The sequence below is a fragment of the Shewanella atlantica genome (genome assembly GCF_003966265.1).
Classification (GTDB): domain Bacteria; phylum Pseudomonadota; class Gammaproteobacteria; order Enterobacterales; family Shewanellaceae; genus Shewanella; species Shewanella atlantica.
On record NZ_RXNV01000005.1, the window covers coordinates 209,267 to 314,876 of the forward strand.

The 105,610-nt window shown below is 47.5% G+C and carries 95 protein-coding genes; 45 read left to right on the top strand and 50 right to left on the bottom strand.

Annotated features, from left to right (window positions below; genetic code table 11):
* Positions 1 to 210: 210 nt before the first annotated feature.
* Positions 211 to 2,598 (bottom strand): bifunctional aspartate kinase/homoserine dehydrogenase II, encoded by a 2,388-nt coding sequence (locus EKG39_RS13430; protein ID WP_126506254.1) that lies wholly within the window; start codon positions 2,596 to 2,598, stop codon positions 211 to 213.
* A 9-nt stretch (positions 2,599 to 2,607) separates the two neighbouring features.
* On the bottom strand, positions 2,608 to 3,774 hold the full coding sequence (metB, locus tag EKG39_RS13435; RefSeq protein ID WP_126506255.1) for a cystathionine gamma-synthase: 1,167 nt from the start codon (positions 3,772 to 3,774) through the stop codon (positions 2,608 to 2,610).
* Positions 3,775 to 4,007: 233 nt separating this feature from the next.
* Here metB and metJ point away from each other — a divergent pair, with 233 nt between their 5' ends.
* A complete protein-coding gene (metJ, locus tag EKG39_RS13440) occupies positions 4,008 to 4,322 on the top strand; it encodes a met regulon transcriptional regulator MetJ (protein ID WP_012144376.1) in 315 nt (104 codons plus the stop codon).
* Between the two features lie 135 nt (positions 4,323 to 4,457).
* The gene (locus EKG39_RS13445; protein ID WP_126506256.1) at positions 4,458 to 5,192 is read left to right on the top strand and encodes a sulfite exporter TauE/SafE family protein; all 735 of its coding nucleotides are present in this window, start codon (positions 4,458 to 4,460) and stop codon (positions 5,190 to 5,192) included.
* A gap of 170 nt (positions 5,193 to 5,362) precedes the next feature.
* On the opposite strand, the gene EKG39_RS13450 is transcribed toward EKG39_RS13445, so the two are convergent.
* From EKG39_RS13450 to norV, 7 genes are all read right to left on the bottom strand, one after another.
* The gene (locus EKG39_RS13450) at positions 5,363 to 6,556 is read right to left on the bottom strand and encodes a conjugal transfer protein TraF (RefSeq protein WP_126506257.1); all 1,194 of its coding nucleotides are present in this window, start codon (positions 6,554 to 6,556) and stop codon (positions 5,363 to 5,365) included.
* A gap of 433 nt (positions 6,557 to 6,989) precedes the next feature.
* Positions 6,990 to 7,931: an NrfD/PsrC family molybdoenzyme membrane anchor subunit gene (gene nrfD / locus EKG39_RS13455; RefSeq protein ID WP_126506258.1), complete on the bottom strand. Its 942-nt coding sequence runs from the start codon at positions 7,929 to 7,931 to the stop codon at positions 6,990 to 6,992.
* Complete coding sequence (locus tag EKG39_RS13460) at positions 7,928 to 8,500, bottom strand: 4Fe-4S dicluster domain-containing protein (RefSeq protein WP_126506259.1); 573 nt, start codon at positions 8,498 to 8,500, stop codon at positions 7,928 to 7,930. The genes nrfD and EKG39_RS13460 overlap by 4 nt, the downstream gene beginning before the upstream one ends.
* A 12-nt stretch (positions 8,501 to 8,512) precedes the next feature.
* Positions 8,513 to 10,795: a thiosulfate reductase PhsA gene (phsA, locus tag EKG39_RS13465; protein ID WP_126506260.1), complete on the bottom strand. Its 2,283-nt coding sequence runs from the start codon at positions 10,793 to 10,795 to the stop codon at positions 8,513 to 8,515.
* A gap of 342 nt (positions 10,796 to 11,137) precedes the next feature.
* A complete protein-coding gene (locus EKG39_RS13470; RefSeq protein ID WP_126506261.1) occupies positions 11,138 to 11,476 on the bottom strand; it encodes a TehB family protein in 339 nt (112 codons plus the stop codon).
* A 77-nt stretch (positions 11,477 to 11,553) separates the two neighbouring features.
* Complete coding sequence (gene norW, locus EKG39_RS13475; protein WP_126506262.1) at positions 11,554 to 12,699, bottom strand: NADH:flavorubredoxin reductase NorW; 1,146 nt, start codon at positions 12,697 to 12,699, stop codon at positions 11,554 to 11,556.
* Complete coding sequence (gene norV / locus EKG39_RS13480; protein ID WP_126506263.1) at positions 12,696 to 14,192, bottom strand: anaerobic nitric oxide reductase flavorubredoxin; 1,497 nt, start codon at positions 14,190 to 14,192, stop codon at positions 12,696 to 12,698. Before norV ends, norW begins: the two co-directional genes overlap by 4 nt.
* A gap of 377 nt (positions 14,193 to 14,569) precedes the next feature.
* On the opposite strand from norV, the gene EKG39_RS13485 reads away from it, so the two are divergent.
* Positions 14,570 to 14,773, top strand: coding sequence for a hypothetical protein (locus EKG39_RS13485; RefSeq protein ID WP_126506264.1), 204 nt, complete (start codon positions 14,570 to 14,572; stop codon positions 14,771 to 14,773).
* Here EKG39_RS13485 and EKG39_RS13490 read toward each other — a convergent pair.
* Positions 14,754 to 15,656, bottom strand: a complete 903-nt coding sequence (locus tag EKG39_RS13490; RefSeq protein ID WP_126506265.1) for a LysR family transcriptional regulator — start codon at positions 15,654 to 15,656, stop codon at positions 14,754 to 14,756. The genes EKG39_RS13485 and EKG39_RS13490 overlap by 20 nt on opposite strands.
* Positions 15,657 to 15,956: 300 nt before the next feature.
* Between EKG39_RS13490 and EKG39_RS13495 the strand changes: the two genes are divergently transcribed.
* The 5 genes from EKG39_RS13495 (at position 15,957) to EKG39_RS13515 (ending at position 22,330) form a co-directional block, all read left to right on the top strand.
* Entirely contained in the window at positions 15,957 to 16,676 is a 720-nt protein-coding gene (locus tag EKG39_RS13495; RefSeq protein ID WP_126506266.1) for an SDR family oxidoreductase, read from the top strand.
* A 481-nt stretch (positions 16,677 to 17,157) separates the two neighbouring features.
* The gene (locus tag EKG39_RS13500; protein ID WP_126506267.1) at positions 17,158 to 17,487 is read left to right on the top strand and encodes a c-type cytochrome; all 330 of its coding nucleotides are present in this window, start codon (positions 17,158 to 17,160) and stop codon (positions 17,485 to 17,487) included.
* Positions 17,488 to 17,699: 212 nt separating this feature from the next.
* Positions 17,700 to 19,412, top strand: coding sequence for a DUF3373 domain-containing protein (locus EKG39_RS13505; RefSeq protein WP_126506268.1), 1,713 nt, complete (start codon positions 17,700 to 17,702; stop codon positions 19,410 to 19,412).
* Between the two features lie 45 nt (positions 19,413 to 19,457).
* Positions 19,458 to 20,861, top strand: a complete 1,404-nt coding sequence (locus tag EKG39_RS13510; protein WP_126506269.1) for a tetrathionate reductase family octaheme c-type cytochrome — start codon at positions 19,458 to 19,460, stop codon at positions 20,859 to 20,861.
* Positions 20,862 to 21,148: 287 nt separating this feature from the next.
* Positions 21,149 to 22,330: a putative sulfate/molybdate transporter gene (locus EKG39_RS13515; protein WP_126506270.1), complete on the top strand. Its 1,182-nt coding sequence runs from the start codon at positions 21,149 to 21,151 to the stop codon at positions 22,328 to 22,330.
* 147 nt (positions 22,331 to 22,477) lie between these two features.
* Here EKG39_RS13515 and EKG39_RS13520 read toward each other — a convergent pair whose 3' ends face one another.
* Positions 22,478 to 23,584 carry an alkene reductase gene (locus EKG39_RS13520; protein ID WP_126506271.1) on the bottom strand — a complete coding sequence of 369 codons (1,107 nt, stop codon included), beginning with the start codon at positions 23,582 to 23,584 and terminating at the stop codon, positions 22,478 to 22,480.
* Positions 23,585 to 23,715: 131 nt separating this feature from the next.
* On the opposite strand from EKG39_RS13520, the gene EKG39_RS13525 reads away from it, so the two are divergent.
* A complete protein-coding gene (locus EKG39_RS13525; RefSeq protein WP_126506272.1) occupies positions 23,716 to 24,630 on the top strand; it encodes a LysR family transcriptional regulator in 915 nt (304 codons plus the stop codon).
* A 60-nt stretch (positions 24,631 to 24,690) separates the two neighbouring features.
* Here EKG39_RS13525 and EKG39_RS13530 read toward each other — a convergent pair whose 3' ends face one another.
* Entirely contained in the window at positions 24,691 to 25,056 is a 366-nt protein-coding gene (locus EKG39_RS13530; protein WP_126506273.1) for a hypothetical protein, read from the bottom strand.
* 89 nt (positions 25,057 to 25,145) lie between these two features.
* Complete coding sequence (locus tag EKG39_RS13535) at positions 25,146 to 26,879, bottom strand: sensor histidine kinase (protein WP_246028501.1); 1,734 nt, start codon at positions 26,877 to 26,879, stop codon at positions 25,146 to 25,148.
* Positions 26,880 to 27,182: 303 nt separating this feature from the next.
* Between EKG39_RS13535 and EKG39_RS13540 the strand changes: the two genes are divergently transcribed.
* Positions 27,183 to 27,812 (top strand): response regulator transcription factor, encoded by a 630-nt coding sequence (locus EKG39_RS13540; RefSeq protein ID WP_126506275.1) that lies wholly within the window; start codon positions 27,183 to 27,185, stop codon positions 27,810 to 27,812.
* 333 nt (positions 27,813 to 28,145) lie between these two features.
* Here EKG39_RS13540 and EKG39_RS13545 read toward each other — a convergent pair whose 3' ends face one another.
* The 3 genes from EKG39_RS13545 to EKG39_RS13555 form a co-directional block, all read right to left on the bottom strand.
* Positions 28,146 to 29,120: a sensor domain-containing diguanylate cyclase gene (locus EKG39_RS13545; protein WP_126506276.1), complete on the bottom strand. Its 975-nt coding sequence runs from the start codon at positions 29,118 to 29,120 to the stop codon at positions 28,146 to 28,148.
* A 124-nt stretch (positions 29,121 to 29,244) separates the two neighbouring features.
* Positions 29,245 to 29,823, bottom strand: a complete 579-nt coding sequence (locus tag EKG39_RS13550) for a response regulator transcription factor (protein ID WP_126506277.1) — start codon at positions 29,821 to 29,823, stop codon at positions 29,245 to 29,247.
* Between the two features lie 4 nt (positions 29,824 to 29,827).
* Positions 29,828 to 31,078, bottom strand: a complete 1,251-nt coding sequence (locus EKG39_RS13555) for a sensor histidine kinase (protein WP_126506278.1) — start codon at positions 31,076 to 31,078, stop codon at positions 29,828 to 29,830.
* Between the two features lie 127 nt (positions 31,079 to 31,205).
* On the opposite strand from EKG39_RS13555, the gene EKG39_RS13560 reads away from it, so the two are divergent.
* Positions 31,206 to 33,155, top strand: coding sequence for an alkaline phosphatase D family protein (locus EKG39_RS13560; RefSeq protein WP_126506279.1), 1,950 nt, complete (start codon positions 31,206 to 31,208; stop codon positions 33,153 to 33,155).
* 61 nt (positions 33,156 to 33,216) lie between these two features.
* Here EKG39_RS13560 and EKG39_RS13565 read toward each other — a convergent pair whose 3' ends face one another.
* The 3 genes from EKG39_RS13565 to EKG39_RS13575 all read right to left on the bottom strand — a co-directional run bounded on the left by EKG39_RS13565 (position 33,217) and on the right by EKG39_RS13575 (position 36,047).
* Positions 33,217 to 34,155 carry a pseudouridine synthase gene (locus EKG39_RS13565; RefSeq protein WP_126506280.1) on the bottom strand — a complete coding sequence of 313 codons (939 nt, stop codon included), beginning with the start codon at positions 34,153 to 34,155 and terminating at the stop codon, positions 33,217 to 33,219.
* A gap of 54 nt (positions 34,156 to 34,209) precedes the next feature.
* A complete protein-coding gene (locus tag EKG39_RS13570; protein WP_126506281.1) occupies positions 34,210 to 34,785 on the bottom strand; it encodes an LON peptidase substrate-binding domain-containing protein in 576 nt (191 codons plus the stop codon).
* Positions 34,786 to 34,991: 206 nt separating this feature from the next.
* Positions 34,992 to 36,047: a patatin-like phospholipase family protein gene (locus tag EKG39_RS13575; RefSeq protein WP_126506282.1), complete on the bottom strand. Its 1,056-nt coding sequence runs from the start codon at positions 36,045 to 36,047 to the stop codon at positions 34,992 to 34,994.
* A gap of 119 nt (positions 36,048 to 36,166) precedes the next feature.
* Here EKG39_RS13575 and EKG39_RS13580 point away from each other — a divergent pair, with 119 nt between their 5' ends.
* The 4 genes from EKG39_RS13580 (at position 36,167) to EKG39_RS13595 (ending at position 38,886) form a co-directional block, all read left to right on the top strand.
* On the top strand, positions 36,167 to 36,601 hold the full coding sequence (locus EKG39_RS13580; protein WP_126506283.1) for a hypothetical protein: 435 nt from the start codon (positions 36,167 to 36,169) through the stop codon (positions 36,599 to 36,601).
* A gap of 145 nt (positions 36,602 to 36,746) precedes the next feature.
* Positions 36,747 to 37,208: a NanQ anomerase/TabA/YiaL family protein gene (locus EKG39_RS13585; RefSeq protein WP_126506284.1), complete on the top strand. Its 462-nt coding sequence runs from the start codon at positions 36,747 to 36,749 to the stop codon at positions 37,206 to 37,208.
* Positions 37,209 to 37,396: 188 nt separating this feature from the next.
* Positions 37,397 to 37,933, top strand: coding sequence for a protein tyrosine phosphatase family protein (locus EKG39_RS13590; RefSeq protein ID WP_126506285.1), 537 nt, complete (start codon positions 37,397 to 37,399; stop codon positions 37,931 to 37,933).
* Between the two features lie 488 nt (positions 37,934 to 38,421).
* Positions 38,422 to 38,886: a rhodanese-like domain-containing protein gene (locus EKG39_RS13595; RefSeq protein ID WP_126506286.1), complete on the top strand. Its 465-nt coding sequence runs from the start codon at positions 38,422 to 38,424 to the stop codon at positions 38,884 to 38,886.
* A gap of 153 nt (positions 38,887 to 39,039) precedes the next feature.
* Here EKG39_RS13595 and EKG39_RS13600 read toward each other — a convergent pair whose 3' ends face one another.
* From EKG39_RS13600 to EKG39_RS13630, 7 genes are all read right to left on the bottom strand, one after another.
* A complete protein-coding gene (locus tag EKG39_RS13600) occupies positions 39,040 to 39,927 on the bottom strand; it encodes a cation diffusion facilitator family transporter (protein WP_126506287.1) in 888 nt (295 codons plus the stop codon).
* Between the two features lie 583 nt (positions 39,928 to 40,510).
* Complete coding sequence (locus EKG39_RS13605) at positions 40,511 to 43,759, bottom strand: efflux RND transporter permease subunit (protein ID WP_126506288.1); 3,249 nt, start codon at positions 43,757 to 43,759, stop codon at positions 40,511 to 40,513.
* 48 nt (positions 43,760 to 43,807) lie between these two features.
* On the bottom strand, positions 43,808 to 45,181 hold the full coding sequence (locus EKG39_RS13610; RefSeq protein WP_126506289.1) for an efflux RND transporter periplasmic adaptor subunit: 1,374 nt from the start codon (positions 45,179 to 45,181) through the stop codon (positions 43,808 to 43,810).
* A gap of 18 nt (positions 45,182 to 45,199) precedes the next feature.
* Complete coding sequence (locus tag EKG39_RS13615) at positions 45,200 to 46,531, bottom strand: TolC family protein (protein WP_126506290.1); 1,332 nt, start codon at positions 46,529 to 46,531, stop codon at positions 45,200 to 45,202.
* Between the two features lie 213 nt (positions 46,532 to 46,744).
* Positions 46,745 to 47,251, bottom strand: coding sequence for a hypothetical protein (locus EKG39_RS13620; protein ID WP_126506291.1), 507 nt, complete (start codon positions 47,249 to 47,251; stop codon positions 46,745 to 46,747).
* A gap of 221 nt (positions 47,252 to 47,472) precedes the next feature.
* Positions 47,473 to 47,676: a DUF3012 domain-containing protein gene (locus EKG39_RS13625; protein ID WP_126506292.1), complete on the bottom strand. Its 204-nt coding sequence runs from the start codon at positions 47,674 to 47,676 to the stop codon at positions 47,473 to 47,475.
* Positions 47,677 to 47,821: 145 nt separating this feature from the next.
* Positions 47,822 to 48,187, bottom strand: a complete 366-nt coding sequence (locus tag EKG39_RS13630; protein ID WP_126506293.1) for a SpoIIAA family protein — start codon at positions 48,185 to 48,187, stop codon at positions 47,822 to 47,824.
* A gap of 121 nt (positions 48,188 to 48,308) precedes the next feature.
* Here EKG39_RS13630 and arfB point away from each other — a divergent pair, with 121 nt between their 5' ends.
* The 4 genes from arfB (at position 48,309) to accC (ending at position 51,670) form a co-directional block, all read left to right on the top strand.
* Positions 48,309 to 48,725 carry an alternative ribosome rescue aminoacyl-tRNA hydrolase ArfB gene (arfB, locus tag EKG39_RS13635; protein ID WP_126506294.1) on the top strand — a complete coding sequence of 139 codons (417 nt, stop codon included), beginning with the start codon at positions 48,309 to 48,311 and terminating at the stop codon, positions 48,723 to 48,725.
* 309 nt (positions 48,726 to 49,034) lie between these two features.
* Positions 49,035 to 49,478: a type II 3-dehydroquinate dehydratase gene (aroQ, locus tag EKG39_RS13640; protein WP_126506295.1), complete on the top strand. Its 444-nt coding sequence runs from the start codon at positions 49,035 to 49,037 to the stop codon at positions 49,476 to 49,478.
* A gap of 125 nt (positions 49,479 to 49,603) precedes the next feature.
* On the top strand, positions 49,604 to 50,140 hold the full coding sequence (accB, locus tag EKG39_RS13645) for an acetyl-CoA carboxylase biotin carboxyl carrier protein (RefSeq protein ID WP_126506296.1): 537 nt from the start codon (positions 49,604 to 49,606) through the stop codon (positions 50,138 to 50,140).
* Positions 50,141 to 50,302: 162 nt separating this feature from the next.
* Positions 50,303 to 51,670, top strand: coding sequence for an acetyl-CoA carboxylase biotin carboxylase subunit (accC, locus tag EKG39_RS13650; RefSeq protein ID WP_126506297.1), 1,368 nt, complete (start codon positions 50,303 to 50,305; stop codon positions 51,668 to 51,670).
* 113 nt (positions 51,671 to 51,783) lie between these two features.
* Here accC and EKG39_RS13655 read toward each other — a convergent pair whose 3' ends face one another.
* The 3 genes from EKG39_RS13655 to EKG39_RS13665 form a co-directional block, all read right to left on the bottom strand.
* Positions 51,784 to 54,984, bottom strand: coding sequence for an HD domain-containing phosphohydrolase (locus EKG39_RS13655; RefSeq protein WP_126506298.1), 3,201 nt, complete (start codon positions 54,982 to 54,984; stop codon positions 51,784 to 51,786).
* 194 nt (positions 54,985 to 55,178) lie between these two features.
* Positions 55,179 to 55,751, bottom strand: a complete 573-nt coding sequence (locus EKG39_RS13660; RefSeq protein ID WP_246028499.1) for a hypothetical protein — start codon at positions 55,749 to 55,751, stop codon at positions 55,179 to 55,181.
* A gap of 244 nt (positions 55,752 to 55,995) precedes the next feature.
* Positions 55,996 to 56,244: a YgjV family protein gene (locus tag EKG39_RS13665; RefSeq protein ID WP_012144427.1), complete on the bottom strand. Its 249-nt coding sequence runs from the start codon at positions 56,242 to 56,244 to the stop codon at positions 55,996 to 55,998.
* Between the two features lie 336 nt (positions 56,245 to 56,580).
* On the opposite strand from EKG39_RS13665, the gene rraA reads away from it, so the two are divergent.
* From rraA to EKG39_RS13730, 13 genes are all read left to right on the top strand, one after another.
* Positions 56,581 to 57,066, top strand: coding sequence for a ribonuclease E activity regulator RraA (rraA, locus tag EKG39_RS13670; protein WP_126506300.1), 486 nt, complete (start codon positions 56,581 to 56,583; stop codon positions 57,064 to 57,066).
* A 232-nt stretch (positions 57,067 to 57,298) separates the two neighbouring features.
* Positions 57,299 to 58,342, top strand: coding sequence for a formimidoylglutamase (locus EKG39_RS13675; protein ID WP_126506301.1), 1,044 nt, complete (start codon positions 57,299 to 57,301; stop codon positions 58,340 to 58,342).
* Between the two features lie 246 nt (positions 58,343 to 58,588).
* Positions 58,589 to 59,344, top strand: a complete 756-nt coding sequence (gene ubiE / locus EKG39_RS13680; protein WP_126506302.1) for a bifunctional demethylmenaquinone methyltransferase/2-methoxy-6-polyprenyl-1,4-benzoquinol methylase UbiE — start codon at positions 58,589 to 58,591, stop codon at positions 59,342 to 59,344.
* A gap of 11 nt (positions 59,345 to 59,355) precedes the next feature.
* Positions 59,356 to 59,979 carry a ubiquinone biosynthesis accessory factor UbiJ gene (locus EKG39_RS13685; RefSeq protein WP_126506303.1) on the top strand — a complete coding sequence of 208 codons (624 nt, stop codon included), beginning with the start codon at positions 59,356 to 59,358 and terminating at the stop codon, positions 59,977 to 59,979.
* Entirely contained in the window at positions 59,976 to 61,625 is a 1,650-nt protein-coding gene (gene ubiB, locus EKG39_RS13690) for a ubiquinone biosynthesis regulatory protein kinase UbiB (RefSeq protein WP_126506304.1), read from the top strand. The genes EKG39_RS13685 and ubiB overlap by 4 nt, the downstream gene beginning before the upstream one ends.
* Before the next feature lie 59 nt (positions 61,626 to 61,684).
* Complete coding sequence (tatA, locus tag EKG39_RS13695; RefSeq protein WP_126506305.1) at positions 61,685 to 61,921, top strand: Sec-independent protein translocase subunit TatA; 237 nt, start codon at positions 61,685 to 61,687, stop codon at positions 61,919 to 61,921.
* A gap of 6 nt (positions 61,922 to 61,927) precedes the next feature.
* Complete coding sequence (gene tatB, locus EKG39_RS13700) at positions 61,928 to 62,326, top strand: Sec-independent protein translocase protein TatB (RefSeq protein ID WP_126506306.1); 399 nt, start codon at positions 61,928 to 61,930, stop codon at positions 62,324 to 62,326.
* Between the two features lie 3 nt (positions 62,327 to 62,329).
* Positions 62,330 to 63,097, top strand: coding sequence for a twin-arginine translocase subunit TatC (gene tatC / locus EKG39_RS13705; RefSeq protein ID WP_126506307.1), 768 nt, complete (start codon positions 62,330 to 62,332; stop codon positions 63,095 to 63,097).
* 59 nt (positions 63,098 to 63,156) lie between these two features.
* On the top strand, positions 63,157 to 63,696 hold the full coding sequence (locus EKG39_RS13710) for a hypothetical protein (RefSeq protein ID WP_126506308.1): 540 nt from the start codon (positions 63,157 to 63,159) through the stop codon (positions 63,694 to 63,696).
* Positions 63,696 to 64,490 (top strand): TatD family hydrolase, encoded by a 795-nt coding sequence (locus EKG39_RS13715; protein ID WP_126506309.1) that lies wholly within the window; start codon positions 63,696 to 63,698, stop codon positions 64,488 to 64,490. The genes EKG39_RS13710 and EKG39_RS13715 overlap by 1 nt, the downstream gene beginning before the upstream one ends.
* Positions 64,487 to 66,358: a sensor domain-containing diguanylate cyclase gene (locus tag EKG39_RS13720; RefSeq protein ID WP_425470173.1), complete on the top strand. Its 1,872-nt coding sequence runs from the start codon at positions 64,487 to 64,489 to the stop codon at positions 66,356 to 66,358. Before EKG39_RS13715 ends, EKG39_RS13720 begins: the two co-directional genes overlap by 4 nt.
* Positions 66,359 to 66,475: 117 nt before the next feature.
* Positions 66,476 to 67,492 carry a porphobilinogen synthase gene (gene hemB, locus EKG39_RS13725; RefSeq protein ID WP_126506310.1) on the top strand — a complete coding sequence of 339 codons (1,017 nt, stop codon included), beginning with the start codon at positions 66,476 to 66,478 and terminating at the stop codon, positions 67,490 to 67,492.
* Between the two features lie 309 nt (positions 67,493 to 67,801).
* Positions 67,802 to 68,341, top strand: coding sequence for a thioredoxin family protein (locus EKG39_RS13730; RefSeq protein ID WP_126506311.1), 540 nt, complete (start codon positions 67,802 to 67,804; stop codon positions 68,339 to 68,341).
* A 71-nt stretch (positions 68,342 to 68,412) separates the two neighbouring features.
* On the opposite strand, the gene EKG39_RS13735 is transcribed toward EKG39_RS13730, so the two are convergent.
* The 3 genes from EKG39_RS13735 to rhlB all read right to left on the bottom strand — a co-directional run bounded on the left by EKG39_RS13735 (position 68,413) and on the right by rhlB (position 74,025).
* Positions 68,413 to 71,394 (bottom strand): TonB-dependent receptor, encoded by a 2,982-nt coding sequence (locus tag EKG39_RS13735; RefSeq protein ID WP_126506312.1) that lies wholly within the window; start codon positions 71,392 to 71,394, stop codon positions 68,413 to 68,415.
* A 391-nt stretch (positions 71,395 to 71,785) separates the two neighbouring features.
* On the bottom strand, positions 71,786 to 72,703 hold the full coding sequence (locus EKG39_RS13740; RefSeq protein WP_126506313.1) for a Ppx/GppA phosphatase family protein: 918 nt from the start codon (positions 72,701 to 72,703) through the stop codon (positions 71,786 to 71,788).
* Positions 72,704 to 72,717: 14 nt separating this feature from the next.
* Complete coding sequence (gene rhlB / locus EKG39_RS13745) at positions 72,718 to 74,025, bottom strand: ATP-dependent RNA helicase RhlB (protein ID WP_126506314.1); 1,308 nt, start codon at positions 74,023 to 74,025, stop codon at positions 72,718 to 72,720.
* Between the two features lie 174 nt (positions 74,026 to 74,199).
* On the opposite strand from rhlB, the gene trxA reads away from it, so the two are divergent.
* Positions 74,200 to 74,526, top strand: a complete 327-nt coding sequence (gene trxA / locus EKG39_RS13750) for a thioredoxin TrxA (RefSeq protein WP_126506315.1) — start codon at positions 74,200 to 74,202, stop codon at positions 74,524 to 74,526.
* A 255-nt stretch (positions 74,527 to 74,781) separates the two neighbouring features.
* Positions 74,782 to 76,047 (top strand): transcription termination factor Rho, encoded by a 1,266-nt coding sequence (rho, locus tag EKG39_RS13755; RefSeq protein ID WP_126506316.1) that lies wholly within the window; start codon positions 74,782 to 74,784, stop codon positions 76,045 to 76,047.
* Positions 76,048 to 76,126: 79 nt separating this feature from the next.
* Here rho and EKG39_RS13760 read toward each other — a convergent pair whose 3' ends face one another.
* The 5 genes from EKG39_RS13760 to EKG39_RS13785 form a co-directional block, all read right to left on the bottom strand.
* A complete protein-coding gene (locus tag EKG39_RS13760) occupies positions 76,127 to 77,026 on the bottom strand; it encodes a LysR family transcriptional regulator (RefSeq protein ID WP_126506317.1) in 900 nt (299 codons plus the stop codon).
* A 372-nt stretch (positions 77,027 to 77,398) separates the two neighbouring features.
* Positions 77,399 to 78,130: a fumarate reductase iron-sulfur subunit gene (locus tag EKG39_RS13770; RefSeq protein ID WP_126506318.1), complete on the bottom strand. Its 732-nt coding sequence runs from the start codon at positions 78,128 to 78,130 to the stop codon at positions 77,399 to 77,401.
* Positions 78,127 to 80,151: a fumarate reductase flavoprotein subunit gene (locus EKG39_RS13775; RefSeq protein ID WP_126506319.1), complete on the bottom strand. Its 2,025-nt coding sequence runs from the start codon at positions 80,149 to 80,151 to the stop codon at positions 78,127 to 78,129. Before EKG39_RS13775 ends, EKG39_RS13770 begins: the two co-directional genes overlap by 4 nt.
* Before the next feature lie 97 nt (positions 80,152 to 80,248).
* Positions 80,249 to 80,917 (bottom strand): fumarate reductase cytochrome b subunit, encoded by a 669-nt coding sequence (locus EKG39_RS13780; RefSeq protein ID WP_126506320.1) that lies wholly within the window; start codon positions 80,915 to 80,917, stop codon positions 80,249 to 80,251.
* Between the two features lie 157 nt (positions 80,918 to 81,074).
* A complete protein-coding gene (locus EKG39_RS13785; RefSeq protein WP_126506321.1) occupies positions 81,075 to 81,800 on the bottom strand; it encodes a fumarate reductase cytochrome b subunit in 726 nt (241 codons plus the stop codon).
* 443 nt (positions 81,801 to 82,243) lie between these two features.
* On the opposite strand from EKG39_RS13785, the gene prmA reads away from it, so the two are divergent.
* The 3 genes from prmA to fis all read left to right on the top strand — a co-directional run bounded on the left by prmA (position 82,244) and on the right by fis (position 84,568).
* On the top strand, positions 82,244 to 83,125 hold the full coding sequence (gene prmA, locus EKG39_RS13790; RefSeq protein ID WP_126506322.1) for a 50S ribosomal protein L11 methyltransferase: 882 nt from the start codon (positions 82,244 to 82,246) through the stop codon (positions 83,123 to 83,125).
* Positions 83,126 to 83,275: 150 nt separating this feature from the next.
* On the top strand, positions 83,276 to 84,244 hold the full coding sequence (dusB, locus tag EKG39_RS13795) for a tRNA dihydrouridine synthase DusB (protein ID WP_126506323.1): 969 nt from the start codon (positions 83,276 to 83,278) through the stop codon (positions 84,242 to 84,244).
* An 18-nt stretch (positions 84,245 to 84,262) separates the two neighbouring features.
* Positions 84,263 to 84,568 (top strand): DNA-binding transcriptional regulator Fis, encoded by a 306-nt coding sequence (fis, locus tag EKG39_RS13800; RefSeq protein ID WP_005496187.1) that lies wholly within the window; start codon positions 84,263 to 84,265, stop codon positions 84,566 to 84,568.
* A 145-nt stretch (positions 84,569 to 84,713) separates the two neighbouring features.
* Here the strand turns inward: fis and EKG39_RS23410 are convergent, their stop codons facing one another.
* The 5 genes from EKG39_RS23410 to EKG39_RS13820 form a co-directional block, all read right to left on the bottom strand.
* Entirely contained in the window at positions 84,714 to 84,869 is a 156-nt protein-coding gene (locus EKG39_RS23410) for a hypothetical protein (protein WP_185817599.1), read from the bottom strand.
* Between the two features lie 107 nt (positions 84,870 to 84,976).
* Positions 84,977 to 85,258 carry a hypothetical protein gene (locus tag EKG39_RS13805; RefSeq protein WP_126506324.1) on the bottom strand — a complete coding sequence of 94 codons (282 nt, stop codon included), beginning with the start codon at positions 85,256 to 85,258 and terminating at the stop codon, positions 84,977 to 84,979.
* Positions 85,259 to 85,276: 18 nt separating this feature from the next.
* Entirely contained in the window at positions 85,277 to 86,746 is a 1,470-nt protein-coding gene (locus EKG39_RS13810; protein WP_126506325.1) for a reductive dehalogenase, read from the bottom strand.
* Positions 86,747 to 86,797: 51 nt separating this feature from the next.
* Positions 86,798 to 87,427 carry a BamJ family beta-barrel-assembly machinery protein gene (gene bamJ / locus EKG39_RS13815; RefSeq protein ID WP_126506326.1) on the bottom strand — a complete coding sequence of 210 codons (630 nt, stop codon included), beginning with the start codon at positions 87,425 to 87,427 and terminating at the stop codon, positions 86,798 to 86,800.
* 47 nt (positions 87,428 to 87,474) lie between these two features.
* The gene (locus tag EKG39_RS13820; protein WP_126506327.1) at positions 87,475 to 87,984 is read right to left on the bottom strand and encodes a cytochrome c; all 510 of its coding nucleotides are present in this window, start codon (positions 87,982 to 87,984) and stop codon (positions 87,475 to 87,477) included.
* A gap of 283 nt (positions 87,985 to 88,267) precedes the next feature.
* Between EKG39_RS13820 and EKG39_RS13825 the strand changes: the two genes are divergently transcribed.
* Positions 88,268 to 88,837 carry a TetR/AcrR family transcriptional regulator gene (locus EKG39_RS13825; RefSeq protein ID WP_126506328.1) on the top strand — a complete coding sequence of 190 codons (570 nt, stop codon included), beginning with the start codon at positions 88,268 to 88,270 and terminating at the stop codon, positions 88,835 to 88,837.
* 111 nt (positions 88,838 to 88,948) lie between these two features.
* Entirely contained in the window at positions 88,949 to 89,659 is a 711-nt protein-coding gene (gene ric / locus EKG39_RS13830; protein ID WP_126506329.1) for an iron-sulfur cluster repair di-iron protein, read from the top strand.
* 65 nt (positions 89,660 to 89,724) lie between these two features.
* On the opposite strand, the gene EKG39_RS13835 is transcribed toward ric, so the two are convergent.
* The 7 genes from EKG39_RS13835 to lptM all read right to left on the bottom strand — a co-directional run bounded on the left by EKG39_RS13835 (position 89,725) and on the right by lptM (position 95,001).
* Positions 89,725 to 90,303: a HupE/UreJ family protein gene (locus EKG39_RS13835; protein ID WP_126506330.1), complete on the bottom strand. Its 579-nt coding sequence runs from the start codon at positions 90,301 to 90,303 to the stop codon at positions 89,725 to 89,727.
* A 99-nt stretch (positions 90,304 to 90,402) separates the two neighbouring features.
* The gene (locus tag EKG39_RS13840; protein WP_126506331.1) at positions 90,403 to 91,125 is read right to left on the bottom strand and encodes an HAD-IA family hydrolase; all 723 of its coding nucleotides are present in this window, start codon (positions 91,123 to 91,125) and stop codon (positions 90,403 to 90,405) included.
* Positions 91,125 to 92,036: a tyrosine recombinase XerC gene (xerC, locus tag EKG39_RS13845; protein WP_126506332.1), complete on the bottom strand. Its 912-nt coding sequence runs from the start codon at positions 92,034 to 92,036 to the stop codon at positions 91,125 to 91,127. The genes EKG39_RS13840 and xerC overlap by 1 nt, the downstream gene beginning before the upstream one ends.
* Positions 92,037 to 92,046: 10 nt before the next feature.
* Positions 92,047 to 92,685: a DUF484 family protein gene (locus EKG39_RS13850; protein WP_126506333.1), complete on the bottom strand. Its 639-nt coding sequence runs from the start codon at positions 92,683 to 92,685 to the stop codon at positions 92,047 to 92,049.
* On the bottom strand, positions 92,682 to 93,524 hold the full coding sequence (gene dapF / locus EKG39_RS13855) for a diaminopimelate epimerase (protein WP_126506334.1): 843 nt from the start codon (positions 93,522 to 93,524) through the stop codon (positions 92,682 to 92,684). The genes EKG39_RS13850 and dapF overlap by 4 nt, the downstream gene beginning before the upstream one ends.
* A gap of 84 nt (positions 93,525 to 93,608) precedes the next feature.
* Positions 93,609 to 94,853: a diaminopimelate decarboxylase gene (gene lysA / locus EKG39_RS13860; protein WP_126506335.1), complete on the bottom strand. Its 1,245-nt coding sequence runs from the start codon at positions 94,851 to 94,853 to the stop codon at positions 93,609 to 93,611.
* A gap of 4 nt (positions 94,854 to 94,857) precedes the next feature.
* A complete protein-coding gene (lptM, locus tag EKG39_RS23885; RefSeq protein WP_425470176.1) occupies positions 94,858 to 95,001 on the bottom strand; it encodes an LPS translocon maturation chaperone LptM in 144 nt (47 codons plus the stop codon).
* Positions 95,002 to 95,271: 270 nt separating this feature from the next.
* Here lptM and cyaY point away from each other — a divergent pair, with 270 nt between their 5' ends.
* Complete coding sequence (gene cyaY / locus EKG39_RS13865) at positions 95,272 to 95,601, top strand: iron donor protein CyaY (RefSeq protein WP_126506336.1); 330 nt, start codon at positions 95,272 to 95,274, stop codon at positions 95,599 to 95,601.
* Between the two features lie 75 nt (positions 95,602 to 95,676).
* Here cyaY and EKG39_RS13870 read toward each other — a convergent pair whose 3' ends face one another.
* Positions 95,677 to 98,100: a class I adenylate cyclase gene (locus EKG39_RS13870; protein WP_425470174.1), complete on the bottom strand. Its 2,424-nt coding sequence runs from the start codon at positions 98,098 to 98,100 to the stop codon at positions 95,677 to 95,679.
* Between the two features lie 201 nt (positions 98,101 to 98,301).
* Here EKG39_RS13870 and hemC point away from each other — a divergent pair, with 201 nt between their 5' ends.
* The 5 genes from hemC to EKG39_RS13895 all read left to right on the top strand — a co-directional run.
* Complete coding sequence (gene hemC / locus EKG39_RS13875) at positions 98,302 to 99,231, top strand: hydroxymethylbilane synthase (protein ID WP_126506356.1); 930 nt, start codon at positions 98,302 to 98,304, stop codon at positions 99,229 to 99,231.
* 12 nt (positions 99,232 to 99,243) lie between these two features.
* Positions 99,244 to 99,978, top strand: coding sequence for a uroporphyrinogen-III synthase (locus EKG39_RS13880; protein WP_126506337.1), 735 nt, complete (start codon positions 99,244 to 99,246; stop codon positions 99,976 to 99,978).
* A 321-nt stretch (positions 99,979 to 100,299) separates the two neighbouring features.
* Positions 100,300 to 101,451, top strand: a complete 1,152-nt coding sequence (locus EKG39_RS13885) for a uroporphyrinogen-III C-methyltransferase (RefSeq protein ID WP_126506338.1) — start codon at positions 100,300 to 100,302, stop codon at positions 101,449 to 101,451.
* Positions 101,448 to 102,617, top strand: coding sequence for a heme biosynthesis HemY N-terminal domain-containing protein (locus EKG39_RS13890; protein WP_126506339.1), 1,170 nt, complete (start codon positions 101,448 to 101,450; stop codon positions 102,615 to 102,617). Before EKG39_RS13885 ends, EKG39_RS13890 begins: the two co-directional genes overlap by 4 nt.
* A gap of 280 nt (positions 102,618 to 102,897) precedes the next feature.
* Positions 102,898 to 105,610, top strand: a 2,713-nt coding sequence (locus tag EKG39_RS13895) for a retention module-containing protein (RefSeq protein WP_185817600.1), incomplete at its 3' end; no start/stop codon positions are given.

Below are 105,610 nucleotides of genomic sequence, written 5' to 3' on the forward strand. Positions count from 1 at the left end.
CGAAGCGAAGCATCCTCGAAGCGTAGCGCCCTCGAAGCGTAGCGCCCTCGAAGCGTAGCGCCCTCGAAGCGTAGCGCCCTCGAAGCGTAGCGCCCTCGAAGCGAAGCGCCCTCGAAGCGAAGCGCCCTCGAAGCGAAGCGCCCTCGAAGCGAAGCATCCTCGAAGCGTAGCGCCCTCGAAGCGAAGCGCCCTCGAAGCGAAGCGCCCTTTTTACTCCTGTAAAAGGTCCCTGCAGATCTGTGCCAGATCCGATTGCACCGCTGCAGCCGTGACTTCACGCCCGGCTCCGGGCCCCCTGATAATTAGAGGATTGTCCTGATAGAAGGCACTGCGGATCACAAAGACATTATCGCCCGGAGTCAGATTGGCATAGGCATGGTCTCTATCGACCCACTGGATACCGACAGACGCCTTTAACTGCCCCTCAATCAGATCCAATCCGGCCACATAACGCAGCACCTTATCCTGCTCCGCCGCAGTCTGAAACTGCTGCAGCATCTCACCATCGAGCTCGGTAATGCGTCCGAGGAATTGTTCCAGTGAGATATCGGCTAATGACGCCGGAACTAAGGAGTTGAGTTCAATATCTTCAAGCTCTATCTCATGGCCAATCTCGCGAGCCAGAATTAGCAACTTACGTTGCATATCACGGCCGGAAAGGTCATCACGGGGATCGGGCTCGGTGATACCTAAGCCTTTGGCTTCCAGTACTAACTCAGAGAAGGGTTTATTGGCATCGTAATTTTCAAACAACCAGCAAAGGGTTCCTGAAAAGATCCCCCCAACAGCCTCGATACTATCGCCGCTGTTGTGTAGATCGTTCAACGCGTGCTGTACCGGTAACCCCGCACCACAGCTGGCGTTATAACGCCAAAATAGCCTGCGATTACCCAGTTGCTGCTTAAGCTCACGATAGAAAGCCAGCGGGCCGGAGCCTGCCAGCTTGTTTGCACTTACCACGTGAATACCACGGGCAAAAAATTCAGGGTACTGTAGCGTCAGTTCGGCACTCGCACTGATATCCAGTGCGACAATTTCATCACAATCCAGTGCTTGCAGCTGTTCAAACAGATGATCATAAAGCCAAGGAGTCGCTTGCTGTTCAAACTCTTGCTTCCAGGAGGCTAAACCTATCCCCTCCTCTTTCAACAAGGCTTTCTTTGAACTCAATAGGCCGACCAGTTCCACACTGGCTTCCAACTCTTTATTCAGGGACGTACGCGCACGAGTAAACAGATCGACCCATGCCTCTCCGATATTTCCCACACCCAGCAAGAGCACACCAATACGTTTACGTGGACCGGCACAACGACGGTGCACTTTCTGAGTTAACAGGTTCACTTGCGTAGAGGGCACCAGTGTCACCAGACTCAAGCCGTCATTAAATAGAGGCCTGGCATCACGACTCAACAGACGGGCAAAGCCACGGCGATAGAGCTCGGCATCCGCGCTGACGAGGGCGACCAGACCAAGATCTTCACGTAGTAGCAAATCCGATACCCCCGGGACTTCAGATTCGAGGATAGCTCGCACCTGCTGCTGATTCTCATGGGTAAATGCCAGCTCAACCCGGCCATGGGCAAGCTTCCAATGAGCCAAGGGGGTCAGTCCAGACGCTGCCAATAATTCGGCTAAGTTGGAGATCTCGGTAGTGATTCTAAAGTTAAATAGCGACACACTGGTCAGGTTGGTCACCACTGGCGCACTGGCCGAAGAACTCTTGGGCGCAATCAGGGTAAAGTCGGTATGGGATGCATAACTCGAACGTACCGCTAAGCTGACTTCGGTATCGAAAAGAGGTTGCAGAGATCGATTATGCAGTACCGGCGAGCCCAGATGAGCGAGGCGGTTTGCCTCATCCAGGGAGAGGCTTTTCAGCAATTTAGCATCGTTGATCTTATTGGGATCGGCATTGAATACCCCTTCGACATCAGTCCAGATGGTCACCCGTTCGATGGAGGCCAGACTGGCGATAAGGGTGGCGCTATAATCGGATCCATTACGTCCCAGCAACAGAGTTTCACCTCGACTATTGGCACAGATGAACCCCGTGATAATTAATCTTTCATTGGGATGGTCGTTAAGTACTTGCCGAACTCGCTGACGGGACTCGACTAGCATTACCTGCGGCACGCCACCTTCGTCGGCCAATAGTAACGTTCTGGCATCGACATCACTCGCCGCAACACCGGACTCTCTGAGCAAGGCCGCCAGCAGGCGCGCGGACCAGCGCTCACCGAAGCTCACCACTTCGCTGCGTTCGTGCTCCTTCAGTTCATCCTGTGAAAACAGGCTGATAAGCTGGTATTTATCGATCGACAAACGTTCTCTTAAGCTTCTCGCCTGCTCATTTGAGAGCAGCTGCTCGATCAGGTTTTGTTGAAAGCTAATCAAGACCTGCAGCTCTTCCTGCCAGGGCTGAGCCGTATTTTTTAACTCTAATAATTTATAAAGAAAGTTGGTGCTCTTACCTGCGGCGGAGACTACGACAAGATCGTCGCTATTGCCGTGCGTGAGAAGGATATGAGCCACACGACGGTAACAATCGGCATCCGCCAGACTGGAACCACCAAATTTATGCAAATGACAACGCGCCATTTCAAACTCCTATTTAGTAACGGCCAATGCCGCAGCAAGTCCAGCCTGTATATCAGCAACTAAATCATCTGCATCTTCAATTCCTACAGAAAGACGGATAAGGGTATCTTTCACCCCGGCTTCGGCTCGAGCCTCAGGCTCCATTGCTCTATGGGTCATTGTCGCAGGAACCGCGACTAAACTCTCTACCCCACCTAAACTTTCTGCGACGGAGAACACGCTAAGTTTCCCGAGGAAGGCCACTAATTCGGCTTCCCCCCCCTTTAGTTCGAAACTTAACATTGCGCCGAAGCCTTTTTGTTGTTTCGCGGCGATCTCATGACCAGGATGATCTTTTAATCCCGGATAATATACTTTTTCGACAGCACTACTCGCTGTCAGCGTATCCAGTACTCTTTGGGCGTTCGCCTGATGCTCTCGAATGCGTACTGCAAGAGTACGAATACCGCGCAATGTCAGGTAGCTATCGAACGCCGAGCCGGTCAAGCCTAAGGTATTTGACCACCAGTGCAGTAACTCCCCTAACTCCTCGTCTTTAGCCACCACGGCGCCGCCAACCACATCACTGTGTCCGTTGATGTATTTGGTCGTAGAGTGAATCACGATATCCGCCCCGAGCAGCAGTGGTTGTTGCAAGATAGGAGAAAGGAAAGTGTTGTCTACCACAACGAGAGCCCCGACGGCATGACTCGCTGTCGCGATAGCCTCGATATCAACCACGCGCAACAGTGGGTTCGAAGGTGTCTCAAGCCAGACCATCTTAGGCTGCTGCGCTATGGCATCCTTCAGGGCTAATTCATCGGTCTGGTCGATAACAGCCAACTTAAACTGGCCTTTCTTCGCTAAATTGGTAAACAGACGGTAGCTACCACCATAGCAGTCATGGGGGACCACCAACAGATCATCGGGACCTAACAGACTCGTCACCAGGGTAATTGCGGCCATCCCTGTGCAGGTCACAACGCCTGTAGCCCCCTTTTCTAATCCGGCGATCGCATCACCAAGGATTGAACGGGTCGGATTACCCGAACGACTATAATCAAAATCTCTGGGATTCTTGTGTCCGTCAAAAGAGTAATTAGTAGAAAGGTAGATTGGTGGTACGACCGCACCATGCTGAGTATCGGACTCAATCCCTTGACGGACTGCAATTGTGGCTAACTTACGTTCGGTCATCTACATCTCCTAAACTATTTACTGAACATCATACTTCATTTCAATTGACACAAATAGATGTCTGGACGTCTAAATGTACCTAAGCTAAAAGCCGTCGTCAACAACTTATAGCCATTTAGACGTCCAAACATATAGAAATCTATTTGCAATTGTCGCAAATAAGAGGCAATAATTTGACTGTACAAATTAAAGGGTTAAAATCTGCCCCGAATTTTGAATTTACAGGTGAGTCAATGACTGAGTGGAATGGCGATTATATCAGCCCATATGCTGAACACGGCAAGAAGAATGAACAGGTAAAGAAGATTACCGTGTCAATTCCCTTGAAAGTGCTTAAGGTTCTGACGGATGAGCGTACTCGTCGTCAGGTCAATAACCTGCGCCACGCTACTAACAGTGAACTCCTGTGTGAAGCATTTTTACATGCCTATACCGGTCAGCCGTTACCAAATGATGAAGACCTGTCTAAAGATAAGCCAGACAGTATTCCGGCCGAGGTGAAACGTTTGATGGATGAGATGGGAATTGAGTGGGAAGATGTAGAGTAACACCAATTTCATTAAATACTTGTTCAGTCAGTTTCAGGGATCGCTATGCGATCCCTGTCTGTTTCTGTCGTTCATGATTTAAGATAGATTGCTTTTCAATAACATTACCTACAGGCTTAACCGAGAGAAGATGCAGTGCTTTCAATAATCGACCCAACCAGCTTACTCTTAGCCTCGATCATCATCTTCTTCGGTGCCCTCACCCAAAGTCTTATCGGTTTCGGTCTTGCTGTCGTGGCAACCCCCTTACTCTATCTCGTCGATCCACAACTGGTGCCGGCTCCCGTTATTTTTATGGGGTTTTCTATTTCATTGCTGACACTCTTCAGGGAACGTACCTCTCTGGAATTTAACGGGTTGCAATATGCTCTGCTCGGCCGTATTCCAGGCGGTTTTCTTGGGGCAGCCTTACTGATATTTGCCCCTCAGCCCGTTCTGGGGCTGGCAATAGCCTCAATCGTTGCCGCAGCCGTCATTCTCAGTCTGCTAAAGTTCAACTTAAAGGTTAATCGCAAAAGCTTATTTGCCGCCGGATTCGTATCAGGAATATTCGGCAACGTTGCCGCTATCGGAGGGCCACCTATGGCGATATTGCTTTCAGGCAGAGATGCAAAGCAGTTTCGGGCCGCACTCTCGGCTTTCTTTATCTTTAGCTCCACGATCGCTCTGGTGATCTTAGCCATAACCGGGTTATTGACTATCGAACACCTATGGTTGTCACTGATGTTATTGCCTGGAGTGATATTGGGCTATCTGGTCTCGGGACGCTTGGTTGGCTATATAGATAAAAATAAAACCAGAAAAATAACTCTACTACTCTGCTCTGTGAGTGCCTTGGTGTTGACCATAAAGTCGATAGCGGAACTATAGGAAGTAAAAGTAAGAAACGGTAAGCGGTAAGCGGTAAGCGGTAAGCGGTAAGCGGTAAGTAAAACAGAGTTTTGTCTGTTGTCATTCTGAATTTATTTCAGAATCCAGCAGTTTAATCTCTGACTTACAGCTTACAACTTTCTTTGCCCTATCTTTAGCTCATGACTGCTTTAAAAATGATAAGAGGTTTGCAGTACACCGCCTATCGCATCATCGCTGCCAACCATGCCAGTTAAATCCAGATAAAAAACCTGCCCAATCGCAAAGCCGGTACCTAAAGAGTAAATGTTCGAAGTATTATCCTTCATATCGTGTCGGTAACCCAGACGCAGTGCCAACCAATCCGTCGCTCTCATCTCCCCACCTAAGCGCCAGTACTGAGTCCCGCCTATCTCATCGAAACGCTTATGAGAATTAAGATCGATATCCGATGTAAATGTGAGCTTATCCCAATCATAGGCAACACCTGCGGTAAACAGGGGTTCAACCTGATAAGTGAATCTTCGTCCTTGAGCTTCAACAGTTTCCACATCTTTGCTAATTAAGTTACGACCAGATAACCCTAGAACAAGTCCCTCTACTGGCTCCATGGCCACACCAATATCCAGATTAAATGTCGTCTCATCATTTCTGTACTTAGAATCATTGAAATCACTTGAATCGAAGTTATTCGCACTCACCACATAGTTATAGGTATCTATGCGCTGAAGCTTAGGGGACACCCCAACCATAACCGGCATATTAACGATAGAAAGAGGAAAGCTTAATGCCACTCCAAAGTCAGAAACTGCACCAGCAATGACAGCGCCTTGGGAGTCCAGATCTGAAATCTCGGGGGGATTATTGGGATCAAGTGCAGTTAATTCGTCTATATCTGATTGCTCTACAACGGCGACACCAATGGCATCGATATAACTCTTATAGAAAACAGCCATTGGGACCTTTTGATTAGGGATAACCACAGAGGCCCCAATCCCGGCACTCACATAGGCAGTGTTACCTTTTAACGACTCGAGATCGCCAATCAACTCAACGCGAAAACTATCTATTGCTGCCGCGTCTCCCGCTGAAATCGCCGCATCTAAACCATCATATGAAGCCTCCAAATCATCGAACTTATCAACCATCTGATCTTTATCAGCTCCATCTGCTCCTAATACTGGCAGTAAAAGAACAAAATCATTAAATTTGGGAGCATGTAATGCAAGCAGAGCCGGGTTAATAAACGCCGCCCCTTCTCTGTTAGAAGACGCAACTCCTGCTCCGCCCATAGCATCGCTACGAGCCTCATAATACTGCTGGCCTGCTGATGCGGAGAAAGGTAATAATAAAGCACAGCACAAGGCTAATTTTGATATTTTCATCCATTCATCCCTTATCTTTATTTTAATTCTTACTGCATTGATACCCTCTATGACTTAGTGCGGTGAGCCAAAAGCCAAAAAGCATAAGACAGTCGAATTTAAAGATAGCTCAACAATTAAAATCGTGTGCGATAAACGTTAAAAAAAACAAACAAATTTAGCTAAGTTAATTGCTAAATAATTCAAATAGTATTTCACCATTTGTATCCATGAAAACTAATCGATTGAAATTAATCTTTTTTGCAAAACAGCGAAACAATTACCGGGCAGTAAAATCGAAGCGGTAAGTATCTTGGTACAAATTTAGGACATGATGATTAATAGCCAGAATTTTGCTGAGTGTGCCTTTGTGTAGAAACGGCTAATTTCTCTGTCAGTAAAAAAGCCCGGATATTACGTCCGGGCTCAGCTGATAGTGAAAACTATTCTAAAGCTAGTAAATGTAACTCTGTCCGGCGTAAAGAATGAAATGACGCAATGCCAACACTCCGGTTAACCCTGAACAAGCCACCATCAACATCGCACCTTTAGTGTGGCGTGTAGCCGTAGGCATCAGCATAGACAGCAGAGGAACGCCGAAGCCGATACCCACGACACCAATCCAGAACACCCCTGCCCACACACCTGTGGTGAGAGATGCCAGCGCCAGAGCTGCAGCCCCCCCCTTGAAGTACAAGGCGCAGAACAACATGAACAGGAACATGATCTCAGTTGCCATCACTGGTAATTCCAGGGCATGCATCCGGCTAAGCTCTTTATCATGGTTATCGACTTTGAACATCAACAGAGCAACCACAGAGTTTGCCGCCGCGCCGGCCGATAATCCCGAAACCAGGAAGAGCGCCGGCAATACAGCCGTATTGAGCATAGGGTAAGCATTCATCGCCGAGATCAAAAAGCCTGTATATGCACCGACACCGACAGCCAGTATAAACAGCATCACTTCAATCGCCTTACGCCAGCCCATCAGCATATGTGCAACCGGGCTCAGGAAGCCTAGTCCCCATTTGGGCAACTCGTCTCGCAGCACGATTAGACCATAGGCGATACCTAAGGGCGTGTAGACCAAAAGCGCCAGCACACCAAGCGCCATCACCGACTGGAAATTATAGTTGACCAGGATAACCCAGAAGTGGAAAGGCTTAGTCAAGTCGAACACCAGACATGCCAGACCTAAGCTAATCGCCACCGGACCGATAATTGCCGCCGCCTTAAGGATCGGACTCTCCGTTAGCTTATCTTTACTGTACCAGCGCATGCCTATGCCGATCAGCACGCTACCGGCCGACAGGCCTGCCATAAACAGATAAACTGCGATGACCCAGTTCCATGTGACCGGATCGTATTGCGCCATATCTCCCCATGTATTGTTCATGACTCTATCCCCCCTCTCTTAGTCGGAATACGATAGATCCTGGGCTTAGTGCCGAGGTGAATCTTATCCTGATAACTTGGCTTAGTATTGAGTAACTTGGCAACCTCACTGTCAGGCTCATTGGCATCGCCGAATGTCAACGCATCGGTCGGACAAACAGTAACGCAGGCCGGTAACTCGCCACGAGCCAATCGAGTGTCTTTACAGAAATTACACTTATCTGTTGCCTTGGTTTCCGGGTTGACGAAACGTACCTTGTAAGGACAAGCCGCCACACAATACATGCAGCCAACACACTTATCTTCCTTAATGGTAACTATGCCGTCCTCGCCAACATAGGCGGCTCCGGTCGGACAAACCTTGACACAAGGTGCATCTTCACACTGCTGACACGATACCCTGTGGTACTTAAAATGCAGGTTTGGCGCATCCCCAAATGGTCCTTCCACCCTGACTTGCAAGCGTGTCACTCCCTCAGGGGTTCCATTTTCACTGCGACACGCCACATTACAGGCCTGGCAGCCGATGCACTTGTTTTCATCGTGCACCATTACATAACGTTTATTCATAACTGCCTCCGATTAGACCTTTTCTACCTTGACACCTGTGGTGTGCAAGTTCATACCAACAACGGGAGCCGTTCTATCCGGCAACAGATTTCCGCAATGTAGTCCTTTACCTGAAGCCCTGACCAACTCCTTGTTTTTGGAACCAAATCCCATATATGCAAACACGGTATCCTGACGGATCCCCGGAGTGACCATGGCATAACTGGTTTCACTACCGACACTACTGGTCAGGCGAATAGCATCACCATGACTGATCCCCAGTCGTCCAGCTGTTAGTGGATGGATCCAGACCGCATTATCAGCCATTAGGTTGGCAAGCATAGGCACGTTGTGAGTCGCCCCATTGGTATGTACGGCAACCTTGCCCTGAATGAAGTAAAGTTCATCGGCTCGCTTAAGCTGGGCATCGCGGTAACGAATCACTCCACGTCCCGGTGCAAATGCCTCGACAGCCGCCGAGCTCAACTCAATTTTTCCGCTGGGTGTCTTAAACTTAAGTGCGCTGGCATAGGTGCCATCATCATCGGCTGTTCTGGCATTGGCATAGGTATCGATAAACTTGGACACCATGGAGGGCTCACGCAACATCAATGGCTTACCATAGCTGACATAGCCCTTCTCCCTGATGTGTCTCAATGCCTTGTCATCCCGCTTCATTTGAGCCAGTTGCAAGGTCTCCATATTCTCCCAGGGATAAAACTTACTTAAGCCCAACGCATCACCAACCTCCTTAAATATCTGCCAGGAAGGCTTGGTATTACCTATGGTTTCTACCACTCGTTGACGCAGGTAGTAGGCTGGATTCTTGCCGGATTTATCGGCTATCTCTTCATCACGTTCCAGGTAAGTAGATTCGGGCAGAATAAGATCCGCATAGGCGGCTGTCTCACTGATGTAAACATCACAGACGGCAACAAACTCCATTTTTTTGAGCGCTTCCAGCACTTTAGCTCTATCTGTCATAGTCTGCATCGGGTTAGTACGGCTCATTACCCAACCGCGTAACTGATAGGGCTTAGCCTCCAGCGTCGCGGCGAGAATGCTCTGGTAAACTCCACCATTTTTCCACACCATGGTGTACTGTTTATCCATCTGATCGATGCGTTTGGCCGTCGGCTTAGGCATGCCTTCCACGCCAGGCTTGGCTAACTTGGGCGCCACAGTTTCACCGGCAAACTTGTTATAGGTCTTAGCCTTCTTGCCCAGATATAGCCCACCTTTACGCTCGATATTACCGATAAGTACGTTGGCGGCAAAAATCGCACGGCGCATATCAAACTCTTCGGTGGTGAATGTCGCTCTGTGTCCGAAATCAACCACGGCATGAGGGGCTGCAGCGGATAACTCATGGGCGATGCGGCGGATATCTTTCGCCTTCACGTCGGTAATACCCTCGGCCCACTCAGGTGTATAGGCTTTGACTTCGGCAGCAAAGGCGTCGAAACCGACCACATAGCGCTCAACGAAGGATTGGTCATACAGCTTGTCGGTGATCAGCACATGACACAGTGCCAGCGCCACTGCCACATCGGTTCCTGGGCGCACTGCGTGCCACTCATCGGCCTTATCGGCAACCACAGAGAAGCGCGGCTCGAAGACCACCAGCTTGGCACCTCTTTCTGATTGCGCCTTCATCATGCCACGGGTCTCAGACATGTTGATGCCTTCATAGATATTGTGACCGAAGTTAATGATGTACTTAGAGTTCCCCAGATCCCGTTTCAACTTAGTTCCAAACATGGACTTGGCGGCAATCACATAGGCTCCCGGGCAAAGCGAGCCATGGGTAAAGGTATTCGGGCTGCCGAATGCCTTGGCCAGATGGAAGAAGTGACCTGAGAGCGAACCTTTCTTGGAGGAAAATGCCACAGCCTCCGGGCCATGCTCACGCTTAATCCGGTTCAGGTTAGTCGCCATCATCTCATAGGCTTCATCCCAGCTGATCTCGGCCCACTTGCCTTCACCACGCTCACCCACACGCTTAAGTGGATTGACGATCCGTTGTGGATCATAGAGCAGGCTATGACCGGCACCACCTCTGGCACACACCTTGCCACCGAAGGACTTTGCCTCCTTATTACCCGTAATAAATACATTTTTTCCATCGACCACACGCGCCGAAATCGGGCAGCGGGTAGAGCACATCTCACAGATACTGGCGACCTCCTTACCCACTCCTTGAAGTGGTGCATTTTCTAATGCTGCTAAAGATCCCGGTAGCATAGTTGCCAGAGCGCACGTTGCGCTTCCCGCCCCAGCTCCTTTTAAAAAGTTCCGCCTATCGAGCTTAATCATGGTTACCTCCATCAACTTCCAGTGGAAGATGAAATCACTCACTGTTTAACACTGTTATTAGTTTGATGCCTCTACTCGGGCCTGACAGGCCAACTCAGAAGCTTGAGACTATTGTTATCCCTTACAAAATTAAGGGATATTGTGGTAAACCACATAGGCAAGGTGAGTGTGATCTGGTGCAATGAAATCTCTATTCTACAAAATAGAAATGTGATATTTATCTAATGTACAGTTCGAATAGGGCTGAGAAACAGAGGAGAAGGGAGGTGAGAACAGGTCAAATTACATCGCCGGAATCATCCCTGATCCCGGCAATAAGTCATACTTTCTTTTGTATAAGATCTATTTCCTGGCATTAAACAGAGGGCTGTCGCCTTTATCCTCTTCGGACCAGAAATTTATGTTGAACTGCGCATCGTCTGACAGCTCGATACGGTGCCAGTATTGCGGCGGACTGGTAGCGAAACTTCCCGCTTCTATGACGACCTTCACCTCATGCTCCTTTGCATCTTCATCGGCAAAACCGAAGTAGGTAACCACCCCCTCCATGACGCACAGCTGACCAAACACCCCTTCGGCGGTATTGTGGTGGGACAAGAGGGCCGCAGGTACATTGGACTTGGTAAAAAATGGCGTCGAACGCTGTATGGTCCAATTGGCCGGAATACGTAGATGACTCATAAAAACCTCTCTTTAAACTCTATAAAAACAAATATTAATTATCAAAAACCATATATAACACATTGTTATCTGGTGTATTAAATCCTGGGCGGAAGCTCGCGCAACAGAGAAAATGCCTGCTTCATATGCCCGCCGGTAACGACGAAACCAATCAGCTTTTTCTCTTCATCGAAGGCTCTGGCCGTCATCCCCTCACTGTTTGCATTCATCTGCCAGTTTGCGTCGGCGCGGCTGGTGTTACCACTTAACTGTATGGGCAGATGTGGTGTCTTCACCTTGACCATCATAGGCGGTAGCGTCACATCGCTGTCCTGACCCAGTAAGGTTTTAGCCAGGGCATTGGCGCTCATCAATATCGGTTGCAGAAATGGCAGCAGATGCCCCTCTATTTCTGCGCAGTCCCCCAGAGCAAAAATATCTGCCGTCGAGGTTCGCAGCTGGCGATCCACCACGATACCGCGATTGGTTTTCAGACCCGCCTCAAGGGCCAGTTGAATATTGGGTTTCAGGCCCGCCGCACATACCACAGCATCGACAAAGTATTCATGTCCGTTTCTCAACCTGACTGATATATGCTCTCCACCTTGCTGCAACTGCTCGACTAGCGTCCCCAGCTCTAGTTTCACCCCTTGATTTCCCAAAGACTGAAACAGCTGCGAAGAGATAAAGCCGGGTAACAGACCGGGAAGCAATGTCTCGGCCCGGTCGGTTAATATCACGTGTCTGTCGGCGCTCGCCAGATCCATAGCGATCTCACTGCCGATAAGACCGGCTCCGATCACCAGCACAGACTTTGCCTTCGCAAGCTCCGCCTGAGCACCCCGGTACTCCTCCAAGCCGTTGAGTGTGATGATACGCTCTGCCGCGTCTCCGTCGATGGGAGGCACGAAAGCCTTGGCCCCCGTCGCCAGCACCAGCTGGCCGTAGACAATAGTCTCGCCATTGCAGCGTAATGTCTTTTGCGCCGCATCTATACTCTCGACCCGGCTATGACGCAACAGGGTTATATCATGGCTCTTGGCAAACTCATCGGCGCTCATCTTGATCAGATCTTCGGCCGATTGTCCCTTAGTGAACACATGACTCAGATCAGGTTTTGCATAGTCATCACCACTATCGGCGGTGATCACGGTGATCGCCTGCTGGCTATCTTGCCTGCGTATCGTCTTCACTAACTGATAGGACGCGAAGCCGCTGCCTATGATAACGATAGGCTGACTCATGCAGCCACCTCGTCGCTAATGGGGTCAAACACCCCCTTACCTAAGCTACAATCCGGGCAGAGGAAGGTCTCTGGCACGTCGCTCCACTCGGTTCCGGGGGCGATATCCTGATTAGGCTCGCCCAGTACCGGGTCGTAAACCCACTGACAGACGCTGCACAGCATGCTTTGTCCCGCTGCCGCATCCACACAGGCCGTTGACGCTTGGGCCTTAACATCAGACTGTGATGCCTCCTCTTCGTTCAATAGGGGCTCATTGACGGGTGCTGCCTGCTTAGTATCCACACTTTCCAGCGGATGCAGAGCCCATTGACGCGCCACCTGTTTACCGTGCTCACGACACTCCAGCAGCGCCTTACCATCCGGCTTCCACTTGGTCTTCAACCCTAACAGGGTTTCAAATCCGGCATCGGTCAGGCGAGCGTGAATGCGATCTACCGCGCCGCCGTTCCAGCCGAAGCTGCCGAAGGCGCCGGCCTTCTTGTTTTTAAAACGCAGTCCGGTGATCTCCTCCAGCATGCCGGCCACCTTCGGCATCATGACATTATTCATGGTCGATGAGCCCACCAGCACTCCCTTGGAGCGGAACAGGTTAGAGAGGATCTCATTCTTATCGTGACGGGAGACGTTAAAAATCTTCACCGCAACGCTGGGATCCACATCATGGATCCCCTGAGCGATGGCATCCGCCATCATGCGAGTATTATTAGACATGGAGTCGTAAAAGATGGTGATGCGATCCTCCTGATATTCGTCGGCCCACTCCAGATATTTGTGGATAATCTGTGTCGGATCCTCGCGCCATACCACACCATGGGCGGTGGCAATCATATCGACTGGGAGGTTGAAGCCGAGTACTTCATGGATCTTCGAGGTCACCAACGGGCTGAAGGGGGTGAGAATGTTTGCATAATAGCGCAGACACTGATCCATCAACTCAGTCTGATCCACCTCATCGTTAAACAGGCGCTCGTCGCAGTAATGCTGACCGAAGGCATCGTTACTGAACAGTACGGCATCGCCGGTCATATAGGTCATCATGCTATCGGGCCAATGCAGCATGGGAGTCTCGATGAAGACCAATTGCTTACCATTACCAATATCTAAGCTATCGCCGGTTTTGATGGTATGGAAGTTCCACTCCGGGTGGTGGTGATGTCCTGTGATAGAGTCGATGGCATTTTCGGTGCAGTAGATCGGCGTACCGGGGATCTTTGCCAACAAGACCGCCAGGGCGCCGGCGTGATCTTCTTCGGCGTGATTAATGACGATATAATCGATCTTTTTCAGATCGATCTCCAGCTCTAAGTTTTGTACGAACTCATGGCTGAACTTATGATCGACGGTATCGATCAGCACAGTTTTCTCTTCTTGGATCAGATAACTGTTATAACTGGTGCCTTTCTCAGTTTTATATTCAGTGCCGTGAAAATCACGAACTTCCCAATCACGTTGCCCGACCCACTGGATATTGTTCTTGACATGAATAGCCATTATTAAACCTCAAAAATACTAAAATTATTAAACTTAGCTTCTCTATAGCACAAGCCAGGCCAAGTTTTTAACTGACTATATTTAAAGGGTTTTGCAAATTACCCATCGACAACAAGTGTCATAAAGACAACTAGATAAACTGTAGTAATGACAGCGATAAGTCATATTGACACAGGAAATTGCAATCGGATAATAGATGTCTTAATAACAGGGGGTGGCCACAGAGGAACCGGGGGGCAGGGCCGTCTCTCACGATTTTATCACCCATAAAAATGACTCACTAATCTCCTATATGCCGATTGGTATATATGGTTTATATTCATAGATATGAACTGTATCGCTAAGCCAAAAGGTCATAACGTGAGAGAGGGGAATTTATGCATCTCATAATGAAAAGTCAGTTCGACGATCTGCGACTCAACGACGATCATGAATATTCTGCCGATGATAAAGGCGGTAAGAAGGTGGTAAAGATCTTCAAAAATGGTGAGTTGATTGCTAAGAAGATCTCGGTTAAACGTTCGGTGCAATACTTTGGCATCACAGGCGTGGAGTCGCTGCTTACTGAACATACTCCATAAAGTTTTGAGTCGCGAAGGAGACGAAGGCCTTTAGCCTGGCAGGCTGAAACCTGTCCTTGTGATAAAGCAGATAAAATGGTGTATCGGCAACCCGCCAGTCTTCAAATACTGACACCAGCTCACCATTGGCTAACTCCTGTGGGCAGTAGAGTTTAGGCAGCCTCACAATTCCGTTGCCCGCTTGCGCACTCGCCTTCATGGCGCGACCATTCTTGCACCTAAATCCCCCCTTGATGGCAACCTCGACCTTGTTCTTGGGGTTTGACTCCTGCTCGAACAACCAGTGATCGATAGAGCCTGTGATACAGAGGTGATCTTTAAGCGCTTTAGGGTGCTGAGGGTATCCGTGTCTCTCGAGATACAGAGGTGAGGCCATGGTCATATTTTCTATGCTCATCAGCTTACGGGCAACGATACCCGAATCTTCTAGATCCCCCATGCGAAACACGAGATCAAACTCATCAACCACCAGATCGACTCTCTGACTACTGAAATCGAGATTAACACTGATATCCGGATAGAGCGCGATAAAGTCATTCACCAAGGCGGTGACGATCTCCTCACCGATAACTCCTCCGACGCAGTTGATATTGATCTGCCCTTGCAGATGCCTGGCGTTATCCACTGTGCTCGCCACCGCGCTATCTATGGTTTCCAATGCGGCCTGACACTGCTCAAAAAATTGCTGTCCCTGCTCGGTTAATCGCTGGGCACGGGTCGTACGGGTGATGAGGCTCACGCCGAGAAAATGCTCTAATTGGGATAGCTGCTTAGACAGATGAGAGCGAGAGCAGCCCAGCACCTCGGCAGCCTGAGTAAAACTGCCCTGTTTGGCAATCACAGTAAAGGCGCGTATATCCGCAAGATTCAGATCGCTGTTCATCACTCGTTCCCACTGTTTATTACTAATATTAAGCACTCATGTTTAAGCACTTATGTTTAAAGATTAGTTTAAGTACTTACGTTTAAGCATTAGTTCACACAGGCAATTAGAAGCCATACGTAAACAATCATGTTCTCTGCGGATTATATATCAACAATGAGCCTGTCACTATAATGGCTCCATTAAACAGCTAGTCCTTAAACAACTAGCCATTAAACACTTATGTTCTTTAAACAAGAGCTCATCAATCAAGTTACTACTCAGTCCGGCTAACCGGCCTGAGTGAACGGGACAGAAATCATGAAACAACTTATCGTAATTACTGGTGCATCTTCGGGCATCGGCGCGGCAATGGCAAAAGCATTTAGTGCCAAGGGTCACCCATTATTGTTACTGGCACGACGTACCGAGCCTATGCAAGCACTCGAGCTTGAAAATAGCTTATGCGTCAGCGTCGATGTCACCGATGGCGAGGCAATTAAGACAGCGATCGCTTCAGCGGTTGAAAAGTTCGGCCCTGTGGGCGGCCTGATTAACAATGCAGGTGTGATGCTACTCGGTCAGGCCGATACTCAAGACCCTGCAGAGTGGGCTCAAATGCTCAACATCAACGTGATGGGGGTACTCAACGGCATCCACGCTGTACTGGCCGATATGAAGGCACGTAAAACGGGCACCATCATCAATGTCAGCTCAATTGCGGGCCGTAAAACCTTCCCCAACCATGCGGCTTACTGCGCCACTAAATTTGCGGTACATGCATTGACTGAGAATATTCGTGAAGAGGTTGCCATGGATGACGTACGTCTGGTCACCATCGCTCCCGGCGCCGTTGAGACAGCATTGCTTAGCCACACCACCAGTGAAGAAATTAAAGCCGGATATCAAGAGTGGAAAGAGTTCATGGGCGGCGTCATCGAACCAACAGCCGTAGCTGACGCAGCTCTATTTGCCTTCGAGCAACCACAGAGTGTCTGTGTTCGTGAAATAGTATTAGCGCCTACTCGCCAACAGCCTTAAAGCACTAATCCCTATATAAAATGCAATTGGCATTTTAATTAATGGAGGACGGGAACAAGTACTTTGCCCCGTCACTCCATACCTATACTCGCTATTTTTACTTCCTCCCCCCTTCCCCCTATAACCGGCTCTATTTCTGTAACCATCCCCTAACATTCGGTTATTCCATTATTGGTATAAAAAGGAATAGCAAAAGTGCATAAATGTGATCACGGATAGCTATAAATTGTTTAAAACAACGAAAACTTACTCATGTAAAAAATCAGCAACAAAACACAAGCTACTGATAATAAACAAATAAAATGCAGGCAACCGTTCAAACCATTAGATTTTTATTCATGATATTTTGTTCAATTAGATTTTTCTTGTAAAGGTGATCAACATCAAATTTACATCTACTCCTTTTTGCTAAATTTAGTAACAAGGCAGAGTCATTCTGCTAACTATAAGTAAGTCACATATTCCAGTGACTAAGGAAAAGATGATGAAACCGATAATAACAATAGGCGCATGTATCGTACTCGCATTCTCACTAAGTGCTCAGGTGTACGCAGCAGATGGTGGTAACCCTAAGAAGGGCAAGCACCTGTACAAGAAGCAATGTAAATCTTGTCACAGTAAAGGTGACACAGCCGGAGAGCTTACTCCTATGAGCAAGACCATGAGTCAATGGGACCGCTATTTTAAGCGTCTGAAACATAAAGGCGACCAAGCAGCCTTCGACGCTGTGTCTGAAAAGGATCTAAAAGATATTCAGCAGTTCCTTTACGACCACGCGGCCGACTCAGACCAACCACAAACCTGTGGTTAATCTGATTAGCACTTAACTGCTAACCAACTACTAATAAAGATAAATTCAAGAAATACGGGGCTATTCCCCAGGCCTACATTGAACCTGAATTTGTCGACAGTTAGTCAGATTTCAGTAAATAGAAGCAAGACTTAGACCTTAATTAAGACCTTAACTCATGAGTGACTCGACAAGAACAAAAACTCGATCGAGCACTCCCAAGGAGAGATGTTATGAGAACCTTAATATCACTGCTCGTTGCAAATGCACTGGCGCTATCGGGATCGGTATACGCTGGTGAAACTGAAGATCAAAAGATTGCCGACCTGAAAAAACAGCTCGAAGATATCACCAGTGAGTTGGACGATATCAACGATCGTGTCGATAACAATGAACGTCACTCGGCACTGGACAGAATTCTTATCACCGGTGATTTCCGTACCAAGGCACACTCACTCCATTATCAAAATGTCACCTGGAACCCTGCGATAAAGGTGGACTTCAACGACTTCGGCGGTAAGGCGATGTCTGGCACATTCGGTATGCCAAACGATCCTGCCTCCCCTCTGGGTAAGATGATGGCTGCCGACCCTAATTTGGCTGCGGCGTTTCAGAGCGGTCAACTTCAAGGCATCATGCCTTATGTCTTAGCACAGAAGACAACTCAGGATATTGATAACGACATATTCTACACCACCAGACTCAGACTAAATCTGAAAGCTAAAGTATGGGATAACGTCAGTTTTGCAGGACGTCTGAGTATGTTCAAAAACTGGGGCGATTCAACGGGCGTACAGGTATTCGACTCCTGGCGTTCATTCACCATGGATGGCACCAACGGCGGCAATCCAAGCGGTGACTGGTTAAGAGTAGAACGCGCCTATTTCGACTGGAAGAATATCGGTGGCTCACCACTTTACCTCTCTATCGGACGTCGCCCTTCAACCTATGGCCCGCCAACCCAGTATCGTGAAAATGAGAAACGTGGCGGAACACCTTCAGGACACTTAGTGAACTTCAACTTCGATGGTGCCACCATGGGCTATCATCTGGGTGACATCACAGGTGTAGAAGGTCAGGTCATTCGTTTCTGTTATGGTCAGGGCTTCGAATCTCAATACGGCAACGGCGAGATGTTTGGCGATATCGTCACTAAAGATACTCACCTTGGCGGCTTCAATATCGATGCGATCAACGACGGCAAGAACTTCCTCCAATTTACCCTGTTCGGCGCCAAAGATGTCAACGATGGCTTCAAAGGCACCATGGCATTCCCGACTCAACTTGCCGGTATCTTTGCTCCAACCATGTACCAGGATATGCAGAAGTTCAGCAACTTTAATTTCGAGACTCGCGTACAACCCAGTGGTGTGATTGGTGATATGTTCCTGGGCGGAATCGGTTTCGCTCGCGAAGAAGATAACGATGTGAAGTGGTTTCTCTCTGGTGGATGGACCCGCGCCGACGGTAACGGCAATGCCGGTATGTTCGGTGGCATGCTCAGTGATGCAGTATTTCAAGCTCAACTCAATGCCGATGGTAGTGAGATCATCATGATGCCAAGCGCAGCCGATGACAGTGGCGCGAAAGATGGTTACGGTTTCTATGCAGGTATTCAGATCCCGGCACCTTACGGTAAGTTCGGCCTCGAGTATAACTATGGTTCTAAATACTGGACACCATTCACACAAGCACAAGACGATCCTATCGGAAGCAAGTTAGCGACTCGCGGACACGTGGGTGAAGCCTACTACATGTTCGATATCAATCCACGCATGTTCATCAAGCTCGCCGGCCTATATTACGATTTCGAATATACCGGCAGCGGCACCCCAGTCGGAGCGCCACAAGATATTGATGAAGTTATAGCAGGCAGCGCTTACTCGATGCTACCTGTGGTCGATACCGCTTTTGACATCAACGCGTCTTTGACCGTTAACTTCTAGTCCAGCTCAACCCCCCGGCTTCGGCCGGGGTGGGAGAAAAATAATATGAAACACACTCTGATCCCTTTTGCCCTTGCGCTAGCTGGTTTGTCTCTACTCAGCAGCCCAGCGAATGCCGCCAATCAACATAAAGATTATATTGAAGGCCCTTTCACCGAAGGGACTCAAGTGACCCAGCAATGCATCGAATGCCATGAAGATCATGCCAAAGACTTTATGAAGTCGTCGCATTGGACCTGGGAACTGGAACAAGAGCTTCCGGGTCGTACGGTGAAACGTGGTAAGAAAAATAGCATCAACAACTTCTGTGTTGCCATTTCCGGTAACGAACCCAGATGTACAGGTTGCCATGCCGGTTATGGCTGGAAAGACAATAACTTCGACTTTACCGATATGACCAAGGTCGATTGTCTGGTTTGTCACGACACCACTGGCACCTATGTTAAAGATCCCCTTCGTGCCGGGGAAGTATTTAGCAGCGTCAATCTTGAAAAAGTCGCTCAGAACGTCGGTGCCCCCGTGCGTGATAACTGCGGTAGCTGCCACTTCTACGGCGGCGGCGGCGATGGTGTCAAGCATGGCGATCTGGACTCATCTATGTCCTACCCCGACAAGGCCACCGATGTGCATATGGACACCGACGGCAACGATTTTCAGTGTCAGGATTGCCACACAACCGAACAGCACCAGATCACAGGTAATGCCATGGGGGTATCACCCGGTGGTATCGACCATATCGGCTGTGAAAACTGCCACGATAGTGCGCCCCACAAGAACAAGCGCCTTAACACTCACACGGCAACGGTCGCCTGTCAGACCTGTCATATTCCGTTCTTCGCCAAAAATGAGCCAACCAAGGTAAGTTGGGATTGGTCAACTGCAGGCCAGGACAAGAAAGGTACTGTAGATGCAAACGGCAAGCATACCTACAAGAAGAAGAAGGGCAGCTTCGTCTGGGAGAAAATGATAACACCGTCTTATGCCTGGTTTAATGGCAAGGCCGATGCCTATATGCCCGGTGACAAAATGGATCCGACCAAGGTAACCAAGCTGGCCTATCCTCTGGGTGATATCAAGGATCCCAAGGCGAAGATCTATCCCTTCAAGGTCCATACGGGTAAGCAGATCTACGACAAGAAGCTGAACATCTTTGTCTCACCAAAGACATTCGGTGAAGGTGGTTACTGGACCGAGTTTGACTGGGATCTCGCCGCTAAACTAGGTATGGAAGCCAATGAAGCCATGGTAGAGAAGGGGCTTAAATACAGTGGCGAGCACGGTTTTGCCGCAACTGAGATGTGGTGGCGTATCAACCACATGGTCTCTCCTAAAGAGGAGTCGCTCAAGTGTAAGGATTGCCATAAGAAAGGCACTCGCATGAACTGGCAAGCTCTGGGTTACGACGGCGATCCAATGAAGAACAAGAAAGGAGAGAAGCACGCGAAATAGCTAAGCACAATCGAGCGTAATTAGGACATTCATCCTCCCATGAGTGTCCTATCGTCAGCCGACCGGCCCTGCAATAGGTCGGCTGACACCTCATCCCAGCCTTTAGAAATTAGCATTAGACTTTAGACATTTTCGGATAAAACATCCCTTACTTTCATGAAAATAGCCCAACTTGTCTCACAGCTTGTTTAAATAGGGTCATATTACTCCCTGAACTGCCAAAAATAACTTGAAATATTGGCATCTTACTTGCGATACAAGTGTGTTCTTTTCCTACGGCAAGTTATATGACATGTAAAACCACATTTCTTAAAAAATGTGATCAATTTTCCGGTGAGTTCAGTGGCGCATTTGCCGATCTCGGTACTTTCCTTCCGCTGGTACTGGGGCTTATCGCGCTCAATCACTTTTCGCCTCAGGGCATCTTTATGGGCTTTGGGCTCTTTGCCCTGTTTACCGCCTTTTACTACAGGCGGCCCATTCCCGTACAGCCCATGAAAGTAATAGCCGCCTTAGTGATAGCTCAAGGGCTGACTCCTGGCATGCTGCAGGCCAGTGGCATGATGATGGGCGTCATACTGCTGATATTGGCATTTAGCGGTGCCATAAACTGGATGGCCAAACAGCTCTCTCCGGCGGTGAGCATAGGCATTCAGCTCGCTATCGGCATTCAGTTGATGTGGATGGGCGCTCAGATGATGAGCCAGACCTGGATTATCGGTTTGGGGGCATTTGCTCTGCTCTTCAGCAGTCGCTTCCTCCCACTGCGCTACCTTGCCATGCCACTGGTCATTATCCTCGGCATGTTATGGCAATATAATTCGGGCTCGCTCTTGATACAAGAGACGGCACAGGTTTCTGCGCAAGCCTCGATGCAGAGCTCGATACTTAGCCAGCAGTGGAGCCTGAGCTGGCCAACCCTATCTGAGTGGTCATCGGCCGCAGTCCTGCTGGTCTTGCCTCAATTGGCACTCACCCTGACCAATGCCGTTATCGCGACATCGGCCATGGCAAAGGAGAAGTTTCCCGAGGACAAAGAGAAGTTCACCCCAAAGCGGCTGGCCACCAGCTCGGGGCTGGCTAACCTGCTGCTGACGCCTTTCGGCGCGACGGCCATGTGCCACGGCGCAGGAGGCTTAGCCGTACAACATCATTTTGGCGCCCGTGGGATCTGGGCACCGGTCATATTCGGTAGCAGCTGCCTGCTTATCGCCTTTAGCTGGGGAGAGAATGTCGCCTGGTTACTGGGCTTGATCCCACTGGCTATCTTAGGCAGCCTGCTTTCCATCGCCGGCCTGCAGCTGGCCTGGTCCAAGCGTCTGCTCGACGGCAAACCCTTCTGCATATTTGTCATCCTCTCCACCGCGGCTATCTGCTTGCTGCTCAATACGGCAGCGGGGTTAGCGGTAGGTGTGATTCTGGAGATGGGACGACGACACTGGCGGATATTTTCAGATTTAAAATCTTAAGTTAAGAGTCTCAGATTTTAGAGGTTAACATTTGTTGTTTTGTTTGACCTTAGATTGAGAGGGAAGTTGAAGCTCCTACCAATATCAGATAAGCCAAAAAGTAAATGAAATCAGCCTTCATTCGAAGGCTGAGAATCAACCCTCTATTTACAAATAGTCAGGGTAATCAATATACCCCTCAGCCCCGCCACCAAACAGCGGGCCTTTATCGAAGGCGGCTAAGGGTTTGCCGGCTTGCAAACGATAGGGAAGATCAGGATTGGCAATAAATGAGCGACCAAATGCCACCAGGTCTGCATAGCCCCTGTCGATAATCTCACTGGCCCGCTCAACATCATAACGGCCCGCCACGATAATCGTCCCTTTGAACACTTCTCTTAACTCGACACGAAATAATTGTGGGATCTGCGGGGCATCATCCCAGTCCGCTTCTGATAGATGAATATAGCCTATACCTTGCTTACCAAGCTCCTTCGCTGCCAGCAAAATGGTGTCGACTATTTCAGGGCAAGCCATATCCTTAAAGGTTACGAAGGGTGCCAGTCTTACCCCGACTTTATCCGCACCAATCACTGTACTCACTGCCGATACCACCTCCAGCAAAAAACGAATACGCTTCGGCGCTGAACCACCGTAGGCATCGTCTCGCTGATTCGAATTGGTACGTAAGAACTGATCAATCAAATAGCCATTTCCACCGTGGATCTCTACTCCATCAAAGCCGGCATCGATTGCATTTTTTGCAGCAAGAGCAAAGTCACTGACAACTCTATCAATATCAGCTTGATTCATCATTCTAGGAGTAGGGCAATCAACCATGCTTCCTTCAGGATGCTCTTCATCTACGACCCACACTTGGGTTTCAGTTGGTTTTATCGCAGAAGGCGCTATCGGTGCCTCTCCACGTTGAAACACTGGGTGCGAAACTCGGCCCACATGCCAAAGCTGATTAAAGATGGTCCCACCTTGCTGATGAACGGCAGCGGTGACTTTCTGCCAACCAGAGACTTGCTCTGGCGTATAAACGCCAGGTGTAAAAGAGTAACCTTGACTGTCATCGGAGATCTGGGTCGCCTCCGTGATAATCAAGCCGGCCGATGCACGCTGTGCATAGTAAGTAGCCATCATCTCGTTAGGGATATTGCCTGGTTGAGTGGTGCGCGAGCGGGTCATGGGCGCCATCACCATACGATTGTTTAGCATCAATTTTGACTCTTTATCAGGTGAAGATTTGTAGGGGGTAAAAAGGCTCATAACAGCTCCTCATGTTGAGTAATGTGAATAAATATTTGTTGCACCGTGATATCCGATGAAATGAGTGTATTCTTATTAATTACTTTTGATAATTAGGCTAATATTAAAATCATTTTCAAAAAATATTTGATATGTACCATCTTAAAGATCTTCAATTAGCCATACGTATCGCCGACCTACAAAGTGTGTCGGCTGCGGGCCGGGAACTCGGCATGACCCCGGCCGCGGCCAGTGCGGCTTTACAGCGGCTGGAAAAAATACTCGATTGTCAGCTGTTTGCCCGCTCCACCCGAAAGATGCAACTCACCGAGGAGGGGCATCTGTTTATCGAAACGGGCCGCAAGGCACTACATCTACTCAACGGCGCAGAGAATGCCTTAGCCGATAATCGGGGCGAACTGAAGGGTGAGGTACGTATTGCCCTTCCCTCCGACTTGGGAAGAAACATCGTCAGAGAGTGGCTGGATGAGTTCGCGCAGAGTGCGCCGGGGATAAAATTAAACCTCTATATAGGTGATCAGATGACAGATCTAATCAGCCAGAATGTTCATCTTGCTCTGCGCTACGGACATCTTGAAGACTCAAACCTGATGAGGCGACAACTTGCCATGATGCCACGCGTCGCGGTTGCCTCCCCCGACTATATAGATCACCATGGTGTGCCTACTCACCCCAAAGAGCTCACCAACCATAAGATACTGCTGCTCCATCGAGGCGGCGAGCCTTGGCACAAATGGCTATTTAGCCACAAGGGAGCTCAATACGAGATTGAGGTTAGCGCAAGCAGGAGTTGTAATGATGGCGCCATTATCAAAGACTGGGCACTGGCAGGAAAAGGGATCGCTTATAAGAGCTGGTTTGATGTCGCAAAAGAGGTCCATCAGAGGCGTTTAAGCGTACTGTTTAGGGATCAACTGGCCGACAGTATTCCGCTGCAACTGGTTTACCTGCAGACAGATTATCCTAGCCATAAGGTCCGCACCGTCATCGACTTCCTCAAGCAAAAATCCCAAGAATTTGAAGGGGCCTATCCTCTGTTTACGTAAGCCCCTATTCACTTCTCCGGGGAAAAACACCATTTAGCTAGAAGAAGGAGTTTCGACAGGTCATGCGGTTGCAGGTTCATCCTGCACCTTAAGCCAGAACTCCTCCTGACAGCCGTTATAAAACGTTTTTCTGAAAGGTTTAATCTCTTGCCCGGCAAAATCGAGTACTTCATAGCTGATCCAGCACTCTTCACACAGCAATTCAGAGGGGGCACTGTCCTGTTCGATCTTATGCCGAACTACGACGCCGTTATTATAGTGATAGGTGGCCTCATATTCACTCACCTCGACAACACCGCCTCCTCCTCCGTCGACACCGGCATCGAGATAAGTATCTGACTTAGTTTCTTTACTGACGATATGAACCAGCTCATCGGCTGATTCTGGACTGTGAATAGCCTTAATGTAGGTAAACAAAGTATTCATATTCTTCTTAATATTATTGTGAACGTAAAATGCAAAAAGTCTTCGGTAAGTATCAGACACCTATGAACCAGAACCTATGTGTTCCTTTTTTATTCCATAGCTTTAGGTAATACAATCTTGACCACACACCCCTGAAGCCAGGGAAGGTTTGGGACATGCGCCAGCTCACTACAATTTTGAATGGTAAATTGCCCCCCATGCTGCGAGATCACATCTTTACAGATCGCCAAGCCCAGCCCTAACCCATCTCGTTTGGTAGAGCAAAATGACGCCATTAACTCCCGGGGAGACTTCTGTAACCCCGAACCATTATCAAATAACTGTATCTGAACCGATTCAGGGTCATAATTCACACTGATATAGATTTTTTTATCAGTATCACTGCTATCGAACGCATCTATGCTATTTTTGATGATATTGGTGATCACTTGGCTCAAACCGACCTCATCGCCTTTGAGGTTATATGAAGTGCCCTTAGTACTGATTTGCGCTTGCACAGAGTGCCGCCTAAACTCGGCGGCAAATAACACCAGTGAGTTATTCACCACCTCATCCAGGCTGAACAGCTCAGCCGAGGTTTCACGCCTCTTCAACAGTCCCCTTATTCGATGAACCACAGCACCTGCGCGAATCGACTGGGCATTAATTTTCCCCAATATCTCGTAGGTTTCAGCGTCCGCTCTTCCCGAGTTATTGAGATGCATCATCCCCCCTTCACTGTACTGGGTAATCGCTGCGATGGGTTGATTAAGCTCATGAGCGAGCCCCGAGCCTATCTCCCCTAAGATAGCCGTGCTCTGCAGACGCTCCAGTTGCAGCGCCTTATCCTGCAGCTGTCTCTCGGTATCGATAAGAAACTCACTCTTTTGCCTGAACTTGTACTCCAGCCAGAGGTGATAAACCGTCGCGATAAGGAAGAGCAACAGCAGTGTGCCGCCCCACTCTTTATTTCTCTCCATCCATTTCAAGACAGATTGATACAATGGCGGTGGCGGAGTTTTCAGCTGCAACTCTTTAAATAGTTTGATCACCTTGAGCTGACTAACGGGGGCCGTCCATCCCATGGTTTTTGCACTAATTGCGGCTTCATCACCGGGCTCTAAGTCATATAACGCCTGAGTTATTGCCCGGGTTATCTGAGTCGGCACCGTCTCGGCAGCGGCAAATGACCAATTGGGATATAGCTGGGTACTGACCAGACAGTCATAACCTTTCGGCATGGTGGGATGAATAACCCGAAAGTCCTCTTTCTTTACCAGGCCGCTGTCTATCATCTCTTCCAGGGTGCAGAAAGGCGTTATAGCCGCCTCGACGGTCTTATCCCGTACCTGATAGACGATAGGCTCCAGTGGAAAACCTAAGAAACGCAGGTCGCCGAAGTACTGTTCGGGAGAGTAACCCATCTTGTGCAGTAACCCCACGGCAGCTTGATAGCCGCCCAACGCCTGAGGGCCGCTGGCTACGATACTCTTACCTCTGAGATCGTTAAGGGTATAGATATTACTGTCGGCGCGGACGATAATCGTTGCACCAATGGCAAACGTGGTGCCTTGATGCTTGCGGCTTTTCATCGTCGCCAACCAGGAGAGGGGGAAGTTGCTGCTCAGGTTAAAATATTGTCCCGGGTTGGTGATCATAAACTGAATATCATGATTGAGCATCTGCTGACTCATCTCATCAAAGCCTAAAGGCACGACTTCGAAATTTGCCCCCGGTACTCTTTCGGACAAATAGTCCATCATAGGCTGCCAGCGTAACTTGCCCTGCATAACACCGTGGTTGGCCAGTACACCGACCCGAAAATGATGCTCCGGAAGACGCATATCTGTATTGACCAGACCCGTCTCATCATCGGGATGAGCTAAGGCTGCATTAGATATAAGCATTAGTATGATGAAGAGTACCGCTGGCATAACTCAATCCACTGAATCTGTCTTTAATCATGTTAAATTAGACTAAGGCGTGTTAAAAAGCTGTGAGTCGAGACCAATTCATCACAGGTACTTGAGGCTTATTGCCTATAAAAGTTGTTTTAGTGATCTGACTCATCATAGCTAGCCCAAACCCTTTGAGATCAAAGCCGCATCCGATTACTCTAATATAAGATCCCAACGAATGAGTTCTGTATGCCAAACACACTGCCGCTTTATCTAGTCGATGATGATGTCGCAATCTTAGACTCGCTCAGCTTTATGCTCAATCAGTTTGGCTATCACATCACAACGTTTAATAATGGTTATGATTTTCTGAATAGAGTCCCTCTAGATAAGGCTGCTTGTGTCATACTCGATAGCCGGATGCCTGAGGTCAGTGGCCAGGAGATCCAGCAAAAACTACTCGAGATAGACAGCCCTCTCGGCATTATTTTTCTCACCGGGCACGGGGATATGCCCATGGCAGTCGATGCATTTCGAAAGGGTGCCTGTGATTTTTTTCAAAAGCCAGTTTCGGGAAAAGCCTTAAGCCGTGCTATCGATAAGGCGATGCTCTACAGCCACAGAACCTTCGAGGCTCAGTCACTTAAACAGAAGTTGTCTACCCTCTCACAGCGAGAGCAAGAGGTACTTAATCTGCTCACCAAAGGGATGACCAATAAGCAGATATCGGAGGCACTATTCCTCTCGTTGAGGACCATTGAAGTTCACCGTGCAAAAGTGATGAAGAAACTTGAGGTGCACAATATGGCCGAGCTGGCCAAGTATTCACAGATGAATTCTGGTGATGAGCTGGATGAGATCTTAGACTCACCGAGCTAAACCGACTCCCAGCCCCTCTGCACCCAACTTTCCTGAGATAGTTTTCCTGAGATAGCTTTTCATGAGACAGTTTGCCTGCGACAACTTGTCGCAGTTTTCCTATAACCCTTTGTCAAACATTGATTTTAGACGCATCATCAGAAACAGATATTTGCAGCGTATTTACTCGTTTAGTTACTTCTTATTCAAGCTTTCGCTTTCTGAACCAATGATAGAAACTTTTTACGGGTTTGACGATTGAAGCGATTCACTGAATCAATTTAGGGAAACATCCACTGCACTACCCTCCCCGAGCGACTCCTCCGTCCCCGGGGATTTTTTTGCCCAAATCGACTAAGCCCGGCCTCGCTTACGGAGCAGCATATTTTTATCTGCAGCCTCAAGCTGGGCCTCAAAATCTGTGGTTAACTCAAGCTTTGCACCACCGATAGAAGCAGAGAAGATGGGCAAGGTAAAATCATCGCCTTGGCGGCTAAACCCATCGAGAATACGACTGCGTATGGCATCCATATCATTGTCATCATCGATCACGATAAGAGCCACAAACTCGTCTCCCCCCATCCTCCCGATCACATCGGATTGACGCACACACGCTTTCAATACCCGGGCAATATGTTGTAACACCAGGTCGCCGACATTATGACCATGCTCATCGTTAATCAACTTAAAGTCATCGACATCCAGATAGAGCAGCCCCAGTTGACTCTCGGTGCGCTTCGCCAGCTTTATGCGCTGCTCCGCCAGCACGAGAAAACCTCGTCTGTTATTGATCCCGCTTAACGGATCGGTAATGGCCAGCTTCTGCATCTGCTCATAGAGGCCTAACATAGAGAGGTCTGCTTCGAGAATATCTTTGAGATGATGGATCAATTCTATGTAGGTATCTTGGTAATCAGTCTCTTCATAATCCATCACACAAAATGTACCGAAGACCTTTCCATCCGGCCAAAATACAGGAACGCCCAGATAGGAGGTAAACCCATCATCGCGTACCTCTGGGTTGGTCTCCCAACAGGGTTCGACCGTGGCGTTAGATACATAAAGCTCTTCACGGGTTTCGACAATTTTACGGCAAAATATATTTGCATCGGGATCGATGACCCCTCCAGCCGGGTAGGGGTTAGAGTCTTGCTCACTCGCGATGGTGACTTGAAATCCATTGGGGGTGTACTGCACCAGAAATCCGGCCGGTGCATCGAAAAGCTTAGCTAATAAGTTAATCGTTTTTTGCCACTTCTCGATAGAGATAAGATCGTGAGGGGTATCAAGTAAAAAACGATCTGTTTCAAACTCTGCATTCTTTGTCATCAAGAACTCCTGTGGCAAATAATGTACTACAGATACATCTTATACCAGAACCGCCCAATCTCTTACTGTTTCACTCAAATGAATCGCATTCCGGCTTTATGCTTTAGGAACTAAGCACTAGAAACTAGGCTCTGTGATCGAGCGCTGGCTTCTTAAGTAGTTTTCGTTGCAACGTTCTCCTGTGCATTCCCAGCTGACGTGCCGTCGCCGACACATTCCCCTTATTCGCATTTAACACCTGCTGAATATGTTCCCATTCGACGCGCTTAGGATTCAGCGGCTCCTCATCTAACTCCTGAACGTCCATATCGGCAGGAGCAGTTTCCAGTGCCCTGAGCAGGGTTTGGGTGTCTACCGGTTTCGCCAGATAGTTATCGGCGCCCATTCTGATAGCTTCGACTGCAGTGGCGATACTGGCATAGCCCGTCAATAGCACCATAGTTACATCAGGCAGGCTCTTACGTAGCGGCTCAATCAAGGACAAGCCATTGTCTTCGTCCAACTTCATATCCAGCAGGATATGGCTGGGTTGAAACTGCCTGGCCAGCAGCAGGCCCTGTGTCACATCGTGGGCTTGCTGACACTCGAATCCCTGACGCGTTAAACGTCTCGCCAATACTCCGGCCAGGGCCTGATCATCTTCGATGATCAACAGCTTATTCGACTTAGCCTGAGAACTGACTTGTTTATTAATTGGTAACATAGCTTTAGCTTTCCTCCACCGGCAGAGTCACCTCAGCGACCGCGCCGCCATCCACATGTGTGCCCAAAATCAATTTCCCGCCCAGACGCTCAAAACTGGCGTGACTAAGCATCAAGGCAATTCCCATCCCGGTTGGGCTGTCCACCAGCTTATGTCCCAATTGAGACAGCAGACGGTGAGGGATCCCAATGCCGTAGTCACGTACCCGAAGGCGGATAGATGGGTAGAGATGGTCGATACTGACCTCTATTTTTACTCTCTGTTCCTGCAGGTGTTCATCGCTGGCGCGTGCGGCATTTTCGACTAAAGAGAGCAGCGCCGGCAGCAAGCTGGTATCGGTTTGCACTAAGGTCTGACTCGCTTCCTCATCCAACTCCAGCTCTAGTTTTAACTGAGGCATGAGCAGTGTGACCTGCTGCCTTAACATAGCGATAAGCTCGCCCACCTCGATATCAACCCGCTTATGCTCACGAATAGATTCTGTCGCACATCGCAGCTCTGTCAGCGTCTGCTCGCATCGAAACAGGGCGGTATCCATCTCTTTAACCGCTGGCGAATTGTGGCCTAACTCTTCATCAACCTCCTCGACCAGCAGGCGCAAACTGGACAGCGGCGTCGCCAACTGATGTGCCATTTGAGCCGAGGCGGTACCTAATGCCAACAGCTTCTCCTGCCGCAACTGGGCTTCACGCATATAAGCTAATTCAGAGTCTTGTCGCCTCATCCGTTTAGAGATAAACGCGACACTCGTGGTCAACACCAGTGAAGAGATGACGAAGTTAAACCACATGCCTAAGTAGTGTGAGCTCATATCCATGCCATGGTGCTGCATCTGTTCCTGAGGGGCAAAGTAGAGCATCAGGCTATAGGCCAGGGTAGAGATAAGGGTCAGAGACCAGGGTGCCCAGCGGGGCAGTATCACGGCCGCTATCGCGATAGGCAGCAGTAACAGGGAGATAAATGCATTGGTGGCTCCACCGGAAAAATAGAGCCAGGTGATCCAAAATGCGGTATCGAGCAGCAGCGCAATAAACAGACCCGAGTCTTTCGACTGTAGCGGGTGGCGTATCGAGAAGGTGACTCCGAGATAGATGGTCTCGAGCAGCAAGGCATAGTTCAGCGCAGGACTATACAGGGAGAGCCCGAAGGTTTCTGCCGCGGTGAATGTCAGTCCTAGTTTGAGCAGTAAACTCAAGATGCGCAGAAAAGCCAGCTGATCCGACGCTCTCAAATTAGGAAGCAAACTGTGGGGCATACGTTAAACTCCTTTTCAATGACTTTTTAGCTCAATTCAATGCGATACTATAGCGATTAAGCTTTTCAAACCATAGCGACTTGTTTAGTCTGTGACCTATCCGGGATGCTTTAAACAGAGATAAAAAATGCCAGAGTCGCAACTACCACTTGTCATAGCGGGCCCCGCCCTTCGCCACTGCGACTCAGATAACTTTACCCTATGGTATGTCAGCAGTAAGCCTATGAATGAGTTATCACTGACTCTGGCCCTGAAGCACCACAATGATAACTCAGCACTCATTTTTAAGGAGCCATTGCTTGCCGAACAGGTGCATACCCTCAGGCTTGGAGAACATGCCTGGCAATATATCATCCATGTCACTCAGGCTCAGCTGCTGCCTACCAACGAGGCTATTGCTTACCGGCTCGACGACAGTCGCCACGGGGCTATTTTTACTGAGCTAGAGGCCCTCACCTACCTGGAAAATGACAAGCCTGAATTTGTCATTAAGCCTGATATCGATACTATGTTACACGGTTCGTGCCGCAACGCTCACCACCATAGCGGTGATGCCTTAGTGGCCGCCGACACAAGGCTGCAACAGAACCTGAGTGTTGAGGCCAGACCCGCACTCATGATGCTCAGCGGCGATCAGGTCTATGTCGATGATGTCGCCGGGCCTATGATCTACGCTATCGGTGAGGTCATTAAACTACTGGGCCTGCCTCAGGAAAAATTTGACCATGCCGCCCTGCCGGGGAGTGAGTCGATAAGCTACCACCCAGCGGCGCTCTATCGCAGGCATAAAAACTTACTTCCGCATACTCAATATCCGGCTAAAACCCCCATTACTCATTGGTATAAGAACCACCCCATATTTACCTCTTCCATCGCCGAAAATCATCTGGTGAGTCTGGGCGAAGTCATCGCCTTCTACTTGCTCAGCTGGTCACCCGAGCTATGGGAAAAGATTGATATCCCTAAAGAGGTGGTGGGGTTATCGGCGGCGAACACAAAACGATGGGAGCGGGAGTGGGTACATCTGCTTGAGTTTAAGTCCGGCCTTAGCCAAGTCAGGCGGCTTATGGCTCATCTGCCAACCTATATGATCTTCGATGACCACGATATTACCGATGACTGGAATCTCACCGCTAAATGGGAGGAGGCAGCCTATGGCCATGCCTTCTCTAAACGCATCATAGGTAACGCACTGATTGGCTATGCGATTTTCCAGGCAATTGGCAATGCCCCCGCTAAATTCATGCCTGAAATACACCCCTTGCTGGATGACTTTTTTAGCGATGTGGATGAGACAAAACATGACTCGCTGATCGATACCTTGCTTAGATTCGAACACTGGCACTACACCCTGAACACCTCTCCTAAACTGGTGGTGCTGGATACCCGCACCAACCGCTGGCGTAGTGAGTCTAACCTCGCCAAACCCTCTGGTCTGATGGACTGGGAGGCCTTGATGGAACTCCAGCAAGAGCTGGTCGGGCAGAGTAAGGTCATCATCGTCTCGGCGGCTCCCATGTTTGGAGTGAAGCTGATTGAGACAATGCAGAGAGCCGCTACAATGCTGGGGGGCTCATTGTTGATCGATGCCGAAAACTGGATGGCTCATCCGGGAACGGCCAATACTTTGCTGAGTATCTTTCAACACAGAAAGACCCCGGAGCAGTTTGTCATCCTCTCAGGCGATGTGCACTACTCCTTCAGCTACGATATTCATATTCGCTTCAGAAAAGGCGGCCCGCAGATCTATCAAATCACCTGCAGCGGTATTAAGAATCAGTTTCCGGAAAAATTACTGCCCATTTTCGATAAACTCAATGGCTGGCTTTATGGCCACTTCTCACCGCTCAACTTCTTTACCAAGCGTAAGCGGATGAATATTCGTGGTCGTCGCCCCAATGGCGAACGCAGCAGGCGATTAGTGAACAAGAGTGGTATCGGTCTGGTCAGATTCGGGCCTGACGGAGCCCCCACTGAAGTCAGCGTACTACATGCGGACATGACAGAGACACACTTTAACAAACCGAGTCGACAGCACCGGGACTCTCAAATACAAGCTGATGAGTCAAATAGGTAAACAGCTAAAATCACTTTATATCAGGGCGTTCTGTTTACCGGCTGCTGTGACAGCTTACCAGCTATGACCCAAGGGGCTCTAAGCCATCATTTAAGCAATCACACTCGATATCGAATTCGATGCCCGTCACGGGGTCCCTGAATTTAAGCCTTTTCGCTAGCAACTTTAACGGCCGTTTGTAATCATCGGCGGCCTTAGGCTGAAGGGTGGGATAGCACCTATCGTTGAGTATCGACATTCCCAGGCTCTGCATATGCACTCTGAGTTGATGAGTTCGTCCAGTTATCGGCGACAACCTGAACACACCGATTTCGCCTCTTACTTCGATTAGAGCAATCTCGGAATGGGTATTGGCCTCACCTTCCACCACTTTCATAGTAAAACTGGGCTCCCCCTTCACCATACGGTTTTTTACTGTCCAATGAACAGGAAGTGCTAACTCTCCTACTCGATGGCTGGCAAGCAACTCAGGCGTCAGCTTAGCTAAGGCCTGATACTCCTTGAGGATCTCGCCATGCTTAAACAGATCGTGGTACTGCTGACGATGCTCAGGGTAAAGACAGAGCAATACCAGACCGGCCGTCGCCCTGTCGAGTCTATGAGCCGGCACTATGGTCTCTATAGCGTTTTTGATCCGTAATCGATTAACTAAACACTCATTGATCACATTGCCGCTGGGGTGTAGGGCTAAGAAGTGAGGCTTAAAGGCGATAATGATCTGCTCATCCCGGTACAAGACCTCTTCATCGAAGGGAATAACCGCTTCGGCTTCCACTTCCCGGTAGTAATACACTCTGGCTCTGGGTCTGTAAGGGGTATCGAGTTCGATCAGGGAACCATCTTGCCAATGCACCTTGCCATCTACAATGCGAGCTCGCCACACCTGTGATTCAATCTGTGGGAAGCGTTCAACAAGAAAGCTAAGCACACTGGGTTTATCGGTAACGTTTTCGGGAAGCACCACATAGGAGGCTTGGGCGGCGCGGACACTAGAGGACATAGAATAGTTCAGACAGGAGACACTAACCCATTTTAACAGATCGGCAAGAAGATATTAATCCACATGTGACTTGATAAGATCGAGCACAAAATCCATGGTTTTATGACAGTTAGGTTGATTCATCAATACCTGCTTGTCTTTGTTATAGAGGGGAAGTACTTCCAACCAACGTTGACTGACCCAAGATGCATCCTCGAGGTGAATATTGGCATATAAGCCACACAACTCCGGATTAACCTCATAAAACTGCTCTAATGCGGCACTGATCAGCTCAAACTCACCTTGTATCGGCTCCTGACTCCAATTACTGGAGCGAAGCGTTCTCGCAATCCAGGCACCATCTTTACGTTTGGCCGCCGATAAGATTTTTACCCTCTGCTTTCCTTCGAGCACTATGCTGAGTGAATTATCTTCGAGTTGATTGAAATCTATGATCTCACATTGAGTGGCATTGGGATAACAGGGAGGGAGCCCATTAGCCTTGAACATACCGAATGCCAGGGGATACTTGCCTTTCAGTACATCGGCCACAACATGCAGATAGCAAGGATCGACCATCCTGATCTCTATCCTTCCATCGGGCAACAGCAAGGCATCACGTGTGATTAACGCCATCTCCTGTGTTTGCATAGTATCCCCCTTCCCCGTAGGGTCGGTAACCGCCGATGATCTGCTGCCCAAGACTATGAAAAAGATCTGTAAGGCAATAATATTAAAGTGTAGCAGTTGCAGAATTTACTGCTTCGCGAACTATTTAAGCTCGATAAGGCTACATAATATTAGACAGGTTAATGAGGAAATTGGTTTCAAATAGTCGTCATGGCCATCACACCCGGCTACAAATATTCGAGGTGTTCCATGATGGTCTCCTTCGCTAACAGTTCGTCCAACTCCTCGGCTAAGACCCCACTCATAGCGATAGACTCCTGCCAACATCGTATCCTCTCATCACTATCCATACGCTTAAAATCACCCCGGTCGGGCAGCTTTCCGTGAGGAAGAGAAGCAAGATACTCCTGGGTCGGTGCGATGATCAGCGCGTTATGGTAATTGCTTTTTGCCTTGCGCCAGGGGAGAGACTTATCGAACCAACCAGCGGTAAGACTCGGATAAAAGTGTGGATACAGGGTCAATCCCTCGGCATGGGACAGGGGAAGGTCGAAATGATAGTCGGTGATCCCGCCATCATAGTAATGCCCTTTAGGCGCCCCGGAAATATCAGTCACCGGCGCTAAAACCCAAGGAATGGACCCGGTTGCCAGTAAGACTCTTGCGATATTTTTATCCGTCAGACTCACCTGTTGACTCGGAAGGTCGTCTAGCCGATTAAAGGGAGACCCCTTCTCCTGAGCACTGAAAACGAAACGTTCAAAGTGCAAGCCTAAGCTTTTTCGACTCAGCAGATTCGTTGCCGCAGTCGTCGCCAACCCAAGCCCCAATGAGAGCCGACCCGGCAGACGATTAAGGTGTCTGCCTCGGCAGGCAAGCAGGTGTGTCTTAATCACCTTGTTATCGACAATATCTTGCCCGGCGGATTGACCTAAAAGGCCTGTGATGATCCCTGCCACCTGCTCTGAAACCTGTGCAGGTGTAGGCTTCACATCATAACGCTGACCAATATATAGCTGCTCTAATCTGGTGTAGGCAGCCAAAGGATCTTGTTGTGCCAGACAAGCCAGTCGCCATGCGCCTGAAGACGCCCCCAAGGTATGCAGGGGCTTTTTACGATCTTTAAAAAACTCTCCGAACAGGTACCTATCCAGCCCGGCGATACCAATCCACTTGGGACCGCCAGATGCGGCCAGAAGTTGAGTAAATAACTCAGGTTTCAGGCCATTTTCGGCGATCTGCTTGTATGCTGTCGGTCCGGCAAGAAAACGTAAAGCTGGCAAATTAATGACCCCATTCAAAAGAAAAATAGAAAGAACATTATTTAACAAAAGTTAGCTTTTTAAAATAGCGCCTATACTATAGCCTTACTAAAGGACAGTCTTGATAAGGAATATCAAAGATGGAAAACACCCAGATCCGCCCCTTCAAAAAGTTGAGTTTTATCATCTCTTTCATTTCAACCACTTATATCTTGTTCATTATGAAAATAAGTGTTTTTGATTCTACTTGGGATCTGCTGGTACCACTCCTGTTTATCTGTACCTGTATCTGGTGGGTAGCTTTTATCTGGCAACAGAAAATAGCGTTTACCCATGACTCAGTTGAATTTTGTAAGCTCTCAATAGAGAGTGACTGGGGACCCGCCAAGGACCTAACCCTCAAGTATGACGAAATAAACTCAGTGCGCCTGCTCGGGGATCAACTGTTTATCCATGCAAAGAAAGGGAAGATTAGCTTTCCTCTCAAACCAAAATCTAAGATCGCTCAGCAGCTAAGGAATGCCTTCGAGCAGCGCAATATTCCATTTGAGATCAAATCTTGCCTGATATCCTGAGCCGCATGATTGTTCTCCCTTATGATCCTGAACAAAATACTTAAACAAAACTCTTTGAATAAAACTCTTTGAATAAACAGTGCTTGATTGATACGGCATGAGCGCTACACTCATGCCATAAACAGCAAACGAGTCAGAGCATATTATGATTGTCGATACCTTAAATAACTTAGACCTTTACGCGCATATCAGCCCCAGGCTCGCAGCGGCATTAGCTCATCTGGCAGAGACAGATTTCACTCAACTCGAGGTTGGAAACTATGAATTAGAGGGCAAAGACCTGTTCGTTATCGTCAACGATTACGAGACGAAACCAAGGGAAGTCGAACCCTTCGAAGTCCATAAACACTATATTGATGTGCAGTATGTGGTCAGTGGCGAAGAGGAGTTTGGCTATCTTCCATTAGCCGATCAGCTCCCCTCTATGGCGTACAATGCAGAACATGACTACGCCGAATTCGATTATGAAACCAATAAAAATGAGGCTGCCTTTATCCCGTTGAAAGCCGGAATGTTTGCGATATTCTTCCCGGATGATATGCATATGCCTGGCACAAGTGTGACTCCCAAAAGAGTACGTAAAGTTGTCATTAAGGTGAAGATCTGATTCACAGGTTTATCAGTGCCAATGACTCATCTGTAGGGCCGACCTTGAGTCGGTCTTCACATATCTGAGACAAGCTCAAACGCTTACTGAATGTTGAGTTAAAGTCGCATTTTAGATACTGCAATTGAACTAAGGCATCTGAAAGTATTCTAATAGCCTGTCATATAAACATAATAAAGGGAACGAAGATGCGACCTACCATTTTTCTCGCAGGTTTACTTTGCGTAACGACTGCACAAGCGGAAATTTTACCCGACGCGCTTCAGGATGTTAAGGCGGTACAGTTCAACAGTGCTAACGTCATTACCGCCGGACTGCCAAGCGAAGCCCAGTTTGAAACCTTGCAGCAAGCCGGTGTCGACTTAGTCATAAACCTGATCCCAGATGGTAACTCTAGCGGCCATGAGGATGAAGCCAGTATGGTTAAGTCAGCAGGGATGACGTATGAGTCCATCTCTGTCGATTGGAAAAAGCCAAACGTAGAAGATGTCGAACGTTTCTTCTCAATAATGAACGCGAATAGAGATAAAGACATCCTGATCCATTGCGCCGCCAACTATCGTGCATCGGCTTTCTACTACCTCTATCAAGCCACTCAGCTTAAACAGGACAGCGAGCAACAAAAAAAGCAAACACTGGCCCCATGGGGCGATCTCGAATCCAGCTTGAAAGAGTATCCGCAGTGGCAGCTCCTGATAGAGCAAGTTAAGGCAAAATACCAATAGCCTCGGTTCGAGGCAGCATAGCTTATGAATTTGAGGGGCTGAGTCAATCGCAGCCCCTCAATGCAGTTCATCTCAAGGCTTTTAGAGTTAAAATGTTATCACCTTGCTAAGCAAGCCATCATTTTCACATTTTATAATATATTTTCAGGCAACGTATCCCTCTGCCAGACACCTAAAACCTTAGCAACTTCCGCTGCTCAAAGCTTTATCCGCAGTATATAAACTCGCCTGCACTCTTGATATTTTTTCAGTTCTTATCCCGCAAATTTATGTGATAGAGCTCAATTGAACAAGTTGATAACACTGCACATAATGCTCTCAATTCATGTCCGGGAATCGAACTTGAGGTACAAGTCGTGGACAACATCTCTTGCGTGAATGGTATGACTCTTAAAGGCGACATCTGGAGTCATATCCGATAAACCCCTGTGATTAACCACCTCAGATGAATATTGATCTACCCAATAGAATTAGGAGTATAAAGAAGAATGAAACCCTACTTAAGCATCACCCTGCTATGCGCATTGATGGGTATGAGTACTCAGGCTCTCGCCTACGATACTCAGTTGGCACAAAGCTATCAGCAGCAGTTTAGTCAGGCAAAAGGAGCCAAAGCGGGTAAGGCCATAGGTCTGATCAGCGCGGAGGCATTTGTTAAGCAGTTACAGTCGAATAAAGCCATGTTAGCCGTAGATATTCGTACGCCACAGGAGCGCCAAATATTCGGCCTCGCCATGGAGAATAAATTAAATATCGGCATCGATGAGCTGTTTGTGCCCGAGAATTTAGCGCAGCTTCCCAAAGATAAACCCGTCGTATTGGTATGTAAGTCAGGCGCAAGAGCCATGGCTGCAGGAACTGCGTTACGCCACTTAGGCTATGACAATGTCAAAATACTTAAGGGCGGTTACGCTAAATTGACTAAGTATGTGAGCCCTAAGATCGCTAAATAATCCCGTATTTTCCCCTAATCCATACACCCTTGCTCAGGAGGCTATAAAGACCCCTAAATATCTTCACCATCTCTGCATTTGGCAGCCTGGCTTGGCTGCCCTTTTTTTATCAAGCGCATGAGTATTTGGTTATCCTCCAGCTAGCCGTAACCACTAGACACATTGGCCATTATCCTGAGTCTTATCGATAACCTCTAAGGTGGTATGTTCAATATTAAACTCTGATGCTAAACACCGTTTGACGAGCTGCAATGCCGTTTCCGATCGACTCTTATCGACGAGAATTAGGTTGGCGGTAAACATGTAACGCTTATCTGAAATCTCCCACACATGAACATGCTCTATCAATTCTATAGGTTCGAGCTTACAAATTTCGGCTTTTATTTTATCGATATCTATCTCTTCTGGCGTGGCTTCCATCAAGATCAAAATAGCCTTACGTAGCAAAATCGCGCCGTGGTAGATCACATAGATGGAGATGATTGCGGTAGTGATAAGGTCGACCACATACCACTGGAAGTAGATGATCAAGATACCCGCGATGATAACGGCTACCGAAGCCATGGCATCGGAGACATTATGGATAAATGCGGCGCGAATATTGAGATTATCTTTGGCGCCGGAGGAGTAAGTTAACAGTGCCGTGGCGATATCTATGATCAGGGCTATGCCAGCAACGGCAAAGACAATCCAACCGTCGACGGGTTGCGGGTTAAAATAGCGGTTGATAGATTCGGCAACCAGATAGATACCAACGGCAATCAGGGAGACGCTATTGATTAATGTGCCAATAATTTCCGCTCGTTTATAGCCAAATGTCATGCGGCTACTGGCAGGTTTATTACCAATTCGACGTGCGATAACGGCAATGATGATAGCACCGGCATCACTGAAGTTGTGCAAGGCATCGGCGAGAAGAGAGAGACTCCCGGCCATAATGCCTCCGACAATCTGAAACAGTGTCAGAATGACGTTAATTAAAATTGCGATGTATAATTTTTTACTATTTGATTCAAAATCATGAGCGTGGGCATGTGCCATGCTTAACTCCTTCTGAAAAAGCGGAGCTACCCTGCTCCGCATACTAATACCAAATTTAACCTAGCCAGCGTTTGACATAACGACACCCATTTGAATGGTTAGACATACCAAGCAGAAGTTCCACCATCAGTGAAAATACACCAGTCAGAAACTCCCTGCCTTTCAAATAATTGTAGCAGCCAAACATCTTACACTTAAGGTCATACCGGCAGACCGTAACAAAGGGGGTTATATACCCAAGCTACTTCAAAATACTCGCTTCAGAGCTCCCGTAGGATAGGTGAACAAGGCAGTGATTGAAGAGAATGGTAAGTCCCTTTTCAATATCACTAACGCAGTGCAGATATTCTACGGGAACTCCCGAAGGGCAAGACGAGAAGCAACATGTTTCTGCGTTATGAAATATAAAACTAGAATAACTAGTCCGGTTATTTCATGCCTTAAACTCTGTCACTTCTCGACATGCTGAGTCCTGTATTTCGAGGTCGTTTGAGTATAGGCACGGCGGCAGACTAATGCACCGACTCCCCCCTATCTCTTCCCTGAGCGAAAACTAAATCTAGAATAAAGCCAAGGCTTAAGGCTAATCCAGCACCTCAAGTTCCTTGCTCACACTGGCTACATCCTTACCTTGATATAACCACCGATACAGCGTCGGTAACACCAACAGGGTCAGGGCCGTCGAGCTGAACAGGCCGCCGATGATCACGACCGCCAATGGCTGTTGGATCTCACTTCCCACACCGCTCGAGATAAGAATAGGTATAAGCCCTAGCGCCGAGGTCAATGCCGTCATCAATACCGGGCGCAGACGCCCTACCGTTCCCTCGTAAACAGAATCGTAGAGACTCTCTCCACCCCTATCCGTTCCAGACACATCATTTAATGTCGATTGTCGACGCTGATTGATGGAGTCCACCAGCACCACACCATTCAATACGGCGACACCGAATAGGGTGATAAAGCCGATAGAACTTGGAACTGACAGGTAGGTGCCACTGATAAACAGCGCCACTACGCCACCGATCAAGGCCAAAGGCACATTGGCCATGATCAGGCCGACCTGCTTAACAGAGCCGAACGAGAAGTAGAGTAACAGTGCGATTAAGCCTATCGAGATAGGTACAACCAACATCAGCTTTTGCTGAGCACGCTGCTGATTCTCATATTGACCACCAACAACTACGGTATAGCCCGCAGGCAGCTCAGCTTGTGGAATAATAGCGTAGATATCGTTTACCACAGATCCCATATCGCGACCCGATACGTTAGCCTGAACCACCACGCGACGCTGAACATCATCACGTCTGATATTCGGTGGTGCCATCTCAACTTCGACACTGGCTACCTCGCCTAAACGCACGGTAGCACCGTTAACGCCACTTAAGATCAGATCTCTGAGTGCATCGGGCGCATTTCGGTACTGCTCGGCGAGGCGCACGTTGATGTCATATCTGGCATTACCATCGATCACCTGACCGGCACTCACGCCACCAACTCCCTGACTAACAAGGCTCATCACCTCATCGACACTGATACCGTAGCGGGCAAGCAGATCGCGCTTTGGACGAACCACTAACTGAGCTTCACCACTTACCTGCTCCAGTGACACATCAACTGCCCCCGGAATGGTAGATACCAACTCGGTCAGCCTCTCACCACTTTGAGACAGTACATCTAAGTCAGGACCGAAGATCTTAATCGCCAGCTGCGCCTTTACACCGGATAACAACTCATCCACTCGCGTTGCAATAGGTTGGGAGAAGGTAAACAGCAGACCCGGATAAGCACTGAGTTTAGCTTCCATCAGCTTCTGTAGTTCAACCCGGCTCGATGCCGACTGCCACTGCTCTACCGGCTTGAGACCGATATAGATCTCGATATTACTCACAGGCTCAGGATCGCCCCCGAGCTCAGGCGCACCGATTCGACTCAATGCATACTCGACCTCAGGGAACTCCAACAACATCTTTTCAAGCTTAGGCGCCACATCGAGGGAGGTGCCCAGGCTGGCAGTCGGAGCCAGTGTGACCCTCAGGTTTATCGTGCCCTCTTCGAGCTCGGGAACAAACTCAGTACCCAATTGAGGCAGCAGTGACATACTCAGAACAAACAGGGTGAAAGCGGTGACCACCACTGTCTTAGGCCTTGCCATAGTTGCCGTTAGCAGGCGGCGATACCCGCTCTCGATTGGCTTTAATACCGCACTCTCTTTGAGTGTGATACCGCGCTTAAAGAGGAATACGGCCAATGCCGGTACTGCAACTAAGGCCACGACTAAGGCCGATAGCATGGCTAGAATAATGCTCACAGCCATAGGTTGGAACAGCTTGCCTTCGACCCCTTCCAGGGCAAACAGTGGCGCAAATACCACTATGATGATCGCCGTAGCGAAGAAGATAGGGCTACACACCTCTTTAGCCGCCAACATGACTCGCATTGCGATACCATGTTGATCTTCATCGGCATGGTGCGGATCGGCCTCACCGTCGGCGCGATCGCGTGCAGCGCCCAAGTGACGTCGGTCCGGCTGGGTAAGATGCTTAAAGATATTCTCAACCATCACCACCGAGCCATCGACCAGCATACCGATAGCGACCGCCAGACCGCCCAGTGACATCAGGTTAGCCGACATGCCGAAATAGGACATCACCATCAAGGCTAAACAGATAGAAACCGGTATCGAAAGCAGTACCAGCATGGTGGCACGTATGTTGACTAAAAACAGTGCCAGAATAACCACGATGAACACGAAGGCCATCAGTAACGCATCACGTACCGTCGTCACCGCTTGCTCGACCAGATCGGCTTGATCGTAGAAGACCTCAAAAGTCACACCATCGGGTAATGCCTGTTCGACTAATGCGGTTCTGGCATTGATATCATCGATAGTTGCCTTAGTGTTAGCGCCCATACGCTTTAAGATAACGCCTGCGACCACTTCTCCAAGTACCTGTGGCGTTCCGGCTTCATCCCGACGTGTCATGGTCACGGCGCCCACTCTTATCTCACTGCCGTAATCGACCCTGGCGATATCACCAACCCGGATCGGCGTGCCCGCAAATTCAGTTAGCGGGATCAGAGCAATCGCCTTCAGCCCCTTATCACCGGAAGGCAGCAGACCATAGCCACGAACGACCAACTGCTCCTGGCCCTGATCCATAAACCAACCACCGGCATTACGGTTATTACTTTCCAATGCTGTGGTGACCTGCTCCATAGACAAACCAAAGCTCAGCAACTTGTTAGGATCGATTTGAACTTGATATTGACGAACGTCACCACCAAATGAGAGTACATCGGTGACACCACCCACAGGCATCATGATGAGCTTAACCAGGTAATCATTCAGGCTACGAAGCTCGGCGGCATCGATACCAGAATCTGGCGCCGCCCGCAGAATATACTGATATATCTGGCCCAAGCCTGAGGTATTAGGGCCAATTTCAGGTACACCGATGCCATCGGGGATCATCTCTCTCGCCGCTTGCAACTGCTCAAACACCTGCTGACGAGCGAAGTAGATATCAGTCCCTTCGGCGAACACTACGGTCACCAGAGAAAGACCGGTACGGGAGAGCGAACGCACTTCCGTTACTGCCGGCAGCGCGTACATGGCCGACTCGACCGGATAACTGATCAGCTTTTCAACTTCTTCGGCCGCAAGACCTTCGGCTTCGGTATTAACCGTAACCTGCACATTGGTCACATCCGGAAAGGCATCCAGATTTAATTTTGGTAACATGGCCACACTGGCGATCGCAACCGCGATCAATGCCAACACCACCAACAATCGGTTACGGATCGCAACCTCAATAAGTCTCTGTAACATACGAGAACCTCTTTTGTTACTCGCTCTCGGAGCGAGCCTTAGTGGTAATTAGTGGTTATGAATATCGAAGCCTGACTTGGCCTGCTCTGAGGCCAGAAAGAAAGCTCCGGATACCACAACATTACTGCCCGCAGCCAGACCACGAACCAAGTTCATGCCGCGCTGACGTTCAACCACTTCCACTTCGACGGCCTCGAAGCCATCCTTATCTTGAACAAAAACCTGCCAATCACCATCGCCACCACGAGTCAGCGCCGCATCGGGAAGAATGACGCCACCTTGCACTGCATTGGGCAGATATAGCTCAGCAAATTGACCCGCATGAATAACATGGCCGGGGTTTTCCAGGCTCACTAAGATCTGCTCGGTGCGAGTCACACTGTCGAGCTCATGAGAGCGACCGATGATCTTCGCCTCTAAGGTTTTATCGCCGACCCGAACCAGCGCCTTACTGCCTATGCTCACATTCTCAGACTGCTTTGGAGTCACCTGAGCCTCAACCCATAGATGTGATTCATCGGTGAGTTGCATCAGAGCCGTGCCCGCAGCAACAACTTGACCCAACATGGCCAGATCTTGCTGAACGCGACCATTGATAGGTGCCAATAGCTGATAACTGCCGATAGTCTCAGGGTTAGACTCTAACGTGCCGATCTGGGAGGTTGTCATCTTCATCGCTTCGAGGGTTGCACGCTTAAGTTCTGCATCCACCTGGGCCTGAAGACGGCGGCTCGCGCTGACAGCGCTCTTACTCATACGCTTAACACGACTCCATTCTGCTGCGGCATTGATATATTCGGCCTGCGCCTGAGCCACGGCAACACCACCTAAGGTCAGCAGGGGCTGCCCTTTTTTCACCTCTTGTCCCGGCACCACATGACGCTGCTCGATTCTGACATCCAACTGAGGTGCCAGAGTCATGGTTCTGTCCCTGTCGACCACTAAGGTCGCCGTAGCCACAGCTTCAAGACTGAACGCCTCTTCTGAGAGCCTGGCAACCTCAATGCCTGCCAGTTGCTGCTGCTCGGCAGTTAGCTGCAGGGCATGACCTTCCTCTTCCGCTTCCTCTCCATGGCCATGTCCGTCATCGGTAGTTTCTGATGAGGCGTTTTTGCTTTCTGCTTTCTCAGCCAATTCGGCGTCATGATCATGCCCCTCTTCCTCTCCATGATCGTGTCCGTCATCGGCGTTTTCCGGCGAGGCTACCTCTAATGAGACATTCTCTAATGACTTATTCTCTAGTGAAAAATTGTTGAACTCTGTTTTATCCACCGTTTCGGCGCTATGATCATGCCCTTCGCCCGCAAATGCTGCCGAAGGTAACGAGATAGCCGCGGCTAAAGTGATCAACAGACCAAAGCCCATGGCTCTGCTGATCGCATTGAGCTTGAAACTATTCTTAACTGATTGCTGGTTTTTCATATTCGTTATTCCGTCTGATTACAGTGCGGCAGCCGTATGTGATGCCAAATGCGAGGGCTGAGCTAAAAGTTGTGCCTGAAGAAATGATTCGAGTTGCCCGCTGGCTCCCATCCACTCCAGCCAGCTCTGATACAGAGCCGTTTCCAGAGTCAAACCGGCGAGGTAACTGCTTGAAAGCTGGCGCTGACTCTGCAGATAATCACTGGTATTGATGTCACCGGCTCGCCATTGTTGACCCAATGCCGATGCGGCTTCCTGACCCGAGTTAAGTACCAGTTCACGCCAATCCTGATAGCGCTCGGTGAGTCTTGGCAGACTTAACTTGAACTTCTTCTGCTGTTGAATAAGCACTCTTTCACGTGCCAGATACGTTTGCTCTGCGACGGCAATGTCCTGACTGGCCACGGCTAAGGCTTCACTGTAGTTATTACGGATCTGTAAGGGGATTGATATACCGAGTCCAAACTTGTTCTCTTCCCCCTCTCGTTCGGCATTTAAGCTGACTGTGGGATCGGCTGATGTGTCGGCCTTCACCTGTTGAACTGTCACCTTAGCCAGTAGCACTTGCTGATAAGCACTCTTCAAAGCCGGTAATTCAGGGTCTACCTGTGTCGAAACTTCAGGAAGAGTTAACGCCCCGAGAAATCCGCTAAAAGGCAGTTCGCTATCTCCGAGCAACATCAACACATTGGCATCGGAGGTGATGGAGGCTTGCTCGGCTATTGCGTAATCGGCGGCTTTACTCGCCACATCGAGCTGGATCAGCTTGAGCTCCACAGCCGATAGTTCACCGACCTGCATCTGTTGCTTGGCGATATTAAATTGTGTCTTAGCCGCTACGAGCTGCTGCTTTTGAAACGCTACCGCCTTGCGGTTCTGTGCCTGTTCGACGAGGGACTGTATCGAGTCAGCCAACATCTGACTGCGCTCCAATGATATATCGGAGAGCATAATTTCAGACTCAAGCTGAGCTTTGCGTGTCGCCGCGCCGCGCTTATCCCCCCAGTCTATGGTCTGGCTGATGCCAAGCGTATAGCTATCTTCGCTGGCATTCTGGTAATCCAAACCCAATTCAGGATTGTAGATCGCCTGATCGGCCGCTTTAATTCTCAACTCTGCTTGAGTTCGTCTCGCCTGCTGAGCCACGACTTCCGGCAGGGCATCGAAGCTCTGCATCAGGCTGGGTAGCCAGGACTCGAAGCTGGCTTGATTACCACTATCGTTCACCGATGCACTTGGTGCATAAGCCAGAGAGGGGACTTGTAAGTCTGCTTCTATCGCAGCCTGAGCACTGGTGACTCCACTTGTTAAGTAAGCTAACAACAGGCTGGCAATTATTGTTTTTTTCATCGCATATCCTATCCCGAGAAGCATTTTCCGATGTGGGGATCAAGCCTGCTGAAACTGAATTCAGAAGCGTTAATACAACACATATACGGAGCTGTTCTTGGGTTAAATCATTATCAGGAGTCACATGGCACTGGGCCATTGGATTCCAATTAACTGCTGTAAATGATCTTGTTTCCAGCGATAAGCCGATGGCTCATGACCAGAAACGAAAGGTTATGCGATAGGGGGACGGTAGTCCGGTAAGGCTTCAGGTGGCAGGTAATTACTACTGATGCTGGTAAGTGCATCATCCACAGGGGCCAAAGGCGTCGACGAGTCGATAGACATGGCGGTAACGTGACCACCATGACACTGGCAGTCGAGACAAAGATCGAAGGTTTTAGTTTCAGTCTTACTCACAAGGTGTGAATGGCCACTGGCATCGTTACTATTTACTTGAGTATTTACTGATGCCAAACGGTTAGCTAATACCAAAGTCTTGTTTGAGGTAACGTTTTCGAAATCCAACTCGGCTTCTGTTGAGCATGTGCAATCGACACACTGAGCCAGGCTGGTGATCTCGGCAGTAAACTGCAGATGAGGGTGATTTTCCGACTCTTCGTCATGACTCCCAAGATGCAACTGATGCGCGCCTAAGTTAGCCCCTGCAAACTGCAGCAGCACAACGGCGATCAACGCAAAAGCGATCTTATGGGTGAATAGACGAAATTGATAGCGCAAAAAATACCTTATTAATTATGCTTGTGTAACTTCTTACCAATCAGAGTGCAATTGTATCTGAAAGTTCAACGCAGACAATATAAACACTGAATTCAGAATCTAAAATACTGTCTGCGTCACATTCGGCAGTCACCTATATTTGCCTATAAGGACAATGCCGAACCTAGCAATTTGAATAGCTGGTGTAATGGCTCCTAGATGAACCAACCATTAGCTGTGAGTTATTTAAACACACAGTGTTTAGCGTAATCGGCCGCCTCATTCGCAGACCAGTCACCTGAGTCTTTTTCGCTCATCTGCTTACACCACTTTTCGCTGCCAACTTCCGGCGCGCAGCCACTTAAGCCAACCATGAAGATACCTGCAAGTGCGACAGAGATAAATTTAGCCGAGGTGTTAAGTGATTTGCTATTTTTTGAAAGCATGTGGTTTTCCTTAATTATGATAGCTAGCCGTGTTGCTCGTATGTGACAACTTTAATGCCGGTTTGTATTCTACAATAATGGCAAAGCGAACACCTAACTAAAAAGTGTGTGGCTAAGCTGCTATTCGGAGCGGATGCCTGAACATTTACTTCACAAGATTGGTGGCGATCCAGTCTCTTGCCAACGCTTTTTCTTCTAATGGGTACCAGGCCACCTCACCTTGCATAAACGGCCCCATCAGACGAACGGCGTCACCGAACCAATCGGGACCACCCACCAGAACTAAACCGTCGAAGTTAGGCAGTTGAACCTCACCACTTCCCTTCAGAGACTGTGACTCCCACCCCTCTAATAACACATCAGCTTCTATATAAAGACACACCTTACCCGATTGTTCTCGGTAGCTCTCAATCAAAGGCTTAAGGTGTTGCTGATAATCAGAGGTAGACAAACGCCCGCTGGCAAAAAGGCTGATAACACCTTCAGCAACATCTGGGATTTTGCATAACATAGAAAAACTCCGAACATGGATAAATAGTCTGTCACTCTGGAGCATACCAGAGATATCGATACTGAAAAAACTCAATTTTCTGTTAAGATACACTTCCCAAAAAAAGACGATCTATTTTGCCATGATAAAAATTTCGAACAGTGTCTCTCTTCAAGAAAATGAGATTGAATGGCAATTTATCCGCTCCAGTGGTGCGGGCGGTCAACATATCAATAAGGTCTCTACTGCGGCTCAAATCATCTTCGATATCAATGCCTCATCTCTGCCGGATTTTTACAAGCACGCTCTCCTTAAGAAAGCGGATCATCGCATCACCAAAAGCGGCAAGATCATCATCAAGTGTCAGCAGAGTCGTAGTCAGGATTTCAACCGTCAGGCTGCATTAACTCAATTCATCGAGCTTATTGCCAGCGTGGCCATCATTCAGAAGAAGCGCATAGCGACCAAGCCTACAAAAGGTAGCCAACGCCGGCGTGTCGACGCAAAAAAACAGAAAGGTGCCACCAAGGCACTGAGACGAAGTAAGTCAGATTATTAAAGTGACTAGGTTCTAGGTTCTAGGTTCTAGGTTCTAGGTTCTAGGTTCTAGGTTCTAGGTTCTAGGTTCTAGGTTCTAGGTTCTAGGTTCTAGGTTCTAGGTTCTAGGTTCTAGCACCTATCGTCCTTACCTGCTTCATCTTGTCGCCTCTCTCTGCCTATCTTTGCCTCATCTCGCAGAAAAAATCGCCGAAATTGACGCTAAAAGTCGACAACTCCCTAAACTTCTGGTGAAATCGAATAAGTCACTTATTGTGCAATAGCCAGCGATGACTCACCAATTCACGATTTTAAAAGCAAGGATATCTCCATGGGCGGCAAGGCAAAGATCTTATTAGTGAACGGACCGAACCTTAATCTATTAGGACGCAGAGAGCCCGGACATTACGGGCACCACACATTAGATCAGATAGTCAAAGAGCTTAAAGATGAGTCGATAAGTGCAGGCGTTGTTCTCGAGCATATTCAGTCAAATGCAGAATATGAGCTCATCGATGCCATTCATGCGACGGAAGCCGACTTTATCATTATCAACCCTGCCGCTTTTACACACACAAGTGTCGCGCTCAGAGACGCAATTCTAGGTGTATCGATTCCTTTTATCGAAGTACACCTCTCTAATGTGCATGCCCGGGAGCCATTTCGTCACCACTCCTATTTCTCAGATAAGGCTATCGGCGTGATCTGTGGTCTTGGTGCACAGGGTTATCAATTTGCACTTCAATCGGCGATCGGCCGACTCAAGGCTAAATAGGCAGAGCATTAACGCCTAGGTTCTAGGTTCTAGGTTCTAGGTTCTAGGTTCTAGGTTCTAGGTTCTAGGTTCTAGGTTCTGACACGGTGAACAACTAGTATTGAAATAACTATCTTTGGACAAATATGGATATTCGAAAAATAAAGAAGCTGATTGAGTTAGTGCAGGAGTCCGGTATTGCCGAACTCGAAATAAAGGAAGGCGAAGAGTCGGTGAGGATCTGCCGTCAGAGCCCGCCCTCTCCCTTTCCTACTCAGCCCATCTACGTCCCCGCAGGTGTACAACAGGCGACCGGTGAAGTGAGTACTAACATGGCTGCGAGTTCAAACTCAACAGCATCTCAAACCATTTCATCACAGAGCGCGACATCATCGAACACTTCATCATCGAGCACTGGCAGCGCTGCAGATGAGTTTGATGAGGCTAACCTTGTGATATCGCCCATGGTCGGTACCTTCTACCTGTCGCCGTCACCCGCAACCGAGCCACTTTGTCAGGTGGGACAGGCCGTGGAACAGGGGGAGCCTGTCTGCATCATAGAAGCGATGAAGATGATGAATCAAATTGAGGCGCACCGCTCCGGTGTGATTAAAGCTATTCTGGTTGAGAGTGGTGAGGCCGTCGAATTCGATCAAGCCTTAATAATTATTGAAGATGAATAGATCGAGTTGCTAGTTGCTAGTTGCTAGTTGCTAGTTGCTAGTTGCTAAAAGTGAAGCAGCACTTAAGACCCATAGCAAGACCAGAGCTTTCTTTGAGAAAAGTCGTTGAGAGAAAGCCATCGAGACATAGCTGTAATAAATCTCATTAAGGGATAGTCATTGATGAAACTACCAAATCAGCGTCCAATAAAACGTGTGCTTATCGCCAACCGTGGGGAGATAGCCCTCAGAATACAGCGTGCCTGCGCCGAACTCGGCATAGAAACTGTGGCGATTCATTCAACGGCCGATCGCCAGCAACTACATCTCGACTATGCCAGCCAAACACTCTGTATCGGCAAGGCTCCGGCATTAAACAGTTATCTCAATATTTCCGCCATTATTTCTGCGGCATCACTTTCGAACACAGATGCGATACACCCGGGCTATGGATTCCTGTCAGAAAATGCCGCCTTTGCCGAGCAAGTTGAACACAGTGGCTTTATTTTCATCGGTCCTACCCCGGAAGTTATTCGCCTCATGGGTGACAAGATCTCAGCCATTGCGGCAATGAAAAAAGCCGGAGTGCCCACAGTTCAGGGCTCAGATGGAAGCTTAACTGACGATAATCAACTAAATAAACAGCTTGCAGAGCAGATAGGTTACCCCGTAATAATAAAAGCCACCGCCGGTGGTGGCGGACGAGGAATGAGGGTCATAAAGGAGGAAGCCGAGCTAGTTCAGGCTATCGAACTAACCCGGGCCGAGGCTCTGGCCGCATTCGCCAATGACTCGCTATATATGGAGAAGTATCTTGAAACGCCTCGCCATATTGAAATTCAGGTGCTGTCTGATGGTCAGGGAAGCGCTATCCACTTAGGTGAACGTGACTGTTCGATGCAGCGAAAACATCAAAAAGTTATCGAAGAGGCCCCCGCCTTAGGTATCGATGAGCAAACGAGCCATACCATAGGTGAGCTCTGCGCTAAGGCCTGCATAGAGATAGGTTATCGCGGCGCTGGTACCTTCGAATTTCTCTATGAAGCAAACCGGTTCTACTTTATCGAGATGAACACCCGAGTTCAGGTGGAGCATCCCATCACAGAGATGATCACAGGTGTCGATATTATAAAGACCCAGCTTGAAATTGCCGCCGGTTTGCCACTCAAACTTAAGCAGCAAGATATTCCCCTTAACGGTCACGCCATCGAGTGTCGTATCAATGCCGAAGATCCCGTTCACTTCACTCCCTCGCCTGGCACCATTACTCAGTTTCAGGCTCCCGGTGGAATAGGCGTCCGCTGGGACTCTCACCTCTACGAAGGTTACAACGTCCCGCCCTATTATGACTCCATGATTGGAAAACTGATCACCTGGGGAGAGGACAGGTCCACCGCCATCGCCCGCATGCACGTGGCGCTCAATGAACTGAAAATTGAAGGCATAAAAACCAATATCCCACTGCTAAAGAAGATATTGGCTGATGAGGGGTTCAGAGAAGGCGGCCAGTCGATACATTATCTTGAAAAGAAAGTATTAAGCGATAAGTAATTAGCTTTAAGTCTTAAGCTGTAAGCTCAAGACAGAGCAAAGAGAAGCATTCCCTAAGTGGAACATGTACATCAGACCCAGCTCAATTGTGATATCAGCTCCTTACTTACAACTTATGACTCCCTCTCTTCCGCCTTCAAGTACTTAGCCACATCGACCTCATCTATCTGTGCAGGGGCGAGGAATTTGTTGGCATATTCCAGGTATATCCCGCTCGATAAAAAGAGTTTAAACAGATCCATATCCAAATGATTATCGAGCGCCATCTTATGCAAGATATCCACGGCAACACTGATAGGCTTAGCCTTCTTATAGGGCCTGTCTGCTGCGGTCAATGCTTCAAAAATATCGGCGACCACCAAGATTCTCTCGGGGATAGATAGCTCTTCGGCGCTTAGCTTTCTCGGGTAACCAGTTCCCTTCAATGTTTCATGGTGGGTCGATGCGTATCGCGGCACACGGGCAAGCTCAGGAGGAAACGGTAGGTTCTCCAGCATCTTTATGGTACTGGTGACATGTTCATTGATCTTAAAGCGATCTTCGGCGGTCAACGTGCCCCTCGATATCGACAGGTTGTACAGCTCGCCGAGGTTATATAGATCTTCGGGGATCTCCATCTTGATACCAAACTTAGGATCGAACTCTACTTGAGATATTCGTTTAATAATATGCTCGGTTCTATCACTGAGTAACGGCTCAATCACCGGCAGCGAGGCACTAGTACCTGGCTGTTCTTTATAGTGTAACTCCTCTACAGGAGACAGCCCCAGTCGATTATCAAGGTGCCGCAGCCAGGTCATATTCGCCAGCTGGTGTAGACGTTCGACATGAGCCTCACCCATAAACTCACCACCGACATTCGCGCTGGCAATAAACTCAAAATCTTCTGTCAGTTGACTTTGTTTATCCGTCAGTTCACAGCGTAACGCCTCCTCTTGTTCGGGAGTCTGTAGCAACTGCTTGAAGTAGCTGAGCTCTGCGTCACGCCATAGCACCTCAAAGCGCATTCTCACCTCATGGATCCGATTATAGATAGCTTCCAGCTTAGTGCCTTTATCTACAATATATTCCGGGGTGGTTATCTTGCCACAGTCGTGAAGCCAGGCGGCAATCCTGAACTCACGATGCTCATCCTCAGATCTGAAACAAAAATCTTTAAAGGGAGTCAATGCTGACTCTGCCGCCGCATCGGCCAACATCAATCCCAACTCGGGGACCCGATTACAGTGACCAGCCGTATAGGGGGACTTGTCATCGATCGCCTGAGCAATAAGCCTGATAAAGGCCTCCATCAGCTCCTTTTGACTCTCTTCATACTGCTGAATCGACATCGACATATCGAGCATCGAATCGGCCAGCTCCTTGATCTCTTTGATATTGGTATCGACCGTATGAAGATCCTTATAACGCCGATGCATTATTTTTTCATTTTCAGCGGAAAGCAATTTAATTGGGTTAATGATAGGTGCAGAGAACAACCAGGAGATGGGCAGGACCAATAACAAGCAGATACTGGTGATTAAGATAGAGGTCGTCACCTTTTCCAAACTTGGGCCTAACACGGTATCTTCGGGCACAATAACGGCAAAAAAATCAGCCTCCTTCCCTTTAGAACCAATCTGAGTGACATAAATAAAATGCTTAACATCCTTAATCGTTCTGGATAAAAGCTGGTTATATTCGTCCGGATTTTTTGCTATCTCAATTAACTCAGGATAGGGCACGGCTCCCACACTTTTTACCTGCTTCACCTTGTTTCCGTTACCAAACCATTTCAGTTTCAAGGCGGCTTTCTGATCTGCAGTGACATTCGCCATTGCGAGATTGAAAATCTCCACCAACTCCTTATTCGCATCATTGAGCAGGAAATAGAGGTCGCCGGAATTCGATGCCAAACTAAAATCTATCGATTCATGATAAGTCAGGTTTTCGATGAAGAACTGTTTCGCCGTATAGCGTAAAATCACCCCATTATCTAAACCGGCATACACTTCACCATCTGCAACGGCTTGTAATACGGCTTTAGTAGAGGCCAACTCCACCACTTCAATGCCGGGGAAATGTGTCTTGATCGCAGCGATCACAAACCACCCCTCAGGAATTGCGACAGTCCTCCCGACCAATTCATCGATATGGGCAAGCTCTCCGATACCCGGCTGCGTCACAACGACTAATGGCAGCTGTAAAAACGGGTCTGTAAAATTTCCCATATCTTCATTATCGGCAGTTTTATAGAGCGAATTAAGCATGGCTAACTCCCCCTGCTTAAACCCCTCAACCAGCTCTGGCCAGGTAAAGCCGTTAATATAGTCGAACTCAACACCGGTCATATCGGAGATGATATTGAGCAGGTCAATACTGTAACCCTTCGGCATTCCGGACTTTGAAAAATCGATCGGGGCCCAATCGGTCTCGTTAGACACCTTGATCACCGAATGCTCGGCGACAACATTTTGTTGTGCCGCGGTGAGCTTCAGCGGTTGAGATTTCGGGATTGGGTACTGTTCAGGCTCCTTTTGATTTGAGGCTATTAGCTCTCCGCTGCGTTTATACAGATATATCTCGCTAAAGGCATCACCATGCTCATCCAGGTCTTGGGTCTGCAGATAATCAGATACTGAAGAGAGCGCGATATCGACGGCTAGCACGACTTCAGATTCGGGTATCTTAATCGAGTAGGTTTCCCCCGGGGCCTGCAAGTGATGAAATAGGTAAGGTTCAGACTTATACACTTCGTGCACCTTAGCATTCACATACCAAGGGCGCTCATTGGCATAGTAGTCACTGGATTCTGAACGCTGCGCCCTTAGGCTTAATTGCTCATCTAAATAGAAGTATTCCCGATGCCGGGCACTCCCCTGGCCCGTTACCAAAATATACACCCAGCGATCGGCATGGGAAGCTTGAAACTGCTCTCTGGCGCCCGGACTGATCTCCAGATTAATCAACCCGTGGTAGTCGCCATTGGGAAAGCCGACATATATGGCATAAAAAAGTGCATTACTGCGCATGACATCGGCAAACACAGGTTTAGCATCAGCATCTAAATTTTCGGCATCTATAAGGTTACTGAGACTGGAGAGAAGCTTAGCCGTATTGACCGCTTTCTCATCGACCTGAGTCAGAAAGTCACTGGTATGGTGAGCGGTGAGGCCATAAATTTTTGAGGCGGACTCGCTGGCCAGAGATTTACTGAAATAATACTGCAAACCGATCGCTATCGCTGCCGTCAACATAGTGGCTAAAATAAAAATACTGATAACGGTAAATCGAATAGAGATCTGGTTAGTACTGTTACCCAAAGTTAACTTCATGCTTACCCCAATGCCCTTATGAGAACCAACGCCCGCACTAAATGCACAACAGACTCAGATCAAGTTTATAACATCCTGACGAAAACCATTCGTAATTAACGTGTTATTTCGAATACATGAGTCAGATATTAAATATGAAGCGGCAAGACTAAGTTTGAAAAATCGGCGTAAAATGAGGCGCTAACAGAACTGAATTAAGAACCTATCGCTCTGGGCTCAATCATTGGGTTAACTCTGGATACGCTATTGAGGTGTTCTATGAGTGTAAAGCACAACTCAATATACTGCATTGCCTCGGCCCTACCCACTTCATAACCGACGGCGTGAGCGACACGATTGCGAAGTTGACGCAACTCACTAAACAGTTTTCCTTGCTTGGTATTGATCAACTCTTCTTTGATGAGAATACTTTCAATATGTTTATAACGGGTATCGACGGACAGTTCGATATTTTTACAACGAGATTTAATCAATAGATCCGCAGCGATATCGACCTCATCCCAGGCTTCGATAACGGCAGAGTTCGGCAGCTGATTGGCGGTGGTGATTAACGCTATTTTTCGGTCTTGTTTCATTTCCGGAAAGGCTCCCTCGACTTTTTGGGAGATAACTTTTAACTCCTGACCAAACTCGACTTCCAGATCTTTAAACTTAAGTTTTTTAGCCAGAGGGATCAATTTGGAGATGGGACGCTTGAGGGTTATCACGCAAAATACCAGCACGACCGGCCAGGCCAGCTTATCCAACAACTCCACTACAAACTGCATCCAGCTCATTATATTAGCCCCCAAAAATCCATTTATCAGGCTTATACAGTAACCGAATAAAAATCAGACTTCTACGATAAAAACCAGCCCCCCTGAGATAACAATAGATATAAAAAAGGCTCCTAATCAGTTAATAAACTAATTCAGAGCCTAAATTAATGCCGTGACCCGCAGGTGACAGCCAGCCTAAAAATTTATGACAGCAGCGCTATGCATTAAAAGCAATGTTTTAAAAGCAACGCACTTAAGCTGTGACAGCAGGCTGAGATCTTGTACGGTAGATTTTAATTAAGTGATAAATATTAATGCAGGCAACGAATGCATTCATGCCGGCAACTGGCCATGCTGAGATATAAACACCGTAGATAACAAACAAGGTGCAACCGGTAAAGTTTAAACATCTAAGCCAGATAATATCTTTCATCATTAGTGAAATTGCCACCATCACTGAGGCAGAATAACCAATAATTTCAATCGTATTTGTAGCTTCCATAAGGTACCTTCCAAAGGCCCTCTGCCATCCATAAGCTAATTGGGGGGTCCGTGCCCCTAAAGCAAGTTAAAGTAAAGTTAATTAATATCTGTGCACATGCTAACAAATCCTGCCAATGGATGTAATTAAAATACGTTATTTAATGACCTGGGTCATACTTTCTGTTTAATATCTATTCAGGTGACGAAAACTTACAACAAAGATGTTAACAGGTGCTTTAATCGGCAATACCGTGATTGATAACGCTTTTCTTTTTATTAATCCCTTATATACTGTCGGTAACTCACTAAATTTGTGCATCTACTCAGCACAATACCGATCTACAGGAGTATGACTATGGAATACAACACCTCGGAACTTTGTGACACTTACATCGATGTGGTTGATGTTGTCGAACCTATGTTCAGCAATTATGGTGGTTGTAACTCTTTTGGTGGCTCAATTAGCACGATTAAATGCTTCGAAGATAACGGTCTTATTGCAGAAGCACTGCAACAAGACGGTGAAGGCAAGGTTTTACTCGTAGATGGTGGCGGCTCTCTGAGACGTGCCCTACTCGATGCTTCTATCGCTCAGCTAGGTGTGGATAACAAGTGGGAAGGCATTATCATCTACGGTTCGGTCAGAGATGTGGATGCACTGGAAGATCTCGACATCGGCATTCAGGCTCTGGCCTCGATACCGGTTGGTGCCGACGAAAACTCTGTCGGTGAGCTGGAGATCCCGGTCAACTTTGGTGGCGTCACCTTCTTGCCAATGGATCATGTCTATGCCGATAACACAGGTATCATTCTCTCTCCAGAACCTTTAGACATGGACTAATTCCGAAGAGAGACTGTTAGATTTACTGGCAGGACTGATTACCCAGTCGATAAAGAGAGGATGATGAAACCCGGTTTCACCATCCTTTTTGTTTTCTGCATTGGCGTACGTATCCGGAACTCAGCTAGTTGAACTCGCCGGTACCGGTCAGCTTTATCATCCTTTCATTGCCATGCGCTCCCCTATTAAGCCACAATGTATCCATAAGCATTAAAATAAGAACTCAACAGACATGCAGCATTTCATCCCCTTTACAGCCCAGCAGTGTCAGAAACTCGTTTCACTGAGGGACGGCGAAACTAAGCTGGCTCAGTCAGTTCACTCCTGTTCTGCGAAAACGAGTCTTGCAGACACATTGGCCAGCGCTAAGCGTAACCATGTTCGCTTTGCGATTATCGGCATAGGTGAAGATATCGGCCCACGCGCCAACTTAGGGCGTGGCGGAGCAACCGATGCATTCGAGTCGGCCATGACGCAATTTCTCAATCTGCAGTCGAACCGATTCTTAAGTGGCAATGAGTGTCTGATATTAGGGCAGATAGAGACCGGGGATCTTCAGCTTCCCGAAGGAGCAGATGCCGGCGCATTGAGAAAGAGTGTAGAACGACTCGATGAACGTGTCATCTCATTAGTGAGTCAGGTTATGGCGGCGGGCTTAGAGCCTATCGTCATCGGCGGAGGACACAACAACGCCTATGGCCTGTTGATGTCGGCCAAGTTAACCCATAAGAAAAAGGTCGCGGCAGTTAACTTAGACCCGCACTCAGATTTTAGGCCCAGAGAGGGACGCCACAGTGGCAACGGCTTCAGTTATGCCGCAGCCAGCGGGGCGCTGGGGTATTACCATGTCTTAGGCCTGCATGAGCTAAAAAATAGTGAAGAGACACTTGAACAACTGACCACCTTCGGTGGGCATTGGCATACACTCCAGTCTATCTGGGTTCGACGAGAGATCCCCCTGGAGTCAGCCTTAAAGGAAATTAACACTAAGCTAAACGATAGCCAGATGCCCGTCGCATTAGAGCTGGATCTCGATGCGATAATTAATATGCCAAGCAGCGCCTCGACTGCGGCGGGGATCCCCTTGATGGATGCCCTGCACTACGTAAGTTCCGTAGCCCGAAATACACCGTGCAGCTATTTTCATCTGGCCGAAGCCGCACCGTGCTGTCATGTCGCAGGTATAGCCGCGGGTTACCGGGAAACCGGGCAAAGCATCAGCGAGCTCATCTACGCCTATATTCAGGGACGGTTACAGTCTCAGCAAATAGGTTAGTAGACACTGGCCCCTAACTACTAGAGCCCAGGATTTAATGTATATTTATTTTGGGCTATTCACCAACGGCTTATATTATGATGTAATGCGCAGTCAAATTTGCGAAACCCTGCGCTATCACGCATTTTCAACAAATCCAAGTCCAGATAACTAACATAGCTCACAGAGTGGCTGTAGAAAGATTCTGCAATTTGAATGAATGACTTACACTCGCAAATAATAAATTAAAAGTATAGGAACAGATAGATGTCAGAGGGCACACAGAATAGTACCCATTTCGGTTACAAAACAGTTGAAGCAGAGCAGAAAGCCGATATGGTAGCTGGCGTCTTTCATTCTGTAGCAGCCAAATATGACATAATGAATGATGTCATGTCCTTTGGTATTCACCGTATGTGGAAACGCTTTACTATTGAAAGTGCAGGTGCTCGTCCGGGCATGAAAGTACTTGATTTAGCAGGCGGTACAGGCGATCTAACGGCAAAGTTCTCTCACCTTGTTGGTGATAAGGGTCAAGTCACACTTGCCGACATTAACGACTCTATGCTTAAAGTTGGCCGTGAAAAGTTAAGAGACAAAGGCATCGTTGGTAACGTGAACTATGTTCAGGCCAATGCTGAAGCACTACCGTTTCCTGACAACCATTTCGATATCATTACTATCGCCTTCGGTTTACGAAATGTGACAGATAAAGATTCGGCAATTCGCTCCATGCTACGTGTACTTAAGCCGGGCGGGAAGCTACTCATTCTTGAGTTCTCTAAGCCTCAACATGACGTTATGCGTAAGGTTTACGACCTATACAGCTTCAAAATCTTGCCTAAAATGGGCTCGTTAATCACTCAAGATGCTGAAAGTTATGAGTATCTTGCCGAGTCAATTCGCATGCACCCTGATCAGGATACCCTGAAAGGCATGATGGTCGATGCCGGTTTTGAGCAGGTTGAATACACTAATATGACCGATGGGATTGTTGCGCTACACAAAGGCTATAAATTCTAACTGGAAAACGTATGAAACGTGAATGTGCACTGCTACTCAGCGCTGGATTAGAAACGGCTCTTAAGCAGCTTGTAGACCAAGCTCCTGATGAATACGCCAAATTGCGATCCATTCATGGAAAAGTACTGTGCATTCAATTGAGCCAGCTCAGCTGGCCTCTTTACTTAGTTTTCGCCCGCGAAATTCAAGTTTTGGGCCGCTATGAAGGGGAAGTCACCACTCGCGTCAATGCCGATATCACTACACTCTATCAATTGACCGAAGGCGCTAACCTCACGGAGCTGATCAAAGAAGATAAGCTCAGTATCGAAGGCGATCTCAATCTACTTCAAACATTCAGCCACTTCATTCAGCACGTTGAATTCGATCTCGCCGAACCCATATCAAAATATCTGGGCGATGCCCCCACGCACCTGTTAACTCAGGGCGCTAAGCAAGCTAAACAAGATATTGCTAAAGTATTCACCAAGAGTCGCTCTCATATCGGTCAATTAACCACCGAAGAGTATAAGCTAGCTCCCCATAAAATCGAATTTATCCATTTAAGTGATAGAATCGAAGATCTTGTGGCAGATATCGACGCCATGGAGAAACGGATTAACCACTTACAAGACAGGGCTAAAGCTAAAACATGACGGCAACCAGTATCAGGCGAGCTTACCAGGTAATAAAAACCACCCTTCACTATGGGCTAGATGAATTAATACCTTCTAAAATTAAGCCTTGGTACTTCAGACTGCTTCGTTATAGTTTGTTTTGGATAGGCAATAAGCATAAAGATAAGGTCGGGGGCGAACGCCTGAAGCTTGCAATGCAGGAGCTTGGCCCGGTTTATATCAAATTTGGTCAAATGCTTTCGACTCGTCGCGACCTACTAAACGACGAGTGGGCCGAAGAGCTGAACATGCTACAAGATAGAGTTCCTCCTTTCGATTCAGCCATCGCCAGAGAGATGATCGAAGCAGAGCTCAACGCCCCCATAGAAACCTATTTTGAAGACTTCGACAACACTCCTTTAGCGTCAGCCTCTATCTCCCAGGTGCATAGCGCCACATTAAAATCAAACGGTAAAGCTGTTGTCCTGAAAATCCTGCGTCCGAATGTCGAGGAAAACGTCCATGCAGATATTCAGCTCATGTCTCAGGCTGCAAATTTTCTCGAGACGATCTTAGGCCAAGGGAATCGTCTGCGCCCAGCCGAAGTCGTTGAAGATTACCGCACCACAATTGAAGGCGAATTAAACTTAAAGTTAGAAGCCTTAAATGCGATTAAGCTCCGCAACAACTTTTTAGAGTCAGGTGCTCTCTACATTCCTTATATGTATGAGGATCTCTGCTTCACCCGATTAATTGTGATGGAACGCATCGACGGTATTCCTGTTTCGGATATGACGGCGCTCAAGGCACAAGGTACCAACCTGCAACTGCTGGCCGAACGTGGCGTAGAGCTGTTTTTCACTCAGGTATTCAGAGATAACTTCTTCCATGCAGACATGCATCCTGGCAACATCTTTGTAAGCCGGGAACACCCCGAGGACCCACACTATATAGGTTTAGACTGTGGCATCATGGGGACTCTATCTGAAGAGGATAAACGCTATCTGGCCGAAAATTTCCTCGCCTTTTTCAACCGTGATTACCGCCGTATAGCTCAGCTCTATATCGAGTCGGGTTGGGTATCACCAGATACCGATATTGGCGCCTTCGAACAGGCTGTGAAAGTGGTTTGCGAGCCTATGTTCAACAAGCCTCTGGATGAGATATCTTTCGGCCATGTTCTTTTGGAGCTATTCCGTACCGCCCGTCGTTTCGATATGGTGGTGCAACCCCAGCTCGTCCTGTTAGAGAAAACCTTGCTCTATATCGAAGGTTTAGGTCGTCAGTTATATCCGCAGCTCGATCTATGGAAAACGGCAAAACCTTTCCTGGAAGAGTGGATGTCGGAACAGGTCGGTCCCAAAGGGATGGCTAAAAAAATTAAACAAGAGCTGCCTTACTGGTCAGATAAACTGCCTGAACTACCAGAATTGGTTTACGACAACCTGAAAATGGGCAGAAATTTTGTAAAATCACAGAACCAGATGCTGGATAGATACCTTAAACAGCAACAAAAAGCCCATAAAAGTAACTACCTTTTACTTACGGCGGCAGTTTTAGTGATCTGTGGCACTCTTTTGTTTAATCAAAACGCTACACTATGGGCCTCTTATGGCTGTATCTCCGCCGGCACCGTTTTATGGTTACTCGGATGGAGATCAAGACCTAAGAATCGCAAATTTTAGCTAGCACTAAATAACCAAAGGTTCATAATAGAACCAGTATTAAAAATTGAGGATTATCCATGGGTGGCATTAGTATTTGGCAACTTCTTATCATCGCTTTAATCGTAGTTTTATTGTTCGGAACAAAAAAACTTCGTTCATTGGGTGGTGACCTAGGTGGCGCAGTTAAAGGCTTCAAGAGCGCGATGTCTTCTGAAGAAGAGAAAAAAGCCATTGAAGACTCTGCATCTGAGAAAACAGCTCAGACTGAAGAGAATAAAACTGAGTCCAAGGATAAAGATAAAGAACAGGTGTAATCCCTTATGTTCGACGGTATCGGCTTTATGGAGCTACTGTTGATCGGAATTTTGGGGCTGGTTGTACTTGGCCCTGAAAGACTCCCGGTTGCAGTCCGCTCAATTACAGGTTGGATCCGAGCCATGAAACGTATGGCGAACTCAGTGAAAGATGAACTTGAGCAAGAGCTCAAGATTGAAGAGCTGCATTCAGATCTAAAAAAAGCTGAAAGTCAGGGCCTCAAGAATCTTTCTCCCGAGTTACAGGAATCCATCGATCAATTAAAAAGTGCAGCTCAATCTGTTAATCGTCCCTACAAGGTAGAAGATATCTCTCCGGCCAGCTCTTCTGCGCCTGTGAATCCAACTCCTGCAGAGACAAAAACAGCTGAGACCAGCGCTACTTCTGAAAAACCGAACGGGTAGTCCATGTCGCAACAGCAGCCGCTAATTAGCCACTTGCTCGAATTACGTAACAAGTTGCTAAAAGCCATTGGCAGTGTACTTCTAGTGTTTATCGCTATGGTCTATTGGGCCAACGATATCTATCACTACATGGCAACACCGTTAATGGAAGCTTTGCCAGAAACCAGCAGCATGATTGCAACCGATGTAGCTGCTCCGTTTTTTGCTCCATTTAAACTTACACTGGTATTGGCATTTTTTATCGCTATTCCTTATGTGTTATATCAGGTCTGGTCATTTATTGCCCCAGGACTGTATAAGCATGAGAAGCGCCTGATGATGCCACTTCTTGCCAGTAGTACGCTTCTCTTCTACCTGGGTATCGCCTTCACTTACTACATTGTTTTCCCTGTAGTATTCGGTTTCTTTACCAGTGTTGCTCCGGAAGGTGTTGAGGTTGCAACTGATATCAGTAGCTATCTGAGCTTCGTACTTAAACTTTTCTTTGCTTTTGGCTTAGCCTTTGAGATCCCAATTGCCGTCATACTCCTATGCTGGGCAGGAGTTACGACTCCAGAAGATCTTAAAGCAAAACGTCCTTATATCGTTGTGGGAGCCTTTGTTGTCGGTATGATGCTGACGCCGCCGGATATAATTTCTCAGACAATGTTAGCAATTCCTATGCTGATATTATTCGAAGGGGGATTGATTGCGGCTCGTTTCTACAGTAAAAAGGATGAAGAAGACGAAGATGAGCAAGAGAAGCAGGATAAACCTGGCCAGGAAAGCTAAATAGATACACGCTAATTAGTTGACCATGGCGCGCTCAAATATCATAAAGGAACATATTTATGCGCTTAAGTTGGATCACAGCGGCAGTCATTCTGGTATCGACAAATGTTAATGCAGGCGTCGAACAGGAGCTATTAGCGTGCGCTATGAAGTCAGACAAGCTGGATCGTTTAGTCTGTTTCGATGCGTTAGCCGAAACGGTTAAAACATCTCAAAGCATGACAAGCGCAACATCTGTTGCGCCTGTCGTTGCGGCTGCATCAGCCCCCGCAGTTGCAGCGTCTCAATCGACTCCCGCAACACCAACCACCCTGCCAGCGACCCTCTCAAAGAGTGCCGAAGATGAGTTTGGTGGCAATTTCAAAGCAGAAGAGAAGAGCCTCGAAAAACTCTATATGGAGGTAGCCTCCGTAAAGAAAGATCCCTATGGCGCTCTGAAGATAAGCTTCATTAATGGCCAAGTTTGGAAACAAAGCGACAGTCGCCGTTATAAACTGAAGGCTGGTGAGACCGTTTATGTTGAAAAAGCCGCACTGGGCTCTTTCGTATTAGGTACCGATACTCGTAACGCGACTATAAGAGTCAAGCGAATCAAGTAATGCCTGAACACATAGATATCGCTGTCAACTTGATTGGCAGCGCACTCGAAAAAAATATTGATGATGTAATTCAACGAGCGGCGAACCAGGGTGTTTCGCCGCTTATCGTTATCGGCAGCGATTTGACTGAAAGCGAAAAAGCCATCCAGTGTTGTCTGCAACACCCAAACCAACTCTATTGTACCGCAGGTGTCCACCCTCACCACGCCAGTGAATGGCACTCCCAAAGCAGCGAGCAGCTAAAACAACTGGCTAGCGAAATTCAGGTCGTTGCCGTAGGTGAATGCGGCCTGGATTACAATCGGGACTTCTCACCGCGGCCTATGCAACGTCAAGCCTTCGCAGAACAGCTGGCCCTTGCCGTTGAACTAAAAATGCCTGTACTCATGCATGAACGCGATGCCCATACAGACTTCTTAGCTATAGTGAAAGAGTTTCGCAGCGAGTTAACCGGCGCACTGCTGCACTGCTTTACCGGGGACAGGCAAAGTATGGAGTCCTATCTCGAGTTGGATATGCACCTTGGGATCACCGGCTGGGTCTGTGACGAACGCAGAGGCCTGGAGCTGGCTGAGCTCGTTGTCGATATTCCGGATAATCGCATCTTAATCGAAACCGACAGTCCTTACCTGTTACCTCGCAGTATGAGACCAAAGCCTAAATCGAGTAAAAATGAGCCCCAGTACCTCCCCTATATATCTCAATATGTAGCCACACTACGAGGGCAGGATCCAAAGCAATTTGCGACGCAAACCTATCAAAACAGTGTCGACTTTTTTGGACTGAAGATTTGATTAGGTATCTCGGCTTACTGTTACTCACTCTTGTTCTGCTGTTTTCCGCCTCCGTACGGGCAGAGACCATACTCGCCATAGGTGGCGATGAAGAGAGTGTACTCGAGCTCTCCCCCTGGCTGTATTTTACTCAGGACAATGAGGGTGAAGGGATAGACCAGGTAAGACGGTACAGTTCGAGCCAATGGGACCGCTTAACCTCCAACTACAGTAACCGCATTGGTATCGCTCCTTTTTGGGTAAAATTTAGTGTCTACAATTACGAAGAGAGAGGGGTTGATCGCTTACTTTCAGTCGCGAACCCTCACCTTGACCGAATAGAGCTCTATCACCTGGTTAAGGACAAGGTTATCGACAAGGTGATCATGGGAGATAACCAGCCCTTCTCTGAGCGGCCTCTGATCAATAACCACTTTATCTATCCATTCGAATTAGAGCCCGAAAAGCTACATACCTTCTACCTTAAGATAGAGACCGAAGGCAGCGCCACCCTGCCAATGAACTTATGGTCTCAAGAGGCTTTTGCCAAGAATATAGAGGCCACTTCGCTGTCCCATGGTTTTCAACTCGGAGCACTGACGGCGATTGGTCTTTTCAGCCTATTTATTGCGATAACGTCTCGCTCATTCAGTTACAGCTATTACTCAGGCTATGTACTCTCTGTCACCCTGTTAGTTGCTACATTACAAGGCTTCGCATTTCGTTTTCTCTGGCCGAGCCTACCTGCACTGCAGCAGATAATGATCCCGCTACTCGTTCCACTGACTATGCTTTTTGCGCTGCTATTTACCGAAAAAGTACTCCAGTTTAAGTACCATAATGTGCACATGTTACGCGTTTGTCGTTTTGGTGCCGCCTATGCTCTCTTGTTAACATTAACGACACCCTTTTTAGATTATGCCCTCGCCCTATATATCGACATCATTTCGGTTCTGTTTATTACAGTACTCTTGATGGGGATGGCAATGATTCAAGCATCCCGAGGCTACAAGCTGGCTAAGCTGTATAGCCTGGCATGGAGCGGCATGTTAGTCGGTGCATTTATCACGGGCTTGATGTATTTAGGCTTTATCGAGCTCCCGATCAAACACCTGACACCGGTTATGCTCGGATTACTGTTTGAAATTTTGTTTATGGCCGCAATCTTAGCTATCCGTTATAACGACGAACGAAAAGCAAAGTTAAGGATTAAGCAGGAAGCATTGGTACAAGCACAGAGGATCAGACAAACCCGGGAAGAGGCTTTGCTCATAGAGGCTGACAGTAACGAGAAGCTCGAACAGATGGTTCAGGAGCGCACCTTAGAGCTGGAAATCGCGCTGAGAGAGTTGAACGAAGCCAACCAAAAACTCACCGAGCAAGCCACGGTAGACAGCTTAACCGGAGTTAAAAACCGGGCGGCTTTCGATAAACGATTACTCGCCGAGGGGAGACTCAGTCGCAGACAACAAACGCCTATGGCCATCTTGATGTTAGATATCGATAGGTTTAAATCCATTAATGACACTTATGGCCACTTAGCCGGTGACCAGACCCTAAGACTGATCGCACAGACATTAAAAGAGAATTTAAAACGTCCAGCGGATCTGGTGTCACGTTTTGGCGGTGAGGAGTTTGCTATCATATTGCCTAATACAGCCGAAGAAGGGGCTGTGCTGGTCGCTGAATTGATAAGAAAAATGGTTGCCGAACTTCCTATCAGCTGGGAAAATGCAACCATCCCACTCACCATAAGTATAGGCGTGAGTGCGGAGATCATTAATACCGAAAATCAACCAAACATCTTATTAGAACAAGCGGATAAAGCACTTTATCGCGCAAAAAACAGTGGGCGGAACTGCGTGATGGTATATACGCCAGAGCCTTAATAAAAACCAAAACCACGCCTTAAGAGTTTGGCTCTGCAGATGAGCTATGGTCACGAATGAAGTTTAAATATCAAGTCTGCATTTTCAACATCTATGGGTATAAGTTAGGAGTCGAATGTGAATATTATTACTAGTGCTTTTCCTCAGCGTAGAATGCGCCGCATGCGTAAACATGACTTTAGCCGTCGTTTAATGGCTGAAAATCAGCTTTCGGTAAATGATTTAATCTACCCTATGTTTGTATTAGAGGGTAACAATCGTACCGAAGAGATCGCTTCTATGCCGGGAGTAGAGCGCTACTCTATCGATCTTCTTCTGAAAGAAGCCGAAGAGATCGTCAAATTGGGGATCCCACTGATTGCACTTTTCCCTGTGACTCCTGCTGAAAAGAAAACCCTGATGGCCGAAGAGGCTTATAACGCCGATGCACTAGCGCAGCGTGCGGTTCGTGCACTCAAGGAAGCCTTCCCTGAGCTGGGTGTCATGACTGACGTCGCCTTAGACCCATTCACGACTCACGGTCAGGACGGCATCATCGACGAAGATGGCTATATTCTAAATGACATCACCACAGAAATTTTAGTTAAGCAGGCACTGTCTCATGCCGAAGCGGGTGCCGACATCGTTGCCCCATCAGATATGATGGATGGCCGTATCGGCGCGATTCGCCAGGCACTGGAAGAAGCTGGTCACGTGAACACTCAGATCATGGCGTACTCGGCTAAGTATTCTTCAAACTATTACGGACCATTTCGTGATGCCGTCGGCTCTGCAGGTAATCTAAAGGGTGGTAATAAACACAGCTACCAGATGGATCCGGCAAATAGCGATGAGGCTTTACATGAAGTAGCCCTCGATATTCAAGAAGGTGCCGATATGGTCATGGTTAAGCCAGGCATGCCTTACCTCGATATCGTAACCCGCGTTAAGCGAGAGCTAGCCGTACCAACATTCGCCTACCAGGTCAGTGGTGAGTATGCCATGCATATGGCTGCAATCGAGAATGGTTGGTTGGCCGAGAAAGCCATTGTTATGGAGTCGCTACTCTGCTTCAAACGTGCCGGCGCAAATGGCATTTTGACTTACTTCGCTAAGCGAGCGGCTCAGTGGCTAAAAGAAGATGAAGTGAAGTAAACTCAATTCATCTCATCACGGTCCGAAAGCCGCATTTATGCGGCTTTTTTGTATCTGTCCACCAAGAAAGGCCCGCGGTATCACTGGACAACATATGTTTCTCCAGTGTTACTATTGGCTCGAAAATGATACAGATCTTTGCTTGCAAGATACAAGAGCGTGAGCTGAAGTCCCGATCCCAAATATAGACAGTGATCCAGCTAACATGCTCACGAGCCGAATCTTTTAAATCTGGTAGCGAAATGATTGAATGGAGGTTCACTCGTTTCATTTGACTCCAGTTGAACTTCCGGGGTCTGAGGTATTATCATGAACACCAACATCAAGGCATTACTTGCCACAACAGCCCTGTTTTTCAGCTGCCAAACATTAGCTGAAAGTGGTTGTGCATTCGAAGACAAGCAAGATGGCTTTATTGCCACGTGCAGCGAGGAGAAACAAGAAGTGATATTAACAGGAGCCGTGAAAGCTCAAACCTTAGTCACCGAACTCAGCGATTTCAGCGAAGGCTATAAAGAGTACAAGGTCGATACGGCAGCGATTGCCCCACTTAAAAACCTGAAAGAGCCAACGGAAATAGTGGTTATCATAGGTACCTGGTGTCCCGATTGCCATCGTGAAACACCGCGCTTTATCCGCATCATGGAAGAGCTGAATAACCCAAATATCAAGGTTACCTATATTGGTGTCGATAGAGAGAAAGCCGATCCTAAAGGGTTAGCGGCGCAGTACGAGTTTACCCGTATTCCAACCTTTATCGTGATGCAGAAAGGCGAAGAGATAGGTCGAATTATTGAGAGACCGGAGCAATCTTTAGAGAAAGACTTAGCGGCTATGTTTAAGTCTTAATTGTCTTTAAAAGATAAAAAGGCCGCATCTGCGGCCTTTTTTGTGACTAGCTAAACTAATACCGATTAGTATTAGAAGTCATAGCGAACTGAGGCACGAACATAACGTGGCGTCTGGAAGCTATCAGGATATCCATAACGAACATTCTTGGCTCCACTATCAAATTCGTACTGCTCATCAACACCCGTAACACCATCGAAGTTAAACAGGTTATAAACGTTGAGTTTAAAGTTCAACAGACCCGCAGTTTTCATATCTAAGGTATAAGACAGGTTTAGATCGACATTGTAGACCCAGTCTGTACGTCCCATACTACCACGTGGCGCCGCTTCTCCATCGGCATAGAAGGAAGATGCACCATACCAGTCTCGACCGTAACAACGACCAACAATCTCAATCGCCTCGACACAATAACCCTGATCTTCCGGGTGAACACCAAATGCATTGATTGGACGTCCGGACTGTAGATAAGAGTTAAAGCCTACACTGAGGTCTTCTGTAATATTGTACACACCATAGAGTTTGAAATTATGGCGTCTGTCATTTGGCAGATATCCTTCCCCGTTATCCATCAATTCAGGGTAATCGAATGAGGTCGTCCAACCCGGATCGGCCTGCTCGTTATCCGAACGCACTAAGCCCTCGGTATTACCTTCACTCTTAGACCAGGTATATGAACCATTGATGGTAAAATCTTCGGTTACATTGCCGCTGAAACTCAACTCAACCGCTTTATAGGTTCGCGTCGCGTCCGGGAAGCCCATCTGCTCGGAACTAACATTTACCGTTTCTTTAACGCCATCGCCATCGACATCGTAATAGAGCTCAGTGCCGATACCCGGGTTAGTCAAAGTTGGGAACCAGCCGCCTACGAAGTAATCTTCAGCACTCGTCTCACCATTACCTGCGTGCCAGGTATTAGCGTCGTAGTTGTCTTTAATCCACTGATTCATACCGTAGTTAAACGAGACATCTTCGATCGATTGCTTCAGGTCGCGATACACACCACGGATACCCACGGCCCAATCATCATTAAGCTGCTGCTGATAACCTAAGGCAAACTCGTCCGAATACATTGAACCGGCTTTGTTATTAAATAACTGATCGGCATCAGGTACACTGCCATCAGCAACGACACGACGATCGATTTCTGAACCTAATACAGGCGAACCATCGGCATTCACCGACTCCAGCAGGCTAACAATGTGTGAATCGTAAGCCGCCGATGCCATTCTCAAGTTAGTGTTTGGTGATACTGGCTGGAAGTAGCGACCATATGACGCGTAAACCTTACTTGAGCCATCACCCAGCACATCCCAGGTAGCACCTAATCTAGGTGCAAACTGACCATCCAGATCTACATATTTATCGCCTGAGCCTGTCGTATTGCTAAACTCGCTGTATCGAACTCCTGCATTGATCGTCACTGTATCTGTGACTGCCCAGGTATCTGAGATATACAGTGCGGTATGAACATTTTCTGTTTCACTATTCTTACCCCAGATCCGTAGATCTGCATACTCAGTGCCTTCCGCTAACCCATAAGAGTTATCAGCACCCGCGGAATAATATTCATACCAGCCATCACCATGTGGCGTATAAATATCGGCAATCTCTAAACGCTCATAATCATAACCGGCTCTAAGAGTGTGATCGCCTACGACCCAATCTAAATCTATTCGATAGGTAATTCGCTTATCTTCTGCTTCAGATGAACCATAGCCAACCCAATCACCTAAACGCTCATAACTACCGGAACGGTAGTCTTCATAGGTTGATTGATCTAAAGTACCCGAGTTATCTTTTGTCGATTGAGTGATCTCGCCATACATAGCCGTCAAAGTGATATCGTCAGTCAAGTAACCCGTATATTGTGCATTCCAACCGATACCACCATAAGTTGACTCAGTCAGGCCAATTGCGTCGCCACGACCACCATCTTCATCACGATTATATTGAGTACTGGTGTAATCGCCTTCGTTACTGAAGGCCATCACACCAAGGGAGTGATCTTCGTGCATAAACCAATCGACTTTTGTGAACCAACGATTAGTATCCCACTCTTTATCTCTCAGGGTATTCTCACCGTATACCGTCTCCTCCTCTTCATTTGGGTTCCATAATCCATAGAAGAACAGCTTATCTTCGATAAGGGCACCCGAAGCCCACATGTTGTACTCTGTCTCTTGCCAGTAACCATCAGAGATCTCTTCAATACTGCCATCATCTTTCATTCGTATTGAAGGCTCTGCCAGTGCATCGGGAGCAACCTCAGCCTTAGCACCAAACTTCCATTCGTTATCACCCGATTTCGACACTAAGTTAACAACACCGCCAATGAAGCGACCGTATTCGGCAGATACACCACCAGTTTGTACTTCAGTCTGGGCGATGGCCTCCCATGGAAGATCGATATCCCCCATGCCTTTGCGAAGATCTGTGATATTGAGGCCATTGAGGTAGTAACCATTCTCTGCGACCGATGAACCACCGATGGCAACACCGCCGAAACCGTCATCACCGGCCACCGCGCCCGGTGTTAACAGGGCGATAGCAGTAGAGTCTAATTCGACAGGTAGTTGGTTTAACTCCTCAATAGAGATAACTTGCGATGTCGTCGTACTGGAAGTATCCACTCTGCTTATTCTTGCGCCACTAACTGAAATTCGCTCAACATTCGAATTCTCAGGGTCGAGTGACACATCAAAAGTAAGTGCATTACCTAAGGTAATCGCAATATGCTGCTCTTGAACCTGATAGAAACCATCCTTAATGATAGTCACAGTATATTGACCTATGGGTAGCCCTTTTAGCGAGAAGACACCATTTACACCGGTAGTGGTTTCTTTAACAATACCCTTAGATTCATGTTTAATAACGACTTTGGCATTACCAATATCCGAACCCGTTTGATTAGTGATGTGCCCCTTTAATACTCCAAGACCATCGGCAGCCATCACTCCCGGCGCCGACATCATCAATACTGAACCTACAGCGATCGCAGCAAGCGTTTTTCTTGGCGTAAATCGCTTAAGCGCGTTACTTCCAGACATAATTTATTCTCCCTTAACTTTCTCTGAGTAAGCACTTAGCAGAAATATTATTAGTAGATTTGGGTGCAAAACGAGCTAAGTGCAACAAAACAGTAACACAGCTTACATATTTTATACAATCTGCAATATACGATTAAGAGTTCGTTTGGCGCTGCTTTTTCCGCCTCTAAGGAGAGCAAAAAAGTAGCTGATAAAGGGAGCTAGCGAGAGGTTTTAGGGGATAAACGCAAATACCGACTAGATTAACTTGAGAATTATTCACGTTAAAGCACAAGATATATGACGAAGGTAAGCAGGAATAATTGAGAAAAGGTGCTAGGTGCTAGGTGCTAGGTGCTAGGTGCTAGGTGCTACAAATAAAAGAACAGAGAGGGATAACGTCAACGACTCACTACTTAATTCGGTTTGCTAGCCTCTGTAGTACGCCTTCTCTCAGCGCGCCGCCCGAAAGGTTAAGCTTTTCAATTTCAAGTAGCTCGAACAGAGCCAGTAATATGGATATGCCGGCGGCAAAAGTGGGGGCTCTTTCAGGGTGTAGCCCGCTAATGTCCCGCATCGAGATATCTTCTTGCTCCAAGATCTCTTGCTTCAGAGTATTGAGCACTGTCGGTGTGATACTTGCTGATTCATTGCGATGATTGAGCAACTCAACCACAGATTGCACACTGCCGGAGGCTCCGACAACACAATGCCAACCTAAGGTTTTTAGTTCAGCCAAATATTGTCCCAAAATGGCTTTGACTTGCGATTGAGCATCGTCGAAATCTAACTGTTGAAATGGAAAAGAGTTAAAGAAACGTTCATTGAAAGTGACGCATCCCATAGAGAGGCTGGTTTTAAGTAAAACCTTATCATCGTCACCTATGATAAATTCGGTACTGGCACCACCAATATCTATCACCAATCGACGACCTTCCGCACACGTTGTCGCGACCATACCTTGATAGATAAGCTCCGCTTCCTGCATACCTGAGATGATCTCGATAGGGTGGCCAAGAATGGGTAAGGCTCGTTGGCAAAATTCATCCGAGTTGCCAATATGCCTCAGTGTTGCGGTTGCAATAACGGCAACATTATCAGGGGCAACTCCCTCCTCCTTGAGCATTTTTGCAAACATAGCCAGGCAATCCAAACCGCGGAGCAGCACCTCTTCACTTAAGGTGCCATCACTTTGGATTCCTTCGGCTAGTCTGACTTTGCGTTTATATTTGGCAACAATTTCAGGTTGGCCACCAAGGGTCTTGGCAACCAACATATTGAAACTATTAGAACCTAACGTAATCGCTGCGTATGGAGGAGTATTTGACATCTATCGGAGCACTCTTACGAGTGTCTGCGAGTTCTGTCGTGACGACGTGGTGCATTACGGCTGCCACTGCGAGGCTTACCACCCGATCCGCTACGTCCCTGAGGTCGACTGTTATGCTTCCTATGAACTCTGACTGGAGATGGAATGTCATCCAGTAACGCTTCGTTATCATAGTTAGTCACAGGGATAGCGTGATCGATATACGATTCGATTGCAGGCAAGTTCAGCGCATATTCTTCACAGGCAAAACTTATCGACACACCTTTCTTACCCGCACGCCCGGTACGGCCAATACGGTGAACATAATCTTCACAATCATCGGGAAGATCGTAGTTATACACGTGAGAAACATCCGAGATATGCAGACCACGAGCGGCTACATCGGTAGCAACCAGAATATCCAGCTTACCTTCGGTGAACTGCTCAAGAATACGAATACGTTTCTTCTGTGGAACATCACCGGTCAATAAACCAACTCTGTGCCCATCGCCTTCCAACCAAGACCACAAGTTTTCACAGCTGTGCTTTGTATTTGAGAATACAATCGCCTTTTCCGGCCAGTCTTCCTCAATAAGGGTAAGCAACAGACGCATCTTCTCATCCATAGATGGATAGAAGATCTCCTCTTTGATGTTCTTAGAGGTCTTTTCGTTCGGTGCAATTTCAACTTTCTCTGGCTCATTCATATGATCATAAGCCAGCTCCTGCACTTTCATCGATAGAGTGGCAGAAAACAGCATATTCAGACGCGACTTGGCGTCCGGCATGCGTCTGAAGAGAAAACGGATATCTTTAATAAAGCCAAGATCAAACATACGATCGGCTTCATCTAAAACGACAGCTTGGATCGCACTGACGTTAATGACCCCTTGACGAACATAATCTATGATACGGCCAGTGGTTCCGATAAGAATATCGACACCTTTATCCAGCACCTTACGCTGAACGTCATAACTCTCGCCACCGTAGACAATCCCGACTTTCAGTCCAGTGTGTTTCGCAAGCAGGTCCGCATCTTTGGCTATCTGGATTGCAAGCTCACGCGTGGGAGCCATGATAATAGCTCTGGGCTGATTAAGCTCGCGGCCTTCTGGAATGGGGGTTGTGAGCAGGTGATTAAACGTGGCGACAAGAAAAGCTAATGTTTTTCCTGTTCCCGTTTGCGCTTGGCCTGCTATATCTTTTTTCTGAAGTAAGATAGGTAGAGATAACGCTTGAATAGGCGTGCAATATTCAAAGCCGCTCTCGTTAAGTGCTGTTTTTATCTCTGTTTGAAGAGAAAAGTCGGCAAACTTCTGATTAGATAAATGTGTTTCGCTCATAGCGGCAGCATACCAGTTAGGGTTGCAATAAGAAACTCAATCGTTTGAAATAGCGACTAATAATAAAAAGTAGCTTTAAAGTCGATTAATTCTACCTTGAAAAGTTTTTTTCAAACCCAATATACAGGTTAAGCCATTAACAAACCAGCAATGGCAACCTAACTGGAGAACATCATGAGCGACAAAATTGTATACCTAAGTGACGACAGCTTCGAAAATGACGTAATTAACTCTGAACTACCAGTGATCGTAGATTTTTGGGCAGAGTGGTGTGGCCCTTGTAAAATGATTGCGCCTATCCTTGATGATGTTGCCGAAGAGTACGCTGGTAAAGTCACCATCGCTAAGCTGAACGTGGATCAAAACAATGTTTCACCGGCTAAATATGGCGTTCGCGGTATCCCAACTTTATTAATTTTCAAGAACGGCGAGTTAGCCGGAACAAAAGTTGGCGCGCTTTCTAAAACTCAACTGAAAGAGTTTATCGAAGCCCAGCTATAAGCCTTGATAGCAGCTGTTCTACAACATGAGTTTTTATGTTGTAGAACAAGTTTCAGCCCCTAAGGTGACACCTGACACAGCATCAACAAGAAAATCAGTCTGGTTTCACTAAATTTCTAGACGCACCGCCTCTATAGTGCTACTTTAATAACCACACAATTTCTAAATAACCACATCTCGCTATTCGATCAATATCCTATACTTTATTACTCATTGATCACAGATAGCATTTCTCGCATAAAAAGACCCACCAAGATGAATTTATCAGAATTAAAAGACAAGTCGATTTCAGACTTAGTACTACTAGCCCAAGAAATGAAAGTTGAAAATACTGCCCGTGCCCGAAAGCAGGACATTATCTTTTCAATCCTTAAAGCCCACGCCAAAAGCGGTGAAGATATTTTCGGTGGTGGTGTATTAGAAATTTTGCAGGATGGATTTGGCTTCCTGCGTAGTGCCGACGCGTCTTATCTTGCTGGTCCCGACGATATTTACGTCTCTCCAAGCCAGATCCGCCGCTTCAGTATGCGAACCGGTGATAGTATTTTCGGTAAGATCCGTCCACCTAAAGAGGGTGAACGTTACTTTGCACTACTGAAAGTCTCCGAAGTCAACTTTGACAAGCCAGAAAACTCCCGCACCAAAATCCTTTTCGAAAACCTGACTCCACTGCACGCAGAAGAACGTATGCGTATGGAACGTGGTAATGGTTCGACAGAAGATATTACTTCAAGAATTCTCGACCTCTGCTCGCCTATCGGTAAAGGTCAGCGTGGTTTGATTGTTGCGCCGCCAAAGGCAGGTAAGACACTACTTCTTCAGAACATGGCTCAAAGCATCACCTACAATAATCCCGATGTGGTATTGATGGTTCTGCTAATCGATGAGCGTCCGGAAGAAGTCACAGAGATGCAGCGCATGGTTAAAGGGGAAGTGATAGCTTCTACCTTCGATGAGCCAGCCAGCCGTCACGTACAAGTAGCAGAGATGGTAATCGAGAAGGCAAAGCGTCTTGTTGAACATAAGAAAGATGTCGTCATCTTACTCGATTCAATCACGCGTCTCGCTCGTGCCTACAACACAGTTATCCCATCATCGGGTAAAGTACTTACCGGTGGTGTTGACGCCAACGCTCTGCATCGTCCTAAGCGTTTCTTCGGTGCGGCTCGTAACATCGAGCACGGTGGCAGCTTAACGATTATCGCAACGGCATTGGTTGATACCGGTTCTAAGATGGATGAAGTCATCTACGAAGAATTTAAGGGTACAGGTAACCAGGAGTTACACCTTTCCCGTAAAGCCGCTGAAAAGCGTGTCTTCCCTGCAATCGACTTCAACCGCTCAGGTACGCGTCGTGAAGAGAAGTTAACCACGCCTGATGAACTGCAGAAGATGTGGATCCTACGTAAAATCCTTAATCCTATGGATGAAGTGACAGGTATGGAATTCCTTATCGATAAATTGGCCATGACCAAGACTAACGATGAGTTCTTCACTGCGATGAAGCGCGCTAAGACCTAAGAGGTTCTAGGTTCTAGGTTCTAGGTTCTAGGTTCTAAAAAGCATAAAAAAGCCGCACATGTTGCGGCTTTTTTTATGGCTATTTATCAGCTAGCCTCTGCTTACACTTTTCCCTAAGCATATCTCTTAATAACAATATAACTGGCGTGACATGCTCACGCCCCGGGCATACCAGATAGAGATCGGCCGACTCCCCCTCGTAATCAGTCATCATAGGTACCAGCCTTCCACAGGTAATATCCCCTTCTAAGTCCAGAGAGGATTTATAAACAACACCTTTGCCGGCCACAGCCCAACGCCTTGCGACCTCAGCGTCATTACAGGTACGATTCCCCGTTACTCTGATCTTAAATTCACGGCCATTCTTACTGAATCGCCATAGATCATGAGTTCGTTCTTCTAACATAAAAAACAAACAGTTATGATCTGATAATTGATCGATTGCGGTGATCTCACCATACTTGGCGATATATGTTGGAGAGGCACAAAGTAGCCTTTGCACTTTAGCTATCTCAAAGGCGACTAAAGATGAGTCTTTGGGCGTTCCTAAACGCAGTGCCACATCGACTTTGTCATGATAAAAGTCGGAGAGTGTATCTCCGATATGTAGCCTAAGTTTAAGTTCAGGATACTGACCCATAAACTCATCTAGCCAAGGCAATAAAACGTGGCGACCAACATCCGATGGCACAGCAAGACTGACGACACCAGAGATCTTCTCTCTTACGTCATTAACCGCTTGCTGTCCCAGTGCTAAGTCTGATAATGCTCTGCGACAATGAATTAAATATCGCTCACCAGTATCGGTAAGCCTAAGGCTTCTTGTGCTGCGAATAAACAAACTAGTTCCAAGCTGTTTCTCTAATCGCTTAAGTGCTGCACTCGCTGTAGCGGGCGAGATATCCAGCTCAATTGCAGCCGCGGTAATACTGCCACAATCGGCGACTCGTACAAAAAGGGTAAGATCCTGTATCTGCATGGCGTCTATCCAAAATCGGGTTAATACCAATCAGTATAAGAAAGTGATCTACTCAGAGTTTTTTTTGGCAAACTAATTCAAGGCGAATAGATGATGCAATGGTGATCCCTTGTGAAGTTATTCAACGAGGAAGTAGGCAGCCAAAAACACTCCTGAAAGGCGAGTTTTAGCGCATCCGATGCTGTGTTAACGAGCTTAAACGTAGAACAACTATGCTCTTCACTCGCTGCCTTGCCTCAGAAGCGCTAAACTCTCGCTGAGCGATCACATCTTTATACTGATTGGTATAATTAGCATGCTATGAGGTATTTGCTAAAAAAGAAAGCCTGCTTTAAAGCAGGCTTTATATCAATGACTCACATCAGAGCGTTATTAAACCAGTGCAACCGCCATCTTACGTCTCAGATAAGCTATCTGCTGCATGTGAGGTAGGTCTTTGGGACAGTTATCCTGACAACCTAACAGGGTCATGCAACCAAACACGCCATCTTGATTACCGATAACATGGTAGAAGTCTTCGACGGTACGTTCATCACGACTATCGAGCTCAAACCGTGCAATTTTCATCATACCTACCGCACCGACAAAGCTATCACGCATCTGCTTAGTCGCACAGGCTGAGACACAGACACCACACTCGACACAGCGCTCTAACTCATACAGCTTAGCCGCCTCTTCCGGATCCATAGGCGCTTCCAGGCGATGCACATCAACATCATCAGCATTAGGCTGCAGCCATAGCTTCAGGCGCTCGGCAAGCTCACGCATAAACTTACCCGTATTAACCGACAGGTCGCCGATTAATTCGAAACCAGGCAGTGGCATAAGGGTAATTTCACCCTTAGGGTATTTACTGGTTAATGTACGGCATGCCAGTGTCGGGAAACCATTGATCACCATGGCACAGCTGCCGCATATTCCTGCCCGGCAGACAAAATCGAACTGCAGAGAGGTATCCTGAAGTTCACGCAACATATTGAGTGCGATAAACACTGTCATTCCCGGTGTCTCTTCGATCTGATATTTCACCATCTTAGGCTTATCATCAGGCTCTTGAGGGTCGTAACGAAAAATATTAAAGGTTAATGTGCGGCCCTGACTCATAATGCTTGCTCTCCTTCTGACTCTTCTCCAGGCACGGCTGAGACAGGTCTGTCTAAGTTGTCACATAAGCGTTCATTTCTCGCCATCAAGGCTTCGGGAACTTCGAATGGCATCAATGCTTGCTGGCGCTGATAACGGTCGGCGTTATCTCCCAGCTCACTTAAAATTTCAGTGATCTCTTTTTCACGCTTATCGGTATCGGGATGGGCTATTGCATTGTTAATCCCATAGCCGCGATATCCCGGCGGCAACTCCATCTTCATCACGTCCAGCTCTTCATAGCTAAGCTCAGGTGTGAGTGAATTTTCATCAGGCCAACTGGACAGGGTTCTATTCAACCAGTCTTTATCGTTACGTTGCGGGAAATCTTCTCGTGCATGTGCACCGCGACTCTCGGTACGCGCTGCAGCGCCGCAGGCGACCGTCAATGCAACCTTAAGCATGCGCTTCACGCGCAGTGCTTCGACCAGCTCAGGGTTCGCGTGGCGTTTCTTACACTTAAGGCCTAAGTTTTTGGCGCGCTTTAATAGCACTTGCAGTTCAGTCACGGCCTTCTCTAACTCTGGGCCATTACGGAAGATACCCACATAGTTCATCATGATCCGTTCCATCTCTTTTCTCAGAACGAATGGACTCTCTGTTCCCGGACCTTCGACAAGCTCATCGACCTCATTACGTACCTTGTTCACAAAGGACTCGGCCAAACCAGTGTTGATCTCTAAGGTGTTCTCCTGACAGAAATCGGCTACATATTTACCGATAATCATACCGCCAACCACAGTCTCGGCCAGCGAATTACCGCCCAGTCGGTTGAAGCCATGCATGTCCCAACAAGCAGCTTCACCCACACTGAATAAACCTTTGAGCTGAGGGTTTTGCCCAGTTTTATCGGTACGTATACCGCCCATGGAGTAGTGTTGAGTCGGGCGAACCGGGATCCAATCTTTTGCAGGATCGATACCTAAGAAGCTCTCACAGATCTCTTTCACTTCACGCAGGTTAGTTTCGACATGTTTACGACCAAGCAGCGTAATATCTAACCACAGGTGAGGACCATAAGGGCTATCGACTCCCTTACCTTTACGAATATGTTCGGTCATACGACGTGATACGACATCACGGGAAGCCAGTTCTTTCTTTTCAGGCTCATAGTCCGGCATAAAACGGTGGCCATCTTTATCTCTGAGCAGACCTCCATCGCCACGACAGCCTTCGGTTGTCAAAATACCTACCGGTACGATGGCGGTTGGATGGAACTGTACCGCCTCCATATTGCCAAGCTTTGCCACACCGGTTTCCAGCGCGAGCGCCTGGCCTATCCCCTCACAGATAATGGCATTGGTCGACACTTCATAAATACGACCATAGCCACCGGTAGCTATCGTAGTCGACTTCGCTATATAAGCGCGAAGCTCGCCCGTTATCATGCAGCGGGCAACAACACCATGACAGCGTTTGCCGTCATGAATAAGGGATAACGCCTCGACTCTTTCATGAACGGGTATATCCAGAGAGATGGCTTTATTATCGACGGCATAAAGAAGTGAGTGACCGGTACCATCTGCGGTATAACAGGTACGCCACTTTTTAGTGCCACCAAAGTCCCGCGCGTTAATCAGGCCATGAGCTTCTTCGGCCTCTTCAATAGTGACCTTTTCGGCGTTAACGACCACCTGACGAGGGCCCTTAGTCACACGCGTCCATGGCACCCCCCAGTTTGTCAGCTCACGCACAGCCTTAGGAGCACAATGAGCAAACATCCTTGCCACATCCTGATCGCAGCCCCAGTCAGAACCTTTGACCGTATCCTGAAAATGGATATCTTCATCATCACCCATACCTTTAACGGTATTTCCAAGACTCGCCTGCATACCACCTTGAGCGGCTGCGGAGTGCGATCGTTTTGCAGGAATAAGTGATAACACTACAGTGTCGAGGCCACGCTCTTTAGAGGCGATAGCAACTCTGAGTCCGGCCAGTCCAGCTCCGACTACTAAAGAATCGGTATATATCAGTTTCACACTTGCTCCTTACATAGGGCTTGAGGGCTCATTATTTTTATCATTTCAAACTCGTAATTTAGATCTAAGTGACAGCAGGCTCTTTAACACCTGCTCGCTAAGCGTGTGGAAGAAATGCCAGCAATGACGCCAGGCCAATGACCACAAATACCACACTCACTATAGTTTTTATTTTTTTCATTCGTGCTCGGGAATTGAGATCTCGGGCGGCGCCCCATTTTATGGCGACTCGATATACTCCTATGGCGGCGTGCAACTCCACGCAGAACAGAAGCGGCATATACAACATCCATACACCATCATTCCATATCCGATCAGCAGACCCTGAAGGGCCGATAGTTTCAGGTGCTGAGCCGATAAGCCACAGGTGTACGGGTAACATCAGCAAGATACCGACACCCGTGATAGCCTGCCAGACCCAGAGCTTGGTATCTCCATGACTGATTGAGCTCATCTGTTTTCTTAGTGCAATCTGTTGTCTCAAGCTCAGAGGCAGCTTTTGAACCGCAATTAGCACATGAACCAAAACTAAACTTGCGATAGCGATGGCAATTAATGTCACCACCCAAGGATAACCATGGCCATCGGCGCTCAAAAAGTTCAGCTCCATCATGCCCGCGATCCAGGTCATTGCATCGGCGCCGAGCAATATTGATGAAACCAGTATTAAATGTGTCCACAAGAACACGGCCAAAATAACACCTGACACACTCTGGCTCATATCGAGCCAGCCACTACAGTTTTTTATTGTTTTTGTTATCGCCATACATCCTCACCGAATTAATGTTGCAACATTAAAAAAATCATCGAATAGACTAATGCTAATGTCGCTCACATATCACTCAAAAACTGTGAGGCAGATCAAAACAGGATTAAATAATCAACCAAGTTCTAAAATACTCATCTTAATGAGGTTTTGCGGACTATTCAGGTACAAAGGGTTGAATAGGGAGCGTCAGATCACTACCGATAATCAGGTAGGAGATCAGGCTCAATGAACCTATGACAATCAGGTAGATGATCAACACCTTGATGATTTTCCTCAAGCCTCTTCTGTTTGCGGTCAGACCCCACTTAACCGCAACACGATAGAGACCAATCATGGCGTGAACCACCACGGCTGGAAGAAGCAGCGCATAGAGTAGCCAGGCGTTTGCATGGTAAACACGCTCCGCAGAAAGGTGTGGCCCGATTTCAGGGTTAGTGATCATGGTAAAGATATGCACAGGTGCCAGGAAAAACAAAATGAAACCGGTAACGAGCTGCCAAAACCAGGCGTGGCTATCCTTATGATTGATACCGTTCATATGACGACGCAGTGCTCGCCATTGTCCTAATTGAGCCGGAAAACGTCTCAACGCCACAGCGGCATGTAACATGACGACAATAAGAATAAATACAGAAAAAACTTTAGTGACGACCGGGAAGCCATGGCCGGTTTCACTGAACATTCCACCCTCGAGGATCTGAACGACTTGGTAGAAAGCCTCTTTTCCCAGCAGAATACTGGACTCAAAATGCAGATGAGCCAATAAGAAACAGCCAAGTAATATGCCTGTGACACTTTGAATTTTATCTGCCTTTGCAGACCAGGGGTGTCCTACAATGCCAGGGATGCTTGTTTCGGGAAGTAAAGTTCTCACAGTCATTTTCTTATAGTGCCTATTGTCGGGATTTACACCTTATCAAGAAGAATAGAACTAAAAGCAATGGCCTGGTTAAAGCGTGACCAAGCTCACTGCTTTAGCGGCGGCTATTTGAAGCAGATCACAAACAAAGGGGGCAACACGAAACAAAGGTCATACCATTTACCCACCCTAATTCAACAAGTTAGAGCAAGCTTTCAAACAAAACAATCGATGCGCATTTCTAAGTCTTCAACCATATATGCGTTTTATAGCAAGTTTGATTAATTACTTTCCGGTTGAATATCTCAATCGCCCCTCCCAGGCTTAACCCATACTTACTTGAGAAAACGATCTCTGTGTCTATGCATCTCGAATTGAAAAGCCTGAGTGGCTCTGAATTGATTACATATTTAATGTGATTGGTATTACAATAGCCCAATTGCAGAACTTAAAGAGACGATCCCATGCCTTGGATCCAGTTAAAAATTGATACCGATAACCAACATGCAGATGCCTTAAGCGATCTCTTGATGGAGGAAGGCTCTCTGTCTATTACCCTGGAAGATGGTAAAGACACGCCTATTTATGAGCCCACCTTAGGTGAAACACCTCTGTGGAATCATACTGTGCTTACAGCACTCTTTGAAGCCGATAGAGATCTTGCCATTGTGGTTGAGCAACTCAAACTGCAACCTTATTTAGGCGAAGAGTTTTCCTATAAAATTGAGCAAGTCGAAGATAAAGATTGGGAACGTGAGTGGATGGATAACTTCCACCCAATTAAGTTCGGTGAACGTTTATGGATCTGTCCCAGCTGGCGCGAAATCCCCGATCCAGAGGCCGTTAATATCATCTTAGACCCGGGGTTGGCATTTGGTACCGGCACTCACCCAACGACAGCCCTCTGTCTGGAATGGTTAGATAGCTTAGATTTTACCGATAAAGAGGTGATCGATTTTGGTTGTGGCTCAGGGATCTTAGCCGTCGCAGCACTGAAACTCGGCGCGACTAAAGTTACCGGGATAGATATCGATTACCAAGCCATCGACGCATCTAAGGCCAATGCAGAACGTAATGGCGTTGAAGATCAATTAGCCCTCTACCTTCCCGAAGATCAACCGAATGCTTTGCAGGCCGATATCTTAGTAGCAAACATTCTTGCAGGCCCGCTGAGAGAACTTGCTCCCCTCATCGCTGAAAAAGTAAAACCCGGTGGCCAATTGGCCTTGTCAGGGCTGCTTAAAGAACAAGCCGAAGAGGTCGCGGAGTTTTACACTCAATGGTTTGATATGGATGAGCCTGCTCACAAAGAGGATTGGAGTCGCTTGACAGGAATACGCAAATAGCGGTAATGGGCGGTACGCCTTGTGCCGCCTAAGAATTCTCACCTTTCAAAAGTCAAGAAAAAAAGTTTCTCTCAGGTCATTTATTGACCTTTTCACCGGCTCAAAAAAGGCGTACTATAGCGCCCCTTTGAAGCGCAAGGTATGTTGAGAATGCAGATTGGACCCTATCAACTGAAAAACCGGTTGATCGTGGCACCAATGGCAGGTGTCACAGACCAACCCTTTAGAAATCTATGTCTTCGTTATGGTGCAGCCATGGCGGTGTCGGAGATGCTTTCGTCGAATCCTGATGTATGGGATACCGACAAAAGTCGCCAGCGCATGAGTCATGCTGGTGAAGATGGGATACGCTCAGTACAAATAGCAGGTGCCGATCCTGAGTTAATGGCCAATGCCGCTGTTGTCAACGTACAACAAGGGGCACAGATCATTGATATCAATATGGGATGTCCTGCGAAGAAAGTGAATAGAAAGCTAGCTGGTTCAGCGTTACTGCAAGACCCTGTGCAGGTAAAAGCGATTTTACAAGCCGTGGTTGCTGCAGTGGATGTACCGGTAACACTGAAAATTCGAACTGGATGGGCTCCGGAGCATAGGAATGGTGTTCAAATCGCCCAGATAGCCGAAGATTGTGGTATTGCTTCATTAGCCGTTCACGGCAGAACCAGGCAGTGCATGTACAAGGGTAATGCCGAGTACGACACGATTAAAGCTATTAAAAAGAATGTCTCGATCCCTGTTGTTGCTAACGGAGATATTGTCACCCCTGAAAAAGCACGTTTTGTGTTAGATCAGACCGGTGCCGATGCTCTCATGATAGGTCGGGGTGCTCAAGGAAGGCCTTGGATTTTCCGAGAAATTCAACATTACCTGGAAACGGGTAAAAAGCTAGCGCCTGTTGAGATGGATGAAAAGCGTCTTGTGATGCTGGAACATCTTAAAAACTTATATGCTCTGTATGGTGAATATAAGGGTATCCGTTTCGCTAGAAAACATGTTGGATGGTATTTGGACCAAGATGAACAGCGTCCATTCCGGGCCGAATTTAATCGGCTGGAAACTGTTGAAGAACAATGTTCCATGGTGGAACGCTATTTTGATGAAATTGCACAGAATTAATTAAAGAGCAGAATACGAATGTTTGATCAGACTACTAACACAGAAACTCATCAGCTTACAGTTGGCAAAATTGAAACAGCTAACGGTACCATCAAGCCTCAGTTATTACGTGACGCTGTAAAGCGTGCAGTAACAAACTTTTTCGCTCAGATGGACGGGCAAGAAGCTGAAGAAGTATATGAAATGGTGTTAAGCGAAGTTGAAGCACCTCTGCTAGATATCATCATGCAGCATACCCGCGGCAACCAGACTCGTGCGGCGAACATGCTAGGTATCAACCGTGGTACTCTGCGTAAAAAATTGAAAAAGTACGGCATGAACTAAATCGTTCATCTCTTGCTTTAAATAAAGAAACCAGCGCTAAGCTGGTTTTTTTATGCCTGCTGTTTATGCAGTGATATTGAGTTCACATCAAGCACCATAAGCCGACCTTTAAGCCCGCGTGATTATTTGAGTGAGGTAAAAGCTATTATCCGGTAATTAACAGCAGGAGTAGCCCGATGATAATCATCAAGGCTAAGGTACAACTCAGCAGTAGACACAAACCATAGATCAAGCCAAACGGATCAGGGTTAATCTGTCGTTTTTTGAAGATACACACTAAATTCAGAACATGACTAATCACAGTCCCCCCATAAGAAGACTCTACAGAGCAGAGAATCAGAGCGGAATGTTACCCATAGATAATAGCCCCTGAGTAGGGGGCTATTAGACATATATCGATAAGTATTATTAAGCAGGCTTGAAGCCAGGGGCCACCAGATGACGCCAGGTAACAATTACCATAAGCAGGCCGGACCCGGCAAACACAGATAACCCCAGCGCACCGGATTGAGCGTAACCTTCGATAAACGAAGATCCACACCAGGCGATTCCAAACAAGATATCCAGAATTCCGACCAACAACAGAGGTATCGCATACCATTTAAGTTTTACCACCATATGGGCATACACCATGACGTTGATTGTCAACATGCTGATAATACCCAGACAGAACCATTGTAAAGCTTCCATCACTCTTTCTCCTGTGTGTTAACCGGCTGTGCCGATGTTATTTTTCATCGAAACATTGGTGCGCATATCGGCACCTGACTTCCAGAACTTCTCAACTTTACCGGGAATGGGCTCAGGTCCCTGTCCGCCATAGCCAAACGCCGGGTGAGCTTCAGCCATAAATGCATGCAAGAATTTGGGCATCATAGGGTTGACGGCCATCATCATCCAATGATGCCAGAAGTCGGGTTCATTGAAGGTACAACTGGCGATACAGTTCAGACAGGAGGTATCGTTATCGACCCAGAAGTTGAAACAACGTTTGGAGTCTGAATGCCACTTGCTGACGCCCGCGTGACTATTCCAGGTATAACCCGGTTCATCACTGAACTCATAGGTAGGCTGAAAGGTCGGTTCATCGTCCCGACTGATGGCACCTGACGGGCAAGAGTCGGCACACTTCTTACAAGTCTTGCAGAACTCTCGCACGCCCCATGTACGTGGCTGATCGTAAGCATCTTCAAAATCGATATCGGTGAATACCTTACACAGTCTCACTCTGGGTCCGACGCCTGGCATGATACAGGAGCCGAGACGACCGCCCTCTCCCATCCCCGCCAAAATGGCATAAGCCACCGAGTTAGCCAGATCGTTACCCGCACCTACTGCGTGGTAACCGCAACCACGAATAAATTTCGCCATCTGGCAAGCCATCTTACCCATGTCGCTATAGCCGTTACCCGTGGCCCCTTCTGAGGTCCAAGATGGCGCAGTAGCCACATTGTCATAGTCCATTGGGGTGGCAATGACGATCACCGACTTGGGCTTAAACGGGAAATCTTTCTCCCAGGAGAGGGTTTTCTCATCTTCCATGTCATAAAGAGGGTCGTATACGAAACGCTTGTCGAACTTGGCGATACCGACACGCACCGCACCAAACAGGCGTCCGGTTGAGCGGATCATATCTGCGGCACGTTTTCCGCTTCCCCAGTCATATTGCTCTGCCTCTACGTCGGTTTGATCCCAGCTATGCAAAGGGGTATTTGGCTGACCGAAGGCGGCTGCACGGGATTTTGCGACAACCAGAGGGTACCAGGCGGCATGGCCGATAGCCCTGTCTGCCTGACCATATCCGGATTTACTATTATCGAAATGATCGCGGTTCTCGAATGTCTGGACCACATCATTAAAATTAAAGTCTTTCTTCCACAAACGTGAATATTGAACCGAGCGCTCGGGATGATCTATCTTCGACAGCTTGGGGCTAACCGCATGGGTCAGTACCAGGTCACGTTGGTCGAATGGTTTAAAGTTGAGTGCATCGACTTCTATACCCGGAGTATTCGTCGACCCTTCCAGAGCGGATTTCGAAGCCCCCAGTGCCACTCCCCCGGTTAACATGGCGGCACCGCCACCAATAACCGTTTTCTTAAAGAAGCTACGTCGCGACATGTTCGGCAGATCATCTTCGAGCTCTGCCGAGTTCGGGTTTTCAATTGGGTTTGTCATATTGCTTAATTCTCTTCATGTAACAAGGAAATAGATGTCTCGTGTACAGGGTCAAACGACTTCGATAAGTTCAAGGTCGAAAATCAAGGCGGCATTCCCTGGGATCTTAGGCGCCTTCCCCACCTGACCATAGGCCAGCTCTGCCGGGACATATACTCGCCACTTAGAGCCTGCAGGCATCATCTGTAATACCTCTGTCCAGCCTGGAATAACGCTCTGCACCGGAAACTCTACCGGCTCACCTCTCTCGACTGAGCTGTCGAACACACCACCGTTGATCAACATACCGTGGTAGTGAACGATGACATTGTCGACCTGCCCGGCAGTTCGCCCCTCGCCCATCTCTATGACCTTATATTGCAGCCCGGACTCTGTGATTACGATCCCCGGCTTAAGGGCATTTTCAGACATAAACGCCTGACTTCGGCCCGCAACTTCCTCAGCTTCGCGTTGACGAATAGCTTCTACCCGGGCAGCAATATTTTTAAAGGCCGTTTCCACCTGCTCATCTGTGATTGGCGCGGCTCTGTCATGGAAACTGTCCAGCATTCCACTGAAGACGGTTTCCATCTCCAGCCCATCAAAGTTATGAGTTTGCAGATGGCGACCGAACTGCCACCCCAGGCCATAGCTGACTTTCTGCTCATCATTCGCGAGCGATACAGAGTTAGTATCTGTCATGATTATTCGACTCCTTAGATAAGGTAAATGTACGCAAGCAGTAGTTATTAATGTCCAGCCGGAGCATCCGGTAGGGGCAAAATCAACCTTGCATCAGGCTTCATAAAACTCTGATGACAGGCATTGCAGGCCTGAATCGTGGTCACCACGGCTTTCATACTGGAGTGACCATCATGGTTACGAACCGCTAATCTAAGTCCAAGGGTGGCATTCTTCAGAGCTTTGGAGCGACTCTGAAACTCCTCCTTTCGCTCTAACAAGTCATCGCTGGCCTTGCTCACTGCGAAGGAGTCAGGCACAAAGAAAAAATCGTTATATATGATGGATAAGCCCGCCAACGAATCGACACGGTTAAGCATGGTGAAACCATTCCACGGCTTCTTGCCGGTGGCGATGGCACCTGCATCCATCAAGGTTGCGCCCATCAGTCGATGAACCCCCTGGCGTGCTTGAATGGCTGCCGCAGGCTCGGCGTAGGGATCGGGCATTGAATTTGCCTCTGCCGCAACACCAAACAGGCTTGCAAGCAAAGCTATTGAGAGAACTGTCTTCTGCATTTTTTAAGTTTCCTATCGACACACTGCCACAGGCATAGCGCATGGGTCATATAGCACAGAATGAAAACACCAAACGGGTTAACCTTCGGCCGCTAATTTGGGATAATGACCCGAAATCGCTTACCCAACGATATAAGTACCGACCAGTACATACGTTGAAAGCGATAATACCCCTCGATGTACCAGTCGGTACATAATGAGGTTGTAAAAATGTGACACATGGTCTGAAAATAGACAATTTTTGATTTAGAGCAACAACCACAACTTTTGTATGGGTATATCAATGACCGGTAAAGTAACGCGCCAACGTTTTTCTAAGAACCAATGGTTAGAGGCAGGACTACAGATGCTTTCAAATCAAGGTGTTGATAAGCTAAGTATAGGTAGTTTGTCCCGTACAGTCGGCGTCGCCAAGACCAGCTTCTACTGGCACTTTAAAGACAGACAAGATCTACTCGATCATATGCTGGAATACTGGGTCTCTGAATTTAACGCTGTGTTAACGGACAACCCGGATCTGCCACAACTTCCCCCTAAACAGCGACTGCAAGCCATCGCCGATACCGTCGTCGGCCAAGATCTAGCCAAATATGAGTTAGCCATCCGCGGCTGGGCCAGCCACGACGAGGCAGCCATGGCGGTGTTCGACAATATTCACTCACGCCGAATGGCCGTGATTCAGCGGGCCTTTGCCGACGCAGACTTCGATGAGCAGGAGCAGAAGACCCGTGCTGAACTGTTTAACTGTTACCTGAACTGGGGCAAGGTCATGAACAACGATCCCCTATCATTTAAGACAACGGTAAACAGACTTATTCCCATGTTGCTTCAGGCTCCGGTTGAGGCTGATTAACGCTAAAATGTGAATTCCTGAGCAATTTAGTCAAGTTTTACTTGCCAGAATTTAAACAGGCCAATAATATGCACCTTAAAGGTATAAATAATTTGCAGCTTTGAGGTGTTTATGAGCGTTACAGACCAAACTGAGATCTCCTTATCTGAACATCGTGTCGGTCAACTTGTGGCCGATGACTTTCGCTATGCCCATGTATTTAGTCAATTTGGTATCGATTTTTGCTGTGGTGGGGGGCGAACATTAGCCGCTGCCTGCGACAAGGCCGGTATCGCACTATCTGAAGTCGAAACGGCACTCAGTAAGATTAACTCTGAAGGCCAAAAAGATGATGCGCTTAATCAATTGCCACTCGGTGAACTCATTGACTACATAGAAACCAATCATCACGCCTATGTCAGAGAGAAGGCACCTCTGTTAATGGAATACAGCCAGAAGATGGTACGGGCACATGGTGAACGTCATGCAGAAATTAAACCTTTTGCAGGCTGGGTGCGCGCATTAGTCGACGACCTAACTCCACATCTTATGAAGGAGGAACGGATCCTGTTTCCGGCTATCCGAGCCATGGCAGGTGGCGAAACCGTCGAGGGATGTTTCGGCCATATCGGCAATCCGATCAACGCGATGCAGCATGAACATGACGATGCGAGTCATATACTCGAGAAGCTTCATGAGCTTACCAATCATTTCCAGCCTCCGGAACATGCATGCACCACATGGCGGGTTTGTTACGCGACGCTGGCCGAGTTCGAGGCCGATTTGATGCAGCATATCCACCTCGAGAATAATATTTTATTCCCTAAGGCATTAGCCCTCTAAACAAAAAGCGACAACTAAGTACAAAAAAGCCGGCTATTGCCGGCTTTTTCTCTTTCCGGCTAAGACTAACTCCCTATCAGCAGATAACCGCCAATAAGCGCGATCACGCCTCCCGACATCCGCATCAGGTTATACTGCTTGCTCACACGCTGCATCCCCATGCCCAGCAAAACCCCGACAATATGTATCGTCGCTGTACCACTGATAAAACCCAAAGCGTAGAGTACCGGATTAGCCAGTTGCGGCATCTCGACGCCGTGGGCATGGCCATGAAATATGGCGAAAACACCAACGAATGCCATCACCAATAGTTGAGGCAGATTGTTGTCGATTGCTAAGGCTATTCCTAACAACAGAACCGAGAGCGCTATCCCCATCTCAACGAAGGGAACCGGAATCGAGAGCAAGCCAATAACTCCGCCAACCAACATAAATATGACGAATGCGGCGGGTACTGTCCAGATAGCGCGACCACCGAGTTGGGTGCTTAAGATCCCCACGCACAACATGGCTAACAGGTGATCGAAACCCAACACGGGATGGTTAAATCCCGTGATAAAACCACCCGAGGAGTGAAGCTCATGGGCCTGTACCGGCAGCGACGAAAAGAGGATGACAAACACTAAAACAGCTAAACGCATCATGACAACAATCCTATCCTTGATTAACTCACTCTGAAGGTATGAAGCAAGATACACTGCATCAGATGAATGTCACTTGATGCATATCAAACGATTGAAAACTTAGGAAAGAAGTGTTGATAATTCAGAGATATCATCGATCTCTATGTGGGGTAACATGCCCGCGCCTTTGTCGACCCGAGTTCTGTCATATGCAGGGTTAAGCCATACGGATTGACACCCGGCCATTCTTGCCCCCTGAACATCGTTAAGATAACTATCACCCACATGCAATAAGGTCTGATGAGCAATATTCAGCCTTCGACATGCGGTGTAGAACATATCCGGGTAAGGTTTCTTTCTCGTCCCATCTCCGGGGTGGAGTACAAACTGAAAAACGGAATCTAAACCGATTTTGTCAGCATCGACATTTCCATTGGTCAATCCTATCAGGGGATATCTCTGACCCAACTTCTCAAGCAAGCTGATCACGGGTTTTGATACGGTAAAGTTAGAACGTTCCCTTAAAAAGTGTTCGAGCCCCTCTTGCGCACCTGTCTCAGCATCCTCTCTGGAGTAACCTAAGGTGAGTAACCCCTGTTCCAACATCACAAACCTTGCGGCCGTAGTGTCGTGAACGAGTTCTGGATACTTGTGAAGCAAGGAGGTTTTTAATGCTATCCAATCGGCCCTTTCCCATCGACAGGACTTACCGTACTCCCGATAGAGAAACGCCATCAATGATGCTTCAGCCCTTTTTAGGACGGGGCGGTTATCGTATAAGGTGTCATCGAGATCGAAGCTGATCGCATTAAAATTTCGTGTCCGTATATAGCTTTGAGCCATCACTCTTTTCCTGTTTTCGCTGTCGACTTTACTTTAGCCTTAGCCCTCGGATGCGCTCCATCATAAACTTGCGCTAAATGCTGGAAGTCTAAGCTGGTGTATATCTGTGTCGTCGATAAATTGGCATGTCCGAGCAACTCCTGAACAGCCCTGAGATCGGCGCTGGATTCGAGCATGTGCGTGGCAAACGAGTGTCTGAGCTTATGGGGATGAACGCGCATATTCAGGGCTTGCTCCTGCCCCCATTTAGTAAGTCTGGCCTGAATACTTCGATGTGCTAACCGCTTACCTTTACCGGTAATAAACAGGGCATCATCTTCACAGACTATCCCCTTTTTACACGTTAACCAGCATTCGATGGCATTCATCGCCATATTACCGATAGGCACTATTCGCTCCTTGCTCCCCTTCCCCATCACCTTCACCTGTTTCTCACTGAAGCTGATATCCTTTACATCCAAGGCTGCCAGTTCCGCCAGACGTAATCCGGAAGAGTAAAATAACTCCATAATGGCTTTATCACGTACACTCAATGGGTCATCGCCATCGATCTCCAGAAGATGAGTGACGGAATCGAGATCCATGTTTTTGGGCAGGGGTTTATTTTGCTTAGGGGCACTCAGGCTCATAGCCGGATTAGCCTGGATAGCGCCTTCTCTGAGCAGGAAATCACAGAACTGTTTTATCGCAGACAGTGTGAGAGATATAGAACGAGGGCTGAGCCCTTGTCGGTGAATTTGGCTCAATGCCCCTTGAAGTTGCTCACGAGTAACATCAAGCCATGAGGTTGTTTCATCCAGCCGCTTACTAACCCGCTCTAACTCATACAGATAATTACGTACCGTATGTTTAGATAGTTGACGCTCAGCACTGAGGTAACTTTCAAATTTCTGAAACCATTCAACGTCCATTAGGGCCTGTTTATAATTTTGGCAATAAGTGATCTAAAAGCTGCTTAAGCTGATCCAGCAATAGATTATCCATCTCCAGATGAAAGTGCATCGCATCCTGGCTTGCAATAGCAAAAATCACCTGGCCACATTGCTCAGACAGTCTGGACAGGGCCACAGATCCCACATCGCTACCGAACAGGCGTTTAGACTCTTCGATGGTCAGGCGGCCAAAATAATATCCCTGGCTCAGACGTTTACTCCAGATCCGCGATAGTTCACTATCGATATCATGTACCGTAATGAGTCTGACATGGCTGAAATGAAACTGAGATTTTAACCCTTCGGATAAGGCTTGCCTTAACTCGCCGAGATCTTCACATTGCAGTAATTTAAGCGACAGTGAGGTATTAAACATATAGATCGCTTCATTACGGCTCGCCACCCCCATCAAAGAGGTGATCTCCTCCTCAAGCTGCTGCACCCTACTTCGCAGCATCTCCTGTTTACGTTCAACCAAAGATACGGCTCCACGCTCTGCGTGAGGGATCCGCATGGCTAATAGTAGTTCCGGATATCGACTGAAAAAATCAGGATTATCCAACAGATATTCACGTATTAGTATTTCATCGAAGGGGGCTTCTTTTTTCACTTTAGATGCATCACTCATTGTTGTATCTGTCCATCATATACGTGCTCGGCAGGTCCGGTCATCCATAACGGCTTACCTTCCCCCTCCCAGTTAATCGTCAGGGTACCGCCGGGAAGATCGACGCGTACACGATTGTCTAATTTTCCCTGTCGTTGCCCAACTACTGCGGCGGCGCAGGCACCGGTCCCGCAGGCTAAGGTTTCGGCGGCTCCCCGCTCATAAACTCTCAGCTTGATGTGTCCCGAGTTAACGACCTGCATAAAACCCACATTGACCCCTTTAGGAAATCGTTCATGGCGGGTAAGCAGGGCACCAATACCATCAACATCTGCAGCCTCGATGTCTTCTACATCCAATACACAGTGAGGGTTGCCCATGGAAACGGCACCACATAAAAAGGTTTGCATATTGGAATCGGGAGTCGTCGCCTGAAGCAGATATGTCTTCTCTACTTTTTTGGCATTGAATGGGATTTTCCCGGGTTCAAGCACCGGAATTCCCATATTAACCGTCACATTACCGTCTCTTTCGAGTCGCAGTGTGATCTTGCCATTTGAAGTACTGACCCTAATCTTCTGTTTATTGGTCAGTCCCTTATTGCGAACAAAACGGGCAAAACAACGGGCACCGTTGCCACACTGTTCAACCTCGCCACCATCGGCATTAAATATCCGATAGTGAAAATCCAGATCCGGATCATAAGGGGGCTCTACCAGTAGCAACTGATCGAAACCGATACCAAAATTTCGATCGGCCAGGCGCTTGATCTGATCGGGTGAAAAGAACACATTCTGTGTTACTCCATCGACCACCATAAAATCATTACCTAAGCCGTGCATCTTAGTAAAATGGATCAAGATAAATATCCTTTAAAATCTGTGTTCTACAGCTTGAAGCAGAACAGAAACAAAACTGTTAGGTCGTTTGGGCATATAGACAGTTTACGGCAGTAGTTGTTCACCTTGCCATAGCTGTGCCAATTTTTCTCGCTCACGAATAAGATGTGCCTGACTGCCATCGACCATGATTTCGGCCGCTCTGGGGCGGGAATTGTAATTCGACGACATGGTAAAACCATAAGCACCCGATGATCGAACCGCAAGGAGGTCACCGGCGTCGAGGTTTAACTCTCTGTCTTTACCTAAGAAATCTCCCGTTTCACATACCGGGCCCACAATGTCGTAATTTCGCGTTTCACCTTCTCTGGGCTTCACCGGAATAATGTTTTGCCAGGCGCTGTAAAGTGAAGGACGGATAAGATCGTTCATCGCACCATCGACCAGGGCAAAGTGTTTATCACTGTTACCTTTAAGGTAAAGAACCTGAGTAACAAAAATACCGGCATTGGCCGCTATCGCACGACCAGGCTCAAAAATAAGTTTTAGCGATCTCCCACCCAAACGCTCAAGCAAGGCGGCAGCGTAGACATCCGGCTGAGGAGGCGTTTCATCATCATAGGTCACGCCTAAGCCACCACCGACATCGAAATGCTCAATATTAATACCCTGCTCGGCCAATCTATCGATTAAGGCAAGCATACGATCCATAGCATCGAGGAACGGCTGTATCTCAGTCAATTGTGAGCCTATATGGCAATCCACCCCTTTAACTTCTAATCCAGGTAAACTGTTAGCCCGGGCGAAGATGGCTTCGGCCTCATCCATCGCAATACCAAACTTATTCTCTTTAAGACCGGTAGAAATATAGGGATGAGTACCTGCATCGACATCCGGGTTCACACGTAAAGACACAGGTGCGACTTTCCCCAGGCGCAAAGCAACAAGGTTGAGCTGTTCGAGTTCGGCAGCCGACTCAACATTGAAACAGTGGATCCCCAGTTCTAATGCCATCTCCATCTCGGCGACAGTCTTACCAACACCGGAGAAAACCACCTTATCGGGTGAGCCTCCAGCCTCGATCACCCGGGAAAGTTCGCCGCCGGAGACAATATCGAAGCCACTGCCCAAACGTGCAAGCACATTGAGTACCGCAAGATTTGAATTAGCTTTCACCGCATAACAGATGAGATGCGGATGATTCGCTACCGCACGGTCAAACGCATGCCAGTGACGCTCTAATGTCGCACGAGAATATATGTATAAAGGTGTTCCGTAGGTTTGAGCTAGCTGGGCAACCTGACAATCTTCTGCCTGTAGCTCATTATTCTTATAGAGAAAATGGTCCAAGAGTCTATTCCTTATTGCTTTCTTTCTTTGGCTTTTCTTGTGTTTGTTCCTGATTATCTTGTTTGTCCGGCGATTTATACAGGGGCCCCTTTTGACCGCACGCGACGATAAAAAGGCTACCAAGCAATATCAATGAACACACTCTCATTTTTCTCAACATCTATCAGTCCTGGTTGTTTATACCGATTGGAATTAATAGCAATCGGTATAAGAGCAATTCTTACACCTTCAGTGATGTTGCAGAGTTAGACTTTCTACGTCAAGCAGATAAAGAACTTATCCATGCTATTCCTGCTATTTCATTCCAAATCCAGGTCAAGATGTGAGGCTTTTACAAAATTTGATTGGAGTGATGGGTTGTGATTGGTACTATCAAGCGGCAAACTAAATTATCACCACAACCAAGGATTAAGACCCAATGGCAATGACAGACTCTGAATTTCATCAACTGGCCGATGAAATGTTTCAAGCCATAGATAACGCCATCGAGCAAGCTATCGATGAACAAGATGCCGATATCGACATTGATGCCTCTGGAAATGTGCTGCAGCTAGAATTCCCGGATACTTCAAAAATCGTAATCAATAAACAGGAACCCTTGCATCAGATCTGGGTTGCAACCAAATTCGGTGGCTACCACTTCTCATTTGTGGAAGGTCAGTGGATCGATGAAAGAAATGGCGGTGAGTTTATGCCGTTCGTTATCGAATCTATTCAGCGTCAAGGTGACATCCAGCTTTCGCTCTGAGCTTGTCATCAAACAGATAAGTTCATAAATAAAAGAGGCGATTGAATTATCCAGCCTCTTTTATTCCGATTAGTATTAGAAGTCCATCTCTGCCTCATCCACGGACACACCGAAAGGGATCGCCCTTAGTCGTCCATCGATCCGTATCAGTCTGAAAAACTGTGGCAGGTTAAATCGCTGTGCAGAGGTATCCGGCTCTTCAAATGCGTGATGATGGCTGACCTGGCTCACCAGTTCATCAACTTTAGCGCCCTGCTGAACATAGTGATTCAACTCATTTTTTTCATTAAGTACAAACACATCTAAGCCATGTTCGCTTTGACGGAGAAAATATTGAATTGCGCCATGTGCGGCAAAGTCCTGGATAACATCGGGTATTTTAGTAAAAGGTTCATTGCCAAGATCCGGCCTGGGCAACTCAATCACCTTCTTCATAGTGAGCTGTTGATAGAAAGCCTTGGCATCTTTAAGATCCTGAAAAACCATCCCTTTACTGTTAAAGAAGATCCCATACTGTACCTTTCCTACTTTCAACGGATAGACCAGGGTCGATGACGTTGAGACTTGTAAGCTTAAACGCACCGCCCGTTGAACCAGACCTGTCACCGTTCGCTCGAACTGAGATTTAAGTTTAGCCGAGCAGCTTATGACTTCTATGGAAATATCTTCGGCAGCCTGCCTTATACCCGGTATGACAAACGCCAACGCATTTAATATGCCCAATTCCCCCTCGTAATGGTGACAATGCCATTCACCCCAGGAGTTCAAGCTGATGATATCGATAGATGCCAGCATGTTTTGCTGACGTCGACCCAGAGAAAAGATATTGGCATTCATATAATCGACCATGATCTCCTGCCCTTGCCATTGAGCAGTCGGGTCGCTATTGAAGTTGAGCAGCAGTATCAGTTTTTTATATCGCCACGGCTGGCACAGATCCATCTTAGACACGCGTCTTTCTTTGAGATCGAAGAAAGTGATTAACCGCTTGGCCGCTGTCGTCAGATATTCTGATTTTCCGCTACCATTGGCAAACTCATACCAGGTAGTAGCTTGATCTGAAACACCATTCAATGCCGCCCACGCGAGTAATTTAGCTTTACTTCTCGAACGGTAAACCGCTCTCTGGCCGATAAAATTTCTCGAATAAGGGGGACAACGATACAGACTGTAGTCATTATCATTGTGACTATAAATAATCGTTAAATCCGGCTCGGCAATGGAGTCACTCCAGAGACGATTTAAACTGATGATCTGCTGAGTATCGGCGCTGAAGTAAGTATGAAGTTTCCGGGTCAGTAACCCTAACTCTGACAACCTGAGATTTCCGTTTAACTTATTGGCTGAGGCAAATTGAATGAGTGTCTGATAACTGCCTAACATGAGCTCATTTAGCTGTTCATTAAACCATTGCAGCTGTCCGCAATGCCAATCTTCGCAGTGATCCAGTGTATCGATTAGGCTCTCTGACCAGTTCCAGCTATCGACTAAACTTCTCAACTTGTGATAACGCCAATCTTTAGCCTGTTCAAACTCACTCAATCGAATACCGCATTTGAGATAGAAGCAACGACGAACAATCTCCAGACGACTCAAATCTTTCTGTCTTTCAAGATGTGCCTCGATCGATTCATAGAGTAGATAATAGGCATCATTGGCGGCAGAGAAATCACCATCTATGGTTCGCTGCCACACCTTTTCGCTAACCAGTAAGGTGTTTGGGTATTCTGTCGCGTATGCCTCAAGAAGCAGTACCTTGAGCAAGGCTTTATGTGGCTTGTCTAAGCCTTTGTAGAGTTGCCATAGAGATGCACCAAAATATTCACTCGCGGGTATATGGCTCACATCACCTAAATATAACAAGTCATCGGCTCTATGAGCATTTGGCCACCAAGCAACAGTTTTACCCGCTAAACAAATTTGACTGCGATAAAACTCCTCAAGCAATAACCAATGCTGTGCACTACCACTGTGTTCCTGGCCTATAGGGTGAAGGCAGTCATCCTCAGATATTGATGTTTTCGAGAACTGTTCCGGATGAACCAGATAAATATTAACTTCCAAGCCATATTGAGCAAACCAGGTGGTTAAAAGAGATGACTTCTCCTCGAGTAACCGGCACTCCTCTTTAGTCAGTAAACGGTCGTGCACCAGCCATACATCGATATCACTCTTAGGGTTCTGACCAAAGCTGGCCATACTCCCCATACTGTAGACTCCTTCAATAGCTGTCTGCTTAACTCGGTGCTGGGTTGGTTTAACCAGGTCGAGCGTATCACAAGCGGCAAGTTCACTCTCCGAAGGTAGGTAATTGAACACTCCGGAAGGCGTCATCGAACCGTTGTAACCTGGGTAGCCGGCTCTATGGTAATGAAATAGAAGCGGAATAAGTCTTAAGAGATCTCTTTTAAGTGGGGAGAGTATTGCGAGCGCACGAGCCAGCCTGATCCGATTCAATCGTTCAGCGTTTTCGATAAATTGGCTCTGCTCATTGATCAAATGATTTTATTCCAGAACGAAATAGACAGTTGATCTTCATGCTAGCAGCTTTATTCCCATTAGGAAATAAATGAGATCAAGATCACACTTTAGACTTGGAAATATATGGGTGAACTTCAAAGAATCAACAGCCATATATTACATCTGTTCCTGAGCAATGTTAGCATTACTGCAACTAAGGCCTCTGATGGAATATCGAGCATGTCTCAAAACGTCATTCGAATCGCAACACGTAAAAGCCCACTTGCACTTTGGCAAGCAGAATTTGTGAAAGCTGAACTGGAAAAATTCCACGAAGGTTTGACCGTAGAACTTCTACCTATGAGTACTAAAGGCGACATTATCCTTGACACACCGCTGGCAAAAGTAGGTGGAAAAGGACTATTTGTTAAAGAGCTTGAAGTTGCCATGCTTGAAGACAGAGCCGATATTGCAGTTCACTCGATGAAAGATGTCCCAGTCGATTTCCCTGAAGGCTTAGGATTAGAGGTCATTTGTGAGCGTGAAGACCCACGCGATGCTTTCGTATCTAATAACTACCAAAATATCAGTGAACTACCTCAAGGTGCAGTCGTTGGTACTTCAAGCCTACGACGTCAATGTCAGATCAGAGCATCACGCCCTGATCTTGTGATCAGAGATCTTCGCGGTAACGTAGGAACCCGTTTAGGAAAACTGGATGCGGGTAATTATGACGCCATTATTCTTGCAGCAGCAGGTCTTAAACGTCTGAAGCTTGAAGAGCGCATTACCAGCTTTATCTCTGCAGAGGAATCCCTGCCGGCCAATGGCCAGGGTGCTGTAGGTATTGAGTGTCGCGTCAATGACGAGCGAGTGAAGGCACTTCTTGCTCCACTTGAGCACACAGAAACACGTCACCGTGTTATTGCCGAGCGCGCAATGAACACTCACCTGGAAGGTGGATGTCAGGTTCCTATCGGAGCCTATGCCGAGATCCAAGGTGATACATTGACGCTACGTGGTTTAGTCGGTAATCCCGATGGTAGTCACATCATCGAAGCGACAAAGGTTGGTCCTAAGACTGATGCACAAGCAATTGGCGTCGCACTGGCTGAAGAGTTACTCGGCAAAGGTGCTAAAGCCATTCTCGATGCCGTTTATATCAAGTAAACGCTGTCGATAATGAAAGTACTACTGACGCGCCCACAAGGGCGTAATCAGTCGATGATAGAGGCCCTGAATGAAAAAGGGGTCTCTCATGTCGTCACGCCGCTACTCAATGTTCAAGCAACTGATATTCAGCTGCACCAGTCATCTATCGAACAATTTAACCAAGCTGATATTGTAATTTTTATCAGCACGAATGCGGTAAAATTCGCATCTAAAGCATTAAATAACCAATTCCCAGACTCTGCACAATTTTATGCCGTTGGAGAAGCCACCTATCAGGCTCTTCTTACACTTGGGATCTCCTCCCAAAAAGCGCCGCAGGAATGCCAACAGACCGAAGGGTTACTCACTCTCGAACAGCTTCATCATATTTCAAACAAAAATATTGTGATCGTACGAGGCGTGGGAGGAAGAGAGGCGCTGGCAGAAGCACTCAACTCCAGAGGCGCTGTCGTCAACTATTGGGAAGCCTATCAGAGGGGTTGCCCCCAGTTAGACAAGAACAGTGTTATTCGGGGTTGGCAGAACGCTGAAATAGACACGATTGTCGTCACCAGTGGCGAAATACTTGATAATCTAATCAAACTTGTACCAAAAGAGCTATTTGCTTGGCTGCGTGCATGTCATATTATAGTCCCTAGCTCTCGAGTTCAGGAACAAGCCTTAGCCAACGGATTACAACACGTTACTAATGCCAAAGCTGCAAACTGTAAGGCCGTACTTTCTGCCTTAAAGTTATCTATCTAGCACTGTAAAGCCTTATACCCAAGCTACCTCAAGATGCTCGTTTCAGAGCTCCCGTAGGATAGCTGAACAAGACAGTGATTGAGAGAATGGTATTCCCTTGTTGATATCACTAACGCAGTACAGTTATTCTACGGGAACTCCCGAAGGGCAAGGCGAGAAGCAACATTTTTCAGCGTTATGAAATATCGAATTAGAATAACTAGTCCTACTATTTCATGCCTTGAACTCTGTCACTTCTCGACATGCTGAACCCTGCATCTTGAGGTGGTTTGGGTATATAATCGTCATCATTGTAGCTGTATCGCCTTCAAGGACTGTTTAATGGACAATAAAAAGTTAGATGAGAACGTTATAGAACCGAACATAGAGGTAAGCTCTGAAACGGATACTAATGACACGACTCAAGCAGTCAGCGAACCTCAGGAAGAGTCTGCTAATATCCAGCCTAAAACTGAGAAAAACGGTGTTTCCAGGGGATTTATCTTCAACCTGTTTTTTATACTGGTAGTGGCTTTTGGCACCCTGGGTGGCGGTTACTATCTTTATCAGGAGTTAATTAAACAACAGGAAAAGGCTCAGGCATTAGCCACAGAGCTGAAACTGGCATTGAGTGAGCCATCACGGCAGATATCGTCACTGCAAAGACAACAGCAAGAGTTCTCCGGCAGCATAAATCAACAGGTGCAAGAGTTAAGTGACAGCCAAACTCAGCTGAATGAGCGCGTAGCAAAACTCGCCCAGCGCAATCCTAACCACTGGATGGCAGAAGAGGCAAAATATTTAGTCAGAATGGCTGGAAGCAAACTCTGGCTGGAAAAAGATCCGAGCACGGCGGCGAGTCTGCTTAAATCGGCCGACGATCGAATCGAATCGATGAAAGATCCCTCTCTGACACCACTGAGAAAAGCATTGGCTCAAGATATCTCGGTGGTATCAGCAATCAAGAGCACCGATATCGCAGGTACGGTTCTCACCTTAGACAGTATGATTGAACAATTAGATCAGCTTCCATTGAATAGAGTTGAAGTTGCTAATTCGGCTAATCGTCTCGAAAATCCCGAGATGTCGGCTTCCATAGATGACTGGAAAGATAATCTGGCAAAGTCCTGGAAAGCCATAATGGATGACTTTGTTGTGGTACGAAAGAGAACCACAGATATCACGCCGATACTCGCTCCCGATCAGCAATGGTATCTTGTTGAAAATATCCGTAATAAGTTACTGCAGTCTCAACTTGCCCTATATAGACAAGATCAGGTCAACTATCGAAAATCTCTGACACTCGCAAGAAAGTGGATCTACCAATATTTTGATCTCAACGACACCAAGACAAAAGAAACACTATCGGCTCTTGAGGCACTAAAAACACTTGAGATACAAACACCGACAATTAACCACTTTCAATCTACAGCCCTGCTTCAACAGCTGGTGATACACGGTAACCTGATGGTCACAGAGGAACCTTCCCTATGATTAGAATTATGATCTATCTCGGGATTATACTTTTAGGCCTGTGTATAAGCCCATTTTTTGAAGGCATGAACGGCTACCTCTACTTTACCGTGTGGGATTATGAGGTCGAAACTGGTGTGGTATTTGCTATTATTGCGCTGATTGTTTTTTATGGCTTACTGCAGATCCTGGAGTGGGTGATTATCTTCTTACTGAACTTGCTGTTTAGTAGCCGGTTATTACCAGAAAAATGGCGTAAAAAAGCAGCAAGAAAACATACTCTGATCGGGGCGTTAGCACTCGCTGAGGAGGACTGGCCAACCGCTGAGAAAGCGATGGCTAAGGGCGCGGAAAAGGGGGAACTCCCGGCTCTGAACCTGTTAGCGGCAGCACGAGCGGCGCAACATCAAAACAATACTGCATCCAGAGATGAATATCTGCTTCAGGCTGAAAACGAAAGATTAGCGATTAAGGCTGTCGGTACCACACGTACCCGTTATTTACTTCAACAAGGTGAGCTGGAAAAAGCCAGAAAAGAGCTGGATAAACTTTCTCCGACCAGCAAGAGTAAACTCCCGGTGCTTAGGCTCGCACTCGAGTTATACCAGGCTCAATCTGACTGGCACTCACTGAAGCTACTGCTCCCTATCATCAAAAAACGAAACCTGATTTCAGGTGAAGAGTTAAATGAACTCTCAGTTTTAACCAATACCTCTTTGCTCACCTCCGCGCAGAAAAGTAGTGAGCAGGATTTAGAGAAAGCCTGGCATTGGCTCAGCCGTGCCGAGAGAAAAGAGATACGCTATCTGGCCATCTACTGTATCGGACTCAATCTCTATCAACGTAAGCCTGAAGCATTAAAAATATTGATGAAACAGTTAAAGCATTCCTGCTCAGCGGAGTTGTTAACTGCTCTTGCCGAAATAACCTCACCAGCCGATGTTGAAGAGAGAAAGGTCATTTTTTCGCTTGAGAAGCAATATGCTGAAGAGGTCAATTTCCAGATCCTTCTTGCTAAGCTCCATCAACAAAATAAAGAGTATCGACACGCGACTACATACTGGCAAAAAGTCTGTAATCTTCAGCCAGACAAAGCTTGTTGGTTAGCTCTGGCTGAGTCACAGGAGCATCTGGGTGAGCTCAACAAAGCCGTAAACAGCTATAGAAATGCCGCTATGTTTAGCTAACATCTATACCTATTTATAATAAGAAAACTACCTATATGGTAGTTTTCTTATTATGGCCCAATATAAACCTACACACCTCACCTCTAAGTGATTGAATAAATAAAACTTTAAATCTATCCCTCCAGTTCTTTTACCCCACCATTAATTTTCCCCAAATTAGCCGAAATTTGACACATATTAAAACTGGATCAGACTTGAAGTAGTCAGGGAAAAAGTCTTATTTCCTGAACCTTCAAACCTTCAATGTCAGTTATAAATGAGCTTGCTCAGGGATGTAATTATGGGTGTTTCAATAGCTAAACAAGATGCCGTTGTCACTAACCTGGTTGGTCAATTAAAGGCCAAAGATGAACAGGGAAATGTCAGAGATGTAACGATAGGCGATCTTATTAAAAACGGTGAGCAATTAATTTTCTCATCAAATGCACAATTTATTCTGGAGATGGCCGACGGCTCGGTCGTTGATGAAACAAGCATCATATCGGAAGAACCAAGCCTATCTCCAACTCCTGAAGAAGAGCTAGCTACCGCGCCCGTCTCTACCGATGCGGAAATCGCCGCACTGCAGGCTCAAATTTTAGCGGGTGAAGATCCAACAGCCGGACTGCCTGAGACCGCAGCTGGAACCGCAGCCGGAGCCGGTGGGAATGAAGGTACAGACTTCATTACCTTAGATAGAACGGCAGATGAAACGATAGCAGGTAGTGGATATGATACCAGTGGGTTTGAGCTGGCAGCGGCCGCCGCCGTGGATGAGCCTATCATTGCAGAAGAAAACATTCTCCCCACATTAACGTCCAGCTCTATCACGCTTTCAGAAGCAAATCTCCCTCAAGGCTCTTCTCCATTAGACAGTGCTTTATCACAAGCAAACACAATTACGCTCGCCGCCCCCAATGGAATATCCCTCCTGCTGATTAATGGCATTGAGGTCTTTTCAGGTGGCATCTTTGCAGGCCTTATTTCAATAACTTCTGCGAGCGGAACATTGAATATAACAGGATATGATGCTGCAACCGGCATTCTAAGTTATAGCTATACCTTAAACTCAGCGGTCGATCATAGCGCTGCTGATCTTCAAGCCGATACCTTTAACGTGTCTCTTACCGATATTCTGGGCAACAATACCACCTCGAGTATTACCGCAAACCTCCTCGATGATGCCCCTAGCGGTCAAGATGACTCTGGCAACATAGGAGAAGATGACGTTTCAGTTTCAGGCAGTGTCATAATTAACGACACTCAAGGCGCCGACTCATCTACCGTTTCACTAATTACCAACTCAGATGGAGCCAGCTTAGCAGTTGATCAGGCAACCAGCATTAGCGGCAACTTCGGAGCATTACAAATATCTGCCGACGGTAGCTATAGCTATCTGTTATCGATCCAGCTCGATGCGGTTCAGTCTCTCGCTCAAGGTGAGCAGGTTACAGATACCTTCATTTATCAACTCACAGACAGTGACGGTGATAGCGTGCCGGTAACGCTTACGCTCACCATAACCGGCACCAACGACACTCCTATCATTACCACAGAAATAGGTGATGGAGCAGATCTGGGCACAGTTATCGAATCAGGCAATGAGGATGACGGCACCATAGTGCCCGGTATACCACAAACCACGGGCACACTCACCGCAACAGATATCGATAACGGTGCGATACTGAGCTGGAGCGGCACTGCAACAGGTACATTTGGTAGCTTCGTTATCGACGCCGTAACCGGGCAGTGGACATACACTCTAGACAATCAGCTTGTCGATAGCTTTGCCGAAAACAGCGCAACTCAGGAGGAGTTTCTGGTTACCGTAACCGATGAATTTGGAGCATCCGCGACTCAACTAGTGACCATCACCATCGAGGGTACCAATGACTCACCTATTATAACCTCATCGGCTGCCGATGCAGCTGGTAGCGTCAACGAACAACCCGCAGAAGGTGTTGTGCTCGATCCTGACACCCAAGTCGCCACGGGAACACTCTCCGCAGGTGATGTAGATACCGGCGCAGTCCTCTCATGGAGCGGTGATGCCGATTCACTCTATGGCAGCTTTAGCATAGATCCGGTAACCGGGGAGTGGACTTATACCTTAGATAACCAAGCAGCAGAGATCCTGGCCGAAGGTGAAGTGGTACAGGAAAACTTTTTAGTCACTGTCACCGATGAGTTTGGCGCCACCGATACTCAGACTGTCATTATCAATATTACCGGTAAGGATGAAGCCACAGTCATCGTTAACGACAGTAACACCATAGATGAGGACACTGTCGCGCTCGGAAACGTACTGGATAATGACAGCGATGAGGACGACCTGTTAACCGTCAGCAGCTTTACTGTTGAAGGGAATAGTTACAGCGCCGGAACCAGTGTCGACTTAGAAAACGGTACCTTAGTGCTTAACGGCGACGGTAGCTATGTTTTCACACCCGATGCCAACTGGAACGGCAATGTCCCCATAATTACCTACACCACCAATACTGGTGCAACGGCAACTTTGACCATAGTGGTTGAGCCTGTCAATGATGCACCGGACGCACTAAGCAACAGCTATAACCTCAACGAAGGCGGCTTCACGAGCGGCAACATCATTACCGATAATACCGGCTCCGGTGTCGACAGTGATATCGATGGCGGCACGCTAAACATCACCCATATTAACGGGATTGCCGTTACTTTCATTGGCGGCACGGCAATTATTCCAATCGGCGATGGCACCTTAACCATCAATCAGAACGGTAGTTTCACCTATGATCATAATGGTGAAGAACCCAGCCCAACCAGTTTTACCTACACTATTAACGATGGCTTAGGAGGAACGGATACAGCAAGTGTCTTCTTCAATATCAGTCCGGTCAATGATGGGCCGTTTGCTGAAGATGACAGCTTCAGTGTCGATGAAGGTGCCCTACTCGGTGGTAACGTCATCACTCACATAGATAACAGCGATGGCCTGCAGGACAGTGACGGCGGCGATGGGGGGCCACTGAGTATCA

What these genes read in the sequence shown, in the direction of transcription:
- EKG39_RS13685 (WP_126506303.1), top strand. Translation starts at nt 59,356, where the DNA reads ATGAAACGTGAATGTGCACTGCTACTCAGCGCTGGATTAGAAACGGCT.
- ric (WP_126506329.1), top strand. Translation starts at nt 88,949, where the DNA reads ATGAGCGTTACAGACCAAACTGAGATCTCCTTATCTGAACATCGTGTC.
- EKG39_RS13785 (WP_126506321.1), bottom strand. Translation starts at nt 81,800, where the DNA reads ATGACTGTGAGAACTTTACTTCCCGAAACAAGCATCCCTGGCATTGTA.
- metJ (WP_012144376.1), top strand. Translation starts at nt 4,008, where the DNA reads ATGACTGAGTGGAATGGCGATTATATCAGCCCATATGCTGAACACGGC.
- EKG39_RS13490 (WP_126506265.1), bottom strand. Translation starts at nt 15,656, where the DNA reads ATGAACAGCGATCTGAATCTTGCGGATATACGCGCCTTTACTGTGATT.
- hemC (WP_126506356.1), top strand. Translation starts at nt 98,302, where the DNA reads ATGTCTCAAAACGTCATTCGAATCGCAACACGTAAAAGCCCACTTGCA.
- EKG39_RS13850 (WP_126506333.1), bottom strand. Translation starts at nt 92,685, where the DNA reads ATGAGTGATGCATCTAAAGTGAAAAAAGAAGCCCCCTTCGATGAAATA.
- EKG39_RS13610 (WP_126506289.1), bottom strand. Translation starts at nt 45,181, where the DNA reads ATGAAAAACCAGCAATCAGTTAAGAATAGTTTCAAGCTCAATGCGATC.
- EKG39_RS13730 (WP_126506311.1), top strand. Translation starts at nt 67,802, where the DNA reads ATGAACACCAACATCAAGGCATTACTTGCCACAACAGCCCTGTTTTTC.
- EKG39_RS13540 (WP_126506275.1), top strand. Translation starts at nt 27,183, where the DNA reads ATGCCAAACACACTGCCGCTTTATCTAGTCGATGATGATGTCGCAATC.
- norV (WP_126506263.1), bottom strand. Translation starts at nt 14,192, where the DNA reads ATGGCTATTCATGTCAAGAACAATATCCAGTGGGTCGGGCAACGTGAT.
- EKG39_RS13510 (WP_126506269.1), top strand. Translation starts at nt 19,458, where the DNA reads ATGAAACACACTCTGATCCCTTTTGCCCTTGCGCTAGCTGGTTTGTCT.
- EKG39_RS13615 (WP_126506290.1), bottom strand. Translation starts at nt 46,531, where the DNA reads ATGAAAAAAACAATAATTGCCAGCCTGTTGTTAGCTTACTTAACAAGT.
- norW (WP_126506262.1), bottom strand. Translation starts at nt 12,699, where the DNA reads ATGAGTCAGCCTATCGTTATCATAGGCAGCGGCTTCGCGTCCTATCAG.
- rhlB (WP_126506314.1), bottom strand. Translation starts at nt 74,025, where the DNA reads ATGAGCGAAACACATTTATCTAATCAGAAGTTTGCCGACTTTTCTCTT.
- EKG39_RS13665 (WP_012144427.1), bottom strand. Translation starts at nt 56,244, where the DNA reads ATGGAAGCTACAAATACGATTGAAATTATTGGTTATTCTGCCTCAGTG.
- EKG39_RS13885 (WP_126506338.1), top strand. Translation starts at nt 100,300, where the DNA reads ATGGACAATAAAAAGTTAGATGAGAACGTTATAGAACCGAACATAGAG.
- EKG39_RS13430 (WP_126506254.1), bottom strand. Translation starts at nt 2,598, where the DNA reads ATGGCGCGTTGTCATTTGCATAAATTTGGTGGTTCCAGTCTGGCGGAT.
- tatB (WP_126506306.1), top strand. Translation starts at nt 61,928, where the DNA reads ATGTTCGACGGTATCGGCTTTATGGAGCTACTGTTGATCGGAATTTTG.
- rraA (WP_126506300.1), top strand. Translation starts at nt 56,581, where the DNA reads ATGGAATACAACACCTCGGAACTTTGTGACACTTACATCGATGTGGTT.
- EKG39_RS13655 (WP_126506298.1), bottom strand. Translation starts at nt 54,984, where the DNA reads ATGAAGTTAACTTTGGGTAACAGTACTAACCAGATCTCTATTCGATTT.
- EKG39_RS13805 (WP_126506324.1), bottom strand. Translation starts at nt 85,258, where the DNA reads ATGGAAGCTTTACAATGGTTCTGTCTGGGTATTATCAGCATGTTGACA.
- tatA (WP_126506305.1), top strand. Translation starts at nt 61,685, where the DNA reads ATGGGTGGCATTAGTATTTGGCAACTTCTTATCATCGCTTTAATCGTA.
- EKG39_RS13580 (WP_126506283.1), top strand. Translation starts at nt 36,167, where the DNA reads ATGGAAAACACCCAGATCCGCCCCTTCAAAAAGTTGAGTTTTATCATC.
- arfB (WP_126506294.1), top strand. Translation starts at nt 48,309, where the DNA reads ATGATAAAAATTTCGAACAGTGTCTCTCTTCAAGAAAATGAGATTGAA.
- EKG39_RS13735 (WP_126506312.1), bottom strand. Translation starts at nt 71,394, where the DNA reads ATGTCTGGAAGTAACGCGCTTAAGCGATTTACGCCAAGAAAAACGCTT.
- EKG39_RS13675 (WP_126506301.1), top strand. Translation starts at nt 57,299, where the DNA reads ATGCAGCATTTCATCCCCTTTACAGCCCAGCAGTGTCAGAAACTCGTT.
- EKG39_RS13600 (WP_126506287.1), bottom strand. Translation starts at nt 39,927, where the DNA reads ATGGCACATGCCCACGCTCATGATTTTGAATCAAATAGTAAAAAATTA.
- EKG39_RS13535 (WP_246028501.1), bottom strand. Translation starts at nt 26,879, where the DNA reads ATGCGTCTTCCGGAGCATCATTTTCGGGTCGGTGTACTGGCCAACCAC.
- EKG39_RS13605 (WP_126506288.1), bottom strand. Translation starts at nt 43,759, where the DNA reads ATGTTACAGAGACTTATTGAGGTTGCGATCCGTAACCGATTGTTGGTG.
- EKG39_RS13500 (WP_126506267.1), top strand. Translation starts at nt 17,158, where the DNA reads ATGATGAAACCGATAATAACAATAGGCGCATGTATCGTACTCGCATTC.
- EKG39_RS13595 (WP_126506286.1), top strand. Translation starts at nt 38,422, where the DNA reads ATGAAACCCTACTTAAGCATCACCCTGCTATGCGCATTGATGGGTATG.
- EKG39_RS13520 (WP_126506271.1), bottom strand. Translation starts at nt 23,584, where the DNA reads ATGAGCCTTTTTACCCCCTACAAATCTTCACCTGATAAAGAGTCAAAA.
- EKG39_RS13810 (WP_126506325.1), bottom strand. Translation starts at nt 86,746, where the DNA reads ATGACAAACCCAATTGAAAACCCGAACTCGGCAGAGCTCGAAGATGAT.
- EKG39_RS13460 (WP_126506259.1), bottom strand. Translation starts at nt 8,500, where the DNA reads ATGAATAAACGTTATGTAATGGTGCACGATGAAAACAAGTGCATCGGC.
- metB (WP_126506255.1), bottom strand. Translation starts at nt 3,774, where the DNA reads ATGACCGAACGTAAGTTAGCCACAATTGCAGTCCGTCAAGGGATTGAG.
- xerC (WP_126506332.1), bottom strand. Translation starts at nt 92,036, where the DNA reads ATGGACGTTGAATGGTTTCAGAAATTTGAAAGTTACCTCAGTGCTGAG.
- bamJ (WP_126506326.1), bottom strand. Translation starts at nt 87,427, where the DNA reads ATGACAGATACTAACTCTGTATCGCTCGCGAATGATGAGCAGAAAGTC.
- rho (WP_126506316.1), top strand. Translation starts at nt 74,782, where the DNA reads ATGAATTTATCAGAATTAAAAGACAAGTCGATTTCAGACTTAGTACTA.
- tatC (WP_126506307.1), top strand. Translation starts at nt 62,330, where the DNA reads ATGTCGCAACAGCAGCCGCTAATTAGCCACTTGCTCGAATTACGTAAC.
- EKG39_RS13835 (WP_126506330.1), bottom strand. Translation starts at nt 90,303, where the DNA reads ATGATGCGTTTAGCTGTTTTAGTGTTTGTCATCCTCTTTTCGTCGCTG.
- EKG39_RS13880 (WP_126506337.1), top strand. Translation starts at nt 99,244, where the DNA reads ATGAAAGTACTACTGACGCGCCCACAAGGGCGTAATCAGTCGATGATA.
- EKG39_RS13450 (WP_126506257.1), bottom strand. Translation starts at nt 6,556, where the DNA reads ATGAAAATATCAAAATTAGCCTTGTGCTGTGCTTTATTATTACCTTTC.
- EKG39_RS13840 (WP_126506331.1), bottom strand. Translation starts at nt 91,125, where the DNA reads ATGGCTCAAAGCTATATACGGACACGAAATTTTAATGCGATCAGCTTC.
- EKG39_RS13825 (WP_126506328.1), top strand. Translation starts at nt 88,268, where the DNA reads ATGACCGGTAAAGTAACGCGCCAACGTTTTTCTAAGAACCAATGGTTA.
- EKG39_RS13820 (WP_126506327.1), bottom strand. Translation starts at nt 87,984, where the DNA reads ATGCAGAAGACAGTTCTCTCAATAGCTTTGCTTGCAAGCCTGTTTGGT.
- EKG39_RS13570 (WP_126506281.1), bottom strand. Translation starts at nt 34,785, where the DNA reads ATGCAAACACAGGAGATGGCGTTAATCACACGTGATGCCTTGCTGTTG.
- EKG39_RS13555 (WP_126506278.1), bottom strand. Translation starts at nt 31,078, where the DNA reads ATGCCCCACAGTTTGCTTCCTAATTTGAGAGCGTCGGATCAGCTGGCT.
- EKG39_RS13545 (WP_126506276.1), bottom strand. Translation starts at nt 29,120, where the DNA reads ATGACAAAGAATGCAGAGTTTGAAACAGATCGTTTTTTACTTGATACC.
- EKG39_RS13515 (WP_126506270.1), top strand. Translation starts at nt 21,149, where the DNA reads ATGACATGTAAAACCACATTTCTTAAAAAATGTGATCAATTTTCCGGT.
- EKG39_RS13890 (WP_126506339.1), top strand. Translation starts at nt 101,448, where the DNA reads ATGATTAGAATTATGATCTATCTCGGGATTATACTTTTAGGCCTGTGT.
- EKG39_RS13770 (WP_126506318.1), bottom strand. Translation starts at nt 78,130, where the DNA reads ATGAGTCAGGGCCGCACATTAACCTTTAATATTTTTCGTTACGACCCT.
- EKG39_RS13625 (WP_126506292.1), bottom strand. Translation starts at nt 47,676, where the DNA reads ATGCTTTCAAAAAATAGCAAATCACTTAACACCTCGGCTAAATTTATC.
- ubiB (WP_126506304.1), top strand. Translation starts at nt 59,976, where the DNA reads ATGACGGCAACCAGTATCAGGCGAGCTTACCAGGTAATAAAAACCACC.
- lptM (WP_425470176.1), bottom strand. Translation starts at nt 95,001, where the DNA reads ATGAGAGTGTGTTCATTGATATTGCTTGGTAGCCTTTTTATCGTCGCG.
- EKG39_RS13740 (WP_126506313.1), bottom strand. Translation starts at nt 72,703, where the DNA reads ATGTCAAATACTCCTCCATACGCAGCGATTACGTTAGGTTCTAATAGT.
- EKG39_RS13590 (WP_126506285.1), top strand. Translation starts at nt 37,397, where the DNA reads ATGCGACCTACCATTTTTCTCGCAGGTTTACTTTGCGTAACGACTGCA.
- EKG39_RS13715 (WP_126506309.1), top strand. Translation starts at nt 63,696, where the DNA reads ATGCCTGAACACATAGATATCGCTGTCAACTTGATTGGCAGCGCACTC.
- EKG39_RS13530 (WP_126506273.1), bottom strand. Translation starts at nt 25,056, where the DNA reads ATGAATACTTTGTTTACCTACATTAAGGCTATTCACAGTCCAGAATCA.
- trxA (WP_126506315.1), top strand. Translation starts at nt 74,200, where the DNA reads ATGAGCGACAAAATTGTATACCTAAGTGACGACAGCTTCGAAAATGAC.
- EKG39_RS13585 (WP_126506284.1), top strand. Translation starts at nt 36,747, where the DNA reads ATGATTGTCGATACCTTAAATAACTTAGACCTTTACGCGCATATCAGC.
- EKG39_RS13565 (WP_126506280.1), bottom strand. Translation starts at nt 34,155, where the DNA reads ATGTCCTCTAGTGTCCGCGCCGCCCAAGCCTCCTATGTGGTGCTTCCC.
- dusB (WP_126506323.1), top strand. Translation starts at nt 83,276, where the DNA reads ATGCAGATTGGACCCTATCAACTGAAAAACCGGTTGATCGTGGCACCA.
- accC (WP_126506297.1), top strand. Translation starts at nt 50,303, where the DNA reads ATGAAACTACCAAATCAGCGTCCAATAAAACGTGTGCTTATCGCCAAC.
- fis (WP_005496187.1), top strand. Translation starts at nt 84,263, where the DNA reads ATGTTTGATCAGACTACTAACACAGAAACTCATCAGCTTACAGTTGGC.
- EKG39_RS13525 (WP_126506272.1), top strand. Translation starts at nt 23,716, where the DNA reads ATGTACCATCTTAAAGATCTTCAATTAGCCATACGTATCGCCGACCTA.
- EKG39_RS13485 (WP_126506264.1), top strand. Translation starts at nt 14,570, where the DNA reads ATGCATCTCATAATGAAAAGTCAGTTCGACGATCTGCGACTCAACGAC.
- ubiE (WP_126506302.1), top strand. Translation starts at nt 58,589, where the DNA reads ATGTCAGAGGGCACACAGAATAGTACCCATTTCGGTTACAAAACAGTT.
- EKG39_RS13710 (WP_126506308.1), top strand. Translation starts at nt 63,157, where the DNA reads ATGCGCTTAAGTTGGATCACAGCGGCAGTCATTCTGGTATCGACAAAT.
- EKG39_RS13660 (WP_246028499.1), bottom strand. Translation starts at nt 55,751, where the DNA reads ATGCAGTTTGTAGTGGAGTTGTTGGATAAGCTGGCCTGGCCGGTCGTG.
- accB (WP_126506296.1), top strand. Translation starts at nt 49,604, where the DNA reads ATGGATATTCGAAAAATAAAGAAGCTGATTGAGTTAGTGCAGGAGTCC.
- EKG39_RS13560 (WP_126506279.1), top strand. Translation starts at nt 31,206, where the DNA reads ATGCCAGAGTCGCAACTACCACTTGTCATAGCGGGCCCCGCCCTTCGC.
- phsA (WP_126506260.1), bottom strand. Translation starts at nt 10,795, where the DNA reads ATGATTAAGCTCGATAGGCGGAACTTTTTAAAAGGAGCTGGGGCGGGA.
- cyaY (WP_126506336.1), top strand. Translation starts at nt 95,272, where the DNA reads ATGGCAATGACAGACTCTGAATTTCATCAACTGGCCGATGAAATGTTT.
- EKG39_RS13505 (WP_126506268.1), top strand. Translation starts at nt 17,700, where the DNA reads ATGAGAACCTTAATATCACTGCTCGTTGCAAATGCACTGGCGCTATCG.
- EKG39_RS13495 (WP_126506266.1), top strand. Translation starts at nt 15,957, where the DNA reads ATGAAACAACTTATCGTAATTACTGGTGCATCTTCGGGCATCGGCGCG.
- EKG39_RS13760 (WP_126506317.1), bottom strand. Translation starts at nt 77,026, where the DNA reads ATGCAGATACAGGATCTTACCCTTTTTGTACGAGTCGCCGATTGTGGC.
- nrfD (WP_126506258.1), bottom strand. Translation starts at nt 7,931, where the DNA reads ATGAACAATACATGGGGAGATATGGCGCAATACGATCCGGTCACATGG.
- aroQ (WP_126506295.1), top strand. Translation starts at nt 49,035, where the DNA reads ATGGGCGGCAAGGCAAAGATCTTATTAGTGAACGGACCGAACCTTAAT.
- prmA (WP_126506322.1), top strand. Translation starts at nt 82,244, where the DNA reads ATGCCTTGGATCCAGTTAAAAATTGATACCGATAACCAACATGCAGAT.
- EKG39_RS13780 (WP_126506320.1), bottom strand. Translation starts at nt 80,917, where the DNA reads ATGGCGATAACAAAAACAATAAAAAACTGTAGTGGCTGGCTCGATATG.
- EKG39_RS13470 (WP_126506261.1), bottom strand. Translation starts at nt 11,476, where the DNA reads ATGAGTCATCTACGTATTCCGGCCAATTGGACCATACAGCGTTCGACG.
- EKG39_RS13630 (WP_126506293.1), bottom strand. Translation starts at nt 48,187, where the DNA reads ATGTTATGCAAAATCCCAGATGTTGCTGAAGGTGTTATCAGCCTTTTT.
- EKG39_RS13550 (WP_126506277.1), bottom strand. Translation starts at nt 29,823, where the DNA reads ATGTTACCAATTAATAAACAAGTCAGTTCTCAGGCTAAGTCGAATAAG.